Genomic DNA, 115,343 nt, shown 5'->3' with positions numbered 1-115,343 from the left:
GTGATATTTTTTGAATTTCTTAGGGTTTTTAGTAGTAATATCAGCTTCGCAGAGGGTCATTAGGTCTTCAAACTCCTCTCCAGCATCAAATACCAAACGGCGTACAGCCGAATCAGTAACGATATCATCAGCGATGATAATAGGGCGCGAACTCATCTTTACGATTTTCTGCACGTATTTCATCTTGTCGTTCAGAGGCATTCTCAAACGTTTGAAGAGGTGATATACCATCTTGCTCCCCACAAACTCGTGTCCGTGAAATGTCCAACCTATCTTCTTGTCGAAGCGTTTGGTAGGTGCTTTGCCAATGTCGTGTAAGAGTGCTGCCCAACGTAACCAGAGGTTATCGGTGTTTTCTGATATATTATCCACCACTTCTAAGGTATGCCAAAAGTTATCTTTATGGCGTTGTCCGTCGTGTTCCTCCACCCCTTGCAAGGCAATGAGTTCTGGGAGGATATAGTGCAACAAGCCCGTTTCGTACAGCAATTTCAGTCCAATAGAAGGTTTAGGCGAAGCGAGTATCTTGTTCAGTTCCTCTACAATACGCTCGCTCGAGATGATTTTTAGCCGTTCCTTATTATCAGTAATAGCTTTTAGCGACTGCTTTTCAATCTTAAAGTTCAGTTGGGTAGCAAACCTAATAGCACGCATCATACGCAAAGGGTCGTCTGAATAAGTAATATCAGGGTCTAAGGGGGTACGAATGAGCTTTCGTTTTAAGTCGCCTAAGCCGTCAAAAGGGTCGATAAGCTCGCCAAAAGTGTCTCTGTTCAGAGAGAAAGCCATTGCGTTGATAGTGAAATCCCTACGATTTTGGTCGTCTTGTAGCGTGCCACTCTCTACATAAGGCTTGCGTGAGTTTGCCTCATAACTTTCACGGCGTGCCCCTACAAACTCAATATCCAAGCCATCGGCTTTAATCATTGCTGTACCAAAGTTTTTAAATATCGATACTTTAGGAGCATTAGGCAATCGCTCAGCTACTTTTTCAGCCAACGAAATACCACTACCGATTGATACTACATCGATGTCTTTGGGAAGTTTTTTCTCTAATAAATAATCGCGTACAAAGCCCCCAATCACGTAACTTTCAAGCGATATCTCAGCTGAAATATCGCTTATGAGTTTAAAAATAGGATTAGAAAGCGCTTCAGTATAGTTCATTAAAATTCGTTAATTGTTTTGCGAATGGCAACCAAACGCGTTAAAAGACCTTCAAGGAGGTCGAGATGTAGCATATTTGCCCCATCACTTTTGGCATTAGCAGGGTCAAAATGGGTTTCGATAAAAAGTCCATCAGCATTGTTCACAATAGCAGCGCGGGCAATGGTTTCAATCATATCTGGGCGACCGCCTGTTACCCCACTACTTTGGTTAGGTTGTTGTAGCGAGTGCGTAACGTCCATTACTACGGGAGCAAACTTGCGCATCGTCGGAATTCCGCGAAAATCTACTATCAAGTCTTGATAACCGAACATCGTGCCACGGTCAGTTATCAACGCTTTTTCATTGCCACTATCAAATACTTTTTGCACGGCAAATTGCATACTCTCAGGACTCATAAACTGACCTTTTTTCAGGTTCACTACCTTGCCCGTTTCGGCTGCTGCCACCACCAAATCAGTCTGGCGCACCAAGAAAGCTGGTATTTGCAGTACATCTACATATTCGGCAGCCATCGCCGCATCGCTCACCTGATGAATATCAGTAACAGTAGGAACATTAAAGGTTTGCCCTACTTTTTGGAGTATTTTTAGTGCCTTTTCATCGCCTATGCCCGTAAACGAATCTACGCGACTCCTATTGGCTTTCTTAAAACTCCCTTTAAAAATGTAGGATATATTCAGTTTATGAGTGATATTCACTATATGTTCAGCAATTTTCATCGCCATATCCTCTCCTTCTATGGCACAAGGTCCCGCTAAGAGAAAGAAATTATCTTCTTTGTTTATCATTTTGTTTAATTGTTAGTTATAATTCTTTGAAGTTAGTAGCTTTTTCGTAATTTTTTATTTGTCGATGAGGTTCGTACTGTCATTTGTCATTCATCATTGCCCAAATAACATCGCCCTAATATTAGTAGTAAACAAGTTTACTGCAATCGCTAAAAGTATAACACCAAAAAGGTTGTGAATTACGGTAATGCCCTGTTTGCCTAAAAACTTCTCTATTTTCTCCGAAGATTTAAGCACTATATACACAATAATCATATTAATGAGGATTGCCACTATAATATTCTCTACATAAAACTTTGCCCTAAGGGAGAGTACAGTAGTGAGAGCCCCTGCTCCTGCCACCATAGGGAAAGCCAAAGGGACAATAGAGGCAGTCTCAGGCGTAGTACCTTTGTAGAGGGTGATACCTAAAATCATCTCTAAGGCGAGAAAAAAGAGAATAAATGCCCCAGCTACAGCAAATGCCTCAACCGTTACTCCAAACAAATTGAGTAATTGCTTGCCTATAAATAAAAACAGAATAAGCAAAATACCGGCTACAATAGCTGTTTTCTCAGATTGTATACGTCCTGCTTTTTTGCGCAGATTAATAATGATAGGCACACTCCCGATAATATCAACTACCGCAAAGAGCACCATAGTAGCGGAGATAATCTCCTTTACATCGAAATTCATAATCTAAAAAATTTGTGCAAAAGTACTAAAATAATTGCGAACGATGAAAAAAAAATCTCCCAATTTGTTAATTAATTGATTTACCAATATTTCAATATAACTAAAAGCTCTATTTCACTTACATCATAATACGATAAAAACGCTTTTTTACAATTATCATAGCCTCATCTTTCCTTCATCATTTGTTCGTCATTTGTTCGTCATTTGTTTGTCATTTGTTCGTCATTTGTTCGTCATTTGTTCGTCATTTGTTCGTCATTTGTTCGTCATTTGTTCGTCATTTGTTCGTCATTTGTTCGTCATTTGTTCATTTGCCTGTGCGGCTCGCACCGTCTTTTGTTTGTTAATTGTTTATCTGCCCGTGTGGCTCGCACCGTCTTTTGTTTTTCTTAAGCTTGCTTTAACTTTGTTCTATCTTCAAATAAGTCTTGTCTTTCAGACCGATAGCCTTTACCAATTTCTCTTTAAGGCTTGTCCCCCTTCGGGGGTTCGGGGGCTTCTCACTCGTCTTTTCTCTATCTGACCTTGTACCTTGCACCGCTTTTTGTATGAACTTTGCCCAAGTTTCAAACTTTGGCAAAGTTGAAATCTACTAATAACCTTCTTTTTATCTATCTTTTAGCTTTAACTTAGATTTATTCATCATTCGTCTTTTATTCGTTCTAGACCCACTGTAGAGCCACTGTAGAGCCACTGTAGAGCCACTGTAGAGCCACTGTAGAGCCACTGTAGAGCCACTGTAGAGCCACTGTAGAGCCACTGTAGAGCCGCTGTAGACCCACTGAAAAGCCACTGTAGACCCACTGAAAAGCCACTTATTGTTCGATTATCCCGTAAGTTCCCTATAAGTTTTGTATATTCCTCTCCTAATTTCATCATTAATTCATTTCACCCCCAAAATGCTCGTCGTGCTACAACTGTCCGTCGTGCTACAACTGTCCGTGCGACTCGCACCTGTCTGTGTGGATCGCACTACCTGTCTTTAATAAATAGAATACAGTAATGGTATCAAAAAATCTCAGAAAAATTTTAATATTTAGAAAATACAACGTATCTTTGTAGCGTTTTTAAAAGAAGATTATTTTAACTAATACAAACAAAATGAGTTATAGAATTGAAAAAGACACTTTGGGTGAAGTGAAAGTGCCAGCCGATAAATATTGGGGAGCACAAACAGAGCGTTCACGCAACAACTTTAAAATCGGTGCACCCGCTTCTATGCCGATTGAAATTATCCGTGGTTTTGCTTACCTTAAAAAAGCTGCCGCTTATGCAAACTTCGATTTAGGAGTGCTTTCAGCCGAAAAACGCGATGCTATCGCTCAAGTTTGCGATGAAATTCTCGAAGGCAAACTCAACGACCAATTCCCATTAGTAATTTGGCAAACCGGTTCAGGTACACAATCTAATATGAATGTGAACGAAGTGATTGCCAATCGTGCTCAAGTGTTGGCTGGTAAAAAAATAGGTGAAGGCGACCCCGTACTAAAAGCCAATGACGATGTAAATAAATCACAATCGTCTAATGATACTTTTCCTACCGGTATGCACATCGCTTGCTATAAAATGGTAGTTGAGAAAACTATTCCTGGTGTTCAGAAACTACGCGATACTCTCGCTGCTAAATCTGAAGCCTTTAAAAATGTAGTAAAAATAGGTCGTACGCACCTTATGGACGCTACACCACTTACTTTGGGACAAGAACTTTCTGGCTACGTATCTCAACTCGACCACGGTTTGCGTGCTCTTAAAAACACATTAGCTCACCTTTCAGAATTAGCCTTAGGAGGTACAGCCGTAGGTACAGGTCTCAATACCCCTAAAGGTTACGACGTGAAAGTAGCTGAATACATTGCTAAATTCACCGGTCTACCTTTTGTAACTGCTCCTAATAAGTTTGAAGCTTTGGCTTCTCACGATGCAATTGTCGAAAGCCACGGAGCTCTTAAACAATTAGCCGTATCGCTTAATAAAATTGCAAACGATATTCGTATGATGGCTTCAGGACCTCGCTCAGGTATAGGTGAAATCATCATTCCTGCTAACGAACCTGGTAGCTCTATTATGCCCGGTAAAGTAAATCCTACTCAATGTGAAGCTATGACAATGGTGGCAGCTCAAGTAATGGGTAATGATGTAGCCATTTCAATAGGAGGTACACAAGGTCATTATGAATTAAATGTATTTAAACCATTGATGGCGTCTAACTTTCTTAAATCAGCTGAATTGATAGGAGATGTTTGTGTATCATTTGAAGAACACTGTGCAAGTGGTATTGAACCTAATTACAAACGTATTAAGGAATTAGTAGATAACTCGTTAATGCTTGTTACAGCTCTTAACACTAAGATTGGCTATTATAAAGCAGCCGAAATAGCGCAAACGGCTCACCGCAATGGCACAACCCTTAAAGAAGAAGCTGTGCGTTTAGGTTATGTAACTCCGGAAGACTTCGATAAATGGGTACGTCCTGAAGATATGGTCGGAAGCCTTAAATAAGTAATATAAAAAGTTTATAATATTAGAAAAAGGGAAAGCTATCAATCAGATAGCTTTCCCTTTTTTATGTAAGTAACTGTATATTTCTTCTTATTTGTTAGGAATATGTTGCAATATCGCTAGTAAGAACTTCCAAAACTTCTGTACAGAAGCTATATTTACCTTTTCAGCAGGCGAGTGTGCCCCTTTGATAGTAGGACCAAAGCTCACCATTTCCATTTTGGGGTAATGGGTTCCTAAAATGCCACATTCTAAGCCTGCGTGGCAAGCTACTACATTAGGTGTTTCACCGAAGAGCGTTTTGTATTGTGCTTTTACAATCTTCAAGATTTCAGCATCTACTTTGGGCTCCCAACCTGGGTAACTACCGGTGTATTCTACTTCAAATCCAGCTAACTCAAAACTACTGCGAATCGTATCAGCCAAATCATATTTAGAAGTTTCTGAAGCTGAACGAGTGAGGCAATACACGTTTATTTCGCCGTCTTTAATTTGTACCCTTGCTACGTTATTGCTGGTTTCTACAAGGTCAGCAATCGTCTGACTCATTTTATACACCCCATTGAAAGCTGCGTAAAGAGCGCGTAATACATCTTCTTGTTCTTCTTCTTCCATTACTTTCTCAGGTACCGCAGTAGGTTCAAGTAATACTGTAAGAGTCGGTTCAGTTACTGAATACTCGTGTTGGAGTGCTTGGGTAAGTGTAGCTACTTCTTTTTTAAAAGCCACTTCGTCGTTTTTATTAATAGTTACCACCGCTACGCTTTCTCTCGGAATAGCATTGCGCAAACCGCCTCCATCTACACTTGCAATGTGCAAACCAAATTTCTCAGTACAAGTGAATAATATACGGTTCATCAGTTTGTTGGCATTAGCATAACCCTTATGGATATCTGTACCACTATGTCCGCCGTGCAATCCTTTTATGGTAAGTGTATAGCCTACTGAATTATCAGGCGTATCTACCACGTCGTACTCTCTAAACGCCGATACATCTACACCACCGGCACATCCTATATCAATTTCGTCGTCTTCCTCAGTATCTAAGTTGAGAAGAAAATCACCAGAGAGCAATCCGCCTTTGAGCCCTTTAGCACCCGTCATTCCTGTTTCTTCGTCAATAGTAAAGAGAGCTTCAAGAGCAGGGTGGGGGATATCCTTACTTTGTAAGATAGTCATAATACTCGCAACCCCAATACCGTTATCGGCTCCCAAAGTTGTACCATCAGCACGTACCCAGTCGCCATCTACTAACATTTTGATACCTTCCGTACTAAAGTCGAATACCGTATCATTGTTCTTTTGGTGTACCATATCGAGGTGTGATTGTAACACTACTGTTTTGCGGTTTTCCATTCCTGCCGTAGCAGGCTTTTTAATAATCACATTGCCCGTTTCGTCTTGGTAGGTATCAAGCCCTAAACTTTTGCCGAAAGCCACCATAAAAGCAATGACTTTCTCTTCTTTTTTTGATGGACGAGGCACAGCATTCAAGCTCGCAAAGTTCGCCCATAACTGTTTTGGTTCTAACTCTGTTATTTTCATTATATTTATTAATTATTAGTTTTTAGTTATCAGTTGTTAGTATTTAGTCGCTACCGCTTTTACCTTTTACTTTTTATTCACATACCCAGCTGTGAGTCCTCGCTGGCTTTACCTTTTACCTTTTACCTAATCAGAACCAGTACCCTATATTAAACAGCCATATCGCTTGTCTTATTTCAGGTGAGTAAGTGCACTTCAGTTCTATAGGACCTAAAAAGCTCTCAATGCTATATCCTATCCCATACCCCGAATAGTCTGGGTATTTCTTCCACTCAAAGCTCTCAAAAAGATTATTGTCTGCTTTAGCAATATTCGCTAATAATAGCAAGTGTTGTTTCTTAAAGGGTTGGATATCTATTACCAATTCTGATTTTAAGTAGTTTTTAGCACCAATACTCAAAAAATCATAGCCGTAAAAAGGTGAATAGTTCGTAAATACATTCTTGTTATACCCTCCTAAAAAGAAGTCTAATGAGTATACATTAGAGCCTCCTATGGTAACACCGCCTTCTAATCCTACTCGTGCGCTCAATCTTGGCAAGATAGGAAAAGCAAATGATAACTCTGTTTTACCCGTTGTAAATTTGTTAAAATCTGAGTAGTTAGAGGCAAGTGCATAAAAATTGAACTGTGTATTGAAGTACACCCCTCTACTGGGGAAAAAGCTATTGTTAAAGCTGTCGTATTTAAGATAAGAATACAGACTGCCTATATGACTCTTTTCCGAATACGAAGTTGCTGAACTTATTGAATGCACTTGCTCAGTATCAAACTGTATTTTGCGGTGCTCTACTCCTAAGCCAAATACAAAACCATTACCCGAAAGTGTTTGCAAATACAGCTGATTTACCCAGTCGTAAGCCTCTACGTCCATTCGGTTGAGTTCCGACTGCTCTATTCGGTAGTTAGACAAGCGTTTTGTGTTCAGCTTCCGGTCGAATTGCACAAACTTAGACCGCAATCCATAACTGATGTAAAATCCCTTATCCACAAAATAATCAAACTGATAGCGTATGTTATCTCCCACAATAAGGTCGAGTGAAAGAAAATCACTGCTTTGTAAGAAATAGTTCCGAGTATAGTTCATCAAGAACCCTGTTTTTAGCAGATTGTCATAATGTATCCCAAATTTCAAAAAGGTGCGTTGCGGATTCTCTCTTAAATAAAAGTCTATATGTTCCCCTTCAAATGTGTGCCTAATCTGGTGATTGATAGAATGGAAATTGTTAGTAGCCATCAAGTTGTCGATTCCGTCGTTCAGTTGCTCGAACGAAATCTTACGGTTTAGATATTTCAAGTGTAGTTTACCGCGCAAATAACTACGTGAAAAGTGCTCGTTGTTATGAAAATGGACATCTTTTAAGTAAAAGGAATCTATCTTTTGTATTCGTTCTCTTTCCTCTGTATGTTTTTGTTGAGCTGCAATCTCACGCAATCTTGGTAGAAAATGTTCCGCTGCTATTTTGCCATTGTTGATGATTATCTCTCCTTTATCAAACGAAATAACGTTGAATCCCTCTATATTAGGTTTGATGTACACATCGGTCTCTTTTATTTTTTTTGGCATATTATCTATCATTGGGAAGGTAGTAATCTGCGAAAAAATACTCAAAAAAGAGTTAATCTCCTCTCGTTTTGCTAGCGGACTCTGTACATCTACCCCTATGATAATATCCATTCCTTTTTTCTTAACTTCGTCTACCGGATAATTATCGGCAATACCGCCATCGGTAAGCCATTTACCATCTATTTCTACCAAATCGAATAGCGAAGGAAACGAACCGCTTGCTTGTATTGCTTGAGGCAAGAAACCGTTTTCAAGTACTACGCCTTTACCTGTTTCTATATCCGTTGCTACACACAAGAAAGGAATGGGTAACTGCGAAAAATCATAGATTTCATTCACCGGATAAAGTAGTTTCACAAACTCGTTATAGATGTTTTGTCCTTTTGATACCGCACGAGGCAACCCTACTTTGAAGTTATTGAAAGGCAATGCTACTGCGTAACGGTCGTATATATAGCGCTCGTGTAATGATTTAGCACGGCGTGAAGTCTTGTCTTGCAAGAGTTTATCAAAGTCTAACTGACGGAAGATAGAGTCCAACTCATTAGCTGAATAACCCGCCGCATACAAAGCTCCTACCATAGCCCCCATACTCGTACCCCCGATGTAATCGATGCGCACCCCTGCTTCTTCCAACACTTTTAGTACCCCTATATGTGCTAACCCTTTCGCACCTCCACCGCTGAGTACCAATCCCACTTTTAAATCCTTTTTGTGGGTAGTATCTTGCGCACGCAGAAGAGGACTACTAAGTATCAGAAATATGGTTGCTAAGAATATTCTCATCCAATGAATTGCTTTTTAAAACAGGCACAAAGGTATAAAATAATTAACAAATAACAATATAAAAATGAGGATTAATTTTTTAATTACTCTATTTTACTCTCGATATGGTAATACCGTCCCGTATGGGGAGTAGCACTGTCTCTATACGAGGGTCTTCTTTTAGTTTTTGGTTGTAAGCCATTAAGGCTTGGGTATGTTTATCCGAAGGCTTTACTTCTTGCACTACTTTACCACTCCACAACACATTGTCAGAGAGGATAACACCTCCTGAGTTCATTTTCTCTATCACCAAATCAAAATAATGAGCGTAATTCTGTTTGTCAGCATCTATGAAAACAAGGTCGAAAGTAGTGCTGAGAGTAGGGATAATATCGGTTGCCTTGCCTAAGTGTTGCACAATTTGCGCCCCATAGCCACTCCGATCAAAAAACTCTCTTTGCAGGTCAGTGAGTTCCTCTTTGATGTCGATAGTATGCAAAACACCATCAATTGCCAAACCTTCTGCCAAACAGAGGGTTGCGTAGCCCGTGTAAGTGCCTATTTCCAAAATAGTTTTAGGCTGTATCAATTTAGAGAGCAAACTGAGGAAACGCCCTTGTAAATGACCACTAATCATTCTCGGTTGCAATACAGTAAGGTGAGTGCGCCTACTGAGTTCTTGCAGTAAAGGAGGTTCGCTGTCAGTATGTTCGCAAGCGTAATTTTCTAAATCTTCTGATAAAAAGTGCATTGGTAAAATATTTTTTTGGCAAAGATAGCAATAATATTCAAAAAAGCTGTACCTTTGCCACAAAAGCCAAAGGTAGAGGAGATTGATAGAAATGTAGAAGAAGCGAGGTAAAGTACTTTTTATTTCCAATATAACAATAACTTTACTATACCTTTTCTTCGTTCATTGTTCATTTGCCCGTGTGGCTCGCACCGTCATTTGTTCGTTCATTGTTCATTTGCCCGTGTGGCTCGCACCGTCATTTGTTCGTTCATTGTTCATTTGCCCGTGCGGCTCGCACCGTCATTTGTTCGTCATTTGTTCGTCATTTGTTCGTCATTTGTTCGTCATTTGTTCGTCATTTGTTCGTCATTTGTTCGTCATTTGTTCGTTCATTGTTCGTTCATTGTTCGTTCATTGTTCGTCTTTTGTTCGTCTTTTGTTCGTCTTTTGTTCGTTCATTGTTCGTTCATTGTTCGTCTTTTGTTCGTTCATTGTTCGTTCATTGTTCGTCTTTTGTTCGTTCATTGCTTATTTGCTAGTGTGGCTCACACTGTTTATCACATAAGATTTCGTATAATCCCTCCTAACTCACCATTAACCATTAATCATTAATCATTAGTTTAGAAAAGAGTTACTATGAAAGCACTTGTAATTATAGATGTTCAAAACGATTTTATGCCTACCGGTACATTACCTGTACCCCAAGGCGACCAAATAATTCCCTTTATCAATGCCGAAATGACACAAGGGTATGACCTTATTGTTGCAACACAAGATTGGCACCCTGCTACTCATAAAAGTTTTGCAAGTCAGCACGCAGGTAAAAAGCCTTTTGAAGTAATACAGCTCGGAGGTATCGACCAAATACTGTGGCCAGACCACTGTGTGCAAGGTACTTTCGGAGCTGAACTGCATAAAGATTTAGATATTCGTCCCATTGCAGCCATCTTTCGCAAAGGAATGAATCCCGAAGTAGATAGCTACAGTGCTTTTTTTGATAATAATAAACAGAACAACACAGGATTACACGGCTTTTTGCAAGACAAAGGCATTACAGAACTCGTATTTTGTGGCTTAGCAGGTGATTTTTGTGTAGCTTATAGTGCCAATGATGCCAAAGCCTTAGGCTATAAGGTAAGTTTGTTCGACAAAGGTATAAGGTCAATCAATTGCTAAAAAATAAATATTAAAAGAATAATATGTTAAAAATAGAAGTGAAATATATTGCTTATATAATATTAGCAGTGGCTTTTGTGGGTTGTGATACACCTTTCTTCTCTCCAAGAGAAAACTACCAAACACCCTTTGAGCAAACTGATGGTACCAAGAGCTCATCATATGAGGAAGTAATAGAGTACTACAAAGATTTATCGAAAGAGTTTGCATCTATTTCCTTTAAAACAATGGGGCAAACCGATAATGGTCAGCCGTTGCACTTGGTAATCTACAGTCCCGATGCCGAGTTTAATCTCTCCAAGTATCACAAAGATAGAACCATTGTTTTTATCAATAGTGCTATTCACGGCAACGAACCTGATGGAGTGGACGCTACTATGTTGCTCTTTCGTAATTTGGCGCAGAATGAAATCAAGCTTTCCAAAAATGTGATAGTAGTAACTATCCCAGTGTATAATATAGGCGGAATGCTCACAGGTAGGAAAAACAGTGAAGCAAACTACAATTTAAACTGCGATTTTGTAAAAGCTGATGTAGAAAATACCTTGTCGTTTGCTAAAATCTTACAAGAAGTACAGCCAGATATCTTTATTGATAACCACGTAACTGATGTAGCTAATGCTCCTTATGTGTTAAGCTATTCTACCTCACAAATTGAGAAGTTAGGCGTTTTTACAGGAGGTTATGTACGTGATGCTTTATTGCCACGTCTCTCTCAGCAGTTAGAAAAAAGACAACTCCCTTTCCAAAGCGATAGTTTGAGAACCCCTTTTAAGCAATTAACCTTATCCTCACACCCCGATATTCCTCGATATGCCACTGGTTATGTCAGCTTGTGGAACTGTATGAGTATCCGCATTAATACTAATGGGCAGAAACCCTACAAACAACGCGTAGAAGCTAACTATGAGATGATGAAAAACCTTGTAGAAATAGCCGATGCTGACAATCAGTATATCAAGCAAGTAAAAATCAAACAAACAGAGGCTGATAATGCACAAAAAGAATATTCGTTGGAATGGGAAATAGATTCTACTCAATATACAAAAGTAGATGAAAAACCTCTTTATAATCATTTTAAACCCGTGCAGAGTGTTAGTATTCCTCAAAGTTATATCGTTCCTAAAGTATGGCAAAGAGTAATTGACCGCCTAAAAGCTAACGGTGTAGCAATAACAGAAATAGAGAAAGATACGCTGATGAATGTAACATCTTATCGCATTGAGGGTTTTAAAACTTATACCTATCCGTTTGAGGGGCATTATTTCCATCACCAAACACAAGTGAGTTCTCAGAAAGAAAAAGTACAATTTTACAAAGGCGATTATCTTATTGAGGTAGCGCAACCCGCTAAACACTATCTGTTAGAAACCTTAGAACCTCAAGCACCTGATTCTTTCTTTAATTGGAACTTTTTTGATAGTGTTTTAGTGAAAGAGGAAGACAAACCTATTTACCCCATTTACCGAAAAGAATGATTTAAAAGTAACATTATTATGAAACCATTATTATTTATTTTATGTGTCTTGCCTACTTTTTCCATAGCGCAAGACCTAACTGTAATGACCTATAACATTCGTTGCGAAGTTCCTCAAGACGGTGTAAACGCTTGGACTGATGGCAATAGGAAAGAAAAGGTATTTACAGTGCTTACAGAGGCAAACCCCGATATCTTTGGAGTACAAGAAGCTTTACCACACCAACTTAAATTTTTGGAAGAGCGTTTCCCTACTTATCAGCGTGAAGGTGTAGGGCGTGACGACGGTAAGGGAGCAGGTGAACATTCGGCTATTTTCTTCAAAAAAGGACGTTTTACCTTGCTCGACAAAGGGAACTTTTGGCTTTCTCAAACTCCTGAGGTGCCTTCCTTAGGCTGGGACGCTACTTGCTGTAACCGCATCTGCTCTTGGGTAAAACTCAAAGATAAAAAGACGATCTTTTGGGTGTTCAATCTCCATTTCGACCACGAAGGCAAAGTAGCTCAGGTACAAAGTGCCGACTTGGTATTGCAAAAAATCAAAGAGATTGCTAAAGGCGGGAAAGTCATCTTAATGGGTGATTTCAATCTTCCTACTGAGCACCCTGCCGTGCAAAAAATAGCATCTCAGTTGTACGACACCCAGTTATCACCCACTAATAAAACACCTAATATGGGTACTTTCAATGCTTTTAAAACCGATGAACCTTTGAAAGGACATATAGATTTTATCTTTGTTCAGAAGTCTATAAAAGTAAAACAATATAAAATTATAGAAACCCGCATCGATGGTCTCTATCCTTCCGACCATTTGCCTGTATGGGTAGAATTACAACTGAAATAAACTTTTTAAAACAGTATGAAACAGTATTTGTCCGACCGTATCAACGCTATGGAAGTATCGGCTACCTTAGGAATGGCAGCCAAAACGCGTGAACTAAAAGCCGAAGGCAAGGACATCATTGGTCTTAGCTTAGGCGAACCCGATTTCGATATCCCTGATTTTATAAAAGAAGCAGCTATCGAGGCAGTACAACAGAACTACAGTAAATATACTCCTATCGATGGTTATTTGGAATTGAGAGAGGCGATTTGCGAAAAGTTCAGACGCGACAATAACCTTCATTACAAGCCTTCACAAATAGTAGTATCTACGGGAGCTAAACAATGTTTGGCAAATGTAGCCTTGGCGATGCTCAATCCTGGTGACGAGGTGATATTTCCTGCTCCTTATTGGGTGAGTTATAAGGAAATAGCTAAAATGGCAGGAGGCGTTCCCATAGAGGTTCACACAACCATTGAGAATGATTTCAAGATAACTCCTGCTCAGTTGGAAGCAGCTATTACTCCTAAAACTAAAATGGTATGGTTTAATACCCCTTGTAACCCCAGTGGTTCTATATACAGCAAAGAAGAATTAGAAGCTCTAGCTGTAGTGCTTAGAAAACACCCTAACATCTTTATTCTCTCTGATGAGATTTATGAGTATATCAACTTCACCAATGAGAGGGTAACTAGTGTAGCCGAAATCGACGGACTCTATGAACGTACCATCACCGTAAATGGAATGTCCAAAGCCTTTGCAATGACTGGCTGGCGCATAGGTTATATGGGTGCCCCTGAATGGATTGCTAAAGCCTGTACCAAAGTACAAGGACAAATAACCAGCGGTGCTAATGCCATAGCTCAACGCGCTTCTATTGCTGCCCTGAAAGCACCTAAGAGCAAAATACAATATATGGTAGACGAGTTTAAAAGGCGTAGAGATTTAGTATTAGAACTCCTAAGTGAGATTGACGGGTTCAAACTCAACGTCCCCGAAGGTGCCTTTTATGTGTTCCCCGATGTATCGTCTTTCTTTGGCAAAACCCTAAGAGGTCGCAATATCCATAACGCAACCGACTTCTCTTTGTATCTGTTAGAAGAAGCAATGGTAGCTACTGTTACAGGTGAAGCTTTTGGTGATGCTAATTGTATTCGCTTTTCGTATGCCGCTTCTGAGAAAGATTTGCGAGAAGCTATAAGACGTATAAAAGAGAGTTTGCAATAATAAAAATACTTTTTCGGTTTTGGTTTGCACATTCAATTAAAAATAGTACTTTTGCGCCTAAAAAAATAAACGACTAAAGAATCATTGTAAAATTAAAGTAGTGTTATGGCAATAGCAGATAGCAAGACTATTAAATACTTAAAGTCTTTTTACATAAAGGATTATCTTATTATCATCTTAGGGCTTATATCATATGCGATAGGAATTACAGGCTTTATAATGCCTAATGGGATAGTAACGGGAGGTTTGGCAGGTATCTGTCTTATCCTAAATTATAAGTTAGGAGCCGACTTGGCTATTACCTATTGGATTATCAACTTTATACTTTTGGTGATAGGCTTTAAAGCAATGAGTAAGCAATTCACCTACCGAACACTCATCTCTATAACTATTCTATCGGGATTAATTTGGGCTGGGAAAGAGTATTTAATGCCTTATTTTATAGAACACCCTCCTTTGAGAGACGACTTCTTAAATGTAATTATGGGAGGATTGCTATGCGGTACGGGTTTAGGATTGGTTTATTCAGCTAACGGAAGTACAGGAGGCACTGATATAATAGGCTTTGTTATTACCAAGTATTATAGCATCAGTATAGCGCGTATTCTTTTGGTGGTAGACGTGTGTATCGTGCTATCGTCTTTCTTCATTTTGGAACGCCAAGACAATTCACTTGAAAAGACTATTTATGGACTTATCCTCTTACCTCTGATGTGGCAGATGGTAGAAATTGTTATCAATGGAGCAAGACAGTCGGTGCAGTTGTTTATCTTCTCTAAACACTATGATGAGATAGCGAACCACATCAATAGTGAACTCAAACGCGGTTGTACCATTATCGATGGGATAGGTTGGTATTCTAAATCCTCACAAAAAATAGTGATTGTAATAGCTCGCCGCACAGAGGCTACTTCTATCTTCCGTTTGGTGCGAACAATAGATCCAGCTGCCTTTGTAACGAAGACTAACGTAATGGGGGTTTATGGTAATGGTTTTGATAAATTAAAGTAAAATATTTTTCAGGTTTTAGAAAAAGTACTATATTTGCACGTTCAAAACAAAAAAGAATGATTCAGAGAATACAAACTATTTATATGCTGTTGGTAGTGATTGTAGCTACCGTAGCCGTCCCGATGCTTTTCAGTATAGATTGGCTTAGGAGTATCTTATTAGGGATAACAGCAATATTGGCTCTATACACCATATTTAAATATAAGAAAAGAAGTGTTCAGCAGTGGCTTAACTGGCTGAACGTCCTTATAAATTTTACTTTACTAGGAATATTTGTATATCGAATGCTAAACTCATCTGGAGAAGGCTTGCTTTCGGAGAAAGGTGTTGGGGTTTTCGTACCCGTGCTTTCTATCGTTTTTTTGTTTTTAGCCAACAAGGCTATCAGACGGGACGAGAAGCTCGTAAAATCAGCAGACCGATTGCGATAGACCTATAATCTTAGTAGTGTTGTGCGTTAAAAAAATCCTAAGTGTTTAAACTTAGGATTTTTTTATTATCTTTGTGCCCTATTTATTAAATAAATTAGATAATGAAAAGAACATATGCAGGTATTCCAACAGAAAATGCAATGCTGGAAAACTCAAAAGTAATGCTGGTAACAGTACCTTATGATGGTACGTCTACTTGGGGCAAAGGAGCCGATAAAGGACCTGAATTGTTTTTAGATGCCTCAGAAAATATGGAGCTATACGATATTGAAACGGATACCGAACCTTATCTCAACGGAGTGTTTTTAGCAGGTGAAGTAAGCGAAAACAGTTCGCCAGAGGCAATGACACAAGCGGTTTATGAAAAGACCCAAGAACTATTGAAGCACGAAGATAAGCTCTTTACTCTTTTTGGTGGAGAACACTCAGTGTCTATTGGTTCTATACGTGCCGTAGGTGAAAAGTATGAAAAGCTTACAGTATTGCAGCTTGATGCCCATACTGATTTGCGCCCTGAGTATCACGGTTCGACCTCTAATCACGCCTGTGCCGTATTTGAAGCTAACCAAAAGCACAAATTGGTACAAGTAGGTATTCGCTCGATGGATGTAGAAGAAAAGCAATATTTACCAAAAGGACGTGTATTTTTCGCTCACGAAATAGCTAAAAATAAAGAGTGGATTGATGATGTACTCGACAAAGTATCGGGGAATGTATATATCACGATAGATTTAGACGCCTTCGATCCTGCTATCGCACCTTCAACAGGCACTCCTGAACCAGGAGGATTGCAATGGTACCCTACTCTTAAACTCTTACGTAAAGTGTTTAAAAAATGCAATGTGGTAGCGTTTGACATTGTAGAACTAATGGATAGTCAGCAGGCTAAGCCTACGGCTTTCTTGGCAGCTAAACTTTATTATAAGATGTTAGCTTATTATTTTAAATATAGAAGTAAGAAAAAAGAGAATAAAGGTATAGAAGAGTTTTTTGCAAAGAAGGGATAAATTAATGATTATAAATAACAAAAGAGGCTGTTTGATTTTTCAAACAGCCTCTTTTGTTTATCCTTTTAGTACTTGATGTAAAAATTTATCGAAAATAATCTTAAACCATTCGGTATACCGATGCGGGTGCTTAGCAATATCTTCCTTTATCTTTTCTGGAAGTTCCCAACGCCAATCGGCTACTTCTTCAGGGTTGATAGTAGGGGAGGCGTTATAGTATCCTATGAGAATATGGTCGAGTTCGTGCTCTGTAAGCCCGTTATCAAAAGGAGCTTTGTAGATAAAACTCAATATATCGGTAAGTTCTGTAACAAAGCCCATTTCTTCTTGTAAGCGACGCCTGCCTGCTTCAATAGTTGTCTCGCCCTGACGTGGGTGACTGCAACAAGTATTCGTCCACAAGTTAGGCGAATGATATTTGCTCGCAGCTCTTTGTTGTAACATAATCTCCCCTTTATCGTTGAGTATAAATACCGAGAAAGCCCTATGTAATAAGGCTTTTTGGTGTGCTTCAAGCTTCCCCATTAAGCCTATGGGAGTATCGTGTTCGTTCACTAATATTACTTGTTCTTCCATATTTGCAAATAGGAGTACTTATTTTACTTCCATTCTATCGCCTTTTTCAATTCCCCATTTATCAGATAGACCTCCATTGATTTCTAATACATACATAGCGGGTTTCTCTGAGGGTAAAGAAGTTTCGTCGTAAGGGCGAGCATTTTTAGCTATACTTACCACCTTTTTATCTTTATCTAAATAGATGATATCCAAAGGTATTTCAGTATTTCTCATATAGAAAGAACGAGGAGCTTCTTCTGGAAAAATAAACCACATTCCTTGATGTTCGTCCATTGAAGAGCGGTACATTAGCCCTAAGGCACGTTCCTCATCATTTTTAGCAAATTCAACTTCAATAGTTTGGATAAGAGAGTCGTTTTTAAAGATAGAGAGTTCACCGTCTCGAGTAAAATCAATATCCTGAGGAGCGATTTCTATTTCTTGCACTCTATTACTCTCATTAGAGAAGAAACGAGGTAAAATAAGGGTAATAGCTGCTAAGGCTACCAATACTAATGCTACAGTTACAAAGTGTTTTCTAAAAAATTGCATTCTAATTATAAAATTTAAATTTTAACTCTAATTAAGTTCTAAAATGTTCGCAAAATTAATATTAATACTTACGTGTTTCGATACGATTTCTGAATAACAAGTAGAAACCTGCTAAGATAAATGGAATACTGAGCCATTGACCAGTAGAGAGCAAGCCGAGAGAGCTTTCGAAACCTCCTTGACTTTCTTTTACAAATTCCACTGCAAAACGAATACTCCACAAGAGTACTAAAAATAGTCCAAAGATGAAGTAAGGTTGGTCTTTTTTGTCAGTTTTCCAATACACGTACCACAATACCCAAAACAAGCAAAAATAGCCAAAAGCTTCGTATAATTGTGCAGGGTGTTGGTAAGGAATAGAAGCTAAAATATCAGCATAACGAGGGTCGTGAGCAATGAGTTTATAAGCAGTTTGAGGGTCGGTTTGTTCAGTAATAGCCATTGCTCGACGGGGAGAGATAGCTCCGCCTTGTACAAACTTCACCCCTAACGGATAAGTATTGCTTACTATTTTGCCGTTGATTTCGGAATTAAAAAAGTTACCAAAGCGCACAAACATACCTCCGATAGTGATAGGAATCACCACGCGGTCTAATATCCACGATAGGCTAATATCTTTATACTTACGCACATATAGAATCATTGCGATAATAATACCTACGGCAGCTCCGTGACTTGCTAAACCTGAAAAGCCTGTAAGCTCCCAACCGCCACCGGGTTTCTCTTTAATAGGTAAAAAGATTTCGAGCAAGTGGTCTTTGAAATAATCCCAATTGTAAAATAAGCAATCGCCTAAACGTGCGCCTACTAAGGTAGCTATAGCGGTATAAACGAACAAGGTGTCCAGCTGTTGTACTGTTTTGCCTTCGTTGAGGTATATTTTTTTAGTGAGAAACCACCCCAAGCTAAAAGCCACGATAAACATCAAGCTGTAATAGCGAAGTGAAAAAGTACCTATAAAAGGTAGGTTTAAAGAGGCGAGAATCTCATTAGAATTCCATATAAAATTTAAAGCAATCATTAGTATTTATTTTTGAGATGCAAAAGTACGATTTTTATTTAAAACGACAAGTTATTTATAAAATTAATACCCGGTTAATGCCAATAATACCAATAATACCAAAGTTAATACTAGAAATGCCAATAATATTAATAATGATGATTCAGTGAATAGAATAGGGTGGATTAGAGTTTGAGGTAGTGAGCTAAAATGTACTGAGATTTTTCTGTTAAAGAATATTAAATGCCACAGATTTTTTAAATTTATACCACAAGGTCTTATTTTGAACCTCAAAAATACAAAATATTGATAAAGAACATATTATTTAAATTTTTATCTTTTACTTTTGAGCCACCTCAACCGAAGGAAGAGCGAAGGTAAGGCGAACCTAAACCGAAGCTAAGGCGAAGATAAGCCCTTAGTATGCTGTATATCAACTCATAAAAAATGCTCTTCTTATTATTGAGAAAAAAGTGTTAAAATGGAGTATATTGCGAGGAAAACGCAAAAAAACTTTGCAGTATAGAACAACCATTAGCAAAGTAACTGAATACAAACCAATAACAAATATTTGCTTTTGAGTTTGAATTGCTATATCTTTGCACTTTGGAATTAATTGTTAATCATTTATCAGTAACCATTAAATAAATGCTTAGAATAGAAAATATTAGTAAACAATACGGCGACTATACGGCTTTAGACGATGTGTCGTTACATATCCCTAAGGGGAGTATCTTTGGTCTGCTGGGACCTAATGGGGCGGGAAAAACCTCACTGATACGTATTATCAACCAAATTGTATTGCCCGATGCGGGTAAAGTGTTCTTCGACGGAGAACTGTTACAACCTAAGCATACGGCACAAATAGGCTATTTACCCGAAGAGCGTGGTTTGTACAAAACGATGAAGGTAGGTGAGCAGGCTTTGTATTTAGCACAACTGAAAGGATTGAGCAAGGAAGAAGCTAAGGAGCGACTTAAATTTTGGTTCAACCGCCTTGATATTGGTGATTGGTGGCACAAAAAAGTACAAGAGCTCTCCAAAGGTATGGCACAGAAAATTCAATTTTTGGTAACTGTACTTCACAACCCTAAACTGTTGATATTCGACGAGCCTTTTAGCGGTTTCGACCCCATCAATGCGAATATTATCAAGGACGAAATTCTATACTTACGGGAGCAAGGAGCAACGATTATCTTCTCTACTCACCGAATGGAATCGGTTGAAGAGTTGTGCGACCATATTGCGCTAATCAATAAATCGCGTAAGATATTAGATGGTAAACTCATCGACATTAAGAGGGCTTATAAAAACAACTTGTATGAAGTAGGTTTAAAAGTTGCTGAAGAGCAGAAAACAGCCCTCTTAGCTGAACTTAAAAGCCAATTTGAAGTGAGTGAGACAAATTTTAAAACGCTATATGACGAGTTAAAATTACATATCCAGAAGAAAGAGGGACAAACGGCTAACGATTTGTTGCAATACCTCACTACACGTGCCGAAGTAACGCACTTTGTAGAATCTATCCCCTCAGTAGATGAGATTTTTATATCGACCATTAATAAATTGAAAGAATAGTATAAGATGTCTGAAAGGTTTTCCGCTATAACGGAGTAAGTGAATAAAGAGAGGGAAGATTCTTTATTGAATATAGATTTTTAACCTCCTTCGTTCTCCCTCCAAAGGGAGACAGTCCGTAATCAAACCTTCAAAAGGAGGAGCTGTAGCGACGCAAAAGAGACTTTTAGATAGCATAAATTGACAAATTAAGATGAAATACTTAGGAATTATTACTCGAAGAGAGTACTTGAATAAAATACGTAATAGATCGTTTGTAATAATGACGTTTGTAAGTCCGTTGATACTTGTTATCTTTGCGCTTGTGATTGGTTTTTTGACCAATGTAAACAATAAGAGCAAGGCTAAGGATATTGTGATTGTAGACGAGAGTGGACTCTATGCCAACACTTTTGAGAATACCGAGACTATTCAGTACGAATATCTCAGCAATGTTTCACTCAAAGATGCCAAAGCCGAAGTGTTAGCAAAAAGCAAATACGGATTGTTGTATATCCCTAATAAAGGCGACCAAAATATTGCTTTTTATAGTGAAGAGTCGCCTTCGTTATCGCTTACCAGTGAGCTTACTAATGCTATGGAGCGGACACTCTTTCAGCATAACCTTACTAAAAAAGGGATTGACAAAAAAGAGATAGATGCCGCTAAAACGCATATAAGCATACAAATGGAGAATTTTACGGGAGAGAAGACCTCGGAGTTGGATAACGTAATGAAAATAACCATTGGAGGCATAGCGGGGTATCTTATTTTTATGTTTATCATCATCTATGGTAATATGATAATGCGCAGTGTGATAGAGGAGAAAACCAATCGCATTGTGGAAATCATTATCTCATCAGTTAAGCCTTTTGAACTAATGTTAGGCAAGATATTTGGTACTTCATTAGCAGGTCTTACCCAGTTTGCGATATGGATAGTTATAGGAGGTGTACTGTTGGCATTAGCACCTTCGTTTTTTGAAGTAAATGCCTCTGCACAAGCGGTACAAGGAGCGGGTAACGTGTCGGAAATCAACAATATAGTGGCTGCTTTGTACCATTTCCCTTTTGCGGAAACCTTTGTGGTGTTCCTATTGTTCTTTATAGGAGGTTATCTGTTATACAGTTCGCTTTATGCGATGATTGGCGCAATGGTAGACAACGAAACTGACACACAACAGTTCCTAATGCCTATATTATTACCGCTAATATTAGCCTTTTATGTAGGTATGTTCTCGGTAATTGAAGAGCCTCACGGTACGATTTCGGTGGTATTTTCATACATACCTCTCACTTCGCCCGTAGTAATGTTGATGCGCATACCGTTTGGGGTAGCGTGGTGGGAAGTACTGATTTCTCTCGTTATTTTGTATCTCACTTTCTTTGCGGTCATTAAATTAGCATCTAAGATATACCGCATTGGTATCTTGATGTACGGCAAAAAAGCTAGCTATAGAGAGGTATGGAAATGGCTCAAAATGAAGTAAAATGAAGATGAAAAATCAATATATCAACCGCGAATTGAGTTGGCTAAAATTCAATGCACGCGTACTTCAAGAGGCAGCCGATGAGCGAGTGCCCCTATTGGAGCGTTTGCGTTTTGCGGGTATCTTCTCGAACAACTTAGATGAGTTCTTTAAAGTGCGTTACGCTACTGTAAAACGAGTGGCGATGAACGAAACCTCAGATAAAGAACTGGGGGTACACGCCAAAGAGCTCTTGGAAGAAATTACCAAAGAGGTAATACAGCTACAAGAAGAGAGCTTGAAAATTATTGCCACTATTACCAAGGAATTGGAGAAAGAGCAGATATTTATAGTAGATGAAAAGACGTTATTACCTGAACACGAAGCCTTTGTAAATACCTATTTCTACGACAAAGTACGCCCCGCCCTCTTTACTATTATCCTTAACGATTTAGAGAAGTTTCCACAACTGAAAGATGATGTGGCGTATTTGGCAGTGAAAATGACCCTAAAAGAAGAAGACGAAAAAACCTCAGGAGTACAAAAGTTCTTTTCATCACGTGTTTATAAAGAAAAAATACAGTACGCCCTTATTGAGTTGCCTGCTACCCTCGACCGTTTTATAGAGTTGCCTCAAATAGGGGATAAGCATTATATTATTATGCTTGATGATGTGATACGCTTTTGCTTGCACAAGATATTTAATATTTTCAATTACGAATCGCTTACGGCAAATATGATTAAAATCACCCGTGATGCCGAGTTGGATATAGACGATGATTTGAGCAAGAGCTTTATCGAGAAACTCTCGACTAGCGTAGAAGACAGGCGCAAAGGCGAGCCGGTGCGCTTTGTGTACGACAAGATGATAGACAAGGACACCTTGCAATTTTTATTAGAGAAAATGGGTATTATGAAAACCGACAGCGTAATCCCAGGAGGGCGCTACCATAACCGCCGCGACTTTATGAACTTCCCCAGCTTAGGGCGTAAGGATTTGACATATGCCTCTATACAGCCACTACCTGTACAAGGACTCACCTCAGAAGAGAGTTTGCTAAAGAAAATTGCTGAAAAAGACTATTTGCAATACACACCTTACCATACTTTTTCTAACATTATATGGTTTTTGAGGGAAGCTGCCCTTGATCCTAAGGTAAAATCGGTGAAAATAACCATTTATCGTTTGGCAAAGAACTCGCAAGTAGTTAATTCACTTATCAATGCGGTGAAAAATGGCAAACAAGTAACCGTACAGATAGAATTGCAAGCTCGTTTTGATGAAGAATCGAATATACGATATGCTGAACAGCTAAAAGCAGAAGGTGTAAAAGTCATCTTCGGCGTACGCGGACTGAAAGTACACAGTAAAATATGTGTGATTGAACGTAAAGAAGGTAAAGAACTGAAACGTTATGGATTTATCAGCACTGGTAACTTCAATGAAACTACTGCTAAAATCTATACTGATTATACGCTGTTTACTGCCAATCAGGAGATACTCAAAGAGGTGAACAAAGTGTTCAACTTCTTTGATACCAACTACAATGTGCAAAAATTCAAGCATCTGATAGTGTCTCCACACTATACCAAAAAGCAACTCAAACACCTGATAGACGAAGAAATTAAGAATGCTAAGGCGGGCAAAGAGGCGTATATCAAACTGAAGATGAATAACATTACTAGCTACAAGATGATAGACAAGCTATACGAAGCCAGCCGTGCAGGAGTAAAAATACAAATGATTGTACGTGGTATTTGCTGTTTAGTGCCTGGCATTGAAGGAATGAGTGAGAATATAGAGGTAATAAGTATAGTTGATAAGTTCTTGGAGCATCCACGTTTGTTTATCTTTGCCAACGGAGGCAACCCTAAATTCTACATCTCTTCAGCCGACTGGATGACGCGCAATATTTCATTCAGAGTAGAAGTAGGTTGCCCTATTTACGACAAAGCAATACAGCAAGAGTTGATAGACACCTTCGAAATAAGTTGGGCAGACAATGTGAAGGCACGTATAATTAACGAGGCACAAGACAATACCTACCGCCCTCATACTACCCCTTCTTTGCGCTCACAGGTAGCCTTATACGAGTATTATCAGCATAAAAATAAGCGCACCAAATAGATGAAAAGACCTCAAATAAAATTAGCACAATACGTAATAGAAGCCTGTAAAGCCAAACAATTAAAGCACATTGTTATTTCACCAGGGTCGCGCAATGCCCCTCTGACTATTGGCTTTGCCAACGATCCTTATTTTAGTTGTTACAGCATCGTAGATGAACGTTGTGCTGCTTTTTTTGCCCTGGGTATTGCTCAGCAAATACAGCAACCTGTGGCAGTGGTGTGTACATCGGGCTCTGCCTTGCTGAATTACTATCCTGCTTTTTCAGAGGCTTTTTACAGTAATATACCATTAGTGGTCATCTCAGCCGACCGTCCGTCGAGCAAAATAGACATAGGTGACGGGCAAACCATACGTCAGGTGAATGTACTGGCAAACCACAGTGCCTATAATGCCAATCTATCCGATGAAGCACATAGTGATAAAAGCAATTTTTACGAGCTAAACAGGGCACTGAATACAGCTATAGAGGAGCAATTGCCGGTGCACATCAATGTACCTTTTGAAGAACCCTTATACCTTACTACGGAAGAGCACTATTCTTTTAAGAATATAGCTGCAAAACCACAGAAACCTATTATTAATGAGAGAAAATCCACTGATTTCGTAAAACATTGGAACGATTCAGCTAAAAAAATGGTATTAGTAGGAGTGTTGGCTCCTAATAGTGTAGAAGCACAATATGTAGAATGGCTTGCTAAAGACCCCTCGGTATTGGTACTGACAGAAACTACATCTAACTTGCACCACTCCGATTTTATTCCTTATATAGATAAATTACTCACTTATACTGAAAGAGACCCAGTTCTAAAAGAAGCCTTACGACCTGATTTATTACTTACTTTTGGAGGCTTGGTAGTTTCCAAAAAGATAAAACAGTTCTTACGTAGTTATAAACCTACTTATCACTATAATGTAGATTTGTACAAAGGTTATGATTCGTATTTCTGTTTAACAGCTCATTTTAAAGCGGATATCAATACTTTTTTGAGGGAGGTAATCCCTAATTTGGTTAATGTTTCTTCTACTTATCAACAGCAGTGGTTAGAGGTGAAAAACGAGATACAGCAAATACATTTAGAGTATATCAGCCAAATACCTTTTTCCGATTTTAAAGTGTACAGTGAGGTATTCAGTAATATTCCTAATGATTATATTATACAGATAAGCAATAGTTCTGCAATTAGGTATGCTCAACTGATAAAAGCACACCCTTCTTGGAAGGTGTTTTGCAACCGAGGTACTAGTGGTATCGACGGTAGTATGAGCACTGCTATTGGGGCTGCTGTAGGAAGCGCATCGCCCACAGTGTTCATTACAGGTGATTTGAGTTTCTTTTACGACAGCAATGCTCTTTGGAACAAATATATTCCACAAGACTTTAGAGTGATTCTCCTCAATAATCAAGGTGGAGGCATTTTCAGAATACTACCCGGTGATAAAGCTGACCCTAACTTTGAATACTTCTTTGAGACGCCTCATAGGCTTACCGCAGAACATTTTTGTAAAATGTATGGCATTAGCTATCAGTTAGCAACTAATCTATCTGATTTACAGAAAGATTTAAGCAATTTCTTCGAAGTATCAGAGAGACCTAAGCTGTTAGAAATCCATACACCAAGAAAAATAAATGATAAAGTTTTGTTAAAATATTTTGAGGTATTGAAAAAATGACTACCTTTACCGCATTAATAATTTTAAATATAAAAAATTATGAGCAAACGTGATGAATTAATTGCTGTGTACACCCAAGATTTGAAAGAAAAATGTGGTGAAAAGAACCCAGATGTAGCGTTCTTAACAAAAGTAACTGTGGGCTTAGGTCCTTCTATCTACAACGCCGATGCTTCTAAAGTATCAGGCTCTGACCAAGCAGAGTTAGACCGTGTAAAACAAAACTTCCTAATCAAAAAATTAGGTTTGAAAGACGGGCCTGAGTTAGACAAAGCTATTGAAGCTGTGTTAGAAAAATACGGTAAATCAAACAGAAATAAACACCGTGCAGTTGTTTATTATTTGTTGGCTAAACACTTCAAAAAAGAAAGCGTTTACAACAAATAGAAAGATTTTAAAAAAGAACAAGAGGCTATCCAATTCAGATAGCCTCTTATTTTTTATGTAGATATTTTTAGAAAGAACATTCATATCTCAAATAAATAGTAATTATTCCACCAAATAACTTACCCGAATAGCACGAAAGTTGCTGATAGCTTGAAAACTAGTTTCAATACGCCTGATATGCTCTTTAGTGTGACGTAAAGACACTTCTGAGGGGTGTACTTTCACCAAGACATCTTTCAGATATTCATTTCTGATACGCGAAATAGGAGGGAATTCAGGACCTAAGACGTCTATCCCTCTTTGAGAAGCAAAAACTTCACGAAGTGTATTAGCAAACCACTCAGCACTTTCATTTACTTGGTTAAAATTACTGTGTTTGAGAGTTATTTTTATCATTTGTACAAAAGGAGGATATAAAAAGGATTGGCGTTCCTCTATCTGACTTTGATACATTCCTCTGAAATCATTTTGTAATACTTGCTGAATTACGGGGTACTGTGGGTTATAGGTTTGTATAAATACTTTTCCTTGTTGGGCACTTCTTCCCGCACGCCCTGATACTTGCAATAATAGTTGAAAACTCCTTTCGTAAGCTCGGTAGTCAGGAGAATGAATGAGAGCATCGGCATTCATTACGCCTACTAGACCTATGTTTTCAAAATCTAATCCCTTCGTGATCATTTGAGTACCTACTAATATTTGCGTTTCTTGTTGCTCGAACTTCGATAATATTTTTTCATATCCATATTTACCATTGGTAGTATCCTGATCCATTCTGTCTATGGCTATGTTCGGGAAAAGCACTTCTAATTCTTTACTAATTTGCTCTGTTCCGAAGCCTTTTGTTCTTAAATCAACACTTCCACAAGCTATACAGGCTTTGGGCATAGGAATTGCATAACCGCAATAATGGCATCGCAACTGATTACTGCTTTGATGAAAAGTGAGACTTACATCGCAATGCGGACATTGGGGCACCGTGCCACATTGCATACACTGCACGATAGGAGCATAACCTCTTCTGTTTTGAAAGAGAAGCACCTGTCTCCCTTGCGATAAAGTATTCGTAATTTCCTTTATCAGAACGTCGGAAAAATGCCCGTTCATACGTTTGCGATGGTGCTTATCCTTAATATCGATAAGCTCGATAATAGGAGGAAGGAAATCTGCGTAGCGTTTTGATAAGTATACAAATCCGTACTTTTCAGTCTTCACGTTGTGCATACTCTCCAACGAGGGCGTTGCCGAACCCAGCAAAGTTTTAGCTTTGAAAATGTTTGCCAACATAATAGCAGTATCCCGTGCTTGCATTCGAGGGGCTGGCTCAAACTGTCGGTAAGAATTATCGTGCTCCTCATCAATGATTACAAGCCCTAATTGCCTGAAAGGCAAGTAAACTGATGAGCGAACACCTACAATCAATTGCGCTTTGGGACTATTATTTAGTACATTATTCCAAACTTCTATCCGTTCGTTTGTACTATATTTAGAATGATATACTGAGAGGCTCTTGCCAAAGTGATTCTTGAATCGGTTGATAAGATGAACCGTCAAGCCGATTTCAGGAAGAAGATAGAGTACTTGTTTTCCTGCCTTTAAATATTGGTTGATAAGTTCAATGTAAATTTCAGTCTTCCCAGAGGCGGTAACCCCTTGTAAAAGAACTGTGTTTTTAGTCTGAAACTGTTTCTGAATTTGATGGAGAGCTTCTTCTTGTACCTCATTGAGTACCTTTTTTGTCGAAACATCACTATCAGCAAAGCTAACACGGTCTTTCTGTAAGTAATATTCTTCAAAAATGCCTTTTTCTATTACTGATTTTAGTACTGTTGTCGATACACTGGCTTCTTCTAATAATTTTTCTGCTTTTAAAGGCAGTACTTCTCTGTTGATATAATTAAAATAAGCCATTATCAGCTTCTTTTGCTTTTCCGACCGCTTCAAAAGTTCTAAGGCTTTTTGCAAGCCTTCTTCGGTTTGATATTCAGAAGATAAACGAATGTATTTGATGAGTTTTGGTACATATTTCTCAAATATTCTTTCGGAAATGCGAGCAGCTCCTTTCTCTACCAAGCTCTTCATCACTTTCAGTGCCTTGTTTTTGGGGATTATCTTGCTCACCTCACTACCTTTGAGGGCTGTTTTGTAATGTAAGGCTTCGTATACCTGCCACTCGTCATCGGTAAAGAGTGTTGAATTTAATTCTTTTTCTGCAATTTCAATTATTGTTTCACTTTCTAATAAAAAAGCCGATGGCAAGGCTGATTTTAGTACTTCCCCTAAAGTGCACATATAGAAATCGGCTATCCATTGCCAATGTTCTATTTGCTGGGGAGTAATAATAGGCGTTTCATCTAAGATATATTCAATGTCTTTAGTGTCATAAGAAGGCTCAACCGTATGTATATGATGTACTATAGCCGTGTATACTTTCGATTTACCGAATGGAACAGCCACGCGCATTCCCATTTGTAGGAAATGTGCTTCGTCTTCATTAATACGATAGGTAAAAAGTTTAGAAAGTGGAAGCGGCAAGATTACATCTACGAAATACATCAGTCGTGTTTTTTAAGTTTCAGAAGCGAAGCATTTAGTTCAAACCCCAATAACAATATGTTGGCATTTAACCATATATAAAGCAGAAAGATAAGTAATGCTCCGATAGACCCATACAGCTGGTTGTAGCGAGAAAAATTCTCAATATAAATACCGAACAAATAGGTTGTCACACCGAACAATAACACTGTAAAGAGCGAACCTGCTGAAAAGAACTTACTTTCCCTGCCTTCAACTGTGCCGAAGTAAAACAGCAGTCCTGTACCGAAGTAGGTAATCAGTGCGACAAAAACTATTTTCGATATTTTAAGTAGCGTTTCGTAATCGGTAATAAAATTGATTTTATCGAGGTAAGGCACTAAGTATACTTCGTAATAAATGAATACAATCACAGCAAATAGAACAAGAAGCGCCAAAATAATTGCTACCATTAGGGCGTAGAGATATTGCTTGATATAGGTGCGTGTGATTTGCCGATGGTACGAATACTCAAAACCTCCAAAAATTGCCATAATACCATTGGTCATTAAAAAAATAGAGAGAAAAAACACCGAAGACAATAAGCCGCCACGTTTTTTATCGGCGATATCGAAAAAAATATCCGAAAAGAAATCGTGCGTACCTGGGGGAAGCATATCTTCAATAAAAGCCCAAAAGTCTCCCTGGAAATTTTCGATAGGAATATAAGGGATTAAGTTTAAAATGAACAGCAAAAAAGGAAAGATTGCCAAGAAAAAACTATACGAGATAGCGCTCGCCCGATAGGTAAGTGCACCTCTAATAATCCCTGCGGTATACAGTTCGAGCAAATCATATAATGAAAAAGCATTCTTAGCTAAAGGAATACTTTTCAAAAAGTTTATGAATTGCTTGATAATGGGAAGGTTATGTATTCTCTCTTTTAATGTCATCAGTAGTTAGTTTTTTTGGGAAAGCATATTGTTTTTAGTTGATTTTCTTTCTTTTAGTCGCTCTTTTATCGCCCCGATAAACCAATAAGGAATAACCATACATAAAAGGCAGAATAGCCAAAAACCAATTAGGAAAATGACTACAAAAAGGAGAAAACCCAAATATTGTTCAATGCTGAATGATAGATAATAAACGCTCATAACTTTTTCTATCTTAATTACCAGTTTATGGCTTCCTTCCCTACGGATGTAAGATAGGCATTAGCTTTGCTGAAATGCTTGTTGCCAAACCAATAGCCTTTGTTTGCACTCAAAGGAGAGGGGTGCCCTGAGGTAAGAATACAATGTTTTGTCGGGTCGATAAGGCTTGTTTTCTTTTTGGCATAACCACCCCACAACATAAACACTATATTGTTACAATGTGCTGAAACTGCTTTAATAACAGCGTCAGTAAAAGTTTCCCACCCTTTATTTTGGTGGCTACCAGCTTCGTTGGCTCTTACGGTGAGAGTGGCGTTCAGCAGCAAAACTCCTTGCGATGCCCAGCGCTCCAAATTGCCACTGATAGGGTAGGAGGTGCCTAAATCCTGCCCTATTTCCCTAAAAATATTGATAAGTGAAGGTGGGTGAGCAATGCCATCGTGTACTGAAAAGCACAAACCGTTTGCCTGCCCTTCGCCGTGATAGGGGTCTTGCCCGATGATAACTACTTTCACCCTGTCCAGCGGACAATGGTCGAAAGCCGAAAATATTTGCTTTCCTTTGGGATAACAGATATTTTCGGCATATTCTTTCTTTACAAAATCGGTGAGCTGACTGAAATACGGCTTATTAAATTCTTCTTGTAATACCGACTTCCAGCTGGGGTGTATGTTCACTTCCATAGTTTATGGGGTAACATTTGTATTTTCTTTATTTTTGGCAGAGGAAGCATTCGGCTTTCTACGTGCTATCACATCGGCGTAATACTTCCTGCTGTTATTGATGACCTCCAACGTCTTTTTGTAGAACTCATCTTGTTTCACTTCCGATAGAGTTACAATGTAATTTACCATATTGCGGTAATCATCTGAGAGCTCTTTGCGTAGCGGACGTATATGATAGGCTTCTTTTTGCAAGGTTTGGAACGACCTGTGCGAAAAAAGTTCATCAAACGTTTTATTAGATTTTTCCAACTCACTTACAAACTCCTTAATTTGCAAGGTTTTTACTGCATTTACATAAGGTTCAGCTTTGAGCTGAGTAATGAGGGTTGTAAGGTTGCTGGTTTCTTCCTCATACGTTTCTTTTGAAACATCTTTATAAGGGTCTATAAGCCTTTTTAGCGTTTCAAAAGCCTTTTTCTTATCGTCCGTCTTTGCATATTTATAGGGGCGAATACTCAAACGCAAGGCACGCATATCGGTATCTCTTGCGTGGTCAAGCTCGGCGAGTTTTTTGGTCTCTTCACTAGAACGGATTCTTTCCAATCCCTTTTCATAAGAAGGAATTTTGTTTTTTAACTTTTCAAAGAGCACTTTAAAATCGGCATCTGTTTCCAATTTTAAATCAGTCTTGCCGAAATCTTCAAAAAATCGCACTAAAAATTGTTTAAACTCGGCATTATGCAAGCGAGCAAGGTCTAAATTGATTAACTTCTCCTTTTTCATAAGTAGAATATATTTTTTGAGGTTGTTAAATAATTAGTATTATAAATTAGGGATTATCCTAATAACGATAATCCTCGTTTTTATGCGACAAAATTACGAATTCCTTTTTTTATATCCAAAATTATTTTCAAAGTTTTTTATTGATATATGAAAAATCAATATTAGCATATGGTGTTTGTATTATAATTATAATAATTTACGCAGAAAAGACCTCCCCCGTTCCCCCTCCGAAGGGGGAAAATTCGCAAAAGTATACTTTTTTGAAACTTTACAAAGTTAAACTACTCAAAAAGTGGCTCGCTATTGATTTTATAAAGTTCGGCAACACAAAAAGTGACTTTCTATCCACTTTAAAAAGATAAAGAACTTAAAAAGTGATTGTTTTTTGAACAATCACTTTTTTGAAATATTAATAAGGTGTCTTTTCGGTAAGTTGAACTTTATCGGATTTTCTGTACGAGCTCCAATTCGTCCAAAGAAACAGAGGTAGTAAACGCCCCGTAATTTACTATGGCTTTGCCTTTTTCAATCTTATCGATACTTCCCACGCTTCGGCTGTCTTTAATGCGCACACGGTCGCCTACTGAAAGGACGCGTTGTAGCTTTTCCTTTTCGGCGCGTTCTTGGGCAATACGCTCTTTCTTCTCTTCTTTGCGTTGCTGGCGGATAGCTTCCATTTGCTTATGAACTTCTTCGGTAGTAGTTTTTTTCTCCTCTTTTTGCTTGGTGCGTTCCTCTTTGCTTATTTGTTTGCGCTTAGCATTTTCCATTTCAATGAGTTTGAGAAATTCGGATACCAAAGGGCGACGCTTACCATCGTAGAAATAACGTTCGGCTATCTGGTCTACCTTACTACCTAAGGTAATCATACGTTGGCTTTGGTCATAGAGTTCTTGATAATTTATGAGCTTGCTTTTTACTTTATCATTAAGTTCCTCCAAACGTTTGGCTTCTTCGCGGGCTTTGGTTTCCTCATCTTTCAGGGTTTCGGCAGTTTTTTCCATTTTGGAGCGCTCTTTCTGCAATTTGGCGATAGTGGCATCAAAACGCACTTTTCCTTTCTCTATTTTTTTCTTAGCCCGATTGATAAGGCTAAACGGAATGCCGTTTTTCTGCGCCACTTCAAAAGTGAAAGAACTTCCCGCTTCGCCTATTATTAGCTTATAGATGGGCTCTAAGGTTTTATCGTTGAAAAGCATATTGGCATTGCTCGCGTGGGGCAATTCATCTGCCAGCATTTTTAAATTGGTGTAATGGGTGGTAATCACCCCAAAAGCCTTTCGGTGGTAGAACTCTTCTAAGAATATTTCAGCCAAAGCACCTCCTAATTCGGGGTCGCTACCTGTCCCGAACTCATCTATCAAAAACAAGGTGCGGTGGTTGCATTTTTTGAGGAAGTAATTCATATTTTTGAGTCGGTAGCTGTATGTGCTAAGGTGGTTTTCAATAGATTGGTTATCGCCGATATCGGTAAGAATGCGTTCAAACAAACACATTTTAGAACGATGATGCACCGGAACGAGCATTCCACTTTGTAACATTAATTGCAATAAGCCAATGGTTTTAAGCGTAATACTCTTTCCGCCCGCATTAGGTCCCGAGATGACGATAATACGATTTTCATCATTCAGTTCTATGGTTTGAGGAAAGGTAGTAACACCTTTTTTGGCATTGTTTAGATACAGCAAAGGGTGATATGCTTCACGGAGGAATAGTTCGCGCTCCTGAGTGATTTCTGGCAAAAGTGCGTTCATTTGGTGAGCGTACTTGGCTTTGGCGCAAATAATATCAACGGCTGTGATGTATCGCTGATAGTCTTTCAGCAGGTCGGCAAACTGACTGATGAAGGCGGTAAGTTCTCTTAATATACGCTGGATTTCCTCTTTTTCGTCATAAAGCAGATTGGAGAGTTCGCGAGAGTAGATTTCGGTTTGTCGCGGTTCTATATACACTATGCTACCCGTTTTTGAGCTCCCCCATACGGTGCCTTGTACTTTTCGGCGGTACATTGCTTTCACTGCCAATACGCGGCGGTTTTCTACTACGGTCTCGCGGATATCATCGAGATAGTCGACAGTGTTATACTCGGCGAGAGCACGGTTGAAACTTTCGTTGAGTTTTCCTTTCAAGGCGCTCAGCTCGCGACGTATATCGCCAAGCGTAGGAGAGGCTTCGTTTTTTATCTCGCCGTACTTGTCCAACACTTTATCGATAGCGTTCAGCAGTTCGGTAGTATACTCGATACTATCAGCCGTTTCGAAAAGGGTAGGGTATAGCGTTTTGAACTTCTTAAAGAAGAGAATTTGAGTGTTTACAATCTCGCTGATACGATGAATCTTCCTAATGCTCGACACTTCTAACAAGGCGTTTTCAATAGATAGAAGTTTAATTTCAGAAGTGATAGATTCGCAATAGTGTGAAGGGATTGTGTTGTTATTATCAAAAGACGATAGGTATTCATTGGTTTGATTCAGTGCCAATAACAGCGTCTCCTGATTGTCGAAAGGCTTGATACGTAAGGCGTATTTCTTGCCGAGTTCAGTAAGGCAAAGGTCAGACAAATGAGAGAGTACAATGGGGAACTCTAAGTCTTCAAGTGTTTTTGTATTCATTTAGTTTTTAGGAAATATCTTTTTGTGATATAAAATCATCAGCCCCACTGCTATACATATTGCAGAGTCAGCCACATTGAACACGGGCTCGAAGAAACGAAAGCGTTCGCCTCCCCAAATGGGTACCCAGCTGGGAAGCGTGGTATCGATAATAGGGAAGTAGAACATATCCACCACTTTGCCGTGCAAGAGGGTTCCGTAAGGATTTTCGGCAAATAGGGTAGCAATGTTACCATAACTATGGTCGAAAATTATGCCGTAAAACACCGAATCGATGATATTGCCCAGTGCTCCTGCCAATATCAAAGAAATGCAAATGATAAGTATCTTAGGTTGTTGCTTTCTCACTGCCGATACCAGCCAATAACCGATACCTATTACCGCTACAATGCGAAAGAGGGTAAGAATGAGTTTGCCGTATTCGCCGGGGATTTTAGTACCCCAAGCTGCACCTTCGTTTTCTACAAAATAGATTTGAAACCAACTGAAAACGGTTACGGCTTCGTTGAGGATAAAGTGTGTTTTGATGTATATTTTGCTCCATTGGTCGATGATAAGTACCAACAGAATAATAAGGAATGCGTGTTTTAATTTCATATTGTTTTTTTGCTAAATGAGGCGCAAAGATACTAAAATAAAGGTGAATGACAAACCATAAAGCAACAAATACTATAAGCTGACTTAGTTTTCATTCTTTTCTTTCTCCAAGAATTTTTCTTTGTCTTTGCGAATTTGTACCAATCGGTAGTTTTCAGTGGCTATAACAAAAGCAGATAGTTTGTTTTTCTCCAAGAACTCTTTCAAATCAGTAACAATGCTCTGAGCTGAATAAGCATCGCGGATATTATGAACTACCAACCAAGTTTCATCGGCATTATAGAGGTCTTCTGAAAGAGTGAGAACTTCAGAAATTGCCTTTAATTTCTGGGTAAGTTGTTCTTTTATAGTTGTACGTGTCTCGGAAACCGTACCTGTAATGACTACTTTCCATTTCGTAGCCTTATCGTCAGTAACAAAATCTTCGGTTTCTACATCTTTAAGCTCATCTAATAGATTTTTAGCCTCTTCACTTTCAGCAGTGGCAGGATAGTTAGTCGCTATCTGTTGTAACTGCGCTTGGTAAGGAGCAAGCCCCTCTAAACGTGCCGTTGTTTTGGCTTGCAACAGTGCGATAGCAGGTGCTACTGAAGTTTCACGATACTGCGCCCCTTCTGTTTGCAACTGGTGAGCCGTCTCGATAATTTCACCGCGATTGTATCGAGCCATAAGGGTATCAACAAAAACTTGTGCCTGTTTATTGCGCTCTTGTTGTGAGGTTTCGTTTCCTTGCAATAGTTTTGCATAATCGGTATTAGGATAGTTAGCGAGTAGTCGCCCTTTGATGGTTTCAGCTTTGGGGTTATGAGTATCAGTGTAATTCTTTTGGAGCTCATAAAGTGTAACTACTTCTAATTCGGGAGAAGGATTGTTGGCAAGAACACGTTCTAAACGTTGTATAGCCAATTCATTTTCACTGAATTTAGAGCGATAGAGCACGCCCAACTGGTACAAGGCTTTATTTCTATCGATGTTAAGTTGAGCGATTTCGGCTTCGGTCTTAGGAAGTTGAGAAAGATAAGTATCGGGAGTTTCTACTTCTTTTTCAGCTATTTGTTGTGTAGTAGCTGAGACAGTGAGGTTCGCCACATTGGCATTCCCCATACTCGACCAACGCCAGTTATCCTCCAATTTGCGGTCTCCCCAATATTGTTGAAACTGTTGTTTCCCATAAGCTACACTCATCGGATTGTAGAAATAGAACTTGCCACCCTTTTCAGTAGTAGCATCGGGCATCGTTACCCCCATACCTGTGTTGGCAACCTTTTTATTGTGTTGCTTTTGTGTGCGAAGAGCAATTGCTTTCTGTACAGAATCGATATGTTTTTGGTAATACGCACGACGTTCTGTCTCTGGCAAGCGCATAACTTTTAAAACGCTATCATTTTTCTTAACAACGTATTCTAACTCAGCAATCTTAGACAAGTTATCTCTTTTTCTGCGAATAAAAAGATGTTCAAAGGTATGTTCAGGGATATAAGTAAGAGTACTATCCAAATGCTGGTAAGCTCCTGTGTAGTCTTTTTGGTCAAAAAATAATTCAGAGAGACGTGTATGAGCTTTTGCTTTTAACGGATTGTTATTCTTATTGTTGGAAAGAGAACTACGATAAAAATCGGTAGCCAAACGCTTATCATCATCTTTTAAAAGTTCGCCGTGAGTGTAGTAAAGCACATCGAGATAGTTTTTGTGCTCATAACGGCGTTCAAGCTTGGTAAGGTAAGCTAAAAAATTAGCCTTTTCTTCAGGGGTAAATGTTTTGTTGCGAGCCTTTCCTGCTTGGGCTTCTACCCATAGCTTACGCGGAATCTTCCAGTTTTGCTTCACAACCTTTTCAAAAGCTACTTCGGCGGAGTCTTTTTGATGCTGTTTTTCATAAAGCTGAGCTGCAATAAAGTAATATCTACCGCGTAAAGCCTTATTACGAGTGTATTTACCAGCATTGTAAAGCGCATCGGCAGCCTCAGGATATTGTTCTTGGTTAATATAAGCCTGTCCTAAGGTAGCATAGGCTTCAGCTTTATCATTTTTGCGTAATTTAGGATTCTCTTTTAAAAATTCAGTGAGTTTTTCTATGGCAATTTTATCTTTACCTAAACGGAGATTAGCTTTTTGTGCCCAAACCGCTGCCTCAGGAATACGCTCGCTCGTTCCGTAGTTCGTAAGCAGGTGATTAAAAGCCTCTAAGGCAGGAAAGAAACGCTCATCGTAATAACGAGCTTGACCGAGTAACATATAAGCGTCGTCAATTTTATAGTTGCGTTGTACTCCTTTAAAAACCATAGAGTGTTTCTGAATGGTTTTAATAGCTTTTTCTTCAGCACGTTGAAAATCAGCATTACCTGTACCATCTAATTGCACTTTTCCTGTCATACCAATAGGCTCTACGGGTAGAATTTCACTAAAATTATCTTGATATTTTTCGCGTAGTTCATTAAGACCTTTGGCATATGCTTCCTCCCCATTGAACAGTACATTATACTTGGTAACAATAGGCTGCATCTGACGGTTATAATAGGTATTAGCATTAGGTGTACAAGCTAAATATAGCAAAAAAACAACTAAAAAACTACTGTATAGTAAAACTCTTTTCATACTTTTTCATAAGTGCTGTTACAGAGTGCGAAAGTACTACTTTTTTTTAAAAGAGCGAAATATTATTTTAAAAAAATAAGTTTTCTCTACCAAAGCACCGTTTTATATACAGTTTAGATATATTTTTACTCTTGTTATCCTTCGTTCTTTGTTCGTCTTTTGTTCGTCCTTTCTTCGTCTTTTGTTCGTCTTTTGTTTATCTGCCCGTGTGGCTCGCACCGTCTTTTGTTCGTTAATTGTTTATCTGCCTGTCGTGCTACGACCTCGCACTGTCATTGATTTAGTATTATTGGCATTATTGGCATTGTGGTATTAAAAGACATTTGCTAATCTGCTAATTCTTCAATATCTTTGCACCTTCAATTTAAAAACACTGTTAAATCGATAACACATTAGTATGACAAACATTCAATATATAAAAGCCCAAACACAACTACCTGAAAAAGCTATTGAAAACACACTTTCACTATTAACCGAAGGCTGCACTATCCCCTTCATTGCACGCTATCGAAAAGATAGCACTCAGAATTTAGATGAAGCAGCCATTGAGCATATTGCCAAATCCCAAGCTGATTACGACAATATCTGTAAGCGCAAAGAAACAATTCTCTCTTCTATTGAAGAACAAGGAAAGCTTACAGACGATTTGCGTAAACGTATTGAGAACTCTTTTGAGCTCAATGAATTAGAAGACCTATACTTACCTTATAAAAAACGGCGTAAAACAAAAGCCGATGTAGCCAAAGAAAACGGCTTAGAACCTCTTGCAAAACAGATAATGAGTCAGCGTGTAACCGATTTGGAACTATTAGCAGGACGTTACCTTTCCGACAAAGTACCTACTGAAGAAGATGCTTTACAAGGGGCTTCGGATATTATAGCTGAATGGATTAATGAGAATACGTTTATACGTCGCACTCTTCGCCGAATATTCCAGCGCAAAGCAATCATCAGTAGCGAAGTAGCCAAAGGTAAAAACGAAGAGGAAGAAGCTCAGAAATACGCTCAGTATTTCGATTGGGAAGAAGCCCTTAACAAAGCGCCCTCTCACCGTGTATTAGCAATGTTGCGTGCTGAAAAAGAAGGATTTGTAAAACTAAAAGTACAAGTAGATAGTGAAGAAACCTTACCCTTTATGGAAGAAAACATCATAAAGAGTAGGGGAGAAGTAGCCGATTTCTTGAAGAAAACGGTAAAAGACAGCTACAAACGCTTATTAGAGCCTTCTATTTCCAACGAAACACTACAAGAGGCAAAAGATAAAGCCGATGCGAAAGCTATCAGTGTGTTTGCCGAGAACCTCTCACAGTTGTTATTAGCGTCTCCTTTGGGTGAAAAGCGCATTTTGGCTATTGATCCAGGATATCGTACAGGTTGTAAGGTAGTGTGTTTAGATGAAAAAGGCGACCTTTTGCATCACGATGTTATCTATCCTCACGCTCCCCAGAATGATATGACTATGGCTACCAAAAAGCTCAGCACAATGGTCTCTCAATACAATATCCAAGCCATTAGTATAGGCAATGGTACTGCTTCTCGTGAAACAGAGTCGTTTGTAAGAAGTATTGCTTTCCCTAAAAAGGTAGAAGTATTTGTCGTGAGTGAAGCAGGAGCATCAGTCTATTCAGCTTCTAAAATAGCTCGCGACGAGTTCCCCGATTACGATGTAACTGTACGTGGTGCAGTATCCATAGGTAGGCGTCTTGCTGACCCATTAGCTGAATTAGTGAAGATAGACCCTAAGAGCATAGGAGTAGGTCAATACCAACACGATGTAAACCAGTCGTTATTGAAAGAGGAGCTCGATGCAACCGTAGTGCGTTGCGTGAACAAAGTAGGGGTAAACCTCAACACAGCAAGCAAATCACTACTCAGTTATGTATCAGGGATAGGAGAGAAGATGGCTGAAAACATAGTAGCTTACCGCTCGGCTAATGGTGCTTTTAGTAAGCGAGAAGACTTAAAAAAGGTACCTCGTTTGGGGGATAAAGTATACCAGCAGGCAGTAGCTTTCTTGCGTGTACATAATAGTGAGAACCCGCTCGACAATTCAGCAGTACACCCCGAAGCCTATCCTATCATCAAACAAATGGCAAAGCACACGGGTATCTCAGTTGCACAACTTATAGGTAATAAGCAAGCTATTGCCACTATTGATATTCAAAAGTACAAAACAGATAAGGTGGGTGAACTTTATTTGAAGGACGTATTAAAGGAATTAGAAAAACCAGGGCTCGACCCTCGTACTACTGCTAAAGCCTTTGCCTTCGACCCTAATGTAAAAACCTTCGATGATGTGCGTGTAGGAATGATATTACCTGGTATAGTAAACAATATTACTGCCTTTGGTTGCTTTGTGGATATAGGTGTTAAAGAAAGTGGATTGGTACACATCTCTCAACTGAAAGAAGGTTATGTCTCTGATGTAAATGAAGTAGTTAAACTCCACCAACAAGTGCAAGTAAAAGTTATAGAGAAAGACGAAGTGCGTAAACGCATTTCACTAAGTATGGTGTGGTAATGATTAACGATGGAAACACTTACAATTTGCAGTAGATACAAACGCTATAAAGTACCTCATCAAACACGGTTCGTATTATCAGAATAAAATAAGCCTGTATGAAAACTTTTCATACAGGCTTATTTTATATTTAGTGAGAGTTGCTATTCTGCTCTATATATGTTACTTTTCTGCTGAAAGAAGTGCGTCTAAACGGCGTAGTGTTTCCTCTTTGCCAATCACTTCTATAATATCGAATACGTGAGGTCCTTTGAGTTCACCTACTAAGGCTAAACGCAACGGAGGCATCACTTGTCCAAAGCCTAAGCTTTTAGTTTCCATATATTGTTTTACTGCTTCTTCTAAAACTACTGAGGTAAAATTAGATGTGTTTTTAAGTACCTCACTTACTTCTTTTACGATTTCAGGAGTTTGCTCTTTCCATTGTTTTTTGAGTGCCTTTTCGTCGTACTGAGCAGGAGCTTCAAAAAAGAATTTGCTAAGTTCCCAAAAATCACTCACAAAGGTAGCACGCTCTTTGATGAGACCAACTACTTTCTCTATCGTAGCCATCGGAACTGTAACGCCTCTTTGGGTAAGGTCTTTTTGGAAAAGGGTAGCTAATTCTGCATTAGGCTTCATTTGTAGGTATTGGTGGTTGAACCACTTTATCTTTTCAGGGTCAAAGCGAGCCCCTGCCTTATGTACTTTTTCCAAATCGAAGAGTCGCACGAGTTGCTCGATAGTGAAGATTTCTTCATCGGTACCAGGATTCCAACCCAAGAGTGCTAAAAAGTTGATAAGTGCTTCGGGGAAATACCCTTCTCCACTAAAACCTTTGAGGGTTTCGCCATTCTCTGTCCAATCCATTGGGAAGACAGGGAAGCCTAATTTGATACCGTCACGCTTGCTGAGCTTACCATTACCCACCGGTTTGAGGATAAGAGGTAAGTGTGCAAAAGCAGGAGCTTGCCAACCAAAAGCGCGATAGAGCAATAGGTGCAATGCCATAGAAGGCAACCACTCTTCACCGCGTATCACGTGAGTGATTTCCATTAAGTGATCGTCTACGATATTTGCCAAGTGGTAAGTAGGCATTCCGTCGCTTTTGAAGAGCACTTTATCGTCTAAGGTACTCGTATCAATAGTTACTTCACCACGAATCATATCGTTCATTTTTAGCTGTTCGTTATGTGGCATTTTAAAGCGAATCACATACTCATCACCACGCTCTAAGCGTTGTTGTACTTCTTCTTTGCTAAGTGAAAGTGAGTTTTGCAATGCATCACGTGTAGCCCAATTGTATATAAAGGTCTCTCCTTTGGCTTCTGCTTCCTTGCGAGCTGTATCTAATGCCTCAGCAGTATCAAAAGCGTAGTATGCCCAACCGTTATTGATAAGGGTATCGGCATATTGTTTGTATAACGGTTTGCGCTCACTTTGGCGATAAGGGGCGTGTTTGCCTTCTTTGCCTACTCCCTCGTCGTAAGTAAGACCTAACCAATTGAGAGAATTTATGATGTACTGTTCTGCGCCTTCAACATAGCGATTTTGGTCGGTATCTTCTATGCGAAGTAAAAAATCACCGCCGTGCTTTTTGGCGAACAAATAATTAAATAGGGCGGTACGTACGCCTCCGATATGCAATGCTCCCGTAGGACTGGGAGCAAATCTAACTCTAACCATTTATTTTTATAATAATTTTAAATCTTTAATTACTTTGAAAGCGATATCGATTTGGTTTTCGGGGATTACGATAGTAAATTCGTTGGCGGTAGAAATCACCTCGTTCATATTCACTCCCTCCCAAGCCAAACGTTGGAATATAAAATAATAAATGCCCGATACTGAGACGTTTTCTTCGGGAAGTTTTACACTGATAGCTCCTAAATCGGTGAATTTGTGCAAAATGCGTTCCTTCTTAAAGATATTCTCAACAATAGACTCCATTGAGTTACTGACAATAATATTTGCTTCATTTACCCCACGAGTAGTAGCGTAGAAGATATCTCTATTATTTTTGATTTTATTGAGTAGCTGAGCCTGAGCATTCATAAAGGTTTCAGAGGTTAAGAAAGTATAGTCGGTTAAATTTGAACGAACAATAATATCGCCTATATTCTTCAATACTTTTACAATACGATGAGTAGAGCGAAACTCCATATCTACTGAAAGGCGTTTGAGAGCCATAACAATAGCCCCATTGCGCACTTCACGCTGAGTAGTTTCAGCTTGTATATCCTTACGTATGATACGAGCCAAAGAAGTAAGGTTAATAATCCCTTCTGAAAGAGCGGTTTGTAAGAAAGGTTTTGATTTGATATAGTGCTCGACGGCTGATGCTATTGTTTTCATTTGTATTGGATATTATAAATTTATTAAAAGTAATTGGGGGCATAAATCATTAAAAAGGATAAAAAGCGTCTTCTATGTAGTTTAAGCTAAATTCTGCATTGTTTTTTACGATGGATATAATATCGAATTGTATTTCTACATCTAAGTCTTTTTTCTTTATATAAAAATCGGTAGCTTTCACTAATAGTTCTATCTTTTGCTGATTTACAAAGCTCTCGGGTTCACCATAAGCACTTGAGCTACGTGTTTTTACTTCTGTGATATGCAAAATATTACCTTTTTGCGAAATGATATCAATCTCGGCGTGCCCAAACCTAAAATTGCGTTCTAAAATAGTATGACCTTTTTCAATTAGGAAGTTTACGGCATCTTGTTCTCCTTCATTTCCTAAATCGTTGTGCATTGCCATAATAAGCGTTGGTTTTATAATTTAACGCCAAAAGTACAAAATTTAATATATGTAACAAAAAAATATTAGTTTTTTTTCATTTCTATAAGTTGAGAGGGACTAAGCTATTTGATATCACAATACTAATTATAGGTAAAAAGGTAAAAGGTAAAAGATAAAAAGTAAAAGGTAAAACAGTACGAAGTCGTAGCACGACAGGCAGATAAACAAAGAACGAACAAAGAACGAACAAAGAACGAACAAAGAACGAACAAAGAACGAACAAAGAACGAACAAAGAACGAACAAAAGACGGTGCGAGCCACACGGGCAGATAAAGAAAAGACGAACGGTGGTTAAAGGAATAGCGAAGGTAAGGTGGATAGATTAGGGTAGAAAAAAGCCCGTAATACGCAGTATTACGGGCTTTTTTTATTTAATTAATTATGAACACAAATTTTATTCCTGAGTATCTAAAGGTTCATTATCATTAGTAGGAGCTTCTTCAGTGCTCTCATCGTCATCTTCTTTCATTACCTTAGTAACGGCGGCAATAGAGTCTTTACCTTTGATATTGATGAGTTTTACGCCTTGAGTAGCACGTCCTAAAATACGAAGGGTATCGATTGATAAACGAATAGCAATACCTGATTTATTGATAATCATCAAATCTTCACCTTCTAATACGCTTTTAATGGCTACTAACTGACCTGTTTTCTCGGTAATAGAAATGGTTTTTACCCCTTTACCACCACGGTTAGTAATACGATATACGGCTTCGTGTGTTTCGGGGTCATCAATATAGGAACGTTTACCATAGCCGTTTTCTGATACTACCAATACAGTCTCTTCGCGTGGGTTTTCAATAGCAATCATACCTACTACCTCATCATTTTCAGTATCTAAGTCGATACCACGAACCCCTTGCGAATTACGCCCTACGGCACGCACTTTGTCTTCGGCAAAACGAATCGCACGACCTGATTTCACGGCTAACATCAACTGGCTACTGCCTGAGGTAAGTTTTGCTTCGATAAGTTCGTCACCTTCTTTAATAGTGATGGCATTGATGCCATTCTGGCGTGGACGAGAGTATTCTTTGAGAAGCGTTTTCTTAACAATACCCTTTTTAGTAGCCATAATGAGGTAATTGTTGCTGATGTAGTCTTCATCTTTGAGGTTTTGTACACTCACGAAAGCCTTAATCTTATCATCGGATTCGATATTGATAAGGTTTTGTATAGCACGACCTTTGGCAGTTTTGCTACCTTCTGGTATTTCGTATACACGCATCCAGAAACACTTACCTTTTTGAGTAAAGAATAATAAATATTGGTGATTAGAACTTACAAAGAGGTGTTCTAAGAAATCTTGGTCGCGTGTGGTAGAGGCTTTTTGTCCTACACCGCCACGGCTTTGGGTCTTATATTCACTAAGCTGAGTGCGTTTGATATAGCCTGCGTGTGAAATGGTAATTACCATTTTATCATCAGGAATCATATCTTCTACACTGAATTCGCCCCCTGCGTATTCAATGGTAGAACGACGCTCATCGCCATACTTCTCTTTTATTTCTAGTAGTTCTTCCTTAATAATTTCGGTACGACGTTCTTTGCGAGCTAAGATATCTTCTAAATCGCGTATTTCAGCCAGCTTTTCTTCGTATTCTTCTTTTGTTTGTTGGATAAGAACCTTATTGATACGACGTAGTGCTAACGCCAAGATAGCTTCGGCTTGTACATCGGTAAGGTCGAATTCGGCAATTAAATCTTCTTTAGGTTTATCGTGGAAACGGATAATCTCAATAGCTTTACCCATAGTATCCTCGGTTGCCATCACCTTCATATACCCTTCTAAAATATGAATACGCTCTTTGGCTTTGCGAAGTTCATAGTCGGTACGCCTATACACTACGTCATAACGGTGTTCTACGAAGTGAAAGATAAGGTCTTTAAGGTTTAACAACTGAGGGCGCCCTTTTACTAAGGCGATGTTATTAACACTAAATGAGGTTTGTAGCTCGGTATGCTTAAAGAGATTGTTGAGCACTACATTAGGCACGGCGTCGCGTTTGAGAATATAAACGATACGTATTTTACCACGAGCTGATTCATCGCGTACATCGGTGATACCCTCTAACCTACCTTCTTTTACGAGGTCAGATGTTTTTTTCAAAAGCACAGATGTATCGACTTGATAAGGGACTTCGGTTACTACAATACAATCTTTGCCTTTTATTTCTTGAAACTCAGCTTTGGCACGAATGATTACTCGTCCGCGTCCTGTTTTGAAGGCTTCTTTTACGCCTTCATAGCCATAGATAATACCTCCCGTAGGAAAATCAGGAGCTTTAATATATTTAATGAGTTCATCGATTTCAATATCGTTATTGTCGATATAAGCAATAGTTCCATCGATAACTTCATTAAGGTTATGAGGAGCCATATTAGTAGCCATACCTACTGCGATACCTGCTGAACCGTTCACCAATAGGTTAGGGATGCGTGTAGGGAGTACGATAGGCTCTTCGCGAGAGTCGTCATAAGTAAGTTGGTGGTCAACTGTCTCCTTGTCGATATCTGAGAGCATTTCTTCGGAGAATTTACGCATACGGGCTTCGGTATAACGCATTGCGGCAGGGGGGTCACCACCCATTGAACCGAAGTTACCTTGTCCGTCTACAAGCATATAGCGTAAACTCCAATATTGTGCCATACGCACCATAGTATCGTAAACAGCTGTATCGCCGTGAGGGTGGTATTTACCAAGAACCTCACCCACAATGGCAGCTGACTTTTTATAAGGGCGATTGCTGAGCACTCCCATATCGTACATACCGTAAAGTACACGGCGGTGTACAGGTTTTAAACCATCACGAACATCGGGCAATGCACGTGAAACGATTACCGACATCGAATAATCGATATAGGCAGATTTCATTTCATCGCTGATGTCTACAGGAATCAGTTTTTCTCCTTCTGTCATAATATATTAATAGGTATCTGTTATATAAATTAGCGTGCTAAGATACAACCTTTTTTTATATTGGCAATAAAAAAATGTTTGTTTTTTCATCATTAAACTGTAAGTGTTTGATAGTAAGTGTAAAAATAACTTATAAAAAATTAATAGAAAAGAAGAAAAATAGTGCTATAGATTAAGTAAAAGAGCCTCTGATAGGTGAAAATGCGGTGTTATTATCTATAAAATTGTATTTTAAAGTGATTAACCTTATATCATTCATATAAATAAGTTATATGATGATAAAAATGAATTTATTTGCTACATTTATTGGTATTCATTATTAATTTATTACTTTTGCACTTCAAATTGTTATAAGATGCAAATATCAATCGTCATACCGCTTCTCAACGAACAAGAATCGCTACCTGAACTTTATCAGTGGCTACACAAAGTACTCACTGAACACCGTTATTCTTATGAAATTATCTTTGTAGACGATGGTAGTACTGATAATTCTTGGCAGGTAATCAAAGATTTATCGGGTAAAGATACTAATGTACAGGGTATTCGTTTTTTGCGCAATTACGGCAAATCACAAGCACTGCACGCAGGATTCAAACAAGCACAAGGTGAAGTGGTGATTACTATGGACGCCGACCTGCAAGACAGTCCGGATGAGATTCCTGCTCTTTATAATATGATTACCCAAGAGGGGTATGACCTTGTATCGGGTTGGAAGAAAAAACGTTATGATTCGGTATTGGCAAAAAATCTGCCTTCTAAACTCTTCAACTGGGCAGCGCGCAAAACCTCAGGTCTTACTCTTCACGATTTCAACTGCGGACTCAAAGCTTACAAACAAGAGGTTGTAAAGAATGTTGAAGTATCAGGTGAGATGCATCGCTATATTCCTGTATTGGCAAAGAACGCTGGTTTCAACCGCATTACCGAGAAAGTTGTACAACATCAAGCCCGCAAATACGGTGTGACCAAATTTGGTATGAATAGGTTTATCAATGGTTTTTTAGACCTTATCACCATTAGTTTTCTATCCCATTTCGGTAAACGCCCGATGCACTTCTTTGGAGCATTGGGAGTACTGATGTTCTTTATAGGTTTTTTGTTTTCGGCTTACCTTGGTATTGATAAATTATTTATCAATCCACACGGTCGCCTTATTGCTGATAGACCTCAGTTTTATCTTGCCCTTACCACTATGATCATTGGTACACAACTATTTATTGCAGGTTTTTTGGGAGAAATCATTTTAAAGACTAAAAGTAACGAAGAGAGATACAAAATTAGGGAATTAACAAATTAGTAAATTAGCAAATTAGTAGATAATATAACAGTAATGGAACATCAATTAAAAATATTTAATTCCTTAACAGGAGAAAAAGAAGTGTTTGTACCCTTACACGAAAACAATGTAGGAATGTACGTATGTGGCCCTACTGTATACAGCAATGTGCATTTAGGCAATGTGCGCACCTTTATGTCGTTTGATTTTGTGTATCGTACGCTTAAATTCTTAGGTTACAAAGTGCGCTATGTACGCAATATCACCGATGCAGGTCACCTTACAGATGATGGTGATGTGAACAACGACCGCTTTGTAAAACAATCACGTCTCGAAAAACTCGAACCTATGGAAATTGTACAGAAATACACTGTAGATTTCCACAAAGTATTAGAGATATTTAATTTACTACCTCCTACTATTGAGCCTACCGCTACAGGGCATATATTGGAGCAAATACAGCTTACCGAAAAACTCTTAAAAGACGGATTTGCTTATGAAAGCAATGGTTCTGTGTACTTCGATGTACTTGAATACAACAAACGCGGACTCAATTATGGGGAGCTCTCTCGACGCAATATAGAAGAGCTCTTTGCCAATACTCGTGATTTAGATGGGCAAGGCGAAAAACGCAATCCTCAGGACTTTGCGCTCTGGAAGAAAGCCTCTCCTGCCCACATTATGCGTTGGGCATCACCTTGGGGCGACGGCTTCCCAGGTTGGCACTTAGAATGTACGGTGATGAGTACCAAATACCTCGGTAACCAATTTGATATTCACGGAGGCGGTATGGACTTAAAGTTCCCGCACCACGAATGCGAAATTGCACAAGGTAAAGCAGGTCACGGCGAAAGTCCCGTACGCTACTGGATGCACGCCAATATGCTCACAATGAATGGGCAACGTATGAGTAAATCTACTGGTAACTATATATTACCTATGGAACTCATCAGCGGAGAGAATACTTTTTTTGAGAAACCTTTTGCTCCTGCTGTTATTCGCTTTTGCTTTATGCAAGCACACTACCGTAGTGTACTTGACATTTCTAACGAAGCAATGCTCGCTGCTGAAAAAGGCTTTAATAGACTTATGGAAGCGATAAAGATATTGAATGAACTTACTACTGATACAGAGCTCCCAACTTCGCTCCCTATAGCCGAATGGAAACAAAAATGCTATGATGCACTGTTAGACGATTTCAATTCACCTATACTCATAGCCCATCTCTTTGAAGCTGTAAAGTGGATATTTCAAGTAAAAAACGATGAAGAGAGAATTTCGGTAACAGAGCTCAAGGAGTTGAAAGAACTGATGAATGCTTTTGTTTTTGATGTATTGGGGTTACAAAGTGAGCAACAAACGGTTAATAACAATGACAAACTCGACGGCGTGCTCCAGTTGCTTATTAATATGCGAATGGAAGCTCGTGCCAATAAAGACTGGGTGCTTTCTGATAAAATTCGTGATGAACTCCTTGCATTGGGTATTCAGCTCAAAGACGGTAAGGAGGGAACGAGTTATAGTATAAATTAAAAACAACTGTTGCGGTTGAAACAAAGAGCTCAGTAGTACTTAATTCAGAGAATGTAGAAATTCGTCTTTATGGTGATTATTAGGTGTTTAATAATTTGATTTATGAACCAAATTATCTATGCTTTAAGTTCTTAGAATGCTCTATAAAAAGATACTATAAAGAAATGTTAAATTTATTTGTGTAATTTGTAAAAAAGAAATACTTTTGCAGGGTCAAAACTGAAATTATAATAATTATTCATTAACAAAAATGAGAACACATATCAGAAAAGAAGTTTCATCAATTGCTCATCAGCCTGCTGGCTCCGTTGAGGAAACTCGTTTCGAGAAAATCTACAACGTTGTTTTCTCGAACTCAGTAACCGCTTCAATTAGTGTCGCACACGAAATCGCCGACCTTATCAAAAAGAAACAAGCCGAAGGCAAAAAATGCATATTAGGCTTAGCCACTGGCTCCTCTCCAGTAAAAGTTTACGACGAACTCGTGCGTATGCACAAAGAAGAAGGTCTTAGCTTCAAAAACGTAATTACCTTCAACTTAGACGAGTATTATCCAATGGAAAAACAGGATATTCAAAGTTATTGGTACTTTATGCACGAGCACCTCTTCAACCATATTGATATTCCTAAGGAAAATATCAATATCCCTGATGGAACCGTATCTCACGACGAATTAGAAGCCTACTGCGCTAATTACGACAAAAAAATCGAAGAATGTGGCGGACTCGATTTCCAACTCCTCGGTATTGGTCGTACCGGTCACATCGGCTTCAACGAACCTGGTTCTAACCGCAATTCTGGTACCCGCATCATCACTCTCGACCACATCACCCGTTCCGATGCTGCCGAAACCTTCCACGGTATCGACAATGTGCCTCGTCAAGCCATTACAATGGGTATCCGCACCGTGTTAAAAGCTCACCGCATCGTATTGCTCGCTTGGGGTAGCAGCAAAGCCTCTATCGTAGCCAAAGCTGTAGAAGGCGATATCACTGCCGAAGTACCTTCAAGCTACCTCCAACTTCACGAAAACACCACTTTTGTATTAGACGAAGAAGCTTCTGCTGATCTTACTCGTATTAAAACTCCTTGGCTCGTTACCGATGTTCAATGGAATGAAGACCTCAAAGCTAAAGCTATCGTTTGGCTTTGCGAACACTTGGGTAAAACAATCCTCAAACTTACAGATTCCGATTACAACGAGTATGGTATGTCCAAACTCTTGGCTGAATCAGGTCCTGCTTACGATTTGAACATCGCTATGTTCAACCGCTTGCAACACACCATTACTGGCTGGCCAGGAGGTAAACCTAATGCCGATGATACCAACCGCCCTGAACGCGAACATCCTCACAAAAAACGCGTGATCATTTTCAGCCCTCACCCCGATGACGATGTAATTTCTATGGGAGGTACTTTCGACCGCTTAGTTTCTCAAGGTCACGAAGTACATATCGCTTACCAAACTTCCGGTAACTTTGCCGTATCCGACCACGAAGCGCTTAAATTCGCCGAAGTATTCAAAGATATAGCCAAAGAAAACAAAACCGAAGTAGCCGTAATCAACGAGATTATTAGCAACATCACCAACAAAAAATCTAACGAAATTGATAGCTTGCTTGTACGCCAACTCAAAGGTAACATCCGTCGCCACGAATCATTGGCTGCTACACGCTACGAAGGTGTACCCGATAACCAAGTACACTTCCTCAACTTGCCTTTCTACGAAACAGGAGGTGTGAAAAAGAACCCTATAGGTGAAGCCGATATCAAAATCATTATGGATTTGATTGAAGAAGTAAAACCTCACCAAATCTATGCTGCTGGTGACCTCGCCGACCCTCACGGTACTCACAAAGTATGTCTTGATGCTATCTTTGCTGCTTTGAAGAATTTGAAACACAAAGATTATATGAAAGACTGCTGGGTATGGTTGTACCGCGGTGCTTGGCACGAATGGGATATCCACGAAATCGAAATGGCAGTACCTATGAGCCCAGCACAAGTACTCAAAAAACGTCAAGCTATCTTCTTCCACCAATCTCAAAAAGATGGTGCTATGTTCCAAGGAGACGACTTGCGTGAATTCTGGCAACGCGCCGAAGCTCGTAACAGCGAAACCGCTCGTCGTTACCGCAATTTAGGCTTCGCCGACTATGCCGCTATCGAAGCTTTCAAACGTTACTTCTTCTAAGAATTTGATAGGTTTTTATTATAGAAGTAACTTTTCTATAAAGTTTTAAAAGATTGTTTATCAATCTAAAAAATAATGAGGTTATCTATTATTAGATAGCCTCATTTTATTTAGTGTTTTACCACGAATATTGTCCATTATGTTTTGATAGAATAAACCTTTTGGTTTTTCAGAATCTAATACTTTTTTTGTCTTTGTTCGTTTACCCTATAAACTTTCTATAAGCTAACCCTATTTTTACCATTAATTATCCGACTATTATCATTGCAACAAACTAATAAATGTAGTTAAAATAAAAGCATTGATGAAGTCGATAAAGAAAGCCCCTACCATTGGCACTATCAAGAAGGCTTTGTGTGAAGGTCCAAAACGCTCGGTTACCGACTGCATATTGGCGACTGCCGTAGGGGTGGCACCCATACCAAAACCACAGTGTCCTGCTGAGAGTACAGCAGCATCGTAGTTGCTACCCATCAGGCGAAAGGTAACAAAATAGGCATAAGAGCACATCACAAAGGTTTGCACTGCCAAAATAATGAGCATCGGGAGGGCTAAATCAAGCAATTGCCACAGTTTGAGGTTTAAGAGGGCAATGCCTAAAAACAAACTCAGAGAAGCGTTGCCAAACACATCGATAGCGCGGTCGAACATATTTACACTAAAGCCTCTGGTAAGCACATTGCGCAAGAGTACCCCAAAGAACAATGCCCATACAAACTGAGGAATAGTGAATCTTTCTGGGAAAAAGGCAGTTACTGTGGGTGATACCATTATAGCTGAAAACGATAGGCAAGCGGCAAATAGTGCCATAGTTTCTATCGCTGATTTAGAAGTGATGAGGCGTTGTTTAATTGCATTTTCAAAAACTTCTACTACGTTATCGGCTACGGTGTCAGTACTTTGTTTTTCAGTAATAGGCTTTTTTCCTATATTGTTCACTAACTTGCGTGCTATAGGACCACCAATAAGTCCGCCGAGTACCAATCCGAAGGTAGCCGAAGCCATTCCCAGGTCAGTAGCTCCCTTTATACCGTAGTCGGTTTCTAATATTTTACCCCAAGCACCTGCCGTTCCGTGTCCGCCAGTAAGTGTTATAGAGCCCGTGATGAGTCCCATAACAGGGTTTTGCCCCAAGGCACTTGCTAAGCCTACCCCCACAGAGTTCTGTACTACAATAAAGAGGGCGACCACCCCCAGGAAAATAATCAGCCCTCTACCACCAGCTTTTAGTCGAGAGAAATCGGCACTCAAACCTATGGACGAAAAGAAAAATAGCATAAAAGCATCTTGCAAGCTGGTATTGAACTCTAAGGAAATGCCTGTGGCAGTATACAGCAGATAGATAAATACTGCTGCTAACAATCCGCCCGCTACAGGTTCGGGTATATTGAAGTTTCTTAAAAATTTGATTTTATGCACTAATAGTCGCCCTACGAGCAACACTATTGTAGCGACAATCAGGGTGTAATAAGGGTCGATGATAATGGTTTTCATATCCATAATAAGCGAGATATAGATTTAATGAGGGGCTAAAAGTACAAAAGATTATTTTACTGAAGAAATAAATAAACAAAAAAAACTGTAAGTAATGAATGTTTACTATCTTTACTCTTAATTTAAAACGATAGCTTGTGATAGAACTAATTAGTTTTCTTCTTATGCTTATAGAGGCGTTTCTGCTTTTCATTTATTTTGTTTATGCAGAAATAGAAAGTTTTGTTAGGAAGAAAAGATAAAAAGTATTACTTTTGTCGCTCAAAAAGAATAACACTCATTTACCGATGAAAAAATATATTGATACAGGAAAAAAAGACACCCGAAGTGGTTTCGGGGCAGGACTTGCTGAGTTAGGAAGTAAGAACCCTAATGTAGTTGCTCTTTGTGCCGATTTGATTGGCTCATTGAAGATGGAAAAATTTATCGAGGAGAACCCTACGCGCTTCTTTCAAATAGGTATTGCTGAGGCAAATATGATGGGTATTGCTGCTGGTCTTGCTATTGGAGGTAAAATACCTTTTACAGGCACCTTTGCAGCTTTCTCTACAGGGCGTGTGTATGACCAAATACGCCAGTCGATAGCTTATTCAAATAAAAACGTAAAAATTTGTGCCTCTCACGCTGGGCTTACTCTCGGAGAAGATGGAGCTACCCATCAAATATTAGAAGATATTGGTTTGATGAAAATGCTTCCTAATATGGTAGTTATCAATCCCTGTGATTACAATCAAACAAAAGCTGCTACTCTTGCCATTGCTGATTATGTAGGTCCTGTTTACCTGCGTTTCGGTCGTCCTACGGTAGCAAACTTTACTCCTGAAGACCAAACCTTTGAAATAGGAAAAGGTATTTTGCTAAACGAAGGAAAGGACGTTACTATTATCGCTACAGGGCATTTGGTATGGGAAGCTCTTTTGGCTTGTGAGGAATTGGAGCAAAAAGGTATTTCAGCAGAAGTTATCGATATTCATACTATTAAACCGTTAGACGAAGAGCTTATTCTTACTTCAGTAAAGAAAACTAAAGCAGTAGTAACTTGTGAAGAGCATAATTACTATGGTGGATTAGGTGAGAGCATAGCCCGTGTGCTTACACAGCGTTATCCTGCTCCACAGGAATTTGTGGCTGTAAACGACACCTTTGGTGAAAGTGGAACTCCCGCTCAGCTAATGCAAAAGTACGGTTTAGACAAAGAAGGTATCTTGAAAGCTGTTGAGAAGGTACTCAAAAGAAAAACTACCCATTAAGGGAAGATAAAAAACTACTAATTTATTTGGTAAAATAAATAAAAGCAAATTGTTTATGATAGATTATTTACAAACCAAGAATCCTTATTTTAATACCTCTGGACTTACCTCATCAGAGGCTAACTACGTATGTGAGCGTATTAAAGAACGACTCAAACCCATTCAAGACCTTGTTAATACTATTGAAACTCATACTTCAAGTATTGATGGGGAACCTTTGGATAACTTTGAGAAGGTAGAAGATATCGGAGGTAAGCTCACTGAAATAGGGTCGCTATATGCAATCTCAGCTTATTTGCGTACGGCAATTAAGGAGAAGGAAGCCCGATTAGATGTGCTAGCAAAAAAGCTAACCAATATACAACTTGAAGCAGAAGCTGAAGTAAAACCAATTGACTATGAACACCTCAATCGGCTTAGAGAGGTTACCATAGAGGATTACCTCAAAACTTTATCACTTGAAGATGTAGTACGATATAAGGAAGCTGAGGCTAAAGCTGCTCACATCGGGAAGTATATTCATAATTTTGATGAGGTGCGCACAAATCTCACTAAGAAAGAACTTATTACCCTAAAGCAAGTAGGTGAGCAGGTATTTAAAATAAAGAATGTACCTCTGTACGACCTTGCTGAGCTACAAGAACTGCAAGAACAGCTATTAGCTCAGCATCGTGAGGTTGAAAGTGAAGTGAATTTTTATAAAACTCAGTTCCGTACGTTCCAGAATAACGCTCAATTACAATATGAACAAGAACTTCAAAGGTTGCAACAAGAACGTCAGGAAAAAGTAACTGCTCTGGTAGTAGAAAGAACAGCCAATTTGATGAAAATAAAGGAAACGGTTGCAGGTTTTAGAATCGTAGTGCCTAACAGTTATAAAAGTACTATTGAGTACCTTTTAAAGAAATAGGGTTTGGTGCGGTGTAAAATAGTTGACCTATAACAGATTTACATCATACCAATTTAGAAAGCTACAAAACGGATTTTTCATAAGATAGCAAACACACTCATTGATATTTCGCTCTATACCCAAACAGTTTTTAATAAGGGGAATGTGTGTTACCCCCGCTGATGTTTATCACATCATAATTAAAACTTTGCTATAGTCTTTGCCTTTGTGGGTATAGAGGTCTTGAACTTAAACATTGCCATCGACTGCGTTCCGTTTTGTAGCTTTCACTTTTATAAAAGGATAATAAGTTGTTTATGTTCCGATAAAACCATATAATTCACAATACAATATGATAGAAGTAACACAACAAAAGATTGAAGAACTCGCTCCTAATGCCGAAGCAGCTAAAAAAGGGCGAGATTTACAAAAGAAAGGAAAATTTACTAATCTAAAAATCAATGCTGAAAAGAACCTTATATGGGGTGAATGTGCAGGAAGTGGTAAAAATCCTTATTATTGCTCAGCTGACTATATAGATAGCCATACCCCAGTGTTTCGCTGCAATTGCCCTAGCCGTCAGTTTCCTTGCAAACACGCTATTGGTTTATTGTATTGCTTTGAGGCAGATAAGAGTCAATTTAGTGAAGGTGAGGTGCCAGAAGATATTACTGCTAAGCGTGAAAAGATAGAGAAAAGACAGGAAAAGAAAACTCAAGAAAAAGAGTCTATCAAAGAGAAAGCTGATAAACCTAAGAAGGTAAATAAAACGGCTTTTGTTAAGAAAGTAGACACTCAGCTTATAGGTATTGATACAGCTCAGAAACTTTTGCGCGATATAGTCAGTACAGGACTTTCTTCAATAGATGCAAAATTACGCGCCACCCTTAGAACTCAAATAAAAGAATTGGGCAACTACTATATAGGCGGTATACAAACGGCTTTCAATAACCTACTTTTGTCACTTGAAGAAGTAGAAGAGGAAGAATATACAGAGGTAGTAAATAACTTAAATTATCTTTCAGCTTTACTAAAAAAGGCCTCTGAATATCTAAAAGCCCGCAAAGAAGATCCAGAAGGATTGCCTGAACTATCCTCAGCTATTGAAGAGCAAATAGGCTATGTATGGAAGTTAGTAGAGCTAATGCAATATGGACTTTATGAGGAAAATGCAAGCCTTGTACAGCTTTCGTTTAATAGTTATGACAATGAAGCGCGCAAAGAATATGTAGATGAAGGATTATGGCTTAACCTAACCACAGGCAAGATATTCAAAACGATGAATTATCGTCCTTACAAGGCAGCAAAGTACATCAAGGAAGAGAACACTATGTTTGGTGTTTTACAACTGAAAGACTTATATATTTACCCTGGTGATACCAATCCTCGTATTCGTTGGGAAGCTGACAGTATAACGGAACGCCCTCTACAAAAAGCAGACCTTACTACCATTAAGCAATGGGCATCGACTCAGTTTGCTGATACTATCAAGAGTGTAAAGAACACTATAAAAAATCCACTGATGGACAAGCATCCGGTAGTACTTTTGGCACTGCATAAAGCTTATAGAGTAGGGGAGGATTTGGTTGTAGAAGATGCCAATGGTTTTGCTATCACCTTAAAAGATATAGGAGAAGGGGCTGTATCGCCAACGGGCAATCTGAAAGCTTTTTTGCCCTCCAACGCCGAAGGACTCACCCTCACAGCAATGATGCATAATGATGTAGCTAGTGGACTTTTGTCTGCTCAGCCAATGTCGCTTATTACCCCTGATAAAATTATCCGTTTATTATATTAGCATATTAGAAATGAAACCTTTATACGATTTACAACAAGAACTTAACCGCCTGTTTATAGCAGGGAGTAAGTTTGCTAAAAATGACCCTCGCTTGCAGAAGTACATTCCTATACTGAAGAAATTGGGAGAAAAGGCTCCGGTATTTAATAAATTAGCCCAAGAAGTAGAAGCATTGCTACAAGTTGAAAGCCAGCAATCTGCCGAAAAGCTATTAAATGTTTCCACTTTGCTCTATTCGGTGCTCTATACACAAGGCGTTACTATACAAGCAGAAGCTACCAAAGCCCTACAAGAACCCAATGTATCTATAGCCGATGTAAATACAACCTATTCGTATTTACAACTGAAACCTGTATTGCAAGCTCTTACCCAGAGTAACTCAGGACGTTTAGAAGTACTTAAAGACGCTTTTGAACGTGGTATATTTAAAGATTCTCGTACCTTTGGTTATTTGAGCTATGCCTTGGCTGATAAGTATACTGAACTCGCCGATTATGTACTCCAAACTATTATTCCCACTTGTGGTCAAGCAATGCTCCCTTTCCTGCTATCGGATTTTCGTTTAGAGGATAGGACTGAAAACATACGCCGTTTGCGATTATTGTACCAGCTAAAGTATACCGAGATGGATAGCCTAACGGATAAGATATTCAGTGAGAGTTTACCTAACCTACAAGCTGAAGCCATTAGCATAATAGCTGAGAAGAAAGATACGCAAACAGAAGACTTTATTATGAGCCTTACAGGTGACAAGAATAAGTTGGTACGGGAGGCTTCCTATAAGGCATTAGCAATATTGGGCACACAACGTAGCATCGATAAGTTACTTGCACTTTATGAGACTAATAAAGCAAAAGGAAATGCAAAAGCTTTGGCTGAAGCTATTTCTTTATTAGCAATACCTTCACATTATCAACCTTTTCTTAAAAAGGTATACGAGCAATTTAACATACTACTTTCAATAGAAAAAACAGATAACAATGCAGCAGTAACTAATGCTTTTGAACGTTTTGCTATTGATTTGGATATTTTGGAGAATAAGGATTGTAATGAAGTATATGAGTTCTTATCTGAATTACTACAATCTCAGAAATTCAACACTCTTCGCAGAAGTCTATTTAAGAACACTTATGACCCTATACCAATGAAAATAGTAGGTATTCTCAATAGCTTTGAAGCAGATAAGGTGGTGGCATTCTATGATAAGCATAAGCAATATCTCACTTTTAACAGTGGTTATAATGATTTGTGGATAAACTTTTTTTGGAGAGCTTTTAATAATGAAAATTTTAGTAAGGAACAACTATTTGAAACATTTAGCACTACACTTGGAAAATCAGTTGCAACAGGAAGTATGTTAGAAGCATTTAGTGGAACTAATGGCTATTATACTTATACAGTTCGTAAATGTTCAGAAGTGAGAGTAGATAGAATAGACCCTCGTTGGATACCTGTGTTTTATTCATTCCTCCGTAGTCTTAAAAAGCTCCATAACAATTATGCATTAAATACTTTTATTATACTCGATGCCTTAGAAAAAGATGGAAAATCATTAGATGAATGGCTTTTGAAAGCACTCTCAGAAACTTTTTCAGAAGACACCATATGGTTGTATCACCTTATTTTAAAACGAAACTTACCCAATAAGTATGAGCTTGTTTATCACTCATTAGAGAAAATGAAGGCTGGAAATGCTTATTATTTTCTGTATAACCTTTCTGACACAGATTTTTGGAAGCAGTTTCCTAAGGAATACGCACAGAAGTTCAGAATTTTGGCTGAGAAGAATAAGTTAAAGATATTTAAAGAAATAGCAGAAGAGATAGAGAGAGGATAACAAAAAGGGTGTGACGAAAGTATAAATGAATGGTTAATGATTAATGGTTAATGGTTAATGGTTAGTGATTAATGGTTAGTGATTAATGGTTAGTGATTAATGGTTAGTGATTAGTAGTGAATTAGGAAGATTTTTATACAAAGCTTATAGGATAGACGGTGCGAACCACATAGGCAGGTGCGATCCGCACAGGCAGATAAACAATTAACGAAGAAAATATCCTCTCCCCAGCCCTCTCCCAAGGAGAGGGAGTGTAGTAACGGAAAAGTGAGACGAACAAAAGACGAAGAAAAGACGAAGAAAAGACGAAGAAAAGACGAACAAAAGACGAACAAATGACGAACAAAAGACGAACAAAAGACGAACAAAAGACGAACAAAAGACGAACAAAAGACGAACAAAAGACGAACAAATGACGGTGCGAGCAGCACGGGCAGACGAACAAATGACGAACAAAAAATATATCTAAGATCAACTTAGACCCTATATAAGATGAAATTTAGTTATTATTTTAGTTACACATAATTTTGTTTAATTGAAAAGTTGTATTTTTGCTGAAACTTTAAATGAAATGAGAACACTCTTTTTACTTGCTTCAACACTCCTTTTTTTCACGGTTGAAGCACAACGCCCTAATATAGTAGTTTTTATAGTAGATGATATGGGATGGGAAGACACTTCTTTGCCTTTTTGGAGTGAACGTGTTCCTAATAACGATATTTATCACACGCCTAATATGGAGCTATTGGCTTCGCGAGGGGTGCAACTTACGCAAGGTTATGCGTCGTCAATTTGTTCGCCCAGCAGAGTGAGTTTGCTTACCGGTAGCAATGCGGCGCGCCACCGTGTTACTAACTGGACGTTGCACTACAATACCCCTACCGATGTAGAAGATACCGCGCTCACACCACCCGATTGGAATGTGAATGGTATTTCACCCATACCTAATGTACCTCACGCTTATTATGCTAAAACGCTTCCTCAGTTATTAAAAGAAGCTGGTTACTACACTATTTGCATAGGGAAAGCACACTTTGGGGCAACTCGAACCTTAGGGGCTAATCCGTTGAATTTAGGATTTGAGAAGAATATTGCAGGACACGCGGGAGGAGGACCTGCGAGCTATTCAGGGCTTACTAATTTTGGCAATCGTACCGATGGACAACCTTCGTCTGCTTTTGCTATTCCTGACCTCGAAAAATATTGGGGGAAAGATATTTCGGTTACCGAAGCACTTACGTTAGAAGCGCTTGAAACATTAGATAACCGACCTAAAGACCGTCCGTTTTTTCTCTACCTCTCACATTATGCAGTGCATATTCCTATTGAGGAAGATAAGCGTTTCAGTGCTAAATATCAGCATTTAAACCCTATTGAAGCCCGTTATGCCTCGATGATAGAAGCTATGGACAAAAGTTTAGGCGATGTGTTGGATTACCTCAAAGCACATCAGTTAGAAAATGATACTTTTATTTTGTTTCTATCGGACAACGGAGGGCTGAGTGCCGTAGGTCGTGGTGGAAAACCTAATACACATAACTATCCGCTACAAGCAGGTAAAGGCTCGGCTTATGAAGGAGGTGTGCGTATTCCTATGATAGCCTCTTGGCAAGGGCAACTACCCACAAATAAGCGCACGGAGCAACCTGTGATTATAGAGGATGTATTTCCGACGCTTTTGGAAGTGGCAAAGATAAAAGACTATAAAGTACCTCAAAAGGTAGATGGAAAAAGTTTTTTGGTGACCTTAAAAGGTAAAAGAGTAGGAGAGGAGCACCGTTGCTTTTATTGGCATTGTCCTAACAATTGGTATACAGTGGAAGGCTATGGTTATGGAGCTTCGAGTGCTATAAGGCAAGGCGATTGGAAATTAGTATATATGCACAAAACGGGTGAGAAACAGCTGTTCAATATTAAACAAGATATAAGCGAAGCTCATAACTTATTTGAACAGTACCCTCGTAAGGCAAAGCAACTCACAAAAAAATTGCGCCATTACCTCAAAGAAGTAAAGGCGCAGATGCCTATGAATAAAGAGACAGGGAAAATAGTTCCCTTACCTTAATCTTCGTCCTCTAAACCGAGTTCTCTGGCTGATATTTCACGCATTTCTACCTTGCGTATTTTACCCGAGATAGTCATCGGGAACTCTTCTACAAACTTCCAATAACGAGGCACTTTGTAATGAGCAATACGCCCTTTGCAGAAGTCGTGGAGTTCTTCTTCAGTGAGGGTAACCCCTTCTTTAGGTTTAATCCAAGCCATAACTTCTTCGCCGTATTTTTTGCTAGGGACACCAATTACTTGCGCGTCCATTACTCCTTTATAGGTATAGAGGAAGTCTTCTATTTCTTTAGGAGAGATATTCTCACCTCCGCGAATAATCAAATCTTTAATGCGACCTGAGATATGAATATAGCCATCCTCGTCCATCATAGCCAAATCGCCAGAGTGCATCCAGCGTTGTTCGTCTATCACCTGCTGTGTAGCCTGCGGACTGTTCCAATACTTCAACATTACTGAATAGCCACGAGTACATAGCTCACCGTTCTCACCTCGTTTGACGATGGCTTTGGTCTCAGGATTGATAATCTTAATCTCTAAGTGGTCGTGAATAGTTCCTACCGAGTAGATTTGTTTCTCGAAAGGTGCTCCTATTTTAGTTTGTGTAGAGACGGGCGAAGTTTCTGTCATACCGTAGCAAATGGTTATTTCGTGCATATTCATTTGCTCTTTTACACGTTTCATAATTTCAGGAGGACACAAAGCACCTGCCATTACTCCTGTACGCAAACTTGATAAATCATAAGGTTGTTTGTCTAATACATACAGTTCTGAGATGAACATCGTAGGCACACCATAAAGCGAAGTACATTTTTCTTTCTCTACAGCTTCGAGTGTTTTAGTAGCATCGAAACTATCATTAGGGATTACCATAGTAGCACCGTGTGTTGTGCAGGCGATATTGCCGATTACCATTCCGAAACAGTGGTAAAAAGGTACAGGAATACACACTCTATCTTTTTCAGTATAATTCATTCGGATACCTATAAAATAACCGTTATTGAGGATATTGTGGTGAGAAAGTGTAACACCTTTGGGGTTGCCCGTAGTTCCTGAAGTATATTGTATATTTACTGGGTCATCAAACTGCACTCTCTCTTCAAAAGAAAGTAGTTTCTCGTCAGTGACTTTTTCACCGTGTGCTAAGAAATGTTGCCAGCTCTCTCCCCAATACACTTCTTTACGCAAAGTTTCAGTGAACTCACGCGCATCGTCTATCATCTTTTTATAATTACTACTTTTAAACTGAGGGGCAGCAAAGATGTATGATATCCCTGATTGATTGATTACATAAATCAACTCACTGGTGCGGTAAGCAGGATTGATATTCACCATTATCGCTCCTATTTTGGCGGTAGCATACTGCAAGAGCGTCCACTCATAGCAATTAGGCGACCAAATACCTACCCTATCGCCTTGTTTCACACCTAAGGCGATAAGCCCTTTGGCTACAGCCGTTACTTGTGCATAAAACTCGGCGTAAGTAACTCGGTAGTCCTGGTGTACAGATATAAGCGCTTCCTTATTAGGGTATTTTTCCACTGTTTTACGAAGGTTTTGGTCGATAGTCTCCCCTATAAGAGAGATATTGGAAGCTCCGTAGGTGTAAGCTAAGTTTTTATTCATAAGGATTATTTTAAGTTATTCTTTTGTTATTTCAGTAAGTCAGGTCGTTTGGCTTTGGTATGCTCATAAGCCATATTTTCCCGCCATTGTTCTATTTTAGGGGTATTGCCACTGGTAAGAATTTCGGGTACTTCCCAACCCTTGTAGTTAGCAGGACGTGTATAGACTGGTGGAGCCAACAAATTGTCTTGAAACGAATCGGTAAGGGCTGAGGTTTCATCGGAGAGGACACCAGGGATAAGGCGAATAATTGCATCGCAGAGTACAGCAGCTCCTAATTCCCCACCTGAAAGCACATAGTCACCTATGGATATTTCTTTAGTGATAAAGTGGTCGCGTACGCGTTGGTCTACCCCTTTAAAGTGTCCACACAAGATGATAAGATTCTTAGCCAACGACAGTTGGTTAACCATCTTTTGTTGCAGTGTATCGCCATCAGGGGTGAGGAATATCACCTCATCATAATCTCTTTCAGCTTTGAGTGCTGAAATACACTTATCGATAGGCTCTATCATTAGCACCATACCTGCCCCCCCCCCAAACTGATAGTCATCTACTTGTCGGTAGGTATTATTGGCATAGTCGTGCAAGTTGTGGAAATGTACTTCTACTAATTGTTTATCAATCGCACGCTTTATAATGGAGTAGCCAAAAGGACTCTCCATTAGTTCAGGAACAACCGATATAATATCAATACGCATCAGTCTAACGATGTTTGTTTATTTCGTCTTGCAACTGGCGACGCACTTTCTGTTCGCGTTCAATAGCTGCTTTGCGATAGCTCTCGTATTCCTCTTGTAATTCTGATAATTGATGAAGAGACTTTCTTGTAACAATATTTCCGTTAGAGTATTTGTAAATATACAGCACTAATAGAACTCCTAAAGCAATAATAATTCCCCACATAATGGTATTGTATAAGCCTTTGGATAGTAAAGCTCCAAACAGATTCATACTATCTTTCTCATTGCGGGTCTGGTCTAAGGTAGTTTGCAAAGAGGCAATATTATCATTTAGTGTCTTAATAGTTTCTTCGTGAGTTTTTACTGTTTCCTTTTCAGCCGCGAGGCGTGATTTTATATTATTCACACTGTCTGCCATACTGCGTTGAAAGCTGGCAAGCTTAACTTTGTCAAACATTTTGTAGTTTTGCCAAGACCCTGCTCTGTCTATCATACGTTGGAATTGTTCGGGTAGGCTGGTAGGCTTTGGTTCTTCAGGTTGTACTTCCACAGTAGTTGAAGCAGTTTTCTGCGAATTAAATGAAGTTGTTGTCGCATCTTGTGCTTTAATTGATACAGCAGAAAAGGCACTAAGTGCCATCATTATTATTAGTTTTTTCATATAACTTATATTTTAAATTAATAATTGAGGTTACAATGTTTTCATTATCTTCATAAAATCGTCTACAATGGTGGCTCCTTTGTCCTGGTTGTACCATTTTTGTAGTTCTTCTTTGAATTCAGGGGTGAGTTTACCATTCTTAGCCTTCTCTTCTTCTACCATTTTAGTAGCTACTGACGGACGAGAGCCCCAATGTGCTAACACCTTATCTTCTAAGTCTAAAAACACTACTACAGGAATGGCTTTGCCTCCATTGGTAAGAAAAAGATTCATCAGCTCTTCATTCTCATCTCTAAAAACAAGTTTCATAGTGATTTTAGGGTTGAGGGTCGCTATTTTATGTACTACGGGTACAATTTGAGCCGCATCAGCACACCAACTTTCGATAATCACTAATAAACAAACACTCTTAGGGTAGTTTACAAAGAATTGAGCCTTATCTTCAGGTATTTCTATGGTTTTATCTAAGCGTTTGTAGCGTTTTTGGTTTAAAGCAGTGTAATATATGCGTTCTTCGGTTTGTTCTTCTCCGCTCGATTTTCCTTCTGTTGCATACTTGTCTATCAGGTTGCGATAGGTCTCGTAAGAAACAGCTTTTAGGAGGCTATTGCGAATGATTTGCGTTGTATCCATATTCAATTAATTAACAATTAAAAGGTAAGGCACGAGCTACAAGCTCGCACCTGCTTTTGTAATTTAAGAAGCTATTTGCAAAGCTGATTTGTTGAGTTTTTCCTCAGCGTATTCTTTGGTTATTGTCAGTTCTTTTACGCCTGAATTAGGAAGCTCAAACATCGCATCAGTGAGTATATTCTCGCATAGCGAACGCAAACCACGTGCGCCGAGTTTATACTCTAAGGCTTTCTCAACGATAAAGTCGAGCGCTTCTTCTGTTATATCAAATTTAATGCCATCCATCTCAAAGAGTTTTTTATACTGTTTGATGATAGCATTCTTAGGTTCGGTAAGAATCATACGCAAAGTGTGTTTATCTAATGGATTCATATAGGTAAGCACCGGCAAGCGACCTATAATCTCGGGTATCAAACCGAAGTCTTTTAGGTCTTTGGGTATGATGTATTGTACCAAGTTTTTCCTATCTACTTGTGTATTTTTAGACGAATTGTAACCCACTGCTTGCATATTCAGGCGTTTAGAAATAACACGCTCAATGCCGTCGAAAGCTCCTCCGGCAATAAACAAGATGTGTTCGGTGTTTACTTCTATATACTTCTGATCGGGGTGCTTGCGTCCGCCCTTGGGAGGTACGTTCACCACAGAGCCTTCGAGGAGTTTTAGCAGTGCTTGCTGTACCCCTTCGCCCGATACGTCACGAGTGATAGAGGGATTGTCGCTCTTGCGAGCAATCTTGTCGATTTCGTCTATGAACACGATGCCTCTTTCAGCTTTTTCCACATCGTAGTCAGCAGCTTGTAACAGGCGTGAGAGAATACTCTCCACATCTTCACCTACATAGCCAGCCTCAGTCAGTACTGTAGCGTCTACAATGGCAATAGGCACATTTAGCATCTTAGCAATTGTGCGTGCTACTAAGGTTTTACCTGTACCCGTTTCACCTACCATTATCACGTTACTCTTTTGTATTTCCACTTCATCGTCGGCATCGGGTTGTTGCAAACGCTTGTAGTGATTGTATACTGCCACCGAGAGTATTTTTTTAGTAAAGTCCTGACCTATTACATACTGGTCGAGGAATTTTTTAATCTCTTGTGGGGTTTTCAGGGTCATATCACCCGATACTACAGGCTTCCCTTTTTGAGCTTTAGTACCGAATGCCTCTTCTATAATGATATTAGCTTGTTCAACGCAATAGTTGCATATATTACCAGCCATACCGCGAATTAGCATCTCGGTTTCGGGTTCTGCACGACCGCAGAATGAACAATATTCTACTTCTTTTTTAGCCATTATTTTCTTTCTAACACTTCGTCTATCATACCATACTCTTTAGCTTCGCGTGCTATCATCCAGTAGTCGCGTTCTGAGTCTTTATACACTTTAGCAAAAGGTTGCTTAGAGTGTTTGGCAATGATTTCGTAGAGTTCGTTTTTGAGTTTCAACATTTCTTTTAGATTTATTTCCATATCGCTGGCTACCCCTTGTGCACCTCCCGAAGGTTGGTGAATCATCACACGAGAGTGTGGTAAAGCTGAACGTTTGCCCTCAGTTCCAGCACATAGCAATACGGCAGCCATCGAAGCAGCAATACCGGTGCAGATAGTAGCCACATCAGGTTTTATAAACTGCATCGTATCGTAAATACCTAAGCCGGCATACACGCTACCTCCTGGCGAATTGATATAGATTTGAATATCTTTAGCGCTATCTACACTTTCCAAGAAAAGCAATTGCGCAGTAACAATATTCGCTACTTGGTCATTTACATCGGTGCCCAAGAAGATGATTCTATCCATCATCAAGCGCGAAAATACGTCCATTTGGGCTACATTCAGCTGGCGTTCCTCCATAATGTAAGGGGTCATACTGCCGATAATCTTATCGTAGTAAAGGCTATTTACACCGTGCTGTTTAGTAGCATATTTTCTAAATTCGTCTGATAAATTCACTTTTTTAATGATTAATTGTTAATAACTAAAGGTTATCTTTTTAGGAAGTATGGTTAGATAATGATTAACAGACTTCTACAAAATATCAAACTTTGTCTAAGTGTAGCTGTTTTTACCTTTGATCTCTTACCTTTTACCTAAAAAGGGTAGTCCAAAATTGCCAAAGTAAGATACAGAAATGGTATTTATCATTAGCAATTTTGGACTGGTTTTTTATGTTTTTTGTGAAGTTCTATTCAGGGAAAGCTAACTTTACAAATTCATCGAAAGTAACTTTCTTTACATCAGTATTTACATTTTCTTTGTAAAACTCAATGAGTTTCTTAAATACCAATTGTTGCTGAATGCGTTGTACTTCTTCGCGGTTTTGTAATACACGGTCTACAATGCCGTCTACATAACTATCGTCATCGGTAGGCATACCGTATTGAGATAACTGTGCTTTGATATAAGTGCGCGCAAAGTCTTTTAACTCTTCAAATTTAGGGTGCAAGTTATTATCTTCCATTACCTTGCCTTCGATAAGCTGATAACGCAATCCTTTTTCTGAATGCTCGTATTCTTTTTCCGCTTCTTGCTCAGTAAGTTCTTTTTCACCAGCGGTGCGCAACCATTTTTTAAGGAAAGCAACAGGGAGGTCAAACTGAGTATTGTCTACCAAATAATCGGTAACGGTGTTTAAGAAATGCTGGTCGGCTTGCTCATTGTATTGTTGTTGAGCACCTTCTCTTATCTTGTTGCGTAATTGCTCTTCGGTGGTAACAGAACCATCAGGGAAGAGTTTATTAAACAATTCTTGGTTTAAAGCAGCTTTTTCGCGTTCATTCACTTCTTCCAGCGTAAAAGTAACTTCTACATCTAAGTGATGAGCTTCGTCGTGCGATACTTTTAAGTAGTGCATTAAGCTGTGTGCATCTTTGAACAACCCTTTGGTTTGCAACTGAAATTGGTCACCTATCTTTTTGCCTACAAACTCTTTGCGAACAGCATTGCTGAGTTCTTCTAAGGTGAAAGTAGCTTGTGAGTCAATACCTTTTTCCTCGTTAAAGAAAGTACCAGTCACTTCAAGACTGTCATCATCTATAACTTCGCCTTTGGCAACGAGTTTACCAAATTGTTTCTGAATGCGTTCTATTTGTTTGTCGATTTGGTCATCTGTAACGGTAATTTCGTAGCGAACGATTCCTTTTTTAGGTTGCAAGTTTACTTCGATAGCAGGAGCTAAGCCTATTTCAAACTCAAAAGTAAAGTCATCGGCATCTAAGTCGATGTCTTTTTTCTCTTTGGGGAGTGGGTTACCTAAAATATTGAGTTTTTCATCGCCTATGTATTTGTATAACGAGTCTTGTAACACTCGGTTTATTTCGTCAAACTTCACAGCTTTGCCATACTGTCTTTTAATCATACCAGCAGGTACGTGACCCTTTCTAAATCCAGGAATAGAAGCAGTTTTTCTGTAATCGTTTAGTACTTTCTCTACTTTATCGGCGTAGTCGTTTTTTTCAATAGCTATCTTAATGACAGCATTCAAAGCATCTACTTGCTCTCTGTTTATATTCATTTTTTAAAAAATATTAATCCAAATTTTTCAGTTTGCAAAAGTAGTACATTTTTTTTATATAGCAAAACTTTATGCTAATTCTTATATTTTAAAAGCATCAATTTTACTTTTTCTTCATCCTAAATTTTTAATCATTCTCATCTCACAATGTTTTTTGTGTCGCTACATTCCTCAGAGAGGAAGTTTGCAACAGCTCAGTATGTGAATAGGGAGAGGTTTCTTTTTCCTTATCTTCATTCATTGTTCGTCATTCGTTCATCTGCCCGTGTGGCTCGCACCGTCATTTGTTCGTCATTCGTTCATCTGCCCGTGCGGCTCGCACCGTCATTTGTTCGTCTTTTGTTCGTCTTTTGTTCGTCTTTTGTTCGTCTTTTGTTCGTTAATTGTTTATCTACTCTTGTAGCTCGCACCGTCTTTTGTTTTCCTTAGGCTTGATTCAGTTTCGCTCTATCTTCAAATAAGTTTTGTCTTTCAGACTGATAGTCTTTACCAATTTTTTTTAAGGCTTGTCCCCCTTCGGGGGTTCGGGGGCTTCTCACTAGTCTTTTCATTATCTGCTCTTGTGGCTCGCACCGTCTTTTTATTACCTGCCCATCGTGCTATGATTGCCTATCGTGCTACAACTGCCCGTACGACTCGCACTGTGGTATTAACAGCGCATTTGCTAATTATCTAATTATTTACTATCTTTGTCCCATTGTTAATGATTAATTATTCAATTATGGATTATATGACTCCGCAGTGGATTAAATATCCTGAACTTTCTGAATTTACGATGGGCTGGCGTATGGGCTATGGCGAAGAGTACCGTTACCATTTTTGGGATTGGTACGACACGCTTACATCCAAACAGCAACAAGAGTATCAAAAGCTTTTTCCTTATCCTGTTTTTTGGCATCACAACAATTGGAAAATGATTAATAATGACGGTAAATTATCTCAAGATATTGTTGATAATGAAGAGGATTATTACTTTGGAAGTATTTCCTTTTGGCAACCTAAGGGAATGTGTAAATATTCCAAAGAAACCTTTCTTAACTCTCCTAAAAAACTCAAGTTTCTCTTCTTTTGGAAACCTAATGCCGATACCATAGATGAATCCTGTTTTTCACAATGGCAACTTTCGCCTTTTAATGTAAATGCCGATGAATATTCGTGTACTGAACAGTATATGATGGCTGAAAAAGCTCGTTTGTTTGACGATGAAGAAGTAGAAAAGGAAATAATGAACACTACCGATCCTAAGCTGATAAAATCTTTAGGTAGAAAGGTGCGCAATTTCGACCCTGCCGTATGGGATAAGGTGAAATACAGTATTGTACTTAATGGCAATTACTATAAATTTACCCAAAACCAAGCAATGATGGATTTTCTTTTATCTACGGGTGATAAGATATTAGTAGAAGCCAGTCCGTTAGACACCATTTGGGGTATTGGTTTAGGTAAAGATAACGAAAAAGCGTTCAACATCGCTTCGTGGCGTGGTAAGAATCTCTTGGGGTTTGCCCTAATGGAAGTACGAGATGAACTGCGCAAACTTTATAAGAATGCACACTTGTTGCTGTAGTATGTAAAGACCAATCACTAAAAGAACTTCTCATTGACGATTTTTAAGTTTTACTTTGTCAATTGAGTAGTATTTTATACTTTTGCCCCAAAATACATCAAAGATGCTTATCATAGGAATTACAGGAGGAACAGGTTGTGGTAAAACAACTGTTGTCAATCAAATTATTAAAGAACTCTCAGGCGAGGAAGTTACCGTTATTTCACAAGATTCTTACTATAAAGATTTGAGTTATCTTAGCTTTTCTGACCGCACCAAAATCAATTTCGACCATCCCAACTCTATCGATTTTGATTTGCTTAAAGAACATTTATTAGCATTAAGAGAAGGAAAAGATATTCAAAGTCCTACTTATTCATTCGTAGAACACAACCGTACTAACGAAACCATTTTAGTTAAACCTACCAAAGTAGTAATTGTAGAAGGTATTCTTATCTTTGCACACCCCGATATCCGTGAGCTTTTTGATATTAAAATATTTGTACACGCCGATTCTGATGAACGACTTATACGTCGTATCAAACGCGATACAACCGAGAGAGGTCGTGATGTGAATGAAGTACTCAATCGCTATCAAACCACCTTAAAACCTATGCATTTAGAGTTTATTGAACCTGCTAAAGAATTCGCCGATATCATTATTCCTAATAATAAGCGCAATAAAGTAGCTATTGATATCATTAAAACAATAGTGCATAACCGTATATTTCAAAAATAATGAAAAAGTTACTTGAATATCTATCTTTATTGAAGGGCTATAAACTATATCTTGCCATATTATTCTTTTTTATAATATGGATGACTTTCTTTGATGCTAATTCTATATTAACTCACCACGAACTCAATAAAGAAAGAGAAAAACTCAATAAGCAAAAACAGTTCCTTAAAAGGGAGATTGAAAAAGATAAAAAAGAACTTCAATCTCTTTACACCGAAGAAGGTAAAGAGAAGTTAGGGCGTGAAATATACTATCTCAAACACGACGACGAAGAAGTGTTTATCATCGAATACGATAGCATTAATTAAAACAATAAACTAACTTTTTTTTGAATTAACTATGAACAAACGATATGAGAATATTAGCAAGATGAACGACATTCTTGCTAAATTAGAAAATACTCTTACCAAAGCTCAAGAAGTATTGGAAGAATGGAAAGCAATTCAACCGGAGTATGACCAGTTGGTAGCTTATTACGATAGTAAACAGTGGCGCCAAGACTATTTTGATAGCAACGATGGTAAAATACCTGACGAAGTACCGCAATGGGTACTCACACAAGATGCTATTTTTGATGCTATTGGCACTCAGTTTTATTTAGCTGATGAATATCGCACTTTATTGGATAAAATTAAAGCAAAAGAAATGAATCCTTAGGAAATCACCGCTTATACTTTTGTAAACTCTTAAAGTTTTTACCAAATCATATGAATAAAGAAACCTTGCAACAACTGTGGGAAACACTACCGCCTAATAATTTAATGCGTGATTGGCAAATGGAAATTGCTGAAATTACTGAAAGTACTATTACTCTTAGTATGCCAGTTACCGAACGCGTTACTCAGATAGACGGGGTTCTTCACGGAGGGGCTACACTTGCGCTGGCAGAAACGGCAGGGAGTTTAGGAGCTTATTTGCTCTATCGAGAAGAAGGAGAGCAGATACGAGGTATAGAACTAAGTGCTAATCACGTGCGAGCAGGTAGGGTAGGGGATACACTCTATGCTAAGGCAATATGTGTGAATGCAGGTAGAACGCTCCAGTTATGGGAAATAAAAGTGACAAATCAAGACGAAAAGCTTATCTCTTACTGCAAATTTACCACTATACGAATTAATTACTAACTGTTAATCATTGAAAAATGGCTGAGTTTATAAAACTATATAATGAAAATCCCAATGAAAAAGATATAAATAGGGTAGTAGAAGTCCTTCGCCGTGGAGGATTGATTATTTATCCTACCGACACAGTTTACGGATTGGGCTGTGATATTACTAACACTAAAGCTCTTGAAAAGATTGCTCGTATCAAAGGGGTAAAGCTCGAAAAAGCAAACTTCTCTTTTGTGTGTTCTGATTTAAAGAACCTATCAGATTACGTAAAACAAATAGATACAAGTACTTTTAAGTTGTTGAAACGTACGTTACCTGGTCCTTATACTTTCATTATGCAAGGTAATAATAATTTACCTAAAGATTTTAAGAAGAAAAAAACAGTGGGTATTCGTGTCCCCGATAATTTAATAGCTCGTACAATTGTAGAGAAATTAGGGAACCCTATTGTATCTACCTCTATTTATGATGAAGATGATGTGATAGAATATACCACCGATCCAGAACTTATTTTCGAGAAATGGCAAAACAAAGTAGATTTGGTGATTGACGGCGGTTATGGCGATAATGTAGCTTCCACAGTTATAGACCTTTCAGGAGATGCTCCGAAAGTATTACGTGAAGGCAAAGGAGACATATCAATTATTTGATATTAGCCGTTAGTGGTTAGAAACTAACGACTAACGGCTAACGGCTAACGGCTAACGGCTAATATAGCTTTTTAGTGCCTCTACATATCGCTCAAAAGCTAAAAGACCTTCTTTGGTGAGCTGAACTTCGGTATTGGGGTAGTTATCTTTAAAAGATTTTTTGACAGTGATATAACCAGCAGTCTCTAACTTCTGGATTTGCACAGAAATATTACCAGAGGTAGCTTTGGTTATTTCCTTAATACGGGCAAAATCAGCCTTTTCTTCTGAAACCAATAGAGAGACGATAGCCAAACGAAGCTGTGAGTGCAAAATAGGGTCTAAATCAGCGAACATTACTTCTCTTTTTATATTTGTTATGAAATTGAATACCAGGCACTAAGAACAATAAGGCTGCTAATACTACGCATAGTAAAGGCAAATAGATTTCATAACTAAAAGGCACAAATATACCTGCATAAATTAACAACAAAGCTACTAACGATGTTGCTATCCAGAGTTTCATTTTCATTTGTAATGCCATTGCTAAAGCTACAAAAGCAAAAGGCAGATAAATGACCAAAATAGCTATTTGAAATTTTCCAAAAGGGCTCAAAGGTACTAAAAAAGCAAAAATTGCATTAATGCCTGCAACTGCCCATATCCAATCTAACCAATCGGTGTAGTTTTTCTGTCTAGCAACTTTCTTTTCTTTGTATTTGATAATGAAGTTCACCACAAAGCCAAGAGGCATTAATATCAACCATACAAATCCTGATTGTTTGGGATAATAGTTGGTGATAAGCATCGCAAACTGCAGTACGCCTGCAAGCATAATAAGCACACTCCAAAAGATAAGGAAGAAACCGTTCTCTTCGTACTTTTGTTTTCGTTGATTGATGACAGACTGAATGATTTTCAAGCTGTCGGATACTTGTAAGTCCATAATGTTAAAATGTTTAATGTTATAAATTCGCTGCAAATATAAGTTAGTTTATAATATAAACTAAATTTTTAGCAATTATTTTTATAGAATAAGGTATGTTTTTTTTATATAAACTTGTAATTCAATTAATTATAAAAGTTTAATTTTACAGTTTACAAGTGCGTGCGAGCCAAAATTTGTTTACTTGGTATTGTTTTTATATTTTTGCACTTGTAATAATGAGAATCTTTAATGATTTCATTTACTATTCATTTTTTATTTTTCACTAAACTATGGCAGACGATAAGAAAATCATTTTCTCGATGAATAAGGTAAGCAAAACCTATTCATCTACTAATAAACAGGTACTCAAAGATATTTACCTAAGTTTCTTCTATGGAGCCAAAATCGGTATTTTAGGGCTTAATGGCTCTGGTAAATCCTCTCTGCTAAAAATTATTGCAGGAATAGATAAAAACTATCAAGGAGAAGTAGTATTTGCTCCTAATTATACCGTAGGCTATCTCGAACAAGAGCCTCATCTTGATGATGATAAAACTGTTATTGAAGTAGTACGCGAAGGAGTAGCCGAAACAGTAAAACTCTTAGAGGAATTCAATCATATCAACGATCTTTTTGGGCTCGAGGAAAACTATTCTGACCCCGATAAGATGCAAAAGCTGATGGATAAGCAAGCCGAGTTACAAGACAAGATAGATGCCTTGAATGCTTGGGAACTCGACAATCAGTTAGAAGTAGCGATGGAAGCCCTCCGTACCCCTGAACCCAATACGCCTATCAAAGTGCTTTCGGGAGGAGAACGCCGTAGGGTAGCACTCTGCCGTCTGCTCTTGCAACAACCCGATGTTTTGTTACTCGACGAGCCAACTAACCACCTCGATGCAGAATCGGTATTGTGGTTAGAACAGCATTTACAACAGTATGCAGGTACAGTTATAGCCGTTACCCACGACCGTTATTTTTTAGACAATGTAGCGGGCTGGATATTAGAACTCGATCGTGGAGAAGGTATTCCTTGGAAGGGCAATTACTCTTCTTGGCTCGACCAAAAAGCTAAACGTTTGGCTCAAGAACAGAAAACTGAAAACAAACGTCAAAAAGTATTGGAGCGTGAGCTCGAATGGGTACGTCAAGGAGCTAAAGGACGTCAAGCCAAACAAAAAGCACGTTTGCAGAATTATGACCGTCTGCTCAATGAAGACCAAAAACAATTAGAAGAAAAGTTGGAAATATATATTCCCAACGGACCTCGTTTAGGAACTAATGTAATAGAAGCACGTCACGTAGCCAAAGCTTTTGGTGATAAACTACTCTATGATGATTTAAACTTTGTGCTTCCTCAAGCAGGAATAGTAGGAGTGATAGGTCCTAATGGAGCAGGTAAATCTACTATCTTCCGTATGATAATGGGTGAAGAACAGCCCGATAGTGGTGAGTTTCTGGTAGGTGACACGGTGAAGATAGCTTATGTAGACCAAACTCACAAACAAATAGACCCCGAGAAGTCTATATGGGAGAACTTTTCTGGTGGGCAAGACCTCATTATGATGGGGGGTAGACAAGTGAACTCTCGTGCTTATCTCAGTAGATTTAACTTTGGTGGTAGCGAACAAAATAAAAAAGTAGCCACTCTTTCAGGAGGAGAACGCAACCGTTTACACTTGGCAATGACTCTTAAAGAAGAGGGTAACGTATTACTGTTAGACGAGCCTACCAACGATTTAGACGTAAATACTCTTCGCGCCTTAGAAGAAGGTTTAGAGAACTTTGCAGGTTGTGCAGTAGTGATTTCACACGACCGTTGGTTTTTAGACCGTATTTGTACTCATATTTTAGCTTTTGAAGGTGACTCACAAGTGTATTTCTTTGAAGGTAGCTTTTCAGAGTATGAAGAGAATAAGAAAAAACGACTTGGCAAAGAAGTAACACCTACTCGTATTAAGTATAAGAAATTAGTACGGTAAGAATAATAAATATGAAAACTTTTTGATAAATATTTATTGTTTTTCCAATTAGATTTTGTACTTTTGTGCCAAAATAAAAAAATAGTATGAAGTCTTTTTTACCAACTATGTTTTATTACGGGTTTCCTGTAGTACTTCTTACTACTACCGATAAAGATGGAAACGCCGATGTAACGCCTATTTCAAGCACCTTTACTTTAGGTGTGAATGCTGTGATAGCGCTTGTAAAACTAAACAAGGCTTATCATAATGTGATGGAAGTGCCCGAGGTAGTTTTTAACCTCCCTACGGCAGCTATGTGGGAAAAAGTAGAGGCAATTGCCCCTTATACCGCTCAAAACCCTGTGCCCCCTCAAAAAATGGGTAAATACACTTATACTGACGACAAGTTTAGTATTGGAGGATTTACTCAATTACCTTCAGAAAAAGTACGCCCTCCGCGTATTGCCGAATGTCCTATTCAGGCAGAAGCTAAAGTGAAAAACGTGAATGACCGCGATGCTTATGTACTTGTAGAATTGGAATTTGTGCAAGTACACGCTGAAGACCATTTGGTAATGGAAGGTAATAAAATCAATCCACTAGAGTGGGAACCACTTATCTATAATTTTAAACATTATTACGGATTGGGAGAACACAAAGGTTTGAATTTCAGTATTAAGTAATGGCTTATCTAAGATAAGAAAAAAGAAAGCTTTGCTAAAAACTCTTACAAGGTTTAGCAAAGCTTTTTTTATATTTTTTGTTGTTAATTGCTAATTATTTTTTACCTTTGCTTCATTAAACAAAAACATTATACAAGATGATGAGAAAAACAGTAAAAACCGCACTGTTGTTTTCGTCGGCAGCACTCATCGTTGCTTGTGGCGAAAATAACAAAAAATCAGAAAATGCAATGACAGACAAAAATGCAGACAAGGGGATTGCTCTTGCTGAAATGGACACTACGGTGCGTCCGCAAGATGATTTCTACAATTATGTGAACGGCACTTGGGCTAAAACTGCCAAAATACCAGCCGATAAACCTACGTGGGGCTCTTTCCATATCCTACGCGAGAAAACCGATGAGAATTGCTTGCTCATCTTGGATAACCTCCTCAAGGAAAACTTTGCTCAAGGTACTGAAGGTCAGAAAATAAAAGACCTCTACGAATCGTTTATCGATTGGAAAAAGCGTGATGCCGAAGGGCTTAAACCTATTGAAGGTTATTTGAATAAGATTGAGGCTATTAAAAACCTCACAGACCTTCAAAAGTATTTGGAAGAGGTAACTCGCGAGGGTGAAAACCCTATCTGTGCTTGGGGGGTATATGCCGATATGAAGGATTCTAATATGAATACTGTGTATCTCGGCAACTTTAGCATCGGTATGGGCCGCGATTACTATCAAAAAGACAACAAGGAGAATACTGAGGCTTTACAAAAGTATCAAGATTATGTAAAGGCTATCTTCAAAGTGCTTAAAGACGACAAAGCCGCTGAGAAAGCTAAACAAATGGTAGATTTTGAACGCTCGGTAGCCAAATTGATGCTCACCAATGAGGAAGATCGCAATCCTAACCTTAGCTACAACCCTCAAACAATGGCTGAGCTCAGCAAGTTGGTGAAGAACCTCAATCTACCTCAGTTTCTTAAAAACGTAGGGGTGAACACTGATAAAGTAGTTGTTTCTGAAATTCGTTTGTACAAACAATACGATAAGTTTATCAACGAAAAGAACTTACCTCTTATCAAAGATTACCTCAAATATCAATTAGTAGCCGATAATGCGAGCAACCTTACCAAAGAACTTGATGAGCTTTCTTTTAACTTCTACAACAAGGAGTTGCAAGGACAACAAGAACAACGTCCAATGAACAAACGCGCGCTAAGCGTTATCAATGGTATTTTGGGTGAAGCCTTTGGTAAATTGTATGTAGAAAAGTATTTTCCACCTAAAGCTAAAGAAGAAATGGTTACTTTGGTAGATTATCTCAAAAAGAGCTTTGCACAACACATTAAAGATGTAACTTGGATGTCAGAGGCTACTAAGGAAAAGGCTTTGGCTAAACTTAATAAATTTACTGTGAAGGTAGGTTACCCCGATAAGTGGGAAGACTACTCTAAACTGACCATTGAACCGGCTGCTAAAACGGTGTATTTTGCTAACTTGCAACGCGTGAGTGAATGGGCTTACCAAAAGAGTTTGGAAAAAGTAGGTAAGCCTGTAGATAAAACTAAATGGGGTATGTCGCCTCAAACAGTGAATGCGTATTACAATCCATTGTATAATGAAATCGTTTTCCCTGCGGCTATCTTACAACCTCCTTTCTTCAATTTCGAAGCCGACCCTGCGGTGAACTTCGGTGGTATTGGTGCTGTAATAGGTCACGAAATGACACACGGATTTGACGATAGTGGCGCTGAATTTGACGGCGATGGTAATCTAAAAAATTGGTGGACTCCTGAAGATAAAAAGAACTTTGAGAACGCTACTAAAGCCCTTGCTAAACAATACGACCAATACGAACCTGTAAAAGGTGTATTCGTAAATGGTACTTTCACCAGTGGTGAGAACATAGCTGACCTCGGTGGGGTAAATATTGCTTTTGATGCTTTGCAAATGTACTTAAAAGATAAAGGTAATGTAGGTAAAATAAGCAATTTCACTCAAGAACAACGTTTCTTTATCTCTTGGGGTACCGTATGGCGTACGCTTTCGACTGATAAATACCTTACAAACCAAGTAAAAACCGACCCTCATAGCCCAGGATATTTCCGTTCATTTGGTCCGCTTGTGAATGTAGATGCTTGGTATAAAGCCTTTGATGTAAAAGAAGGTGATAAACTCTATAAAAAACCTGAAGACCGCATCAAAATTTGGTAGGTGAGCACCGCACTAATAGTAACTCCTACTAATCCGTGCATTGCAACACTCTGCCCTGTAACATACAAATTTTTGATGTGAGTTTGTGGCATAAAAACGCTTTCCATTATATGGTTAGCGTTTTTTTTGTAGCCGTACAATGCTCCCGTAGGGTTGCCTATATAATCGCGGTAAGTGAGTGGGGTAGAGGTGTAGTAATGAGCAATAGCACTTTTGAGTGTAGGAAATTGTTGAGCAACTACATCTAATAAATCCATAGCACGTTGACTTTTGAAAACTTCATACTGGTTGCCTCTATGATTACCCTCGGTGTTGGTAGTAAAACTATTTTGCCAGCGTTGCAGTTCATCAGTGTTCATATAGGTGAGGATAGTAACATTATCAGTATACTCTCCGCCGTCCTTGGGTGGATTCATAGAGAGCATATACGAAATCGGGAAGTTGTTAGTAGGGTAATTAGTAGCGTGGTAAACGCTGTTATTATCCTTAAACCAATACACATTATAGGGCAAGTAGCGAAAAGAATTTGGCTTGAGTACCAAATGCAATGAAAAGGCAGCAACCGTAGGTTGTAAGCCCTGCACGCGTTTGCAAAAAGAAGGCTTAAAAGGCTTTTTGCCTGTGATGTTGAGTAGTTGCTTTACATCTATAGCCGAGATGATTTGTTTTGCAACAAACTGCTCTCCTTGCTTGGTGAGTACTGTGTTGATAGTATTCCCCTCACTGTATTCAAAGCCTATGACCTCCCTTTGGTTGAAAAGGTCAGCACCGTATTGGCGCAATTTTTCAATGAGCAAGTTGGTGATTTGGCTACCCCCTTGTGTGAGTCGCCAAGCGCTTTCTATATATGAATTAACCGATAGCGCGTGCACGTATAAAGGTGTCTGCTCATCAGCACCTCCATAGAGAAAGTTAGAGCCTAAGAGCACTGCTTTGAGTCGGTCATTAGTTGTGATACCGTTGAGAAAGTCTAAGAGTTTTAAGGAAAGTGTATGCACATCGTAATCGGCTACTGCTTGTTTATGGCGGTAGAGTGGAAACTTATCGCAAATAGATTGCATTGTGTGAGCATACTCTTCTAAGGCTTTTTTTTCATTGGGGAAGTAGGTGAGGAGTTGTTGTACGAAGTTCTCATAGCCCTGAGCGTGAGGATACATCACGTTAGGTGTATCACCAAAACAAATACGGTCGTAGCCGTTTGTATCAAGGCGTTCTACCGAAAGATGATTGGCTATACCTACATCTTTAAAATATTCGTATAACACCTGACCTTCAGCAAAACTTCCTATGTAATGCACTCCTGTATCAAACAGCGTATTATTGCGCACAAAAGTTTGTAAATTACCTCCATACTGCTCATTTTTCTCCAATATACACACTTTCTTTCCTGCTTTTGCCAAGAGCAAAGCCGAAAAGAGCCCCGAAAGTCCGCTACCTATCACCAAAACATCGTATTGCTTCATTGTCTATATTCCAAAACTCGTCAAAAACTTATCGATATACAGCTGTTTTTCTTTTGATTTATACTGTTGGATAAAGCGAGGATGCTCTAATACTACCATTTCACCAAATAAAGTAGCTTCTTTATTCAATTTTTGTAAGAAAGTAGCGTTCTTTTTGCCTAATACGAACACCTTTTGAGCATCTACTCCTAAGGCGATATGCTTTTTTAAAGTTTCTATCATATAGTCCTTTAATGATTTGAAGAGTGCTTCTTCATCGTAATAATTAGCATTGAGCCATTTGCCGTCAGAGGCTTTTCGCACAATAGCCAAAGGAAAAGGAGAATTGATATAAAAATCATTGTAGAACTTAGTGACTCCACCGTATGCTTTTATCATATCATACATAAAAACAGATGATACTTCGTGAGTATGTGCCGACTTCATTGTAATGCCACACTCGCTTTTTAATCGCTTGGTATCAGTAAAAGGAACGCCTGTAACTCCTGCCCCGTGTCGGCTGGGATTGATGCCTATAATGAATTTCCGCTGACGGTTATCGTTGTAGAATTTGTGATAAAAAGCACGCATTACCTCCATAGTTTCAGGGTTATCCATATAAGGATTCAGCACATCAAAACCCTTAGGCAAGGATTGGTTGTACTCTAAATGTGTGTTGAAGTTAATAATTCTATCGGCGAAAGTACTCATTAGGCTTGTTTTTTGAATTTTACTGCTACCCAGTTGTTGCGTTCTAAGTTCTCGATGTATTGCAAACCGTATGCTTCTGCTTTTTCGCGGATAAGAGGTATTTCTTCCTTGTAAAAACCACTGAGCAAGAGAGAGCCTCCTGCTTTGAGAACTGGTACATACTGCGGTATATCGTTTAAGAGAATATTACGGTTGATATTCGCAATAATAAGGTCGAAGTCTTTTTCATTAGCCAGTGAAGAAGCATCTCCCAACTGTACTTTGATGTGCTTACAACCATTGCGTTCTACGTTTTCAATGGAGTTCTCTACACACCATTCGTCTACATCAATGGCGAGTACCTCAGTAGCACCGCGTTTGGCTGCCATAATAGCGAGTACGCTTGTGCCACAACCCATATCGAGTACCTTTTTGCCTTTGAGTTCTTCCTTTAAAAGGAATTGCAACATCATATAAGTAGTTTCGTGATGACCAGTACCGAAACTCATCTTAGGGTCGATAACAATTTCATAAGGGGTATGTGCTTCGGGGTGAAAGGTAGCACGTACGGTACACTCATCGTCTACGGTGATAGGCTCGAAGTGTTTTTCCCATTCCTCATTCCAATTCACCTGTTCAATAGTTTGATGTGTGTAGGTAATTTGGAACTCCTCACTGTGAAGTATCTGTATGTCAGAGAGTATATCAGCATTCCAAAAGGGTTCTTGTATATAAGCCTGCAAACCGGTTTCGGTATCTACAAAGCTCTCGAAGCCTACTTCGGCAAGTTCGGCAACTAATATTTCAGAAGCAACCCCCATAGGGGCAATGGTAAAAGTGTATTCTATGTAATTCATTAAATATAATTGATTATCAGTATTATTTATTTAAGTGGAGTACTGATTAGAAAACTGAGAAAAAAATGTTAAAATATATAAAAACTGTGCATTTTCTTCAAAAAAATTGATTAAAACACTTCTTTATCTTTATTACTATGAAAAATATTAAATATTTATTAATCAGTTAAATAAGAGTTACAGCTACTCTGCCGTTTAGATGGTGTTAGAGCGAAGCTAAGACGAAGGAAAGACGAACCTAAGACGAAGGTAAGCCGAAGCTAACGTCTTATTAAGCTGTATTTCAATTGGTAAAAACTTCAATTTTCGACATTGAGGAAAAAATGTTAAAATTGCCGATATGCCAAAAAAAATGCAATAGTTATTAAAGTTTTAATGTCAGAGGGCAAAAGTAGTAAAAAAAATAGGGAAGACCAAGAATTATGGTTGAAAAATATTTATTGTGCGTTGCAATTTGTTAATTCTTTCGTATCTTTGCACCCTAAAATAATTGCATACAATGTTTCACAAAGAAGGTTTTAAGATTATTCTCATTACGCTATTCGCCGTGATAGGTATATCGGTTATAGCGCATTATTTTGTTGATATACTGTGGCTTAAAAAGCTTATACAGATAGTAGCTTTTTTATTTTTGATAGCTATATTGCAGTTCTTTAGAAATCCTAAACGCATTACGCCTAAAAATGACCAGCATATTATCGCTCCCGTAGACGGTAAGGTGGTGGTGATAGAAGAAGTGTTTGAGAAAGAATATTTTAAAGATAAACGTTTGCAGGTATCGATTTTTATGTCGCCTGTGAATGTGCACGTAACTCGTTATGCTTTAGGCGGAAAGGTTACTTATAGCGAGTATCACCCGGGGAAGTATTTGGTGGCGTGGCACCCTAAGGCTTCCGAAGAGAATGAACGTACTACCATAGTGGTAGATAACCCAGTGTTCGGTGAAGTTTTATACCGACAAATAGCGGGAGCATTGGCTAAACGCATTGTGAATTATGCCAAAGTGGGAGAAACAGTGGTACAAGGCGAAGATGCTGGATTTATCAAATTCGGGTCGCGTGTAGACGTGTATTTGCCTTTGGGGACGAAAATAAATGTACAACTCAATCAGACCGTAAAAGGAGGAATTGATGTGATTGCCGAAAAATAAAGGATAAGATGCAGAGAATCTTATTGTTAATAGCATTAAGTTTTAGTGGATATGCTACAGCCCAAATAGATAGTTTGGTGCATACTACTGTTGATACCTTACTCGTTCGTACCAAAGATACGCTTACCATAGTAGCCGTTGGCGATGTGATGATAGGCTCGGGTTTTCCTGCTGGTTATTTGCCTAAGGACGATGCGGTGAACAGTTTTAAATACGTAAAACCCTATCTGAAAGGTGATATTGTGTTCGGAAATTTAGAAGGAGCGATACTCGATAGTGGCGATTCGGAGAAGTGCAAGAGCGGCGATTTCGAGAAGTGCAAGGATACAGAAGAGAGTCCTTGCTATGTTTTCCGTATGCCCAACCGCTATGGGAAAATCATTAAGGAAGCAGGTTTTAACCTGATGAGCACCGCTAATAATCACGCCAATGACTTTGGTGAAAAAGGACGGCGCAATACGGCTAAAATACTCGATAAGGTGGGTATATACCACGCAGGACCAGTAGAAAAAAAGTCGGTTGTATTTGAGAAAGAAGGCATAAAGTACGGTTTTTGTGCTTTTTCGCCCAATAGTAATATGCTATCGATAAACAACATAGAACAAGCTACCGATTTGGTAAAAGAATTGCGCCCACAGGCGGATATCCTCATTGTTTCTTTCCACGGAGGTGCTGAAGGCTCTAAAAATACACGCGTGCCGAGAGCTGATGAGTTTTTCTTCGGTGAAAATAGGGGGAATGTGTATAAGTTTGCGCACTCGGTAATAGACGCAGGTGCCGATATTGTATTGGGGCACGGACCTCACGTTACCCGTGCGGTGGAAGTGTACAATAGGAAGTTTATCGCTTATAGTATGGGAAATTTCAATACTTATGGGCATTTTAATCTGCAAGGAGTTAATGGTATTGCTCCTTTGCTTGATATTAAGATTGACCGCAAAGGCAATTTTCTTTATGCCAATGTGATTTCAGTGAAACAGACGAAAGTGAAAGGATTAAAACTCGATAATGATTGCAAGGTGTTTAATGAGATGAAACGCCTTACTCATCTTGACTTTCCTGAGACACCTTTACACTTTGTGAATAACCAAATTTTGATTAAGACAACAGAACAGACAGATAACAAACTAATAACTAATAACTAAAATAAAAATGGGAAGAGCATTTGAATTTAGAAAAGCCCGTAAATTTAAGCGTTGGGCAGCAATGGCAAAAACATTTACCCGTTTAGGGAAAGACATCGTAATGGCAGTGAAAGAAGGAGGTCCTCACCCTGAGAGTAACTCGCGTTTGCGTGCCGTGATACAGAATGCCAAAGCCGCCAATATGCCTAAAGAAAATATTGAGCGTGCCATCAAAAAAGCAACTGAAAAAGATACTGCAAACTATAAAGAAGTTCTTTTTGAAGGCTATGCTCCTCACGGTATTGCTGTACTCATAGAAACGGCAACCGACAATAACAACCGTACCGTAGCTAATATCCGCAGTTATTTTAACAAGTGTAATGGTACTTTAGGTACATCGGGGTCAGTGGAGTTTATGTTCGACCACACTTGTAACTTCCGTATTAATGGCAATGGGATAGACCCCGAAGAGTTGGAACTCGAAATGATAGACTTCGGGGCAGAAGAAGTGTTCGTAGACGAAGACGGTATCCTCATCTATGCGCCTTTTGAGAGCTTTGGAGCTATCCAAAAAGAGTTAGAAAGCCGTAACATAGAAATCTTATCGTCAGGCTTTGAGCGTATTCCACAAGTAACGAAAGAACTTACCCCTGAAGAACAAGCCGATGTGGAGAAACTTCTCGAGAAGATAGAAGAAGATGAGGACGTGCAACAGGTGTACCACACGATGAAAGAAGCGGAAGAATAATTAATGAGTTTATCCTTTACCCAAGAAGCTATGAACGAGGTAATGCAGAGTTTAGCAGTGAGGGAAACTGTTCAATAAAAAGGTTAATCTTTATGAGAATAATATCAGGGAAGAATAAAGGGAAACAGCTTATAGCACCTAATAAATTGCCAGTTCGCCCTACTACCGATTTTGCGAAGGAAGCTCTTTTTAATATACTCAATAACTATTATTATTTTGAAGAACTTTCTGTACTCGACCTTTTTGCAGGAACAGGAAATATTAGCTATGAGTTTGCCAGTAGAGGTTGCCCCTCAGTATTATCAGTTGATAACCATAACGGTTGTGTGCAATTTATCAATAAAATAGCACGTGAATTAGTCTACCCTATTACAGCACTTAAAGCCGATGTATATGAATATTTAAAACGTACTACTCAGCAGTTTGATGTTATCTTTGCTGATCCTCCGTATGATTTCCCGATTGAAAAGTTTGTTACTATTGCCGATATTGTCTTCAATCAAAACTTACTTACTGAAAATGGAATGCTCATTATTGAACATTCGTCTAAAACAGATTTATCAGAACAGCCATTCTTCTCACAAGCGAAGAAATATGGAGGGAACGTATTTAGTTTTTTTGAAAGAGAAGAACAAGATTAGAGTTTAAACTGCAACAAATATTTTTTAGTATCTTCGGAAATACGACGGCTTTCTCTTGCTTTTTGTATACTCTTATTTTGAACAAAGGGAGAAAGTGTTTTTGATTCTATATAAGGTATTGTTGCTTCATATTGTTTTGTTAAAGCAGTAGCAAAGTACCACGCTATCATCATATTTATATAATATTCATCTGAGGTAATTTTTGCTACCCAGGTTAAGTATTCTTCCTTAAAAAGAGCATCTAAATAATTAGACAATAACAACCCAATTCCGTAACGTACTGTATAGGTTTCTTTGCTTGTAATCCATTGTTTGATGTGTTTTAATGTCTCTTCGGGGTATTTCGAGAAGATTTTAGGAGCAAAAGTATCACACGTAGCCCAATTATCAATATAGGGGAGAAACCGCTCTGTATATTGCATCGCTTTATCAAAATCTTTTAGCTGTTCAATGATAAAACCGTGTAGATTATTTTCCTCATAATAATAATGAGGTAACTCTTCTAAGAAAGACATTGCCTCAGTAGGGTAATGTTTTACTAATTCTTTAGCCAACGCTCGCATTGCAGGTGTTCTAACCCCTATAATACGAGATTTCTCCACAGTGGGAATCAAATTCGCTGTAAAATCTCTATAAGGAGAGTCTTCTAATGCCCATAACCGGTCTAAAATAATTTCTTTACTCATAATTTCTTTAAGAAGATTGTCAATCGTTAGGCATTAATCTCACATAACGGATATACCCTTTACCTTCAATTTTAGTGTTAAGGTTCTCGGTTTTAAATTCCACTTCAGCATCTTTAGCGTAGTAATATTCATCTTCAACGGCAGTCTCAAAACGTATTTTGTAGCCCTTGTTTAGTTTACTATCATCAATTGTAAGTATCTTTACAGCGCGTTCTCCTCCGCTAATGGTAGCTCCCGTAATCCCATCAATTGTCTGGCGTTTGCCATAAAACTTCCACCATTGAGTAAGATCGTCGTACCATTCAGGATCATCTCCAAGAATTTGTAGTGTTTGCTCATATTTACCTTCGGGATTGATGAGTGAAACTACTATGTAGGCTCCTTCACCCTTGTAATTGGTGAGTTGTATGAGGCATTTGTATTTTTTAACAGTTGCTTGCTGTACAAATGAAAGAGTAAGTAAAGCAATTATTCCTACGGCTAATGTTTTTAAAAAGTGCTTTTTTATCATCTTTATTACAAGTTTTAAAATACTACTATTTAGAATAAACTGATGCAAAGATAGGCAATAATTACTATCTGACAATTTATATACCCAACTTTTTTATTTTTCCCACTTTTCTTCGTACCTTTGCACCTGAAAAACTGATAATTTATGAACAGTTCCAAGCGCCAAAAACTACAACACCATAAGAATATAGCTACGGGGCTCTTTGTTTTGATGCTCATCATTTATATGGCAATGGTGGTATGGCATAAAAAAGCTCCCGAACACACTTTTATAGGTTATATAAAGGCTTTTTCCGAAGCCGCTATGGTAGGAGCGCTTGCCGATTGGTTTGCAGTAACAGCGCTCTTTCACAAACCATTAGGATTAAACATTCCACATACCAACCTCATTGAGGAAAGAAAGAATGACATCGGGGAGAATTTAGGTGATTTCGTGGTGGAGAACTTCCTTAAACCTAAACAGATACGTCCTTACATCACCGATATCAAAGTATCATCATTTATAGTTGAGTGGCTCTCGAAAGAAAGTACTCCTCACCAGATAGAAACTTTTGTAAGAAAAATACCTCTCAATGCAAAAGCAAGCGAAGTTCTCACCACTTTTTTAGACGAGAATAAACATCAGAAATTCCTTCGAAGAGCTTTTGAAAAGGTAGCTACTTACCTCGCCGAACATCAAGAGCTGGTGCAACACGAAATTGACAACCAATTTCCTCCTCTTGTTCCATCGTTTATTAAAGATACAATTACTCGGAAGGTAAGTAATGGGCTCTATCAGTTAGTTGTAAAAGCATCAGAAGATGAAACACACCCTATCAGGGCTGAAATTACAGCACAATTATATGAATTTGCTGAAAAACTCAATACTCCTGAATGGGAACAACATCTTGCAAAGCTATTGCGCACTGCTACGGAGCGCCTCACCGATGAACTCCGACAAAATGCCCAGCTGCAACACCAAATAGACGCTTGGGTACAGAAAACTGCCTATCAGTTTGTGCTAAAAAACAAAGAGGAAGTGGGAAAACTCATCAGTCATACGGTAGAGAACTGGGAGGGACGCGAATTGAGCGAAAAACTTGAATTGGAAGTAGGTAAAGACCTCCAATTTATCCGTATTAATGGCACTTTAGTAGGCGGATTAGTCGGTTTGGCTATTTACGCCTTTACTCAGTTATTCTGAAAGAGATATTAGTCTATTTGCTAACTTTTCTAATTTGCTAATTTGCTAATTCTTCCCTACCTTTGCGCCCGAAAATGTTTCAACTATGGATTTTGAAATACTAAAAACAGACGAACATACTAAAGCACGTGCTGGGAAGATTACTACCAGCCACGGCGTGATTGAAACCCCCATTTTTATGCCTGTGGGAACGGTGGGAAGCGTGAAAGGAGTGCACCAACGCGAACTGAAAGACGATATTAATGCCGATATCATCTTGGGGAACACCTATCACCTCTATTTACGACCTCAAACCCCCATTTTGGAAAAAGCAGGAGGCTTACATAAGTTTATTAATTGGGATAGAAACATACTTACCGATAGCGGTGGTTATCAAGTATATTCATTGGCTGCCAACCGAAAGATAAAAGAAGAAGGTGTAAAGTTCAAAAGTCATATCGATGGCTCTTTTCACGTTTTTTCACCCGAAAAAGTAATGGAAATAGAGCGTAGTATAGGTGCTGATATTATGATGGCTTTTGATGAATGCACGCCTTACCCTTGTGAATACGGTTATGCAAAACGTTCAATGCATCTCACGCATAGGTGGCTCGATAGATGCATTGCTCACCTCGAAAAAGTACCTCCTAAATACGGTTATCATCAAAGTTTATTCCCGATAGTACAAGGGTCAGTCTATAAAGACCTTCGTACACAGTCTGTCGAATATATTGCAAGCAAAAATGCCGACGGAAACGCTATCGGGGGGCTATCAGTAGGTGAACCCGTAGAACAAATGTATGAAATAACTGAACTTGTATGCGATATTCTCCCCAAAAACAAGCCCCGATACCTTATGGGAGTGGGTACACCCGTTAATATATTGGAAAATATTGCTTTGGGAGTGGATATGATGGATTGTGTAATGCCCACACGCAATGCTCGCAACGGAATGCTCTTTACTGCAAAAGGAATTATCAATATTAAAAACAAAAAATGGGAAGATGATTTCTCGTCCATAGACCCTGACGGACATACTTACGTAGATACCTATTACACGAAAGCCTATTTACGTCATTTATTCGCTGCTAACGAGTTTTTGGGTAAACAAATCGCTTCAATTCACAATCTTGGTTTCTATTTATGGCTTGTGAGGGAAGCTCGCCGACAAATTGTAGCGGGTACTTTCCTTACGTGGAAGACAAAAATGGTTACTGATATGTCAAATCGTCTTTAAACAAATTAAATTAATTAATATACTTCTGATAAAAACGCTTTTGCGTCGCTAATTCCCCCTTTGGAGGGGGATAGGGGGAGGTCTAAAAAACAAAAAAATGAAAATACTCGACTGGTACATCTTAAAACGCTATCTTCTTACCTTCTTTATGATGATAATTCTCTTTATTCCTATCGGAATTATCGTAGATTTATCTGAAAAAGTAGATAAGATGATACAAAAAGGCGCCCCGATGAACGAAATACTGTGGTATTACCTCAGTTTTATCGTTTATTTCGCCAATATATTGTTTCCCATCTTGCTATTCCTCTCTATCATCTGGTTTACATCAAAGTTAGCCAATAATACCGAGATAATCGCTATCCAGAGCTCAGGTGTATCATATATGCGCTTTTTGCGTCCGTATATCGTGGGTGCGAGTATCATTTCGGTAATAGTGTTTTTTATGGGAATGTTTATTGTACCCGCTGCCAGCACTGTGTATAATGATTTTTGGAATAAGTATATACGTTCTTCGAAGGTGGAAAGCGTTTCAGACCTCTACAATCAGTTTTCTGACAACGATTACCTTTATGTAAGCTCGTTTAACTACCAAGACAAACGCGGGTATAACTTTTCAGTAGAACATTTTAATGGTATTAAGATGACGGAAAAGATAAATGCCGAAACGATTCAGTGGATAGACAGCACGAAAACCTATCGGCTTACCAATTATTCCAAAAGAAAGATAGGGGAGGGAGACGATGTGATAGTGAAACGCGACCAGTTAGACACGATATTCAATTTCAAACCTGATGACCTAATGCCGATGGAATATACAGCGGAAAATAAGAACTTGTTTGAGCTAAACAAGTTTATTGAACGCGAAAAGATGAAAGGTTCACCCAATTTAAATATGTATCTATTGGTAAAATACCGCCGTTGGGGTGCTATAAGTACTGCCTTTATCCTTACGCTTATTGGCGTGGCTGTTTCATCGGTGAAAAAGCGCGGAGGAATGGGAATCAACCTAATGGTGGGAGTAGTCGTAGGTTTTAGCTTTGTATTTTTCGACCGTGTGTTTGGAACCCTTGCTCAAACCTCAGGGGGCTTATCACCTTTGATGGCTGTCCTCTTGCCTAATCTTATTTTCCTTACCCTAGCTATCTTGTTACTCCGGAAAGTAAGAAATTGATAGAGCATTTTATCCATTTGTAACACCAAAAGAAAGTGTTGCAACTGTAAAACAAAAGAAAGTAAATGCAAAAGATAGTAAAGTAATAAGATAACAAAACTAAGTAATAAGTAAAAAGCGTATTGTAATGCCAAAATAACCCACTGTAACTACAAACGTAAGTAATGTAACAGCTTATCGTCTTATTTTAAATTAATATGAGAAGTTTACAAAGAATGCTTTTCTACAAACAAAAACAATAATTTGTACAATGTTATTTGGCAGGATTTTTGCGGTATAAAAATGAATGTAAATCATAATGATTTAACATTTTTCAACTAATTTATAGACCTTTTAAAATATGTAATATTATGAAGGAAAAGAGCACAGAATTAAAAACACTAGAAAACAGACGTTTGTTATTTACCAATTACAGCGAAATAGCCGAATTGAAAGCTCAGTTAGAGGAATATCAATACAATGAAGAGGCTATGAAAGTAGGTAAAGCACTTTATGACAAAGCACAAGCCGCTTATAACGATAATTTGGCAAAAACAAGCCAAACGGTAGAGAAAAGAGCCTTGTTTGAAAAGGCTTATAAAGCGATGAGCGACAAATATAAAGAACATCGCAAGGTGGCAAAAGTAGCGTTAAAAGCATCTCCCGAAGCGCTGGTATCATTTGGATTAAAAGGAACGATGTCGCGCGATTATCTGGAAGGTTTAGCCACCACGAAAAAGCTTTACGAGGGCATTAAAGCCACTACTACCCAGCGAGCAGCGCTCGACAGGTTCAAACTTACCGAAGCCGTCGCCGATGAACAGCTTTCAGCCATTGCGAAAGTGGAAGAGTTCCGTGCGCAATACGTGAAATTGCGCGGTATCGACCAACAAGCCACTCAGGATAAGAACAAAGCCTTTGAGGCAATGAACAAATGGGTGAAGGAATTTTACGAAGTAGCCAAAATAGCCCTTTCTGACCGTCCGCAACTACTTGAAAGCATTGGTAAACTCGTAAAGAGTTAGTGTAACGCAATAATATAAACATTTTAGCACAGAAGCCCACCCGCCACCAAAGTTAAGAATTTGTTCTTTTTCTTGTTTATAAATTTTTATTAGATTTTAGGGTGTGGCTTCTGTCTATTTTTAAATTGCACAAAAAAATAATATTATGAAAACAGCTATAGAATTTAAAGAAACACAATTTTCTTATATATTACTGTCTATTTTAGCTCTTTTTGTAGGGATTATAGTCTTTTCAGGCTATCAAAACAAAGGAGGTTGGGCAATAATTATATTATTAGTGGCTATTTTAGTAGCTGTATTCTATAAACTTACTACTGTAATTGATGATTATGGTATTGCAGCTTCATTTGGTATCGGTTTTTTGAATAGACGAATGAATTTTCAAGAAATGGACGTCTCTACTATTCAACTCATTGATGTTCCTTGGTATTATGGCATTGGGATACGGTATACTTCGGCAGGTATCATCTATAATACGAAACATAATAAGGCAATCAGGATAGTGTCTAAGGACAGAAAGAAAGTGTTTTTGGTAGGAACTGACCATTATGATGAAATAAGGTCGATACTTCTGCAAAAGAACAACTAAAAGTCTCGCTGAAAGGTATATAAATGGAATTAGTAAAAGCAAAAAAGCATTTAGGGCAACATTTCTTAAAAGATTTGAACATTGCACAGAAAATAGCTGATACATTATCGCTAAAAAACTATAAAAAAGTAGTAGAAATAGGAGCTGGAATGGGCGTGCTTACTCAGTTTTTGCTCAAAAAAGGTGTTGATGTGCACATAGTGGAAATCGATAAGGAATCGGTAGATTATTTGGAGGCAAATTATCCTGCATTAAGAGGAAAAATAATTGCCGATGACTTTTTGAAATATGATGTAGCGGGTTATTTAGCCGAACCATTTGCTATTATAGGTAATTTCCCTTATAATATCTCTACTCAAATCGTTTTTAAACTACTTGAACTGCGAGAATATGTTTCTGAGTTTAGCGGAATGTTTCAGAAAGAGGTTGCCGAACGTATATGCGAGCACGAAGGCAGTAAAACGTATGGAATTTTATCAGTTTTAGTACAGGCTTTTTATGAAACGAGCTACTTATTCACAGTTTCGGAGAGTGTTTTTAATCCTCCGCCCAAAGTAAAGAGTGGTGTAATACGATTAGTACGCAAAGCTCACTTCCATTTAGATTGTGATGAAAGATTATTCTTTACCGTAGTGAAAACGGCTTTCAATCAACGGCGAAAAACCCTTCGCAACAGCCTAAAACCACTACTTACAGATGAGAATTTAAAACAAGACCCTATATTTGATAAACGTCCTGAGCAATTGCCTTGGCAAGAGTTTGTTTTTATTACTAAAAAAATCAGTAATCAAGTTTGATAGCTAACGATTTGACGTCTTAAAACTATGACAACTTTTAAAATAACAGATGAACTCATTGAGAAAATCCATAAACTCATTGAGGAAAAACAAAATAAAGAACTTACAACCCTCTTAAATGATTTGCACTATGCCGATATAGCTGAAATCATTCACGAATTGGATATTGAAGAGGGGGTATACATCATTCGTTTAATTGATGCTGAGAAAACATCAGATGTACTCACAGAATTAGACGATGATTACCGTGAGAATATCTTAAAAAACCTTTCTGCAAAAGAAATTGCCGATGAAATCATCGAGTTGGACACCGATGATGCGGTGGATATCATCTCTGAATTGCCCGAAGATAGAAAAACAGAGGTTATTTCGCATATCTCGGACGTAGAACACGCCAAAGACATCGTAGAATTACTTCGTTATGGCGAAGATACTGCGGGAGGACTAATGGCGAAGGAACTTGTAAAGGTAAATGAGAATTGGAATGTGCTAAAATGCGTAAAAGAAATGCGCGAACAGGCGGCTCACGTTACTCGTGTGCATTCTATTTATGTAGTAGATGATAATGATGTGCTTAAAGGACGACTTTCACTTAAAGATTTGCTTACTACTTCCACACGTTCAGAAGTGAAAGACATTTATATTCCAAAAGTAGATTACGTATACGTTACTGATACTGCCGAAGAGGTAGCTCACATAATGAGTAAGTATGACTTAGAGGCAATTCCTGTAGTTGATGAAATGAAACGCCTTGTGGGACGCATCACTATTGATGATGTGGTGGACGTGATAAAAGAAGAAGCTGAAAAAGACTATCAGTTGGCAGCAGGTATTACCAATGATGTGGAGGCAAGCGATAGTGTATGGAAACTTATCAAAGCGCGTTTGCCTTGGTTACTTATTGGAATGTTTGGAGGATTAGGTGCAGCGAGTATTATCAATGGTTTTCAGGATACGATGATGATTTACCCTATATTATTGATATTTATTCCGCTTATTCAAGCTACTGCGGGAAATGTGGGAGTACAATCATCGGCGATAATAGTACAAGGGTTAGCAAATAATTCTATCGACGGCGAACTTATCAAACGGTTGTTTAAAGAATTTCTATTAGGACTCATCAACGGAGGAACTATTGCAGGAATAGTGATATTAGTAAGCCATTTTGCTTTTCAAGCTGAGTATTTGGTAAGTATTACGGTAGCCATAGCACTCATTACAGTGATTGTAAATGCTGCTGTGATAGGTACTTTTATCCCGATACTTCTCCATAAGCGCGGTATTGACCCAGCAGTTGCTACGGGTCCATTTATCACTACCAGCAACGATGTTTTAGGTATCTTGATTTACTTTTTTATTGCCAAAATGATATTAGGGTTTTAAAACAACCTTCATTTGTTTTTCAGTATCTGCTTTTTGTTATTTTACAACACTTCCGCAACTACAAACGTGCTTCCACCAACAAATATAAAGTCAGTGGGAAGCGCTTGTGCCTTAGCGGCATTTAAGGCTTCTGCTACTGAAGAATATCTCTCCCCTTGGAGTCCTTTTGCAGTAGCAATTTTCTTTAATGTATCTACATTAAGTCCTCTTGCAATAGCAGGACTGCAAAAATAATAGGTAGCTTCTTTTGGGAAAAGCTCTAAAACACTATTTACATCTTTTTCTTTTACAAAACCTACTACAATATGAAGATGTGTATAGGTTTGCTTTTTGAGTTGTTCCATCACATAAGTAAGTCCGCCCACATTATGTCCTGTATCACATACGATAGTAGGGTAGGAGCCAAGGGTTTGCCAACGACCTTTCAGGTTTGTATTGTGCACCACGTGTAAAAGTCCTTGTGCAATATTCTCCGGAGTAATATCCCACCCCTGGTGGATAAGCAATTCGGTAACGGCTATTACTCCTTTGATGTTTTTCTCTTGATAAGCACCTTGAAGGTCGGTTGTAAGAGAAGTTTCTATGTGATTGGCAAAAATAATAGGAGCATTCATTTCTTTAGCTTTTGCTGTGAAGACGGGAGCTGTCTCCTCTTGATATTCACTGATTACTACAGGCACATTTTGTTTGATAATACCAGCTTTTTCAAAAGCTATTTTAGGTAAAGTATCTCCTAAAATATCAGTATGGTCTTTAGAGATATTGGTAATAAGAGAAACTTCGGGAGTGATAATATTAGTGGAGTCAAAACGTCCTCCTAAACCTACTTCTATCACAGCGATATCTACTTTTTCATTCTCGAAATAGCTGAACGCCATTCCCACTGTCATTTCGAAGAATGAGAGGTGATATTCTTCCAAAAAAGGTCTGTTTTTAGCTATAAAACTTACCACATAGTCTTCGGGTATTTCCTTCCCATTAATTTTGATACGTTCTCGGAAGTCTTTGAGGTGTGGAGAAGTGTACAATCCTACCTTATATCCTGCCTCTTGTAGGATAGAAGCGAGCATACTGCTGGAAGAACCCTTTCCGTTAGTGCCTGCGATATGCAAACTTTTGAATTTTGTTTGAGGGTTTCCTAACACCGAAGTAAAGGCGAGGATATTATCTAATTTGTTGTTCAAAGCAGTTTTACCTTGTGTTTGAAACATTGGTAAGCGGTTGAACATCCACGAAAGTGTTTCTTGATAATTCAATGTTAAAGATAATTTTAGTTGTTGTACAATCAAAAATGAGATAATCAGTTATACTATAACCATTATCTCATCCTTGTTAATTATTAATTACCAATTATTAATTGATTTCTTATTCTCCGAGTTTAAAGTTGATAACAATAAAACCTACTTGACGTGCAGGAGCATTATCATCGGCGTTCCAGCGGTGCATAGCAGCTGTTTTTCGAGCAGCTTCCAGCAAACACTGAGCAGAGTTAGTAGTTCCTTTCACACCAGCAGTAGCTTTTACTACTTTACCACTACGGTCTACTTCTATTTGTACTACTACGCGTCCTTCTTCATTACAATTTTGAGGTACTTTACCTTGTGAAGCTATAGTACGACCTTTCAATCCCCAACCTTTGCCAGTGCCATTACCACCTCCTGAGCCATAATAAGAATTAGCGTACTGACTACCATCTATCTGTCCCTGATAACCAGGTTGGTTGCCATCTCCTTGTCCTGAGATACCACTACCACCTGCATTGGCAGCTCCCAATATATTTGATAACGCATCCGAAGTTTCCCGTGAAGGTTTAGGAGCAGGTTTGGGACTCTCTTTTGGAGTATCTTTTTTAGGTGTTTCTTTCTTTTTTTCTTTCTTTTTCGGTACTTCGGGTACAGAAACTTCTTCGTTGTTATCTTGAGCCAAAAGGTTTTCCTTTACTTCTTGTGAAGTACTCTGTTCTGGTTGTGTTTGAGGAGGCGTTTTAGTTTCTTCCTGTTTAGCAGCACTTGGCGGAGGAGTGCGCTCGCCCATTCCTACCAAATCGACTCCATAAATAACCTCTACACCTTTTTCGGGCGGTGGGTCTAAGTACTTCATTCCTGCAAAAAACAGTATGAAGATTACTAAACACATCACAACCGTAGTGAGTGCTAAGGATTTACGTTTATGTTCTGTATCGAATAAATTCATATACCTTTCTATTTTGGACGAACAGCCAAAATCACCTTAAATTGGTTTTGGTTTGCCACATCCATCACTGTTACCGCATTTTCAATAGGCACACTTTCCTCTACACGCAAAATGATAGTAGGATTTTCTACTCCATTGAGCGCTGATTTGAGCTCTGTATCGAGATTATCTACTGAAATAGGTTTCTTGTCAAGAAAATAGTTTAAATCTTTATCAATGCTTACTGAAACGTTTTGTGTATTAGTGCTTTTACCTTTAGCTTTAGGCAATAACAAATCAAGTGCATTGGGGCTGTTGGCAGTAATCATAAAGAATATTAACAACAGGAACACAATGTCCGTCATAGACGACATACTGAACTCAGGACTTATCTTATTTCTACCTTTTAATTTCATAATTAGATGAGAGTAGTTTTTTAAGACCTATAGAGGTTCGTTTAACAAGTCTAAGAATTCAACAGCATTGGCTTCCATTAGGTGTACCACCTTATCAGTTTTTACTACTAAGTGGTTGTAGCCTACATAAGCAATAATTCCTACTATAAGCCCTGCTACGGTAGTTGCCATCGCGGTATAGATACCACTTGCTAACGACCCCATCTCTGCTTGACCGCCTGCTGAAGCCATTTCGTGGAATGACATAATCATACCAACAACTGTGCCTAAGAATCCAATCATAGGTCCTGCTCCTGCAATAGTAGCGAGAATAGCCGTGTTCTTTTCAAGATTGTAGACCTCTAAAGTGCCTGCATTTTCAATAGCTTTATTGATATCTTCAAGAGGTTTACCTATACGAGAGACCCCTTTTTCAATAAGGCGTGCTACGGGAGTATTCGATTGTACACAAAGCATTTTAGCAGCATCTAAGCGCCCAGCTGAGATACAATCACGTATTTTATACATAAAAGTTTTATCCATCTTAGAAGCTGCCTTAATAGCAAAAAGGCGTTCAAAATAGAGGAAAAGAGCTACAGCGAGCATCACAAATAAGATACCAATAATAATGATACTGCCCATACCACCATCTAGAATCAGTTCCATTATAGAAAGGGTTTTCTCTTGTACTGCGACGGGAGCAGTGTCGGTTGCAGTAGTTGCAACGTCTACAGAAGTTTGTAATCCTAACATATTATTTTTGTTTTTCTGTTTAAAAATATCGCAAAAGTAAGAAATAATTATCAATAGACAATTATTAATTAATAATTAACAATTTAGAAAATTATAAATACTTGATAATCATTTGTTATTTAAATAAATAATTAACAAAAAAAGCTACTCAGTATTGAGTAGCTTTTGTGGACTCTACTGGATTCGAACCAGTGACCCTCTGCTTGTAAGGCAGATGCTCTGAACCAGCTGAGCTAAGAATCCTTTTTAATTATGAAAACAACAATAAAATCCGAGTTTTGGTGGGTCCTACTGGATTCGAACCAGTGACCCTCTGCTTGTAAGGCAGATGCTCTGAACCAGCTGAGCTAAGAACCCCAAAATTACAATGATAGAAATTTTTTAATTTTAACCTAAGTGGGTCCTACTGGATTCGAACCAGTGACCCTCTGCTTGTAAGGCAGATGCTCTGAACCAGCTGAGCTAAGAACCCTTACGTTTAATTCGGGTGCAAAGGTACTACTTTTTTTTAACTCTCCAAATTTTTTGGTGAAAAAAAAGTGGAAAAAGATTACAATGTAGTAAGCATCACCTCTTCAGCTCCCTATGAAATGTATGTCCAGAGGTTCTTATAGCGTTGTAACTGATAGAGCGTGTGGGCTATGCGTTGGTTTTGGGGCAACTCTAAATTAGGGTCGGCTTTCAGGAGGTCGATAGCTTGAAAGCGTGCTGCTTTTAGTATATCTTGGTCTTTTACAAGGTCGGCTATTTTTAGAGCGAGCACTCCACTTTGTTGCGTACCCATTAGGTCACCAGGACCACGCAATTTTAGGTCTACTTCAGCGATTTCAAAACCGTCGTTAGTACGCACCATCGTTTCCATACGCGTACAAGTATCGTTACTCATTTTGTTGCCTGTGAGTAATATACAATAACTCTGTTCACTGCCACGACCTACACGTCCTCTCAACTGGTGTAGTTGTGAGAGTCCAAAGCGCTCAGCACTCTCAATTACCATTACGGAGGCATTGGGCACATTTACCCCTACTTCTATCACGGTGGTAGCCACCATTATTTGTGTTTCATTACGTAGGAAGCGATCCATTTCAGCATCTTTTTCAGCTGGTTTCAGTCTACCGTGTACCATAGAGACCTTATATTTTGGCAAAGGGAAGCTTGCCGTGATATAATCATAGCCTTCGGTAAGGTTCTTAAAATCTAACGCTTCCGATTCTTCTATAAGTGGATATACTACATAAGCTTGTCGTCCTTTATCTATCTCTTTTTTAATAAATTCATAAGTTTCTGCACGGTGGTTTTCAAACTGATGTAGAGTTTTAATAGGCTTACGTCCAGGGGGGAGTTCATCTATTATCGAAATATCTAAATCACCATATACACTCATCGCTAAAGTGCGTGGGATAGGGGTGGCGGTCATTACTAAGATATGAGGCGGAATAGTGTTTTTATGCCATAACTTCGAGCGCTGTTCTACCCCAAATCGGTGTTGCTCATCGATAATGGCGAGTCCTAAGTTTCTGAACTGTACTTTGTTTTCCAAAAGAGCGTGAGTGCCTATAAGGATAGAAAGCTCTCCAGACTGTAATTGTTCGTCTAACATTTTGCGTTCTTTAGTTTTAGACGAACCTGTGAGCAGTGCTACAGTTACTCCTGTTTCTTTTAGTAGTTCACTAATGTTTTGGTAATGCTGATTGGCGAGAATTTCGGTAGGTGCCATCAAGCAGGCTTGACAACCATTATCTACCGCTAAAAGCATCGTCATTAGGGCTACGATGGTTTTACCAGAGCCTACATCGCCTTGCAACAGGCGGTTCATTTGGACATTTGAGCCCACATCGGCGCGTATTTCTTTCAATACTCGTTTTTGGGCATCGGTAAGCGGAAAAGGCAAATGATGGTTATAGAAGTTCATAAAAGCATCGCCTACATTCTTGAAAGGTTGTCCTTGGAACTTCTGTTTGTGCAGAAGATTCTTGCGTACCAATTGCACTTGTATGTAGAAAAGCTCTTCAAATTTGAGTCGTACAGAGGCTTTAGTAAGCAAAGTTTGATTTGTAGGGAAGTGGATATTGCGCATTGCCTCCTGCTTGGAGATGAGGTTCATAGAAACGAGTATGTTATCCGGTAAATTCTCGGCAAAGCTATTGCCTACTTCTTCAAAAACTGTTTGTACTAATTGGCGCATCACTCTATTGGTAATGTTGCGTTTAGCTAATTTTTCGGTAGAGGGATATACGGGCTGAATACTGCTGTGTCCTGCCTTCTTGAATTCGCTGAGCAAGTCCATTTCGGGGTGAGGCATAGAGAAAGTACCTCCAAAGAAATTCAGTTTGCCAAAAATCACATAAGGTTCGTTGATTTTTAGGGATTCACGTAACCATTTGAGTCCTTTGAACCACACGAGCTCCATAGTGCCCGTATCGTCTACAAAGGTAGCAACAAGACGAGTACCTTTTTGGTGAGCCGACTCTACTGTGCGTAGGTTTACTATCTTGCCTACGAGTTGCACCTCGGCATTATTGTTCTGCAATTCGTTGATTTTGTAAAACTTGGTACGGTCGATATACCTATTGGGGAACAGGTTCAGCAAATCTTGATACTCATAGATACTGAGCTCTGTTTTCAGGAGTTCAGCCCGCTGATTGCCTACGCCACGCAGGTAGTTGATGGGAGTATGTAGGATATTCTCTGGAATCATAAGAGCAAAAGTAATAAAAAAATACAAACATCAAGCTCACGTTATTTAATTCTTGTTTATAAAAACCACCTCAAATATCTTACTCCAATTCTTACCCGTGATGAAGAAAGTATTACGCCTAGCGTGATAAGCAATGCCATTAAGAACATCTAAATCAGGAGTTTGTTCTACTTTTTCTTTTAATCCTCGTACATCTACAACGCCTTCTATAGCACCATTATTGGGGTTGATAATCATAATACCATCTTTTAGATAAGTATTAGCATATATTTTCCCGTCTACAAATTCTAATTCGTTAGCATTGGTAAAAATAGATTTATTAGTACATAGTTGTAAACTGTCTACTTCTTCAAAAGTGTTAGGATTGAGTATCCAAATCTTTTCTGAACCATCACTTTTGTAAAGTTTATCACTACCGTTATGACAGAGCCCCCAACCTTCTTTACTTTTATTGTAAGAGAATGTTTTTAACAATTTTAGCTGAGCATCATATACGAATCCTATATTTTCTCTCCAAGTGAGTTGGATTATTTTATTTCTAAAAACGGTAGCTCCTTCACCAAAATACATTGCTTGTAAAGGTACATTTTTGTACATTTCGCCCGTAAAAGGATTCCATTTGCGTATGGAAGATTCTCGGTATTGTCCTGTGCTTTCTACTAAAGTATCACCTATAAATTCTAAACCTTGAGTATAAGCCTGTTTGTCGTGGGGATATTCATTTAGTATTTTATAAGTATACAGTTTAGGAGCTTGTCCTGCCAAAAGTAAAATTTCTTTTCGTACTTTATAAACTTCTCCTTTATCAGTATATACAGTTACTTCTAAAGGCTGTTTACCTAACATTAGGTTTTCAAGTACTATGTTCTCATTAGTAACAACAAGCTCTTGGTGATGAAACTGATAGCTAATCTTTACTATTTTACCTTCAAATTTAGGATTCACAACTTTTATCTGTAAAGCTTCTCCTATGTGGTATTCCTTCTTTTTAGGATACAGTTCTATATTGAAAGCGTCTTGCTTAGGTGGATTTGCATTTTTGCAAGCTCCTATTAATAAGAAACTTAATATGCAAATTAACTGTTGTAATTTCATTCTATCGTTTACTTTGAAAAATATAAGTAATAGTTCCTGTTTGCTCTTTTTTGCCTGTTACAGCATTAAATCTGGCTCTGCTAGCATATAGTAATGAGTTTTCTATAAGGCAATCATCATTGGTAGTTGAATTCATTTTGTCAAGAGCTGTTCTAATAACTCTTCCTGCTTCATCAACTGTAATAATAATCACTACTTGCCCTTCTTTTTCACAAGTAAATACAGGGTTAGGTATATTTCCTGTCCTGCCAGATAAGGCATATTTTACTAAAGTATTCTTATTTACTTTATTATCAGATGAAATTTTAGTTGTTTTTTGAAGAGTATTATCGTCCGATATTACTAAGTTAGACGACATTTTATTATTACTCACCAAGTCTTCTTTAGCACTTTCCATCTCTTTAGAAGCACGCTCTGCCATTATTTCGTCTAAAGTTTTAAAATTCTCAGTATGACGTAAGTCAGCATCGGCTTGATTATAAGCATTAGTAGTCAGTTTCGCATTCATAGCTTGAGAAAGATCAGGCGCTTCAGTTTGTTCCTCTAATTTTGGAGGTTCATAAGGTAAATCATCTGGAGTGAGTGCCATTTCAATCATTATTTCTTTCTCTCTACTGCTAAGTTGTATCACCATAAGGGTTACTATCGTACCGAAAAGTATCAGTAAAGTAAGCATAATTGCCTTATCAGTATTTGAAAACATCGATAGAAAGTAGCGAAACTCATATTTGATTCCTGAGGTCTTTTTTTTCTTTTTTCGAGGAAAAATGGCTTCTATATTAAGGTCGGAAGTATGTCGCTGTTTTTGTTGTTTGTTAAGGTGTTCTCGCTCTCGCTCTTCATACACTTCATTAATAGATTTTTTCCTATTGTTTTGTGTGTTCAAAGTAGATTCTTTTCGAGCGAAATGGTCATTAAGAGTTGTTTTATTCTTATCGATAAATCGCTCGAATACAGTAGTGAGAATAATAGGTTTTGTTTGCATTTTTGGAATATGTATGTTTATAAATTCATCAGGCGTTAAGGCATCATTTACCGAGAAATCACCTATCTTAGTGCGTCGCAATGCAGATAGATAGCCACCAGATCCTAAGGCTTTACCAAAGTCGTTTGCCAAGGAGCGTATGTAGGTGCCTTTGCTACATACCACCTCAAATTGCAACTTAGGAAACTGACTTGCATCTATATTGAAACTGTAAATATAGATAGTGCGCTGAGGAACTTCTATTTCTTTGCCGTCGCGGGCAAATTCGTAGAGCCGTTTGCCTTCTTTCTTGATAGCCGAAAATACAGGAGGCGTTTGCGTGAGTTCCCCTATAAACTGCATTCGCACTTGTTCTATCAGTTCAGGAGTGATATGGTCAGTAGGGTAGTGGGCATTAATTTCGGTTTCCTTATCGTAGGAAGGAGTAGTAGCCCCTACGGTAATAGTGCCTGTATAAGTTTTTACAGCGTCTTGTATTTCGGTAATCTTCTTAGTAAATTTGCCCGTACAAATCACCAATAAACCAGAGGCAAGCGGGTCTAATGTTCCTGCGTGCCCTATCTTTATCTTCTTGAGCTTATAGTGTTTGAGTATTGCCCATTTGATTTTGTTCACTGCTTGAAACGACGACCATTGCAGGGGCTTATCGATAAGCAAGATACGACCTTCTCTAAGTTCTTCTGGAGTTATCATACTATTCACTTTTCTCTTCCGTAGTATTTTTCCCCTATTCGTATTTTCTCTCTTCCGTTGGCTACTCGCCATTTGTTAGCATCGCGCAACGAGAAAGCACAACCGCAGTACTCTTGTTGGTAGAATTTCTCGTTTTTACAGATTTCCATATTGCAGGCAGCACCTCCGTTTTTGCGCCAATTGTAGTCCCAATAGGTAAGTCCCTCGTACTTATTGGCAGCATTTTTACCTGCTTCATTCACTTGGTTGAGGTCTTTCCAACGAGAGATGCCCAGTGAGGTCGCAATGGTATCGAAACCGTTTTCGTAAGCATATAAAGCCGTACGCTCCATACGCATATCAAAGCACATTGCACAACGGCTACCGCGTTCGGGTTCAAATTCCATACCTTTAGCACGCGTATACCAGTTATCGGTGTCGTATTCGGCATCTACAATAGGTACGCCACACTTTTCGGCAAAGCGTATATTTTCCTCTTTGCGAATTTCGTATTCTTTTTGAGGGTGAATATTAGGGTTGTAAAAAAATATAGTAAACTCTATCCCCGATGCCTGAATAGATAGTATAATAGAGCCCGAGCAAGGCGCACAACAAGTGTGTAACAAGAGCTTTTTGCCATTATTGGGCAATACGAGATTCTTGTGGACTAATTCCATAGTATTTTTATTGTTTCCTTATCAGAGGGCAAAAATACAAAGAAATAGTAATATATCAAGATTCTGGTGGGTACATTTGTTTGAGAGCGTTCACATATACCTCTGCACCTTTACGTTTAAAGCCTTCATTTTCATAAAGCTTAATAGCTGCTTCGTTAGTAGGCGAGGTAAAGAGTAATATTTCTCCTAAGCCCAATTCTTTGCCTTTGGCGATAAGAAGTTGTATGAGCTGAGTGCCTATTTTTTTTCCACGTGCCATCTCGTCTACCACCACATCTTCTATCCAACCTTTATAGCCCGAAATCACTCTGTAGATAGCCATAGAAGCCATTCCGTGTAGGCGTCCATCTTCTATATAACCCACTACATAAGGTGCTTTAGTTTTGTCTTGAAAAAGGTCAGATAGTCGTTGTTGGTAGCGCCTGCTCAACAGTGAAAAAAGTCTGTGAGCGTCATCTTCAATGGTTGGTGTAATGTTGCTTTTATTTAAAAATGTAATCATATTATTTAGTTGTTAGTCATTAGTTTACTAGTTTTTAATCACCATATTCTGCCAAAGTTTTAAACTTGTACAAAGTTGATATACCTATTACTTCTCACACTTGTCATTTCTCTTGCTCCTTTTCATTACTACTCATTTACCACTTATCATTTACCATTAAGCATTAATTTCATCTTCTGTTGTAATTCCTCAGCTTTTTCACCTGCTACTTTGGCAAAGTCTTCGCCCTTAGAAGCGTAAATAATGCCTCTTGACGAGTTGATAAGCAGTCCGTAGTGGTCGTTCAAACCATACTTACATACCTCTTCCAAGCTACCTCCCTGAGCACCTACTCCTGGTACTAACAAGAAATGTTTAGGTATAATTTTACGTATTTCCTTTAGGTATTCCGCCTTGGTTGCGCCTACTACGTACATCAGGTTTTGGCTGTTTTGCCAAGTGAGTGAGGTACGTAATACCTTTTTGTACAGCTCTTCATCGTTGAGTTTTTGCGTTTGGAAGTCAAAAGCTCCTTCATTAGAAGTTAGTGCTAAGAGAATGGTTTGTTTGTTCTCAAAAGCTAAAAAAGGCTCTACCGAATCCCTTCCCATATAGGGGGCTACTGTCACGCTATCGAATTGCATATCTTCAAAAAAAGCTTTGGCATACATACTTGAAGTGTTGCCTATATCCCCGCGTTTGGCATCGGCAATAGTGAAAATCTCAGGGTGGTGACAGTTCAGATAATCAATCGTCTTTTTTAAGGCGCGCCAACCTTTTTCGCCGTGTGCTTCGTAGAAAGCTGTATTGGGTTTGTAGGCTACCGCAAAAGCGTGGGTAGCCTCTATAATCGCCTTGTTGAACGCGAACAGCGGGTCTTCCTCTTCAAGCAAGTGAGGAGGAATTTTAGCCATATCGGTATCCAAGCCCACACATAACAGCGATTGTTTAGCTTCGATTTGCTGTATGAGTTGCTTAGTAGTCATTTTCTTCTATACGGGCGATTTCTCGTTCGTAGAAAGCGATAGCTTCTTCTATAAGGTTCTCGCTTTCAGCTTCTAACTCTTTGGTGTCTTCTTCGTCGAATTCTTCAAGCCATTCTACTTCATCGTTGTCTAAGTTCAGCACGAAGCGCGGATACTCTAAATGCACCACGAACATAGCGTCGGGCATATCGGTGTTGTCACCTAAAATAAATTTTGGGAAGTTACTCATTTCAATTCTTTTATTAGTTCAATAGCTTTAGCTACCCCTGTTGAAGCAACGTCTTTAATTACAGTGATTTTATCTTTACTACTGATGCTTGGACGTGGGTCTATATAATACATAGGTGTATCTTTCTTGGCACAGTTCATCAATCCAGCAGCGGGGTACACTTGTAATGAAGTACCTACAATAACCACTATATCGGCAGTTTCTACCTCTTCGGCAGCCTTTACAATCATTGGTACATCTTCGCCAAACCACACGATGTGAGGTCGTAATTGTGCTCCACTGGGGCTCAGGTCGCCCACTTTAATGTCGTCAGTACAGTCGTAGAGCGTATAGGGGTCATCTACTCCCCGCATTTTTAGCAGTTCTCCGTGTAAGTGAATAATGTGATGGCTACCCGCACGTTCGTGCAAGTCATCTACATTTTGAGTGATGATCACCACGTCGTACTCTTTTTCCAACTCGGCTAATAATAAGTGAGCGGGGTTAGGTTGCACATTTTTCACCTGTTTGCGCAAGCCGTTGTAGAAGTTCAATACAAGTTCAGGGTCTTTCTCAAAACCATAAGGTGTTGCCACTTGTTCTATATCGTGACCTTCCCACAAGCCATCGGCATCTCGAAAAGTCTTTACACCACTTTCAGCACTAATCCCTGCCCCCGTGAGGACTACTATTTTCTTCTTTTTCATATTGGTAATGTTAGTTATAGTCTTGTCAGAGAATTAATTTGCGCTTTCGTGCGCTTTGCACCTTGCCAAAGTTTTAAATTGCCCGTCGTGCTACGACTTTTGGCAAAGTAGAAGTTTACCAATTTCCTCCTTCTTATCTCTACTTTAGCATCAACTTAACTTCACTTTTCCTTCGTTCATTGTTCGTCTTTTGTTCGTCTTTTGTTCGTCTTTTGTTCGTCTTTTGTTCGTCTTTTGTTCGTCTTTTGTTCGTCTTTTGTTCGTCTTTTGTTCGTCTTTTGTTCGTCTTTTGTTCGTCTTTTGTTCGTCTTTTGTTCGTCTTTTGTTCGTCTTTTGTTCGTCTTTTGTTCGTCTTTTGTTCGTCTTTTGTTCGTCTTTCCTATAAGCTTTCTATAAGCTTCTCCCAAATTAAACATTAATCATTAACCATTAATCATTAAATAAGGTTTCTATGCTAATTAACTCATCTACTAATAAATAAAAAAAGTCCCTTTCAACCGAAAGGGACTTTTTTACTGCAATTACTTTTTGTTTACTGCTTCAGATAATTCAGCCCCTGCTTTGAATTTTACAACTTTCTTAGCAGGTACTTTAATTACTGCACCAGTACGAGGGTTGCGAGCCTCTCTGGCTTCTTTTTTAGCAACTGACCAAGAACCGAATCCTACGACAGCTACTTTGTCACCTTTTTTTAGAGCCTTTTCAACACTTGAAAAGAACGCTTCAACAGCTTTTTTAGAGTCGGTTTTTGTAAGTCCAGACCCTGCTGCAATTGCATCAATTAATTCTGATTTGTTCATATGATAACTTATAAATACAGTTAATAAGGACAAAGGTAGTAATATATTTCTTCATAGCAAGTATAAAACAAGAAAAAATACGATTTTTAGTAAAAAATTAACATTTTAGGTGCTTTTTTAGCGCTTTTTTTTGGCTCGTTAAACCTTTTTTTCTACTTTTGCACTCTCAAAATAAAGTTAAGAAAGTTCTTACAAATTATGCTTACAAGACGACATATTAGGGCAAAAGTAATGCAATCAATTTATGCAATGCGTCAGAGCCAAAGTCAGGATTTAGACAAAGAATTGAAGTTCTTGCAAAACAGTGCTGATGAAATGCGACACCTATATCTATTAATATTATCACTTTTCATTGAACTGCATTCTTTGGCAACTCATCAACACAAAGTAGCTCAGAAAAAATATTTGGCTACTACTGAAGAAAGAACAGTACATCAAAAATTCTCTGAAAACCTTTTGCTCTTAGCCATTGTTCATAATACATTATTACAAGAAGCTATTGCTGATGCACGTATAAATCATTGGGAAATACACGAAGAGTATGTGCGTACTATATATAAAAACATTGTAGAAAGTGAGCTTTATAAGAAATACAACAAACAAAAGAGCAGTTTTGAAGCTGATAAATCTTTTTTAATGACTATTTTTGAAGAAATTATAGCTCCCGATGAGACAATGTATGAATATATTGAAGATTATAATCTCACTTGGGTAGATGATTATCCCATTGTGAATACCTATATAAGTAGGTTATTTAGAGAAGTGCTCCCCACCTCACCTGATAAATATTTTGTTCCTTCACTTTATAAAGATGAAGAAGAAAAAGATTTTCTTACAGGGTTACTAAAAAAAGCAGTGCTCAATGATAGTAAGTGGGAGGATGAAATTATTACTAGAATGACAGGTTGGGAGAAAGATCGTGTGGCTGTAATAGATAGTATATTGTTAAAAATGGCTGTTTGTGAAATGCTTAGTTTTCCTAGTATTCCAGTGAAAGTAACACTTAATGAATATTTAGAACTTGCCAAGGAATATTCTACTACTAAAAGTAGTGCGTTTATTAATGGTGTAATGAAAAATGTACATAAAGAACTCGAAGAAAAACAACAAATAAAAAAGATAGGAAGAGGACTTTTATAATTGAAAGCCAAAAGCTAAAAGTTCCTAATTACAATTTTCTAAAATAACTAAAAACTAATAATTAAATTAATAAATATGCAACAATTGATGAACAGTGGTTTACTACCTCTTATATTGATAATCTTAGTATTCTACTTTTTTATGATTCGTCCGCAAGTAAGACGACAAAAACAAGAAAAAAACTTTATTGAAGGAATGAAAAGAGGGGATAAAGTAATTACTAAAAGTGGTATGCACGGACGCATTGTAGAACTTACTGATGATACTTGTGTCTTAGAAACACTTTCAGGAAAAATCAAATTTGAACGTTCTGCTATTTCTATGGAACTGTCAGCTAAATTAAAAGACGACAAGAAAGAAATTCAAGACAAGAAAGAATCGTAATCATAGAAAGAACCAAAAAGGAGAGCGTATCTATTGCAATAGATACGCTCTCCTCTTATTGTGATATTTGCAAAATTCTAATTCGTAGAAAATAATTTTGCAAAGAAACTCTTGCGTTGCATCATAGTTTCTTCTTCGTGATGTTCTTCACTAAATATATCATCAGAAATTTCATAGTCTCCAATGTTAGTATCAGTGTGAGGCATATTAGGGATAGGATCAAAGTGAATTTCTCGCTTGCTTTCGTCCATAATATCCATAATATATTCAATATATGATTTGCCTTGTTTTTCTAAAAAGCCCTTAAAATAACGATTACTGAGCTCCATATCTCCTATTTTTTCAAGTTTAAGGAGCGTTTGATATAAAGGCTCAATATGCTCTGTAATTACATACTTAGGTACTGAATGCTGACGCGCCATAATAGTAACAACATCCCCAATAATATTCCTGCCTACTTCAAAATCGGTAATTACCCAATAATACTTACCCGATTTAGCTAAGTTTTTAATAATAGCGTGAAAGTTTCTCCCCGCCAAAATATTATCCCAAGTAATCTTAAATATGATTTTAGGCATATCGGGGTGACGAATGATGCTATGTGGTTTTCCTAATAATTCAACCGCAGGATAACCACAAACGTCTATAAATGTTTGATTTACGTCAGTAATAGCACCCAACTTATCAGTAGTACTGATAATAGTTTTTGTTTTATCCCACACTACTTCTTCATCAATAGGTATAGGTCTAGTAATTAGTTCTGACATAAGATTTCCTTTTATACTTAACGCTACAAAAGTACAAAAGTTATCTGAAAGAACAAAATATTTTAGATAAAATTGTACTACTATTTTGTTTTAAATATAACAATTCTTTTTAACACGTTGATTTGTAGTAATTAACAGCTATATTTCTACTTTTCTATATCTTCTTATTTTTAATAGTTTTTGCTTTCCCATACATTTAATTTTTATTATTTTAGCCATTCAAGTAATATAAAAGTATAACTGTATGTTAAAAAATTATCCTAAGAAGCTGATTTTATTATATTGTTAAAAACTTTGTTAATAACTTATTTTGGATAGAGGGTGAAATTAGAATATAAAGCTGTTACTTTGCACCCCGAAAATAAAAAGTTATGAACGAAGAAAAAGACATTTGGTGGCTCAATGAAGAGTCTGAACAAATCCTCAATAGAGGCTATTTACTAAAAGGAGAAAGCGTAGAAGGTGCGATAGACCGCATTACAAGTGCTGCTGCACATAGGCTTTATAAACCCGAATTACAGCCTGCTTTCAAAGAAATGATTACTAAAGGTTGGATTAGTTTTTCATCTCCTATTTGGGCAAATATGGGTACTGAAAGAGGTTTGCCTATTTCTTGTTTCAATGTGCACGTACCTGATAGCATCGAGGGGATTACTCATAAACTTGGAGAGGTGATTATGCAAACCAAAATAGGGGGAGGTACTTCTGGTTATTTTGGCGAATTGCGTAGTCGCGGTTCTGCAGTTACCGATAATGGTAAATCAAGTGGGGCGGTTAGTTTTATGAAGTTGTTCGATTCAGCTATGGACGTTGTATCACAAGGAGGAGTAAGGCGCGGTGCTTTTGCTGCTTATTTAGATATAGACCATCCTGATGCCGAAGAGTTTCTACAAATTAAAGATGTAGAATTCCCTATTCAGAATCTTTTCTTTGGTATTTGTGTACCTGATTATTGGATGCAAGAAATGATAGATGGTGATGTAGAAAAACGTCGCCTATGGGCTCGTGTCTTGGAGTCTCGCCAGCAAAAAGGTTTACCTTACATTATCTTTACGGATAATGCCAATCGTAATCGCCCTCAAGTGTATAAAGATAAGGATATGCTCATTCGTTCAAGTAACTTGTGCAGTGAGATTATGTTACCTTCTAGTGAAGATGAATCGTTTATTTGCTGTCTTTCTTCTATGAACTTAGAGCTCTTTGATGAGTGGAAAGATACCAAAGCAGTAAAGTTAGCGGTATTCTTTTTAGATGCGGTACTTTCAGAGTTTATAGAAAAAACAAAGGGTAATTACTATTTACAGGCAGCTCGCAATTTTGCTATTCGTCATCGTGCTTTAGGTTTGGGTGTATTAGGATATCATTCTTACTTGCAACGCAATATGATACCTTTTGAGAGCTTTGAGGCAACACAGTTCAATGCCCGTGCTTTTAGATACATTCGTGAAGAAGCTGATAAGGCAACTAAAGAGTTAGCTCATATTTATGGAGAACCAGAAATTTTAAAAGGATATGGTAGACGAAATACTACTACTATGGCAATCGCTCCTACCACTTCCAGTTCGGCTATTTTAGGACAGGTATCACCAGGTATCGAACCTTATTCGAGCAATTACTATAAAGTAGGGCTTTCTAAAGGGAACTTTATGCGCAAAAATAAGTATCTCACTCAACTTTTGGAGGAAAAAGGTCTTAATAATGAAGAGGTATGGCGTTCTATTCGTTTGAATAATGGCTCTGTACAACACTTGCAAGAGTTATCTCAATTAGAGAAGAATGTGTTTAAAACTTTTAAAGAGATTTCACCGATGGAAATTATATCACAAGCGGCACAGCGTCAAGCGTACATTGACCAAACGCAGAGTTTGAACTTAAATATTCCTTCAGCGATGCCTATTCGCGATGTGAATAAAGTGCTTATTGAGGCTTGGAAATTAGGAGTTAAAAGTTTGTATTATCAGCGCAGTCAATCAGTAGCAAAAGAAATGATGATGAATTTTGTAAACTGTAGTAGTTGTGAAGCTTAATACATTTGATTATAAAGTCTTAGAGATTAAATAACATATTGTATAATATAAAATAAGTCCGATATTTGTATCGGACTTATTTTGTTTTCTATATTATTCTTCTTTACGCGGTGCGTTCAAATTCTTTAAGTACATCTACTAATACTTGTACGCTTTGTAAAGGCAAAGCATTGTAGATAGAAGCGCGATAGCCTCCTACACTGCGGTGTCCTTTTATTCCACTGATATTGGCTTCTTTACACAAAGCGTCAAAGCGTTCTTTGGTGCTTTCGTCAGTGAGGTTGAACACTACATTCATTAGGGAGCGGTCTTCTTTATTAGCATACCCCACTACTAATGGATTGCGGTCGATTTCTCCGTAAAGCAAATCGGCTTTAGCTCGGTTGCGTTTGCCTAAGGCTTGTAATCCACCTTGTGCTTGTATCCATTCGAGTACTAATAGGTTTACATATACTGCAAAAGTAGAAGGTGTATTGAACATACTATCGTTTTTAATATGCAACTGGTAGTCCATCATCGAAGGCAGTTTACGGCTTACCTTGCCCAATAAATCCTTCTTTACAATCACTAAGGTAGACCCTGAAGCTCCTAAATTCTTCTGTGAACCCGCATAAATCAAACTAAACTGCTTGTAGTCTAACGGACGTGAGAAAATATCAGAACTCATATCGGCTACCAAAGGGACGCTCGTTTGAGGTAAACTGTGGTACTCGGTACCGTAAATCGTATTATTGGTAGTGATGTGCAGATAATCGATATCAGTAGGGACAGTCACATTTTTTGGAATATACTTATACCCATCGGCTTTAGAAGAGGCTATCACTTCGGCATTGCCAAAGAGAGCAGCTTCCTTTTGTGCTTTGTTAGCCCAAGTACCTGTATCTATATAAGCAGCTTTGGTTTCGAGGAGGTTGTATGGCACCATCAAAAATTGCATACTAGCTCCTCCTTGCAAGAAGAGTGTAGTGTACGAATCGTCCAATCCAGCGATTTCCAATGCCAATGCACGAGCGCGTTCTATCACGCGTACAAACTCTGGACTGCGGTGTGATATTTCTATTACAGATAAGCCAGTCCCCTCAAAATCTAATAAGGCTTTAGAGGCTTTTTGGAATACCTCAGGTGCTAAGATAGAGGGGCCTGCGCTAAAATTATGCTTTTTCATTTTCCTTATGCTCTGTTTTATATTTTACGATAAAATCTTCTACTTGGCGTTTCAAGATACGCCATAACTTATCTTGTGCGTATTCGCTCGCCCAAGCCACGTGAGGAGTGTAAATCACACGAGGGTGGTTGGCTATTTTTAGTAGAGGGTCGTTAGCCATTGGTGGTTCTTCTTCAAACACATCGGTAGCAAAGCCCATTATACGATTGCTTTCTATAGCTTCATATACCGCCTGAGGGTCTACTATAGCTCCACGAGCCATATTGATAATTAATGGTTTTTTACGCAATTTAGAGATGAAATCTTCATCTACTAAATGCTTAGTCTCAGGAGTAAGCGGACAGTTAAGCGAGATGATATCACTCTGTGCCAATACCTTGTCGAACTCAGTATATTCTTTACTACGTGGTGCTTTACCTTGGCGTTCAGCCCATAGCACTTTCATACCAAAGGCTTCAGCTACTTTACTAATAGCTTTCCCTATGTTGCCTACTCCTATAATCCCTAAGGTTTTGGTATGCAATTCAAACACCGGTGGCTCAGTAAGGCAAAAACGACCATCTTTTTCCCAAGTACCATCTTCTACACTTGTGTGATAGGTTTTTAGGGCACGCATAGCCGATAGTAACAACAAGAAGAAGTGTTCTGTTACACTTTCAGTAGAGTAACCCGCTACGTTTTTCACTTCTATACCCAAGGCTTTCGCAGCCTCTTTATCGATATTATCCATACCCGTAGCAGTAAGGTGAATGAGCTTAAGGTTAGGCAACTGCCTAAGGATACTCTCATCGAGTTTCACCTTGTTCACGATAGCTATATCAGCAGGTTTGAGACGTTGAACAATTTCATCGGGAGCTGTTTTTTGGAAGGCTACCCATTGGGCTATCCCTTTCGGGATATCTACATCTATGCGCTCAGAGAGCGTGTTGCGGTCTAAAAATACGGCTTTCATATAATATATTATTAATTCTTTTTTATCTACATAGTTAAGAGAGTAGGGGAGAGCCCTGCTCTTTTTGTTAGAGCGTATACCTTACATACTCTGCCCTCGCATACTTTATCTGTATATAATCAATGTAAAACTAAGTTTTTTAATTAACCGTTAATCATTAACTATTAAATCCTGATACCAGCAGGAAGTATGTCTTTACACTCCTTATTACGCTTAAAAAAAGCAATAGCCACAGGACAAACGGGCACCACTCTATATTTTTTCTCAGCTACTAAGGCTATTACCCCTTTAAAGAATTCATCAATGAGCGCTTCGTCCGTCGTTTCAGGTAGCAATGTTTTGGTAAAGAATATCTTACGCTCCTGAATAGCGTATTCTACAAAGGCAAGTTCACCGTTGATTTTGGCTTGGTATTGACGTGAAAATTCGCTGTCTATTACTTCCATTGTACTATGTTTTTAATTAGTAATATTCGTTATTTGACAAAAATGTTGTACTTTTGCTTCTGTCTAGATAAGAGATAAGAAGTAAGAAATGAGCGTTATACCTCATTCACATACCTAACTATCGTTAGTTTTTACTTTTTACCTATAACCTGTTACTCATTTAAAATTTGGTGCAAAGTTACTTATTTTTCGTAAAAAAGCAATATCAAATGAATATAAAAGATAATCTTTCTATTTATTTAATGCCTGGAATGGCTGCCAGCCCTAAGATTTTCGAGCGTTTGCAATTCCCCAACAATTTCCGTGTGCACTTACTCGACTGGATTACTCCCGAAAAGGAAGAAAGTCTAGCTCACTATGCAGGACGTATTGCAGTAGCAATTACCGAGCCTTCTCCTGTGCTCTTAGGGGTGTCATTTGGAGGAATTATTGTACAAGAGATAGCTAAACAACTGAACGATTATCGAAAAATAGTCCTCATTTCCAGCGTAAAAACACAGTACGAACTGCCTAAAAAAATGCTCTTGGCACGCTATACAAACCTGCATAAGCTATTGCCCACTCGTACTATCAGCGATTTGGAGTTTTGGAAAAGATTTTCTTTTTCTGAACTGATGACCAAACGAATAGCTCTATACGAGAAATATATAGGAATGCGCTCCCCTGCCTATCTCGATTGGTCAATAGACCGCATAGTGAATTGGCAACAAAAAGAACCTTTACCCCACACAGTTCACATTCACGGAGATAAAGATCCTGTTTTTCCTATTCAGTACATAAAAAATGCTATTGTAGTAAAAAATGGTACTCATATTATGATTATCAATCGGTATAAATGGTTTAATGAAAACCTTTTAAATATATTGCAGTCAAATTAGAAAAGTACAAGATTAAAAGAGTCTTGCTATTTTTTCTGCAAACGAATCTAAACATAGATGTCTAATATTCAATATTCAAATAACTTTCCTTTGCCTTAGGTTCGTTATTCCTTCGTTCATAGTTCGTCTTTTGTTCGTTGTAGAGCCACTGTAGAGCCACTGTAGAGCCACTGTAGAGCCACTGTAGAGCCACTGTAGAGCCACTGTAGAGCCACTGTAGAGCCACTGTAGAGCCACTGTAGAGCCACTGTAGAGCCACTGTAGAACCTCTTGTTGTTCGTCTTATAATTATTCACCCGTGTAGCTTGTTCCGTCATTCGTACCTCGTCATTAGTTTGATATTATTGGCATTACGGTATTAGCGAATCTATATTTTTTTCTTTTCTCTTTTCACTTTCCACTTTTTTTTATACCTTTGCCCCGTTTTTACAGAAAATGGCAATATCTCTCATTCAAAAATACAATGTAGCTGGACCTCGCTATACTAGCTATCCTACTGTTCCCTATTGGGATAGTAGTACTTTTTCTACTGAAAAATGGTTAGAGAGCTTACGAAAATCCTATGCTGAGAGCAATAGTACCGAAGGGATTAGCCTATACATTCATTTGCCTTTCTGTGAGAGTCTTTGTACTTTCTGTGGTTGTCATAAACGCATTACTAAGCGTCACGAAATGGAAGCCCCTTATATAGAGGCAATACTTAAAGAATGGCAGTTATACACTGATTTTTTGAAAGAACGTCCTCGTATTAAGGAAATACACTTAGGGGGAGGTACGCCTACCTTTTTTGAACCTTTGCAGTTGCGTCGTTTGATAGAAGGTATTTTTGAACGTGCTGATAAAGCTGATGCTCACGAATTTAGTTTTGAAGGTCATCCTAATAATACCACTGAAACTCACCTACAAACGCTTTACGACTTAGGTTTTAGGCGCGTGAGTTATGGCGTACAAGATTATTCGCCTAAGATACAAAAAGCCATTCACCGCATTCAACCTTTTGAGAATGTAAAGCGTGTTACCCAGCAAGCCAGAGCTATCGGCTATACCTCTGTAAGCCACGATTTGGTCTTTGGTTTACCGTTTCAAACCTTAGACGATGTACTCTTTACCATTGATAGGAGTAACACTCTTCGTCCCGACCGTATTGCTTTTTATAGCTATGCGCACGTACCTTGGATAAAAGGCAGTGGGCAACGTGGTTTTAAAGATGAAGATGTACCCACAGGCGAAGTAAAGCGAGAGCTATATGAAGTAGGAAAACAATACTTATTGAAAGCAGGATATGCCGAAATAGGAATGGATCACTTTGCTTTACCTACTGATAGTATGTATAAGGCTTTCAAAAATCATCAATTGCATCGCAACTTTATGGGCTATACAGCCTCCAAAACCCAAGTGATGATAGGCTTAGGAATGTCTTCAATCAGCGATAGTTGGTACGGTTTTGCCCAAAACGAGAAAGATTTAGATGCTTATTATGCACGTCTTGAGAAGAATGAAATACCCGTGTGTAAAGGGCATATTCTCAATAGAGAAGATTTAATTATTAGGCGTCATATTCTCAACTTGATGTGTCAGTTTACTACTTCTTGGAACGACGAATCTCTTCAGTTTCCTGAAATAACAGAAGTAATAACACATCTACAAGAGATGCAAAACGATGGTTTACTGCATATAGCAGGTAATCATATAGAAGTCCCCGATGAGGGAAAACCTTTTATTAGAAATATCTGTATGGCTTTTGATTTGCACTTGCAACGCAAAATGCCTAATACCAAAATATTTAGTATGACTGTGTAAAGTTATACTTAACCATCATAGTGATTGAGTTTTTTAGTTAGTGATGAAAAGGGACAGTTGTGAAATTCGTCCCTTTTCTTTTTGTATTTTCGAAAAAAGTATTATTTTTGCCCCGAATTAAGTAACAAATTATTTTTATAAACTTAAAATGAATCATTATGGGATTTTTAAAAGAATTTAAAGAATTTGCCGTAAAAGGTAACGTAGTAGATTTAGCCATCGGGGTTATCATCGGGGCTGCTTTTGGTGCTATCGTATCATCATTAGTGTCTGATGTTATTACCCCTTTGTTATTAACACCTGCTTTGAAAGCTACGGGTGCTGAACACTTAGAAGGTTTGGTATGGAATGGAGTAGCTTATGGTAAGTTTCTTGCCGCTGTAATTAACTTCTTCTGTATTGCACTTGTATTGTTTATGCTTCTAAAAGGTATCAACAAGCTAAACAAACAGAAAAAAGAAGAAGAGGCTCCTGCTACACCAGCTGGTCCTACTCAAGAAGAGTTACTTACTGAGATTAGAGATTTATTGAAAAATAAATAAGAAGAATTTCGTGTAACCGCAACACTACACATTTCAACAATTGTTTAACTAAACCACGCTTTTTAGAGCGTGGTTTTTTATTTCAGAAGAATTATCTTATCCGTTAAGAGCGTTTACATTAATATAAGGGTTTTGTAGCTTATCTTTTAAGATGACTTCAATTCCCTTTTTTAAGGTTAGGGTAGAGGAGGGGCAACCACTACAAGCTCCTTGCAGTATTACCTCTACGTAATGCGTTTCTGGATTGTACGAAATAAACTGAATATTTCCTCCGTCAGAAGCTACAGCAGGCTTTACAAACTCATCTATAATAGCTATAATTTGTTTTGATACCTCATCGGTAGTAACCATAGAGAGTAGTCTTTCTTGTGTTGCTTGCTGATGTCGTTTAATTTCAGAAGAAGAAATAAGTATGTGTCCTTCTGAAAGATAATTCTTAATAAATTCTCGTATATTAGAAGTAACCATTGCCCACTCTTTGTTATCTTTTTTAGTAACTGAAATATAGTTATCATCAAAAAATACCTCCTCAATAAAAGGAAACTGAGTAAAAAGAGCTTTAGCCATAGGAGCCTCATCAGTCTCCTCTATATGCTTATATTCTATAATAGTAGGAACAAGACGTTTATTGGCTACAAACTTCATTACCGAAGGGTTAGGTGTTGTTTCAGTATATACGGAAATAACCTTCTTTTGTTCACCCTCAGTGCTTACAATTTCTCTCCCTGACTGTAAATAAAGCAATACTTGCTGTGCCACTTCTTCTTGTACGTCTTTCCATTCTATAATTGGAAA

103 protein-coding genes and 3 tRNA genes (2 of these 106 cut by a window edge) are annotated in these 115,343 nt (G+C 38.4%); 48 read left to right on the top strand and 58 right to left on the bottom strand.

What is annotated here, in order from left to right:
• The 3 genes from COCH_RS10420 to COCH_RS10410 form a co-directional block, all read right to left on the bottom strand.
• On the bottom strand, positions 1–1,167 hold the 5' portion of the coding sequence (locus COCH_RS10420; RefSeq protein ID WP_015783034.1) for a CCA tRNA nucleotidyltransferase. 243 nt of this gene lie to the left of the window's left edge; only the first 1,167 of its 1,410 coding nucleotides appear in the window; it begins with the start codon at positions 1,165–1,167; its stop codon lies off the left edge, out of view.
• Positions 1,167–1,958, bottom strand: a complete 792-nt coding sequence (gene kdsA / locus COCH_RS10415; protein ID WP_002672353.1) for a 3-deoxy-8-phosphooctulonate synthase — start codon at positions 1,956–1,958, stop codon at positions 1,167–1,169. Before kdsA ends, COCH_RS10420 begins: the two co-directional genes overlap by 1 nt.
• 93 nt (positions 1,959–2,051) lie before the next feature.
• A complete protein-coding gene (locus COCH_RS10410; protein WP_002672351.1) occupies positions 2,052–2,633 on the bottom strand; it encodes a MarC family protein in 582 nt (193 codons plus the stop codon).
• A gap of 1,101 nt (positions 2,634–3,734) precedes the next feature.
• Between COCH_RS10410 and fumC the strand changes: the two genes are divergently transcribed.
• Positions 3,735–5,132: a class II fumarate hydratase gene (fumC, locus tag COCH_RS10395; protein ID WP_015783032.1), complete on the top strand. Its 1,398-nt coding sequence runs from the start codon at positions 3,735–3,737 to the stop codon at positions 5,130–5,132.
• Between the two features lie 90 nt (positions 5,133–5,222).
• Here fumC and COCH_RS10390 read toward each other — a convergent pair whose 3' ends face one another.
• The 3 genes from COCH_RS10390 to COCH_RS10380 all read right to left on the bottom strand — a co-directional run bounded on the left by COCH_RS10390 (position 5,223) and on the right by COCH_RS10380 (position 9,760).
• Positions 5,223–6,677 carry an aminoacyl-histidine dipeptidase gene (locus COCH_RS10390; RefSeq protein WP_015783031.1) on the bottom strand — a complete coding sequence of 485 codons (1,455 nt, stop codon included), beginning with the start codon at positions 6,675–6,677 and terminating at the stop codon, positions 5,223–5,225.
• 130 nt (positions 6,678–6,807) lie between these two features.
• The gene (locus tag COCH_RS10385; RefSeq protein WP_015783030.1) at positions 6,808–9,030 is read right to left on the bottom strand and encodes a patatin-like phospholipase family protein; all 2,223 of its coding nucleotides are present in this window, start codon (positions 9,028–9,030) and stop codon (positions 6,808–6,810) included.
• 88 nt (positions 9,031–9,118) lie between these two features.
• The gene (locus COCH_RS10380; RefSeq protein WP_015783029.1) at positions 9,119–9,760 is read right to left on the bottom strand and encodes an O-methyltransferase; all 642 of its coding nucleotides are present in this window, start codon (positions 9,758–9,760) and stop codon (positions 9,119–9,121) included.
• A 618-nt stretch (positions 9,761–10,378) separates the two neighbouring features.
• On the opposite strand from COCH_RS10380, the gene pncA reads away from it, so the two are divergent.
• The 7 genes from pncA to speB all read left to right on the top strand — a co-directional run bounded on the left by pncA (position 10,379) and on the right by speB (position 16,894).
• A complete protein-coding gene (pncA, locus tag COCH_RS10375) occupies positions 10,379–10,918 on the top strand; it encodes a bifunctional nicotinamidase/pyrazinamidase (protein WP_015783028.1) in 540 nt (179 codons plus the stop codon).
• 23 nt (positions 10,919–10,941) lie between these two features.
• Positions 10,942–12,396, top strand: a complete 1,455-nt coding sequence (locus COCH_RS10370; protein WP_015783027.1) for a M14 family zinc carboxypeptidase — start codon at positions 10,942–10,944, stop codon at positions 12,394–12,396.
• A gap of 18 nt (positions 12,397–12,414) precedes the next feature.
• Positions 12,415–13,239 (top strand): endonuclease/exonuclease/phosphatase family protein, encoded by an 825-nt coding sequence (locus COCH_RS10365; protein ID WP_015783026.1) that lies wholly within the window; start codon positions 12,415–12,417, stop codon positions 13,237–13,239.
• Between the two features lie 15 nt (positions 13,240–13,254).
• Positions 13,255–14,445 (top strand): pyridoxal phosphate-dependent aminotransferase, encoded by a 1,191-nt coding sequence (locus COCH_RS10360; protein ID WP_015783025.1) that lies wholly within the window; start codon positions 13,255–13,257, stop codon positions 14,443–14,445.
• Between the two features lie 105 nt (positions 14,446–14,550).
• Positions 14,551–15,456, top strand: coding sequence for a YitT family protein (locus COCH_RS10355; RefSeq protein ID WP_009411114.1), 906 nt, complete (start codon positions 14,551–14,553; stop codon positions 15,454–15,456).
• 56 nt (positions 15,457–15,512) lie between these two features.
• Positions 15,513–15,887 (top strand): DUF4293 domain-containing protein, encoded by a 375-nt coding sequence (locus COCH_RS10350; protein WP_002672326.1) that lies wholly within the window; start codon positions 15,513–15,515, stop codon positions 15,885–15,887.
• A 101-nt stretch (positions 15,888–15,988) separates the two neighbouring features.
• Complete coding sequence (gene speB / locus COCH_RS10345) at positions 15,989–16,894, top strand: agmatinase (RefSeq protein WP_015783024.1); 906 nt, start codon at positions 15,989–15,991, stop codon at positions 16,892–16,894.
• A gap of 57 nt (positions 16,895–16,951) precedes the next feature.
• Here the strand turns inward: speB and idi are convergent, their stop codons facing one another.
• The 3 genes from idi to lgt all read right to left on the bottom strand — a co-directional run bounded on the left by idi (position 16,952) and on the right by lgt (position 19,025).
• Positions 16,952–17,470 (bottom strand): isopentenyl-diphosphate Delta-isomerase, encoded by a 519-nt coding sequence (gene idi, locus COCH_RS10340; protein ID WP_015783023.1) that lies wholly within the window; start codon positions 17,468–17,470, stop codon positions 16,952–16,954.
• Between the two features lie 18 nt (positions 17,471–17,488).
• Positions 17,489–18,004 (bottom strand): DUF192 domain-containing protein, encoded by a 516-nt coding sequence (locus COCH_RS10335; protein ID WP_015783022.1) that lies wholly within the window; start codon positions 18,002–18,004, stop codon positions 17,489–17,491.
• A 61-nt stretch (positions 18,005–18,065) separates the two neighbouring features.
• Positions 18,066–19,025 carry a prolipoprotein diacylglyceryl transferase gene (gene lgt, locus COCH_RS10330; RefSeq protein WP_002672317.1) on the bottom strand — a complete coding sequence of 320 codons (960 nt, stop codon included), beginning with the start codon at positions 19,023–19,025 and terminating at the stop codon, positions 18,066–18,068.
• Positions 19,026–19,652: 627 nt separating this feature from the next.
• On the opposite strand from lgt, the gene COCH_RS10325 reads away from it, so the two are divergent.
• The 5 genes from COCH_RS10325 (at position 19,653) to COCH_RS10305 (ending at position 26,218) form a co-directional block, all read left to right on the top strand.
• The gene (locus COCH_RS10325; RefSeq protein ID WP_002672307.1) at positions 19,653–20,582 is read left to right on the top strand and encodes an ABC transporter ATP-binding protein; all 930 of its coding nucleotides are present in this window, start codon (positions 19,653–19,655) and stop codon (positions 20,580–20,582) included.
• Positions 20,583–20,775: 193 nt separating this feature from the next.
• Positions 20,776–22,050 (top strand): ABC transporter permease, encoded by a 1,275-nt coding sequence (locus tag COCH_RS10320; protein WP_015783021.1) that lies wholly within the window; start codon positions 20,776–20,778, stop codon positions 22,048–22,050.
• A 1-nt stretch (position 22,051) separates the two neighbouring features.
• Positions 22,052–24,157 carry a polyphosphate kinase 1 gene (gene ppk1, locus COCH_RS10315; RefSeq protein WP_015783020.1) on the top strand — a complete coding sequence of 702 codons (2,106 nt, stop codon included), beginning with the start codon at positions 22,052–22,054 and terminating at the stop codon, positions 24,155–24,157.
• Positions 24,158–25,831: a 2-succinyl-5-enolpyruvyl-6-hydroxy-3-cyclohexene-1-carboxylic-acid synthase gene (gene menD, locus COCH_RS10310; RefSeq protein ID WP_015783019.1), complete on the top strand. Its 1,674-nt coding sequence runs from the start codon at positions 24,158–24,160 to the stop codon at positions 25,829–25,831.
• Positions 25,832–25,870: 39 nt separating this feature from the next.
• On the top strand, positions 25,871–26,218 hold the full coding sequence (locus tag COCH_RS10305) for a DUF2853 family protein (RefSeq protein ID WP_009419954.1): 348 nt from the start codon (positions 25,871–25,873) through the stop codon (positions 26,216–26,218).
• A gap of 102 nt (positions 26,219–26,320) precedes the next feature.
• Here the strand turns inward: COCH_RS10305 and priA are convergent, their stop codons facing one another.
• From priA to porW, 7 genes are all read right to left on the bottom strand, one after another.
• Positions 26,321–28,774 carry a replication restart helicase PriA gene (priA, locus tag COCH_RS10300; RefSeq protein WP_015783018.1) on the bottom strand — a complete coding sequence of 818 codons (2,454 nt, stop codon included), beginning with the start codon at positions 28,772–28,774 and terminating at the stop codon, positions 26,321–26,323.
• Positions 28,774–29,685: a YihY/virulence factor BrkB family protein gene (locus COCH_RS10295; RefSeq protein WP_015783017.1), complete on the bottom strand. Its 912-nt coding sequence runs from the start codon at positions 29,683–29,685 to the stop codon at positions 28,774–28,776. The genes priA and COCH_RS10295 overlap by 1 nt, the downstream gene beginning before the upstream one ends.
• A 218-nt stretch (positions 29,686–29,903) precedes the next feature.
• Positions 29,904–30,569 carry a uracil-DNA glycosylase gene (gene ung / locus COCH_RS10290; protein ID WP_015783016.1) on the bottom strand — a complete coding sequence of 222 codons (666 nt, stop codon included), beginning with the start codon at positions 30,567–30,569 and terminating at the stop codon, positions 29,904–29,906.
• A 3-nt stretch (positions 30,570–30,572) separates the two neighbouring features.
• A complete protein-coding gene (locus COCH_RS10285; protein ID WP_015783015.1) occupies positions 30,573–31,334 on the bottom strand; it encodes a DUF6261 family protein in 762 nt (253 codons plus the stop codon).
• Positions 31,335–31,774: 440 nt separating this feature from the next.
• Complete coding sequence (locus COCH_RS10275; RefSeq protein WP_015783014.1) at positions 31,775–33,946, bottom strand: endonuclease MutS2; 2,172 nt, start codon at positions 33,944–33,946, stop codon at positions 31,775–31,777.
• Positions 33,947–34,543, bottom strand: coding sequence for a lipoprotein signal peptidase (locus COCH_RS10270; RefSeq protein WP_009411097.1), 597 nt, complete (start codon positions 34,541–34,543; stop codon positions 33,947–33,949).
• Positions 34,544–34,627: 84 nt separating this feature from the next.
• Positions 34,628–37,138 carry a type IX secretion system periplasmic lipoprotein PorW/SprE gene (gene porW, locus COCH_RS10265; RefSeq protein WP_015783013.1) on the bottom strand — a complete coding sequence of 837 codons (2,511 nt, stop codon included), beginning with the start codon at positions 37,136–37,138 and terminating at the stop codon, positions 34,628–34,630.
• 397 nt (positions 37,139–37,535) lie between these two features.
• On the opposite strand from porW, the gene COCH_RS10260 reads away from it, so the two are divergent.
• Complete coding sequence (locus COCH_RS10260; protein ID WP_015783012.1) at positions 37,536–39,659, top strand: Tex family protein; 2,124 nt, start codon at positions 37,536–37,538, stop codon at positions 39,657–39,659.
• Positions 39,660–39,821: 162 nt separating this feature from the next.
• Here COCH_RS10260 and gltX read toward each other — a convergent pair whose 3' ends face one another.
• The 4 genes from gltX to gyrA all read right to left on the bottom strand — a co-directional run bounded on the left by gltX (position 39,822) and on the right by gyrA (position 45,365).
• Positions 39,822–41,324: a glutamate--tRNA ligase gene (gene gltX, locus COCH_RS10255; RefSeq protein ID WP_015783011.1), complete on the bottom strand. Its 1,503-nt coding sequence runs from the start codon at positions 41,322–41,324 to the stop codon at positions 39,822–39,824.
• Between the two features lie 6 nt (positions 41,325–41,330).
• Positions 41,331–41,993: a hypothetical protein gene (locus tag COCH_RS10250; protein ID WP_009419941.1), complete on the bottom strand. Its 663-nt coding sequence runs from the start codon at positions 41,991–41,993 to the stop codon at positions 41,331–41,333.
• A gap of 49 nt (positions 41,994–42,042) precedes the next feature.
• Entirely contained in the window at positions 42,043–42,402 is a 360-nt protein-coding gene (locus COCH_RS10245) for a YraN family protein (RefSeq protein ID WP_002672262.1), read from the bottom strand.
• A 437-nt stretch (positions 42,403–42,839) separates the two neighbouring features.
• Positions 42,840–45,365, bottom strand: coding sequence for a DNA gyrase subunit A (gene gyrA, locus COCH_RS10240; RefSeq protein WP_015783010.1), 2,526 nt, complete (start codon positions 45,363–45,365; stop codon positions 42,840–42,842).
• A gap of 355 nt (positions 45,366–45,720) precedes the next feature.
• Between gyrA and COCH_RS10235 the strand changes: the two genes are divergently transcribed.
• The 3 genes from COCH_RS10235 to nagB all read left to right on the top strand — a co-directional run bounded on the left by COCH_RS10235 (position 45,721) and on the right by nagB (position 50,371).
• Entirely contained in the window at positions 45,721–46,665 is a 945-nt protein-coding gene (locus COCH_RS10235; RefSeq protein ID WP_015783009.1) for a glycosyltransferase family 2 protein, read from the top strand.
• Between the two features lie 33 nt (positions 46,666–46,698).
• On the top strand, positions 46,699–48,177 hold the full coding sequence (gene cysS, locus COCH_RS10230) for a cysteine--tRNA ligase (RefSeq protein ID WP_015783008.1): 1,479 nt from the start codon (positions 46,699–46,701) through the stop codon (positions 48,175–48,177).
• Positions 48,178–48,427: 250 nt separating this feature from the next.
• Positions 48,428–50,371 carry a glucosamine-6-phosphate deaminase gene (gene nagB, locus COCH_RS10225; RefSeq protein WP_015783007.1) on the top strand — a complete coding sequence of 648 codons (1,944 nt, stop codon included), beginning with the start codon at positions 48,428–48,430 and terminating at the stop codon, positions 50,369–50,371.
• Between the two features lie 261 nt (positions 50,372–50,632).
• Here nagB and gltS read toward each other — a convergent pair whose 3' ends face one another.
• Complete coding sequence (gltS, locus tag COCH_RS10220; RefSeq protein ID WP_015783006.1) at positions 50,633–51,871, bottom strand: sodium/glutamate symporter; 1,239 nt, start codon at positions 51,869–51,871, stop codon at positions 50,633–50,635.
• A 281-nt stretch (positions 51,872–52,152) separates the two neighbouring features.
• Here gltS and COCH_RS10215 point away from each other — a divergent pair, with 281 nt between their 5' ends.
• The 5 genes from COCH_RS10215 to COCH_RS10195 all read left to right on the top strand — a co-directional run bounded on the left by COCH_RS10215 (position 52,153) and on the right by COCH_RS10195 (position 59,704).
• Positions 52,153–53,115: a transketolase family protein gene (locus COCH_RS10215; RefSeq protein ID WP_015783005.1), complete on the top strand. Its 963-nt coding sequence runs from the start codon at positions 52,153–52,155 to the stop codon at positions 53,113–53,115.
• A gap of 55 nt (positions 53,116–53,170) precedes the next feature.
• Entirely contained in the window at positions 53,171–54,025 is an 855-nt protein-coding gene (locus COCH_RS10210; protein ID WP_015783004.1) for a hypothetical protein, read from the top strand.
• 331 nt (positions 54,026–54,356) lie between these two features.
• Entirely contained in the window at positions 54,357–55,802 is a 1,446-nt protein-coding gene (locus tag COCH_RS10205) for an SWIM zinc finger family protein (protein ID WP_015783003.1), read from the top strand.
• Positions 55,803–55,812: 10 nt separating this feature from the next.
• Positions 55,813–57,639, top strand: a complete 1,827-nt coding sequence (locus tag COCH_RS10200) for a HEAT repeat domain-containing protein (RefSeq protein WP_015783002.1) — start codon at positions 55,813–55,815, stop codon at positions 57,637–57,639.
• A gap of 571 nt (positions 57,640–58,210) precedes the next feature.
• Positions 58,211–59,704, top strand: a complete 1,494-nt coding sequence (locus COCH_RS10195; protein ID WP_015783001.1) for a sulfatase — start codon at positions 58,211–58,213, stop codon at positions 59,702–59,704.
• Here the strand turns inward: COCH_RS10195 and COCH_RS10190 are convergent.
• The 7 genes from COCH_RS10190 to tig form a co-directional block, all read right to left on the bottom strand.
• Positions 59,701–61,329 (bottom strand): AMP-binding protein, encoded by a 1,629-nt coding sequence (locus COCH_RS10190; RefSeq protein ID WP_015783000.1) that lies wholly within the window; start codon positions 61,327–61,329, stop codon positions 59,701–59,703. The two genes, COCH_RS10195 and COCH_RS10190, sit on opposite strands and share 4 nt — an antisense overlap.
• Before the next feature lie 26 nt (positions 61,330–61,355).
• Entirely contained in the window at positions 61,356–62,030 is a 675-nt protein-coding gene (trmD, locus tag COCH_RS10185; protein ID WP_015782999.1) for a tRNA (guanosine(37)-N1)-methyltransferase TrmD, read from the bottom strand.
• Between the two features lie 4 nt (positions 62,031–62,034).
• Positions 62,035–62,673 (bottom strand): hypothetical protein, encoded by a 639-nt coding sequence (locus tag COCH_RS10180; RefSeq protein WP_015782998.1) that lies wholly within the window; start codon positions 62,671–62,673, stop codon positions 62,035–62,037.
• A 30-nt stretch (positions 62,674–62,703) separates the two neighbouring features.
• Positions 62,704–63,306, bottom strand: coding sequence for a thioredoxin family protein (locus COCH_RS10175; RefSeq protein ID WP_015782997.1), 603 nt, complete (start codon positions 63,304–63,306; stop codon positions 62,704–62,706).
• 63 nt (positions 63,307–63,369) lie between these two features.
• The gene (gene clpX, locus COCH_RS10170; protein ID WP_002672217.1) at positions 63,370–64,602 is read right to left on the bottom strand and encodes an ATP-dependent Clp protease ATP-binding subunit ClpX; all 1,233 of its coding nucleotides are present in this window, start codon (positions 64,600–64,602) and stop codon (positions 63,370–63,372) included.
• Complete coding sequence (gene clpP / locus COCH_RS10165) at positions 64,602–65,261, bottom strand: ATP-dependent Clp endopeptidase proteolytic subunit ClpP (RefSeq protein WP_009419923.1); 660 nt, start codon at positions 65,259–65,261, stop codon at positions 64,602–64,604. Before clpP ends, clpX begins: the two co-directional genes overlap by 1 nt.
• 232 nt (positions 65,262–65,493) lie before the next feature.
• Positions 65,494–66,822, bottom strand: a complete 1,329-nt coding sequence (gene tig, locus COCH_RS10160; protein ID WP_009411074.1) for a trigger factor — start codon at positions 66,820–66,822, stop codon at positions 65,494–65,496.
• Between the two features lie 721 nt (positions 66,823–67,543).
• On the opposite strand from tig, the gene COCH_RS10155 reads away from it, so the two are divergent.
• The 6 genes from COCH_RS10155 (at position 67,544) to COCH_RS10130 (ending at position 70,869) form a co-directional block, all read left to right on the top strand.
• On the top strand, positions 67,544–68,389 hold the full coding sequence (locus COCH_RS10155) for an NADAR family protein (RefSeq protein ID WP_174250641.1): 846 nt from the start codon (positions 67,544–67,546) through the stop codon (positions 68,387–68,389).
• Positions 68,390–68,492: 103 nt separating this feature from the next.
• Positions 68,493–69,107 (top strand): uridine kinase, encoded by a 615-nt coding sequence (udk, locus tag COCH_RS10150; RefSeq protein ID WP_002672209.1) that lies wholly within the window; start codon positions 68,493–68,495, stop codon positions 69,105–69,107.
• Positions 69,107–69,415: a septum formation initiator family protein gene (locus COCH_RS10145; RefSeq protein ID WP_002672207.1), complete on the top strand. Its 309-nt coding sequence runs from the start codon at positions 69,107–69,109 to the stop codon at positions 69,413–69,415. Before udk ends, COCH_RS10145 begins: the two co-directional genes overlap by 1 nt.
• A 31-nt stretch (positions 69,416–69,446) precedes the next feature.
• Positions 69,447–69,764 (top strand): DUF4298 domain-containing protein, encoded by a 318-nt coding sequence (locus tag COCH_RS10140; protein WP_002672205.1) that lies wholly within the window; start codon positions 69,447–69,449, stop codon positions 69,762–69,764.
• Positions 69,765–69,814: 50 nt separating this feature from the next.
• Positions 69,815–70,231, top strand: coding sequence for a PaaI family thioesterase (locus tag COCH_RS10135; RefSeq protein WP_009419677.1), 417 nt, complete (start codon positions 69,815–69,817; stop codon positions 70,229–70,231).
• Positions 70,232–70,248: 17 nt separating this feature from the next.
• A complete protein-coding gene (locus tag COCH_RS10130; protein WP_015782995.1) occupies positions 70,249–70,869 on the top strand; it encodes an L-threonylcarbamoyladenylate synthase in 621 nt (206 codons plus the stop codon).
• A 51-nt stretch (positions 70,870–70,920) separates the two neighbouring features.
• Here the strand turns inward: COCH_RS10130 and COCH_RS10125 are convergent, their stop codons facing one another.
• Both COCH_RS10125 and COCH_RS10120 read right to left on the bottom strand, forming a co-directional pair.
• Positions 70,921–71,205 carry a winged helix-turn-helix domain-containing protein gene (locus COCH_RS10125; protein ID WP_009419679.1) on the bottom strand — a complete coding sequence of 95 codons (285 nt, stop codon included), beginning with the start codon at positions 71,203–71,205 and terminating at the stop codon, positions 70,921–70,923.
• Positions 71,195–71,794 (bottom strand): hypothetical protein, encoded by a 600-nt coding sequence (locus COCH_RS10120; protein WP_015782994.1) that lies wholly within the window; start codon positions 71,792–71,794, stop codon positions 71,195–71,197. Before COCH_RS10120 ends, COCH_RS10125 begins: the two co-directional genes overlap by 11 nt.
• 272 nt (positions 71,795–72,066) lie before the next feature.
• Here COCH_RS10120 and ettA point away from each other — a divergent pair, with 272 nt between their 5' ends.
• The 3 genes from ettA to COCH_RS10105 all read left to right on the top strand — a co-directional run bounded on the left by ettA (position 72,067) and on the right by COCH_RS10105 (position 76,624).
• Positions 72,067–73,758, top strand: coding sequence for an energy-dependent translational throttle protein EttA (ettA, locus tag COCH_RS10115; RefSeq protein ID WP_015782993.1), 1,692 nt, complete (start codon positions 72,067–72,069; stop codon positions 73,756–73,758).
• An 86-nt stretch (positions 73,759–73,844) separates the two neighbouring features.
• Complete coding sequence (locus COCH_RS10110; RefSeq protein ID WP_041546842.1) at positions 73,845–74,423, top strand: flavin reductase family protein; 579 nt, start codon at positions 73,845–73,847, stop codon at positions 74,421–74,423.
• 137 nt (positions 74,424–74,560) lie between these two features.
• On the top strand, positions 74,561–76,624 hold the full coding sequence (locus COCH_RS10105) for a M13 family metallopeptidase (RefSeq protein ID WP_015782991.1): 2,064 nt from the start codon (positions 74,561–74,563) through the stop codon (positions 76,622–76,624).
• Here the strand turns inward: COCH_RS10105 and COCH_RS10100 are convergent.
• The 3 genes from COCH_RS10100 to prmA are packed head-to-tail and all read right to left on the bottom strand — an operon-like array spanning position 76,588 to position 79,613.
• Positions 76,588–78,087, bottom strand: a complete 1,500-nt coding sequence (locus COCH_RS10100) for a phytoene desaturase family protein (RefSeq protein ID WP_015782990.1) — start codon at positions 78,085–78,087, stop codon at positions 76,588–76,590. The genes COCH_RS10105 and COCH_RS10100 overlap by 37 nt on opposite strands.
• Positions 78,088–78,090: 3 nt before the next feature.
• On the bottom strand, positions 78,091–78,777 hold the full coding sequence (locus COCH_RS10095) for an SMUG2 DNA glycosylase family protein (protein ID WP_015782989.1): 687 nt from the start codon (positions 78,775–78,777) through the stop codon (positions 78,091–78,093).
• Positions 78,777–79,613 carry a 50S ribosomal protein L11 methyltransferase gene (gene prmA / locus COCH_RS10090; RefSeq protein ID WP_015782988.1) on the bottom strand — a complete coding sequence of 279 codons (837 nt, stop codon included), beginning with the start codon at positions 79,611–79,613 and terminating at the stop codon, positions 78,777–78,779. Before prmA ends, COCH_RS10095 begins: the two co-directional genes overlap by 1 nt.
• A gap of 499 nt (positions 79,614–80,112) precedes the next feature.
• Here prmA and COCH_RS10085 point away from each other — a divergent pair, with 499 nt between their 5' ends.
• The 4 genes from COCH_RS10085 (at position 80,113) to COCH_RS10070 (ending at position 83,276) form a co-directional block, all read left to right on the top strand.
• Complete coding sequence (locus COCH_RS10085) at positions 80,113–80,763, top strand: phosphatidylserine decarboxylase family protein (RefSeq protein ID WP_015782987.1); 651 nt, start codon at positions 80,113–80,115, stop codon at positions 80,761–80,763.
• Positions 80,764–80,771: 8 nt separating this feature from the next.
• Positions 80,772–81,908 (top strand): CapA family protein, encoded by a 1,137-nt coding sequence (locus COCH_RS10080; RefSeq protein WP_015782986.1) that lies wholly within the window; start codon positions 80,772–80,774, stop codon positions 81,906–81,908.
• Positions 81,909–81,915: 7 nt separating this feature from the next.
• The gene (locus COCH_RS10075) at positions 81,916–82,635 is read left to right on the top strand and encodes a YebC/PmpR family DNA-binding transcriptional regulator (RefSeq protein WP_002672129.1); all 720 of its coding nucleotides are present in this window, start codon (positions 81,916–81,918) and stop codon (positions 82,633–82,635) included.
• Between the two features lie 92 nt (positions 82,636–82,727).
• Positions 82,728–83,276, top strand: a complete 549-nt coding sequence (locus tag COCH_RS10070) for an RsmD family RNA methyltransferase (protein ID WP_015782985.1) — start codon at positions 82,728–82,730, stop codon at positions 83,274–83,276.
• On the opposite strand, the gene COCH_RS10065 is transcribed toward COCH_RS10070, so the two are convergent.
• Together COCH_RS10065 and COCH_RS10060 are read right to left on the bottom strand one after the other, a co-directional pair.
• Complete coding sequence (locus COCH_RS10065; RefSeq protein WP_015782984.1) at positions 83,273–83,962, bottom strand: DNA alkylation repair protein; 690 nt, start codon at positions 83,960–83,962, stop codon at positions 83,273–83,275. The genes COCH_RS10070 and COCH_RS10065 overlap by 4 nt on opposite strands.
• A gap of 19 nt (positions 83,963–83,981) precedes the next feature.
• Positions 83,982–84,473: a DUF2271 domain-containing protein gene (locus COCH_RS10060; RefSeq protein WP_009422197.1), complete on the bottom strand. Its 492-nt coding sequence runs from the start codon at positions 84,471–84,473 to the stop codon at positions 83,982–83,984.
• A 144-nt stretch (positions 84,474–84,617) separates the two neighbouring features.
• Between COCH_RS10060 and COCH_RS10055 the strand changes: the two genes are divergently transcribed.
• The 7 genes from COCH_RS10055 to mgtE all read left to right on the top strand — a co-directional run bounded on the left by COCH_RS10055 (position 84,618) and on the right by mgtE (position 91,818).
• The gene (locus tag COCH_RS10055; RefSeq protein WP_015782983.1) at positions 84,618–85,655 is read left to right on the top strand and encodes a DUF445 domain-containing protein; all 1,038 of its coding nucleotides are present in this window, start codon (positions 84,618–84,620) and stop codon (positions 85,653–85,655) included.
• Between the two features lie 85 nt (positions 85,656–85,740).
• Entirely contained in the window at positions 85,741–86,871 is a 1,131-nt protein-coding gene (gene tgt / locus COCH_RS10050; protein ID WP_015782982.1) for a tRNA guanosine(34) transglycosylase Tgt, read from the top strand.
• 97 nt (positions 86,872–86,968) lie between these two features.
• Positions 86,969–88,045, top strand: coding sequence for an LptF/LptG family permease (locus tag COCH_RS10045; RefSeq protein ID WP_015782981.1), 1,077 nt, complete (start codon positions 86,969–86,971; stop codon positions 88,043–88,045).
• Positions 88,046–88,395: 350 nt separating this feature from the next.
• Complete coding sequence (locus COCH_RS10040) at positions 88,396–89,049, top strand: hypothetical protein (RefSeq protein ID WP_015782980.1); 654 nt, start codon at positions 88,396–88,398, stop codon at positions 89,047–89,049.
• A gap of 145 nt (positions 89,050–89,194) precedes the next feature.
• The gene (locus tag COCH_RS10035) at positions 89,195–89,638 is read left to right on the top strand and encodes a hypothetical protein (RefSeq protein ID WP_015782979.1); all 444 of its coding nucleotides are present in this window, start codon (positions 89,195–89,197) and stop codon (positions 89,636–89,638) included.
• Between the two features lie 23 nt (positions 89,639–89,661).
• On the top strand, positions 89,662–90,435 hold the full coding sequence (gene rsmA, locus COCH_RS10030) for a 16S rRNA (adenine(1518)-N(6)/adenine(1519)-N(6))-dimethyltransferase RsmA (protein WP_015782978.1): 774 nt from the start codon (positions 89,662–89,664) through the stop codon (positions 90,433–90,435).
• A gap of 27 nt (positions 90,436–90,462) precedes the next feature.
• A complete protein-coding gene (gene mgtE, locus COCH_RS10025) occupies positions 90,463–91,818 on the top strand; it encodes a magnesium transporter (protein ID WP_015782977.1) in 1,356 nt (451 codons plus the stop codon).
• A gap of 41 nt (positions 91,819–91,859) precedes the next feature.
• On the opposite strand, the gene COCH_RS10020 is transcribed toward mgtE, so the two are convergent.
• From COCH_RS10020 to COCH_RS09940, 17 genes are all read right to left on the bottom strand, one after another.
• The gene (locus COCH_RS10020) at positions 91,860–93,074 is read right to left on the bottom strand and encodes a bifunctional folylpolyglutamate synthase/dihydrofolate synthase (RefSeq protein WP_015782976.1); all 1,215 of its coding nucleotides are present in this window, start codon (positions 93,072–93,074) and stop codon (positions 91,860–91,862) included.
• 109 nt (positions 93,075–93,183) lie between these two features.
• A complete protein-coding gene (locus tag COCH_RS10015) occupies positions 93,184–94,011 on the bottom strand; it encodes an energy transducer TonB (RefSeq protein ID WP_015782975.1) in 828 nt (275 codons plus the stop codon).
• 8 nt (positions 94,012–94,019) lie between these two features.
• Positions 94,020–94,406 carry an ExbD/TolR family protein gene (locus tag COCH_RS10010; RefSeq protein WP_015782974.1) on the bottom strand — a complete coding sequence of 129 codons (387 nt, stop codon included), beginning with the start codon at positions 94,404–94,406 and terminating at the stop codon, positions 94,020–94,022.
• Positions 94,407–94,433: 27 nt separating this feature from the next.
• Positions 94,434–95,138, bottom strand: a complete 705-nt coding sequence (locus COCH_RS10005) for a MotA/TolQ/ExbB proton channel family protein (protein WP_009422165.1) — start codon at positions 95,136–95,138, stop codon at positions 94,434–94,436.
• A 168-nt stretch (positions 95,139–95,306) separates the two neighbouring features.
• Positions 95,307–95,381: transfer RNA gene (locus COCH_RS10000), tRNA-Val, on the bottom strand.
• Positions 95,382–95,417: 36 nt separating this feature from the next.
• Positions 95,418–95,495, bottom strand: a tRNA-Val gene (locus COCH_RS09995).
• Between the two features lie 40 nt (positions 95,496–95,535).
• Positions 95,536–95,610, bottom strand: a tRNA-Val gene (locus tag COCH_RS09990).
• A 111-nt stretch (positions 95,611–95,721) separates the two neighbouring features.
• Complete coding sequence (gene recG / locus COCH_RS09985) at positions 95,722–97,836, bottom strand: ATP-dependent DNA helicase RecG (protein WP_015782973.1); 2,115 nt, start codon at positions 97,834–97,836, stop codon at positions 95,722–95,724.
• Positions 97,837–97,881: 45 nt separating this feature from the next.
• On the bottom strand, positions 97,882–98,931 hold the full coding sequence (locus COCH_RS09980; RefSeq protein ID WP_015782972.1) for a glutaminyl-peptide cyclotransferase: 1,050 nt from the start codon (positions 98,929–98,931) through the stop codon (positions 97,882–97,884).
• Position 98,932: 1 nt separating this feature from the next.
• Positions 98,933–100,609 carry a tRNA pseudouridine(55) synthase TruB gene (gene truB / locus COCH_RS09975; RefSeq protein WP_015782971.1) on the bottom strand — a complete coding sequence of 559 codons (1,677 nt, stop codon included), beginning with the start codon at positions 100,607–100,609 and terminating at the stop codon, positions 98,933–98,935.
• A 5-nt stretch (positions 100,610–100,614) separates the two neighbouring features.
• Entirely contained in the window at positions 100,615–101,265 is a 651-nt protein-coding gene (locus tag COCH_RS09970) for an epoxyqueuosine reductase QueH (protein WP_015782970.1), read from the bottom strand.
• Positions 101,266–101,320: 55 nt separating this feature from the next.
• The gene (locus COCH_RS09965) at positions 101,321–101,767 is read right to left on the bottom strand and encodes a GNAT family N-acetyltransferase (RefSeq protein ID WP_002672071.1); all 447 of its coding nucleotides are present in this window, start codon (positions 101,765–101,767) and stop codon (positions 101,321–101,323) included.
• A 146-nt stretch (positions 101,768–101,913) separates the two neighbouring features.
• Positions 101,914–102,732 carry an orotidine-5'-phosphate decarboxylase gene (pyrF, locus tag COCH_RS09960; protein ID WP_015782969.1) on the bottom strand — a complete coding sequence of 273 codons (819 nt, stop codon included), beginning with the start codon at positions 102,730–102,732 and terminating at the stop codon, positions 101,914–101,916.
• Entirely contained in the window at positions 102,722–102,961 is a 240-nt protein-coding gene (locus tag COCH_RS09955; protein ID WP_002672069.1) for a hypothetical protein, read from the bottom strand. Before COCH_RS09955 ends, pyrF begins: the two co-directional genes overlap by 11 nt.
• Entirely contained in the window at positions 102,958–103,647 is a 690-nt protein-coding gene (locus tag COCH_RS09950; protein ID WP_015782968.1) for an SIR2 family NAD-dependent protein deacylase, read from the bottom strand. Before COCH_RS09950 ends, COCH_RS09955 begins: the two co-directional genes overlap by 4 nt.
• Positions 103,648–103,823: 176 nt before the next feature.
• Positions 103,824–104,063 (bottom strand): hypothetical protein, encoded by a 240-nt coding sequence (locus COCH_RS12220; RefSeq protein WP_041546837.1) that lies wholly within the window; start codon positions 104,061–104,063, stop codon positions 103,824–103,826.
• Between the two features lie 105 nt (positions 104,064–104,168).
• Complete coding sequence (locus tag COCH_RS09940; protein ID WP_255346883.1) at positions 104,169–104,459, bottom strand: HU family DNA-binding protein; 291 nt, start codon at positions 104,457–104,459, stop codon at positions 104,169–104,171.
• Between the two features lie 186 nt (positions 104,460–104,645).
• On the opposite strand from COCH_RS09940, the gene COCH_RS09935 reads away from it, so the two are divergent.
• Positions 104,646–105,587, top strand: a complete 942-nt coding sequence (locus COCH_RS09935) for a transcription antitermination protein NusB (RefSeq protein ID WP_041546835.1) — start codon at positions 104,646–104,648, stop codon at positions 105,585–105,587.
• 75 nt (positions 105,588–105,662) lie between these two features.
• A complete protein-coding gene (gene yajC, locus COCH_RS09930) occupies positions 105,663–105,971 on the top strand; it encodes a preprotein translocase subunit YajC (RefSeq protein ID WP_002672058.1) in 309 nt (102 codons plus the stop codon).
• A gap of 77 nt (positions 105,972–106,048) precedes the next feature.
• On the opposite strand, the gene COCH_RS09925 is transcribed toward yajC, so the two are convergent.
• Positions 106,049–106,738: a PAS domain-containing protein gene (locus COCH_RS09925; RefSeq protein WP_009419714.1), complete on the bottom strand. Its 690-nt coding sequence runs from the start codon at positions 106,736–106,738 to the stop codon at positions 106,049–106,051.
• 371 nt (positions 106,739–107,109) lie between these two features.
• On the opposite strand from COCH_RS09925, the gene COCH_RS09920 reads away from it, so the two are divergent.
• Entirely contained in the window at positions 107,110–108,765 is a 1,656-nt protein-coding gene (locus COCH_RS09920; RefSeq protein WP_002672050.1) for a ribonucleoside-diphosphate reductase subunit alpha, read from the top strand.
• 103 nt (positions 108,766–108,868) lie between these two features.
• On the opposite strand, the gene serC is transcribed toward COCH_RS09920, so the two are convergent.
• The 3 genes from serC to COCH_RS09905 all read right to left on the bottom strand — a co-directional run bounded on the left by serC (position 108,869) and on the right by COCH_RS09905 (position 111,328).
• Positions 108,869–109,930, bottom strand: coding sequence for a 3-phosphoserine/phosphohydroxythreonine transaminase (gene serC / locus COCH_RS09915; RefSeq protein WP_015782966.1), 1,062 nt, complete (start codon positions 109,928–109,930; stop codon positions 108,869–108,871).
• Positions 109,917–110,882 (bottom strand): D-2-hydroxyacid dehydrogenase, encoded by a 966-nt coding sequence (locus tag COCH_RS09910; RefSeq protein WP_009419717.1) that lies wholly within the window; start codon positions 110,880–110,882, stop codon positions 109,917–109,919. Before COCH_RS09910 ends, serC begins: the two co-directional genes overlap by 14 nt.
• Positions 110,883–111,046: 164 nt before the next feature.
• The gene (locus COCH_RS09905; protein ID WP_002672042.1) at positions 111,047–111,328 is read right to left on the bottom strand and encodes a GNAT family N-acetyltransferase; all 282 of its coding nucleotides are present in this window, start codon (positions 111,326–111,328) and stop codon (positions 111,047–111,049) included.
• Positions 111,329–111,537: 209 nt separating this feature from the next.
• Between COCH_RS09905 and COCH_RS09900 the strand changes: the two genes are divergently transcribed.
• Positions 111,538–112,206: an alpha/beta fold hydrolase gene (locus tag COCH_RS09900; RefSeq protein ID WP_009417152.1), complete on the top strand. Its 669-nt coding sequence runs from the start codon at positions 111,538–111,540 to the stop codon at positions 112,204–112,206.
• 116 nt (positions 112,207–112,322) lie between these two features.
• On the opposite strand, the gene COCH_RS11665 is transcribed toward COCH_RS09900, so the two are convergent.
• Positions 112,323–112,523 carry a hypothetical protein gene (locus COCH_RS11665; protein ID WP_015782965.1) on the bottom strand — a complete coding sequence of 67 codons (201 nt, stop codon included), beginning with the start codon at positions 112,521–112,523 and terminating at the stop codon, positions 112,323–112,325.
• Between the two features lie 118 nt (positions 112,524–112,641).
• Here COCH_RS11665 and hemN point away from each other — a divergent pair, with 118 nt between their 5' ends.
• Positions 112,642–114,006: an oxygen-independent coproporphyrinogen III oxidase gene (gene hemN, locus COCH_RS09895; RefSeq protein WP_015782964.1), complete on the top strand. Its 1,365-nt coding sequence runs from the start codon at positions 112,642–112,644 to the stop codon at positions 114,004–114,006.
• Positions 114,007–114,164: 158 nt separating this feature from the next.
• Positions 114,165–114,548 carry a large conductance mechanosensitive channel protein MscL gene (mscL, locus tag COCH_RS09890; RefSeq protein WP_009417159.1) on the top strand — a complete coding sequence of 128 codons (384 nt, stop codon included), beginning with the start codon at positions 114,165–114,167 and terminating at the stop codon, positions 114,546–114,548.
• Between the two features lie 96 nt (positions 114,549–114,644).
• On the opposite strand, the gene COCH_RS09885 is transcribed toward mscL, so the two are convergent.
• Positions 114,645–115,343: the 3' portion of a NifU family protein gene (locus COCH_RS09885; protein ID WP_015782963.1), read on the bottom strand. It continues 201 nt past the right edge of the window; 699 of the gene's 900 nt are visible here — the last part of the coding sequence; its start codon lies beyond the right edge, outside the window — the gene reads right to left on this strand; its stop codon occupies positions 114,645–114,647.

This window comes from Capnocytophaga ochracea DSM 7271, assembly GCF_000023285.1.
Classification (GTDB): domain Bacteria; phylum Bacteroidota; class Bacteroidia; order Flavobacteriales; family Flavobacteriaceae; genus Capnocytophaga; species Capnocytophaga ochracea.
This window is presented reverse-complemented; position numbering and strand designations above follow the sequence as displayed.

Excerpts from the sequence above, each read along its gene's own strand:
- COCH_RS09900 (WP_009417152.1), top strand. The coding sequence starts at position 111,538 with ATGAATATAAAAGATAATCTTTCTATTTATTTAATGCCTGGAATGGCT.
- rsmA (WP_015782978.1), top strand. The coding sequence starts at position 89,662 with ATGGAATTAGTAAAAGCAAAAAAGCATTTAGGGCAACATTTCTTAAAA.
- mgtE (WP_015782977.1), top strand. The coding sequence starts at position 90,463 with ATGACAACTTTTAAAATAACAGATGAACTCATTGAGAAAATCCATAAA.
- COCH_RS10140 (WP_002672205.1), top strand. The coding sequence starts at position 69,447 with ATGAACAAACGATATGAGAATATTAGCAAGATGAACGACATTCTTGCT.
- COCH_RS10190 (WP_015783000.1), bottom strand. The coding sequence starts at position 61,329 with ATGAATAAAAACTTAGCTTACACCTACGGAGCTTCCAATATCTCTCTT.
- COCH_RS10250 (WP_009419941.1), bottom strand. The coding sequence starts at position 41,993 with ATGAAAACAATAGCATCAGCCGTCGAGCACTATATCAAATCAAAACCT.
- gltX (WP_015783011.1), bottom strand. The coding sequence starts at position 41,324 with ATGGTTAGAGTTAGATTTGCTCCCAGTCCTACGGGAGCATTGCATATC.
- COCH_RS10385 (WP_015783030.1), bottom strand. The coding sequence starts at position 9,030 with ATGAGAATATTCTTAGCAACCATATTTCTGATACTTAGTAGTCCTCTT.
- COCH_RS10045 (WP_015782981.1), top strand. The coding sequence starts at position 86,969 with ATGAAAATACTCGACTGGTACATCTTAAAACGCTATCTTCTTACCTTC.
- COCH_RS10325 (WP_002672307.1), top strand. The coding sequence starts at position 19,653 with ATGCTTAGAATAGAAAATATTAGTAAACAATACGGCGACTATACGGCT.
- recG (WP_015782973.1), bottom strand. The coding sequence starts at position 97,836 with ATGATTCCAGAGAATATCCTACATACTCCCATCAACTACCTGCGTGGC.
- pyrF (WP_015782969.1), bottom strand. The coding sequence starts at position 102,732 with ATGACTACTAAGCAACTCATACAGCAAATCGAAGCTAAACAATCGCTG.
- tig (WP_009411074.1), bottom strand. The coding sequence starts at position 66,822 with ATGAATATAAACAGAGAGCAAGTAGATGCTTTGAATGCTGTCATTAAG.
- COCH_RS10180 (WP_015782998.1), bottom strand. The coding sequence starts at position 62,673 with ATGAAAAAACTAATAATAATGATGGCACTTAGTGCCTTTTCTGCTGTA.
- COCH_RS09950 (WP_015782968.1), bottom strand. The coding sequence starts at position 103,647 with ATGAAAAAGAAGAAAATAGTAGTCCTCACGGGGGCAGGGATTAGTGCT.
- ettA (WP_015782993.1), top strand. The coding sequence starts at position 72,067 with ATGGCAGACGATAAGAAAATCATTTTCTCGATGAATAAGGTAAGCAAA.
- menD (WP_015783019.1), top strand. The coding sequence starts at position 24,158 with ATGAAAAGACCTCAAATAAAATTAGCACAATACGTAATAGAAGCCTGT.
- truB (WP_015782971.1), bottom strand. The coding sequence starts at position 100,609 with ATGATAACTCCAGAAGAACTTAGAGAAGGTCGTATCTTGCTTATCGAT.
- COCH_RS10110 (WP_041546842.1), top strand. The coding sequence starts at position 73,845 with ATGAAGTCTTTTTTACCAACTATGTTTTATTACGGGTTTCCTGTAGTA.
- COCH_RS10095 (WP_015782989.1), bottom strand. The coding sequence starts at position 78,777 with ATGAGTACTTTCGCCGATAGAATTATTAACTTCAACACACATTTAGAG.
- priA (WP_015783018.1), bottom strand. The coding sequence starts at position 28,774 with ATGTATTTCGTAGATGTAATCTTGCCGCTTCCACTTTCTAAACTTTTT.
- COCH_RS10235 (WP_015783009.1), top strand. The coding sequence starts at position 45,721 with ATGCAAATATCAATCGTCATACCGCTTCTCAACGAACAAGAATCGCTA.
- COCH_RS10035 (WP_015782979.1), top strand. The coding sequence starts at position 89,195 with ATGAAAACAGCTATAGAATTTAAAGAAACACAATTTTCTTATATATTA.
- COCH_RS10135 (WP_009419677.1), top strand. The coding sequence starts at position 69,815 with ATGAATAAAGAAACCTTGCAACAACTGTGGGAAACACTACCGCCTAAT.
- COCH_RS09980 (WP_015782972.1), bottom strand. The coding sequence starts at position 98,931 with ATGAAATTACAACAGTTAATTTGCATATTAAGTTTCTTATTAATAGGA.
- mscL (WP_009417159.1), top strand. The coding sequence starts at position 114,165 with ATGGGATTTTTAAAAGAATTTAAAGAATTTGCCGTAAAAGGTAACGTA.
- COCH_RS10200 (WP_015783002.1), top strand. The coding sequence starts at position 55,813 with ATGAAACCTTTATACGATTTACAACAAGAACTTAACCGCCTGTTTATA.
- tgt (WP_015782982.1), top strand. The coding sequence starts at position 85,741 with ATGGATTTTGAAATACTAAAAACAGACGAACATACTAAAGCACGTGCT.
- COCH_RS09910 (WP_009419717.1), bottom strand. The coding sequence starts at position 110,882 with ATGAAAGCCGTATTTTTAGACCGCAACACGCTCTCTGAGCGCATAGAT.
- udk (WP_002672209.1), top strand. The coding sequence starts at position 68,493 with ATGCTTATCATAGGAATTACAGGAGGAACAGGTTGTGGTAAAACAACT.
- fumC (WP_015783032.1), top strand. The coding sequence starts at position 3,735 with ATGAGTTATAGAATTGAAAAAGACACTTTGGGTGAAGTGAAAGTGCCA.
- COCH_RS10210 (WP_015783004.1), top strand. The coding sequence starts at position 53,171 with ATGATAGATTATTTACAAACCAAGAATCCTTATTTTAATACCTCTGGA.
- COCH_RS10155 (WP_174250641.1), top strand. The coding sequence starts at position 67,544 with ATGGATTATATGACTCCGCAGTGGATTAAATATCCTGAACTTTCTGAA.
- COCH_RS10175 (WP_015782997.1), bottom strand. The coding sequence starts at position 63,306 with ATGGATACAACGCAAATCATTCGCAATAGCCTCCTAAAAGCTGTTTCT.
- speB (WP_015783024.1), top strand. The coding sequence starts at position 15,989 with ATGAAAAGAACATATGCAGGTATTCCAACAGAAAATGCAATGCTGGAA.
- COCH_RS10015 (WP_015782975.1), bottom strand. The coding sequence starts at position 94,011 with ATGAATTTATTCGATACAGAACATAAACGTAAATCCTTAGCACTCACT.
- nagB (WP_015783007.1), top strand. The coding sequence starts at position 48,428 with ATGAGAACACATATCAGAAAAGAAGTTTCATCAATTGCTCATCAGCCT.
- COCH_RS10205 (WP_015783003.1), top strand. The coding sequence starts at position 54,357 with ATGATAGAAGTAACACAACAAAAGATTGAAGAACTCGCTCCTAATGCC.
- COCH_RS12220 (WP_041546837.1), bottom strand. The coding sequence starts at position 104,063 with ATGTTTAATTTGGGAGAAGCTTATAGAAAGCTTATAGGAAAGACGAAC.
- COCH_RS10260 (WP_015783012.1), top strand. The coding sequence starts at position 37,536 with ATGACAAACATTCAATATATAAAAGCCCAAACACAACTACCTGAAAAA.
- COCH_RS10350 (WP_002672326.1), top strand. The coding sequence starts at position 15,513 with ATGATTCAGAGAATACAAACTATTTATATGCTGTTGGTAGTGATTGTA.
- lgt (WP_002672317.1), bottom strand. The coding sequence starts at position 19,025 with ATGATTGCTTTAAATTTTATATGGAATTCTAATGAGATTCTCGCCTCT.
- COCH_RS10195 (WP_015783001.1), top strand. The coding sequence starts at position 58,211 with ATGAGAACACTCTTTTTACTTGCTTCAACACTCCTTTTTTTCACGGTT.
- COCH_RS09965 (WP_002672071.1), bottom strand. The coding sequence starts at position 101,767 with ATGATTACATTTTTAAATAAAAGCAACATTACACCAACCATTGAAGAT.
- COCH_RS10335 (WP_015783022.1), bottom strand. The coding sequence starts at position 18,004 with ATGCAATTTTTTAGAAAACACTTTGTAACTGTAGCATTAGTATTGGTA.
- COCH_RS09925 (WP_009419714.1), bottom strand. The coding sequence starts at position 106,738 with ATGTCAGAACTAATTACTAGACCTATACCTATTGATGAAGAAGTAGTG.
- COCH_RS10295 (WP_015783017.1), bottom strand. The coding sequence starts at position 29,685 with ATGACATTAAAAGAGAGAATACATAACCTTCCCATTATCAAGCAATTC.
- COCH_RS10245 (WP_002672262.1), bottom strand. The coding sequence starts at position 42,402 with ATGGCAATGCACAACGATTTAGGAAATGAAGGAGAACAAGATGCCGTA.
- COCH_RS10360 (WP_015783025.1), top strand. The coding sequence starts at position 13,255 with ATGAAACAGTATTTGTCCGACCGTATCAACGCTATGGAAGTATCGGCT.
- COCH_RS10075 (WP_002672129.1), top strand. The coding sequence starts at position 81,916 with ATGGGAAGAGCATTTGAATTTAGAAAAGCCCGTAAATTTAAGCGTTGG.
- COCH_RS10305 (WP_009419954.1), top strand. The coding sequence starts at position 25,871 with ATGAGCAAACGTGATGAATTAATTGCTGTGTACACCCAAGATTTGAAA.
- yajC (WP_002672058.1), top strand. The coding sequence starts at position 105,663 with ATGCAACAATTGATGAACAGTGGTTTACTACCTCTTATATTGATAATC.
- COCH_RS09905 (WP_002672042.1), bottom strand. The coding sequence starts at position 111,328 with ATGGAAGTAATAGACAGCGAATTTTCACGTCAATACCAAGCCAAAATC.
- COCH_RS09920 (WP_002672050.1), top strand. The coding sequence starts at position 107,110 with ATGAACGAAGAAAAAGACATTTGGTGGCTCAATGAAGAGTCTGAACAA.
- COCH_RS10275 (WP_015783014.1), bottom strand. The coding sequence starts at position 33,946 with ATGAATACAAAAACACTTGAAGACTTAGAGTTCCCCATTGTACTCTCT.
- COCH_RS10270 (WP_009411097.1), bottom strand. The coding sequence starts at position 34,543 with ATGAAATTAAAACACGCATTCCTTATTATTCTGTTGGTACTTATCATC.
- COCH_RS10080 (WP_015782986.1), top strand. The coding sequence starts at position 80,772 with ATGCAGAGAATCTTATTGTTAATAGCATTAAGTTTTAGTGGATATGCT.
- ppk1 (WP_015783020.1), top strand. The coding sequence starts at position 22,052 with ATGAAGATGAAAAATCAATATATCAACCGCGAATTGAGTTGGCTAAAA.
- gyrA (WP_015783010.1), bottom strand. The coding sequence starts at position 45,365 with ATGACAGAAGGAGAAAAACTGATTCCTGTAGACATCAGCGATGAAATG.
- COCH_RS09935 (WP_041546835.1), top strand. The coding sequence starts at position 104,646 with ATGCTTACAAGACGACATATTAGGGCAAAAGTAATGCAATCAATTTAT.
- COCH_RS10355 (WP_009411114.1), top strand. The coding sequence starts at position 14,551 with ATGGCAATAGCAGATAGCAAGACTATTAAATACTTAAAGTCTTTTTAC.
- COCH_RS10215 (WP_015783005.1), top strand. The coding sequence starts at position 52,153 with ATGAAAAAATATATTGATACAGGAAAAAAAGACACCCGAAGTGGTTTC.
- COCH_RS10065 (WP_015782984.1), bottom strand. The coding sequence starts at position 83,962 with ATGAGTAAAGAAATTATTTTAGACCGGTTATGGGCATTAGAAGACTCT.
- COCH_RS10130 (WP_015782995.1), top strand. The coding sequence starts at position 70,249 with ATGGCTGAGTTTATAAAACTATATAATGAAAATCCCAATGAAAAAGAT.
- gltS (WP_015783006.1), bottom strand. The coding sequence starts at position 51,871 with ATGGATATGAAAACCATTATCATCGACCCTTATTACACCCTGATTGTC.
- cysS (WP_015783008.1), top strand. The coding sequence starts at position 46,699 with ATGGAACATCAATTAAAAATATTTAATTCCTTAACAGGAGAAAAAGAA.
- COCH_RS10120 (WP_015782994.1), bottom strand. The coding sequence starts at position 71,794 with ATGGACTTACAAGTATCCGACAGCTTGAAAATCATTCAGTCTGTCATC.
- pncA (WP_015783028.1), top strand. The coding sequence starts at position 10,379 with ATGAAAGCACTTGTAATTATAGATGTTCAAAACGATTTTATGCCTACC.
- COCH_RS10060 (WP_009422197.1), bottom strand. The coding sequence starts at position 84,473 with ATGATAAAAAAGCACTTTTTAAAAACATTAGCCGTAGGAATAATTGCT.
- clpX (WP_002672217.1), bottom strand. The coding sequence starts at position 64,602 with ATGGCTAAAAAAGAAGTAGAATATTGTTCATTCTGCGGTCGTGCAGAA.
- idi (WP_015783023.1), bottom strand. The coding sequence starts at position 17,470 with ATGGAAGAACAAGTAATATTAGTGAACGAACACGATACTCCCATAGGC.
- ung (WP_015783016.1), bottom strand. The coding sequence starts at position 30,569 with ATGGAAGTGAACATACACCCCAGCTGGAAGTCGGTATTACAAGAAGAA.
- COCH_RS10125 (WP_009419679.1), bottom strand. The coding sequence starts at position 71,205 with ATGTTCGCTGATTTAGACCCTATTTTGCACTCACAGCTTCGTTTGGCT.
- COCH_RS10005 (WP_009422165.1), bottom strand. The coding sequence starts at position 95,138 with ATGTTAGGATTACAAACTTCTGTAGACGTTGCAACTACTGCAACCGAC.
- prmA (WP_015782988.1), bottom strand. The coding sequence starts at position 79,613 with ATGAATTACATAGAATACACTTTTACCATTGCCCCTATGGGGGTTGCT.
- COCH_RS10410 (WP_002672351.1), bottom strand. The coding sequence starts at position 2,633 with ATGAATTTCGATGTAAAGGAGATTATCTCCGCTACTATGGTGCTCTTT.
- COCH_RS10285 (WP_015783015.1), bottom strand. The coding sequence starts at position 31,334 with ATGAAAAAGGAGAAGTTAATCAATTTAGACCTTGCTCGCTTGCATAAT.
- COCH_RS10370 (WP_015783027.1), top strand. The coding sequence starts at position 10,942 with ATGTTAAAAATAGAAGTGAAATATATTGCTTATATAATATTAGCAGTG.
- COCH_RS10070 (WP_015782985.1), top strand. The coding sequence starts at position 82,728 with ATGAGAATAATATCAGGGAAGAATAAAGGGAAACAGCTTATAGCACCT.
- trmD (WP_015782999.1), bottom strand. The coding sequence starts at position 62,030 with ATGCGTATTGATATTATATCGGTTGTTCCTGAACTAATGGAGAGTCCT.
- COCH_RS10320 (WP_015783021.1), top strand. The coding sequence starts at position 20,776 with ATGAAATACTTAGGAATTATTACTCGAAGAGAGTACTTGAATAAAATA.
- COCH_RS10390 (WP_015783031.1), bottom strand. The coding sequence starts at position 6,677 with ATGAAAATAACAGAGTTAGAACCAAAACAGTTATGGGCGAACTTTGCG.
- COCH_RS10105 (WP_015782991.1), top strand. The coding sequence starts at position 74,561 with ATGATGAGAAAAACAGTAAAAACCGCACTGTTGTTTTCGTCGGCAGCA.
- COCH_RS09955 (WP_002672069.1), bottom strand. The coding sequence starts at position 102,961 with ATGAGTAACTTCCCAAAATTTATTTTAGGTGACAACACCGATATGCCC.
- COCH_RS10040 (WP_015782980.1), top strand. The coding sequence starts at position 88,396 with ATGAAGGAAAAGAGCACAGAATTAAAAACACTAGAAAACAGACGTTTG.
- hemN (WP_015782964.1), top strand. The coding sequence starts at position 112,642 with ATGGCAATATCTCTCATTCAAAAATACAATGTAGCTGGACCTCGCTAT.
- COCH_RS09970 (WP_015782970.1), bottom strand. The coding sequence starts at position 101,265 with ATGGAATTAGTCCACAAGAATCTCGTATTGCCCAATAATGGCAAAAAG.
- COCH_RS10010 (WP_015782974.1), bottom strand. The coding sequence starts at position 94,406 with ATGAAATTAAAAGGTAGAAATAAGATAAGTCCTGAGTTCAGTATGTCG.
- COCH_RS10145 (WP_002672207.1), top strand. The coding sequence starts at position 69,107 with ATGAAAAAGTTACTTGAATATCTATCTTTATTGAAGGGCTATAAACTA.
- COCH_RS10365 (WP_015783026.1), top strand. The coding sequence starts at position 12,415 with ATGAAACCATTATTATTTATTTTATGTGTCTTGCCTACTTTTTCCATA.
- COCH_RS10100 (WP_015782990.1), bottom strand. The coding sequence starts at position 78,087 with ATGAAGCAATACGATGTTTTGGTGATAGGTAGCGGACTTTCGGGGCTC.
- COCH_RS10055 (WP_015782983.1), top strand. The coding sequence starts at position 84,618 with ATGAACAGTTCCAAGCGCCAAAAACTACAACACCATAAGAATATAGCT.
- COCH_RS10380 (WP_015783029.1), bottom strand. The coding sequence starts at position 9,760 with ATGCACTTTTTATCAGAAGATTTAGAAAATTACGCTTGCGAACATACT.
- kdsA (WP_002672353.1), bottom strand. The coding sequence starts at position 1,958 with ATGATAAACAAAGAAGATAATTTCTTTCTCTTAGCGGGACCTTGTGCC.
- serC (WP_015782966.1), bottom strand. The coding sequence starts at position 109,930 with ATGAAAAAGCATAATTTTAGCGCAGGCCCCTCTATCTTAGCACCTGAG.
- COCH_RS10085 (WP_015782987.1), top strand. The coding sequence starts at position 80,113 with ATGTTTCACAAAGAAGGTTTTAAGATTATTCTCATTACGCTATTCGCC.
- porW (WP_015783013.1), bottom strand. The coding sequence starts at position 37,138 with ATGAAAAGAGTTTTACTATACAGTAGTTTTTTAGTTGTTTTTTTGCTA.
- COCH_RS11665 (WP_015782965.1), bottom strand. The coding sequence starts at position 112,523 with ATGACGGAACAAGCTACACGGGTGAATAATTATAAGACGAACAACAAG.